Source organism: Arthrobacter sp. S39 (assembly GCF_004320525.1).
Classification (GTDB): Bacteria; Actinomycetota; Actinomycetes; order Actinomycetales; family Micrococcaceae; genus Arthrobacter.
On the sequence record NZ_SIHX01000003.1, the window covers coordinates 344,207 to 457,594 of the forward strand.

General features: G+C 65.5%; 108 protein-coding genes and 1 tRNA gene (2 of these 109 only partly in view). 52 read left to right on the top strand and 57 right to left on the bottom strand.

From position 1 onward, the window contains the following. The 5 genes from EYS21_RS07990 to EYS21_RS08010 all read left to right on the top strand — a co-directional run. On the top strand, positions 1-288 hold the end of the coding sequence (locus EYS21_RS07990) for a 5-(carboxyamino)imidazole ribonucleotide synthase (RefSeq protein ID WP_131132664.1). Its footprint begins 909 nt before the window's first position; 288 of the gene's 1,197 nt are visible here — the last part of the coding sequence; its start codon lies beyond the left edge, outside the window; its stop codon occupies positions 286-288. Continuing rightward, a complete protein-coding gene (gene purE / locus EYS21_RS07995; RefSeq protein ID WP_131132665.1) occupies positions 285-869 on the top strand; it encodes a 5-(carboxyamino)imidazole ribonucleotide mutase in 585 nt (194 codons plus the stop codon). Before EYS21_RS07990 ends, purE begins: the two co-directional genes overlap by 4 nt. Positions 870-880: 11 nt before the next feature. Further along, the gene (locus EYS21_RS08000) at positions 881-2,530 is read left to right on the top strand and encodes an LCP family protein (protein ID WP_131132666.1); all 1,650 of its coding nucleotides are present in this window, start codon (positions 881-883) and stop codon (positions 2,528-2,530) included. A 63-nt stretch (positions 2,531-2,593) separates the two neighbouring features. Then, on the top strand, positions 2,594-3,844 hold the full coding sequence (gene manA, locus EYS21_RS08005) for a mannose-6-phosphate isomerase, class I (RefSeq protein ID WP_131132667.1): 1,251 nt from the start codon (positions 2,594-2,596) through the stop codon (positions 3,842-3,844). Positions 3,845-3,847: 3 nt separating this feature from the next. Continuing rightward, positions 3,848-4,816 (top strand): peptidoglycan bridge formation glycyltransferase FemA/FemB family protein, encoded by a 969-nt coding sequence (locus EYS21_RS08010; RefSeq protein ID WP_131132668.1) that lies wholly within the window; start codon positions 3,848-3,850, stop codon positions 4,814-4,816. A 27-nt stretch (positions 4,817-4,843) separates the two neighbouring features. On the opposite strand, the gene EYS21_RS08015 is transcribed toward EYS21_RS08010, so the two are convergent. Further along, positions 4,844-5,641 (bottom strand): hypothetical protein, encoded by a 798-nt coding sequence (locus tag EYS21_RS08015; RefSeq protein WP_242633335.1) that lies wholly within the window; start codon positions 5,639-5,641, stop codon positions 4,844-4,846. A gap of 308 nt (positions 5,642-5,949) precedes the next feature. Next, positions 5,950-6,972, bottom strand: a complete 1,023-nt coding sequence (gene glpX / locus EYS21_RS08020; RefSeq protein WP_181037131.1) for a class II fructose-bisphosphatase — start codon at positions 6,970-6,972, stop codon at positions 5,950-5,952. 229 nt (positions 6,973-7,201) lie between these two features. On the opposite strand from glpX, the gene EYS21_RS08025 reads away from it, so the two are divergent. From EYS21_RS08025 to EYS21_RS08045, 5 genes are all read left to right on the top strand, one after another. After that, positions 7,202-7,882, top strand: coding sequence for a DUF4245 domain-containing protein (locus EYS21_RS08025; RefSeq protein WP_131132876.1), 681 nt, complete (start codon positions 7,202-7,204; stop codon positions 7,880-7,882). Between the two features lie 9 nt (positions 7,883-7,891). Then, a complete protein-coding gene (locus EYS21_RS08030; RefSeq protein WP_131132670.1) occupies positions 7,892-8,506 on the top strand; it encodes a carbonic anhydrase in 615 nt (204 codons plus the stop codon). 76 nt (positions 8,507-8,582) lie between these two features. Next, the gene (locus EYS21_RS08035; RefSeq protein ID WP_131132671.1) at positions 8,583-10,004 is read left to right on the top strand and encodes a class II fumarate hydratase; all 1,422 of its coding nucleotides are present in this window, start codon (positions 8,583-8,585) and stop codon (positions 10,002-10,004) included. A gap of 158 nt (positions 10,005-10,162) precedes the next feature. Next, entirely contained in the window at positions 10,163-10,828 is a 666-nt protein-coding gene (locus tag EYS21_RS08040; protein ID WP_131132672.1) for a TetR/AcrR family transcriptional regulator, read from the top strand. Beyond that, positions 10,825-12,537 carry an MDR family MFS transporter gene (locus tag EYS21_RS08045; RefSeq protein ID WP_131132673.1) on the top strand — a complete coding sequence of 571 codons (1,713 nt, stop codon included), beginning with the start codon at positions 10,825-10,827 and terminating at the stop codon, positions 12,535-12,537. The genes EYS21_RS08040 and EYS21_RS08045 overlap by 4 nt, the downstream gene beginning before the upstream one ends. Positions 12,538-12,636: 99 nt before the next feature. Here EYS21_RS08045 and EYS21_RS08050 read toward each other — a convergent pair whose 3' ends face one another. Together EYS21_RS08050 and EYS21_RS08055 are read right to left on the bottom strand one after the other, a co-directional pair. Continuing rightward, positions 12,637-13,107, bottom strand: a complete 471-nt coding sequence (locus tag EYS21_RS08050) for an NUDIX domain-containing protein (protein ID WP_131132674.1) — start codon at positions 13,105-13,107, stop codon at positions 12,637-12,639. 64 nt (positions 13,108-13,171) lie between these two features. Beyond that, a complete protein-coding gene (locus EYS21_RS08055; RefSeq protein WP_131132675.1) occupies positions 13,172-13,729 on the bottom strand; it encodes an A24 family peptidase in 558 nt (185 codons plus the stop codon). Positions 13,730-13,788: 59 nt separating this feature from the next. Between EYS21_RS08055 and EYS21_RS08060 the strand changes: the two genes are divergently transcribed. Next, the gene (locus tag EYS21_RS08060) at positions 13,789-14,583 is read left to right on the top strand and encodes a hypothetical protein (protein ID WP_165478279.1); all 795 of its coding nucleotides are present in this window, start codon (positions 13,789-13,791) and stop codon (positions 14,581-14,583) included. Between the two features lie 21 nt (positions 14,584-14,604). Next, a complete protein-coding gene (locus EYS21_RS08065; RefSeq protein ID WP_131132676.1) occupies positions 14,605-15,252 on the top strand; it encodes a GNAT family protein in 648 nt (215 codons plus the stop codon). 208 nt (positions 15,253-15,460) lie between these two features. On the opposite strand, the gene EYS21_RS08070 is transcribed toward EYS21_RS08065, so the two are convergent. Then, a complete protein-coding gene (locus EYS21_RS08070; RefSeq protein ID WP_131132677.1) occupies positions 15,461-16,891 on the bottom strand; it encodes a PhoH family protein in 1,431 nt (476 codons plus the stop codon). 238 nt (positions 16,892-17,129) lie between these two features. Then, positions 17,130-17,891 carry an isoprenyl transferase gene (locus EYS21_RS08075; protein WP_131132878.1) on the bottom strand — a complete coding sequence of 254 codons (762 nt, stop codon included), beginning with the start codon at positions 17,889-17,891 and terminating at the stop codon, positions 17,130-17,132. Positions 17,892-18,122: 231 nt separating this feature from the next. On the opposite strand from EYS21_RS08075, the gene EYS21_RS08080 reads away from it, so the two are divergent. Continuing rightward, a complete protein-coding gene (locus tag EYS21_RS08080) occupies positions 18,123-18,764 on the top strand; it encodes a hemolysin III family protein (RefSeq protein ID WP_131132879.1) in 642 nt (213 codons plus the stop codon). Positions 18,765-18,817: 53 nt separating this feature from the next. Here EYS21_RS08080 and EYS21_RS08085 read toward each other — a convergent pair whose 3' ends face one another. Further along, positions 18,818-19,159 carry a hypothetical protein gene (locus EYS21_RS08085; RefSeq protein ID WP_131132678.1) on the bottom strand — a complete coding sequence of 114 codons (342 nt, stop codon included), beginning with the start codon at positions 19,157-19,159 and terminating at the stop codon, positions 18,818-18,820. Between the two features lie 102 nt (positions 19,160-19,261). Next, positions 19,262-20,167 carry a mycothiol conjugate amidase Mca gene (gene mca / locus EYS21_RS08090; protein WP_131132679.1) on the bottom strand — a complete coding sequence of 302 codons (906 nt, stop codon included), beginning with the start codon at positions 20,165-20,167 and terminating at the stop codon, positions 19,262-19,264. A gap of 106 nt (positions 20,168-20,273) precedes the next feature. Between mca and EYS21_RS08095 the strand changes: the two genes are divergently transcribed. Beyond that, positions 20,274-20,732, top strand: coding sequence for a DUF4307 domain-containing protein (locus EYS21_RS08095; protein ID WP_131132680.1), 459 nt, complete (start codon positions 20,274-20,276; stop codon positions 20,730-20,732). 153 nt (positions 20,733-20,885) lie between these two features. Next, positions 20,886-21,380 carry a transcription elongation factor GreA gene (greA, locus tag EYS21_RS08100; RefSeq protein ID WP_131132681.1) on the top strand — a complete coding sequence of 165 codons (495 nt, stop codon included), beginning with the start codon at positions 20,886-20,888 and terminating at the stop codon, positions 21,378-21,380. A 78-nt stretch (positions 21,381-21,458) separates the two neighbouring features. Here greA and EYS21_RS08105 read toward each other — a convergent pair whose 3' ends face one another. From EYS21_RS08105 to EYS21_RS08120, 4 genes are read right to left on the bottom strand one after another with little or no spacing between them, the layout of a single operon-like run. Then, complete coding sequence (locus EYS21_RS08105) at positions 21,459-22,064, bottom strand: rhomboid family intramembrane serine protease (protein ID WP_131132682.1); 606 nt, start codon at positions 22,062-22,064, stop codon at positions 21,459-21,461. A gap of 9 nt (positions 22,065-22,073) precedes the next feature. Beyond that, positions 22,074-23,312, bottom strand: a complete 1,239-nt coding sequence (gene ilvA / locus EYS21_RS08110) for a threonine ammonia-lyase (protein ID WP_131132683.1) — start codon at positions 23,310-23,312, stop codon at positions 22,074-22,076. Between the two features lie 3 nt (positions 23,313-23,315). Beyond that, complete coding sequence (locus tag EYS21_RS08115; protein WP_131132684.1) at positions 23,316-24,686, bottom strand: AI-2E family transporter; 1,371 nt, start codon at positions 24,684-24,686, stop codon at positions 23,316-23,318. Positions 24,687-24,725: 39 nt separating this feature from the next. Further along, positions 24,726-25,685 carry an aldose 1-epimerase family protein gene (locus tag EYS21_RS08120; RefSeq protein WP_131132685.1) on the bottom strand — a complete coding sequence of 320 codons (960 nt, stop codon included), beginning with the start codon at positions 25,683-25,685 and terminating at the stop codon, positions 24,726-24,728. Between the two features lie 139 nt (positions 25,686-25,824). On the opposite strand from EYS21_RS08120, the gene EYS21_RS08125 reads away from it, so the two are divergent. Genes EYS21_RS08125 through galK form a run of 3 tightly spaced genes read left to right on the top strand, consistent with a single transcriptional unit; the run spans position 25,825 to position 29,050 of the window. Continuing rightward, a complete protein-coding gene (locus EYS21_RS08125; protein WP_131132686.1) occupies positions 25,825-26,706 on the top strand; it encodes a DeoR/GlpR family DNA-binding transcription regulator in 882 nt (293 codons plus the stop codon). Continuing rightward, entirely contained in the window at positions 26,703-27,866 is a 1,164-nt protein-coding gene (gene galT, locus EYS21_RS08130) for a galactose-1-phosphate uridylyltransferase (RefSeq protein WP_131132687.1), read from the top strand. Before EYS21_RS08125 ends, galT begins: the two co-directional genes overlap by 4 nt. Beyond that, positions 27,863-29,050 (top strand): galactokinase, encoded by a 1,188-nt coding sequence (gene galK / locus EYS21_RS08135; RefSeq protein ID WP_131132688.1) that lies wholly within the window; start codon positions 27,863-27,865, stop codon positions 29,048-29,050. The genes galT and galK overlap by 4 nt, the downstream gene beginning before the upstream one ends. Before the next feature lie 96 nt (positions 29,051-29,146). On the opposite strand, the gene EYS21_RS08140 is transcribed toward galK, so the two are convergent. Next, positions 29,147-30,067, bottom strand: a complete 921-nt coding sequence (locus EYS21_RS08140) for a Bax inhibitor-1/YccA family protein (RefSeq protein WP_131132689.1) — start codon at positions 30,065-30,067, stop codon at positions 29,147-29,149. A 502-nt stretch (positions 30,068-30,569) separates the two neighbouring features. Between EYS21_RS08140 and EYS21_RS08145 the strand changes: the two genes are divergently transcribed. Genes EYS21_RS08145 through EYS21_RS08160 form a run of 4 tightly spaced genes read left to right on the top strand, consistent with a single transcriptional unit; the run spans position 30,570 to position 34,641 of the window. Continuing rightward, on the top strand, positions 30,570-31,853 hold the full coding sequence (locus EYS21_RS08145; protein WP_207307715.1) for a branched-chain amino acid ABC transporter permease: 1,284 nt from the start codon (positions 30,570-30,572) through the stop codon (positions 31,851-31,853). Between the two features lie 9 nt (positions 31,854-31,862). Continuing rightward, a complete protein-coding gene (locus EYS21_RS08150; protein WP_131132691.1) occupies positions 31,863-32,831 on the top strand; it encodes a branched-chain amino acid ABC transporter permease in 969 nt (322 codons plus the stop codon). Beyond that, positions 32,828-33,874 (top strand): ABC transporter ATP-binding protein, encoded by a 1,047-nt coding sequence (locus EYS21_RS08155; RefSeq protein ID WP_131132692.1) that lies wholly within the window; start codon positions 32,828-32,830, stop codon positions 33,872-33,874. Before EYS21_RS08150 ends, EYS21_RS08155 begins: the two co-directional genes overlap by 4 nt. Then, entirely contained in the window at positions 33,871-34,641 is a 771-nt protein-coding gene (locus EYS21_RS08160; RefSeq protein WP_131132693.1) for an ABC transporter ATP-binding protein, read from the top strand. The genes EYS21_RS08155 and EYS21_RS08160 overlap by 4 nt, the downstream gene beginning before the upstream one ends. Before the next feature lie 165 nt (positions 34,642-34,806). Here EYS21_RS08160 and EYS21_RS08165 read toward each other — a convergent pair whose 3' ends face one another. The 24 genes from EYS21_RS08165 to EYS21_RS08280 form a co-directional block, all read right to left on the bottom strand. Further along, positions 34,807-36,159 (bottom strand): ABC transporter substrate-binding protein, encoded by a 1,353-nt coding sequence (locus EYS21_RS08165; RefSeq protein ID WP_131132694.1) that lies wholly within the window; start codon positions 36,157-36,159, stop codon positions 34,807-34,809. Between the two features lie 224 nt (positions 36,160-36,383). Further along, positions 36,384-36,457, bottom strand: a tRNA-Leu gene (locus tag EYS21_RS08170). A gap of 20 nt (positions 36,458-36,477) precedes the next feature. Further along, positions 36,478-37,422, bottom strand: a complete 945-nt coding sequence (locus EYS21_RS08175) for an N-acetyltransferase (protein WP_131132695.1) — start codon at positions 37,420-37,422, stop codon at positions 36,478-36,480. A 138-nt stretch (positions 37,423-37,560) separates the two neighbouring features. Then, the gene (locus EYS21_RS08180; protein WP_242633336.1) at positions 37,561-39,057 is read right to left on the bottom strand and encodes an FAD-dependent oxidoreductase; all 1,497 of its coding nucleotides are present in this window, start codon (positions 39,055-39,057) and stop codon (positions 37,561-37,563) included. A 49-nt stretch (positions 39,058-39,106) separates the two neighbouring features. Next, positions 39,107-40,480: a S8 family serine peptidase gene (locus EYS21_RS08185; protein ID WP_131132696.1), complete on the bottom strand. Its 1,374-nt coding sequence runs from the start codon at positions 40,478-40,480 to the stop codon at positions 39,107-39,109. Positions 40,481-40,554: 74 nt separating this feature from the next. Further along, entirely contained in the window at positions 40,555-41,502 is a 948-nt protein-coding gene (locus EYS21_RS08190; RefSeq protein WP_131132697.1) for a Ppx/GppA phosphatase family protein, read from the bottom strand. Beyond that, complete coding sequence (locus tag EYS21_RS08195) at positions 41,499-42,170, bottom strand: DUF501 domain-containing protein (RefSeq protein ID WP_207307716.1); 672 nt, start codon at positions 42,168-42,170, stop codon at positions 41,499-41,501. The genes EYS21_RS08190 and EYS21_RS08195 overlap by 4 nt, the downstream gene beginning before the upstream one ends. 25 nt (positions 42,171-42,195) lie before the next feature. Next, entirely contained in the window at positions 42,196-42,849 is a 654-nt protein-coding gene (locus tag EYS21_RS08200) for a septum formation initiator family protein (RefSeq protein ID WP_131132699.1), read from the bottom strand. A gap of 157 nt (positions 42,850-43,006) precedes the next feature. Continuing rightward, positions 43,007-44,287 carry a phosphopyruvate hydratase gene (gene eno, locus EYS21_RS08205; protein WP_131132700.1) on the bottom strand — a complete coding sequence of 427 codons (1,281 nt, stop codon included), beginning with the start codon at positions 44,285-44,287 and terminating at the stop codon, positions 43,007-43,009. Positions 44,288-44,417: 130 nt separating this feature from the next. Next, a complete protein-coding gene (locus EYS21_RS08210; RefSeq protein ID WP_131132880.1) occupies positions 44,418-45,017 on the bottom strand; it encodes a MazG nucleotide pyrophosphohydrolase domain-containing protein in 600 nt (199 codons plus the stop codon). 64 nt (positions 45,018-45,081) lie between these two features. Further along, entirely contained in the window at positions 45,082-46,224 is a 1,143-nt protein-coding gene (locus EYS21_RS08215) for an adenosine deaminase (protein WP_131132701.1), read from the bottom strand. 40 nt (positions 46,225-46,264) lie between these two features. Beyond that, a complete protein-coding gene (locus tag EYS21_RS08220; RefSeq protein WP_131132702.1) occupies positions 46,265-46,993 on the bottom strand; it encodes a DedA family protein in 729 nt (242 codons plus the stop codon). A gap of 178 nt (positions 46,994-47,171) precedes the next feature. Further along, on the bottom strand, positions 47,172-47,831 hold the full coding sequence (locus tag EYS21_RS08225; RefSeq protein ID WP_131132703.1) for a DedA family protein: 660 nt from the start codon (positions 47,829-47,831) through the stop codon (positions 47,172-47,174). A gap of 5 nt (positions 47,832-47,836) precedes the next feature. Continuing rightward, on the bottom strand, positions 47,837-49,150 hold the full coding sequence (locus EYS21_RS08230) for a thymidine phosphorylase (protein WP_131132704.1): 1,314 nt from the start codon (positions 49,148-49,150) through the stop codon (positions 47,837-47,839). A gap of 2 nt (positions 49,151-49,152) precedes the next feature. Beyond that, positions 49,153-49,551, bottom strand: coding sequence for a cytidine deaminase (locus EYS21_RS08235; RefSeq protein WP_131132705.1), 399 nt, complete (start codon positions 49,549-49,551; stop codon positions 49,153-49,155). Continuing rightward, on the bottom strand, positions 49,548-50,876 hold the full coding sequence (locus tag EYS21_RS08240) for an ABC transporter permease (RefSeq protein WP_131132706.1): 1,329 nt from the start codon (positions 50,874-50,876) through the stop codon (positions 49,548-49,550). Before EYS21_RS08240 ends, EYS21_RS08235 begins: the two co-directional genes overlap by 4 nt. After that, positions 50,873-52,246 carry an ABC transporter permease gene (locus tag EYS21_RS08245; RefSeq protein WP_131132707.1) on the bottom strand — a complete coding sequence of 458 codons (1,374 nt, stop codon included), beginning with the start codon at positions 52,244-52,246 and terminating at the stop codon, positions 50,873-50,875. Before EYS21_RS08245 ends, EYS21_RS08240 begins: the two co-directional genes overlap by 4 nt. Then, the gene (locus tag EYS21_RS08250) at positions 52,239-53,843 is read right to left on the bottom strand and encodes an ABC transporter ATP-binding protein (protein ID WP_131132708.1); all 1,605 of its coding nucleotides are present in this window, start codon (positions 53,841-53,843) and stop codon (positions 52,239-52,241) included. Before EYS21_RS08250 ends, EYS21_RS08245 begins: the two co-directional genes overlap by 8 nt. A 177-nt stretch (positions 53,844-54,020) precedes the next feature. After that, a complete protein-coding gene (locus EYS21_RS08255) occupies positions 54,021-55,070 on the bottom strand; it encodes a BMP family ABC transporter substrate-binding protein (protein WP_131132709.1) in 1,050 nt (349 codons plus the stop codon). A 374-nt stretch (positions 55,071-55,444) separates the two neighbouring features. Then, positions 55,445-56,467: an NADP-dependent oxidoreductase gene (locus tag EYS21_RS08260; protein ID WP_131132710.1), complete on the bottom strand. Its 1,023-nt coding sequence runs from the start codon at positions 56,465-56,467 to the stop codon at positions 55,445-55,447. Further along, positions 56,464-56,895 (bottom strand): organic hydroperoxide resistance protein, encoded by a 432-nt coding sequence (locus EYS21_RS08265; protein WP_131132711.1) that lies wholly within the window; start codon positions 56,893-56,895, stop codon positions 56,464-56,466. The genes EYS21_RS08260 and EYS21_RS08265 overlap by 4 nt, the downstream gene beginning before the upstream one ends. A gap of 46 nt (positions 56,896-56,941) precedes the next feature. Further along, on the bottom strand, positions 56,942-57,376 hold the full coding sequence (locus tag EYS21_RS08270; RefSeq protein WP_131132712.1) for a MarR family transcriptional regulator: 435 nt from the start codon (positions 57,374-57,376) through the stop codon (positions 56,942-56,944). 127 nt (positions 57,377-57,503) lie between these two features. Further along, complete coding sequence (locus EYS21_RS08275; RefSeq protein WP_131132713.1) at positions 57,504-58,712, bottom strand: amidohydrolase; 1,209 nt, start codon at positions 58,710-58,712, stop codon at positions 57,504-57,506. 89 nt (positions 58,713-58,801) lie between these two features. Beyond that, positions 58,802-59,935, bottom strand: a complete 1,134-nt coding sequence (locus EYS21_RS08280; RefSeq protein WP_131132714.1) for a sugar phosphate nucleotidyltransferase — start codon at positions 59,933-59,935, stop codon at positions 58,802-58,804. Between the two features lie 256 nt (positions 59,936-60,191). Here EYS21_RS08280 and sdhC point away from each other — a divergent pair, with 256 nt between their 5' ends. The 5 genes from sdhC (at position 60,192) to EYS21_RS08305 (ending at position 64,595) form a co-directional block, all read left to right on the top strand. Further along, positions 60,192-60,572 carry a succinate dehydrogenase, cytochrome b556 subunit gene (gene sdhC / locus EYS21_RS08285; RefSeq protein WP_082576094.1) on the top strand — a complete coding sequence of 127 codons (381 nt, stop codon included), beginning with the start codon at positions 60,192-60,194 and terminating at the stop codon, positions 60,570-60,572. Positions 60,573-60,575: 3 nt separating this feature from the next. After that, on the top strand, positions 60,576-61,046 hold the full coding sequence (locus tag EYS21_RS08290) for a succinate dehydrogenase hydrophobic membrane anchor subunit (RefSeq protein ID WP_131132715.1): 471 nt from the start codon (positions 60,576-60,578) through the stop codon (positions 61,044-61,046). A 103-nt stretch (positions 61,047-61,149) separates the two neighbouring features. Then, positions 61,150-62,949: a succinate dehydrogenase flavoprotein subunit gene (sdhA, locus tag EYS21_RS08295; RefSeq protein WP_131132716.1), complete on the top strand. Its 1,800-nt coding sequence runs from the start codon at positions 61,150-61,152 to the stop codon at positions 62,947-62,949. Between the two features lies 1 nt (position 62,950). Beyond that, the gene (locus EYS21_RS08300) at positions 62,951-63,733 is read left to right on the top strand and encodes a succinate dehydrogenase iron-sulfur subunit (protein WP_131132717.1); all 783 of its coding nucleotides are present in this window, start codon (positions 62,951-62,953) and stop codon (positions 63,731-63,733) included. A 91-nt stretch (positions 63,734-63,824) separates the two neighbouring features. Beyond that, complete coding sequence (locus EYS21_RS08305) at positions 63,825-64,595, top strand: alpha/beta hydrolase (protein WP_131132718.1); 771 nt, start codon at positions 63,825-63,827, stop codon at positions 64,593-64,595. Here EYS21_RS08305 and EYS21_RS08310 read toward each other — a convergent pair. The 8 genes from EYS21_RS08310 to EYS21_RS08345 all read right to left on the bottom strand — a co-directional run bounded on the left by EYS21_RS08310 (position 64,552) and on the right by EYS21_RS08345 (position 71,488). Next, positions 64,552-65,610, bottom strand: a complete 1,059-nt coding sequence (locus tag EYS21_RS08310; protein ID WP_131132719.1) for a YihY/virulence factor BrkB family protein — start codon at positions 65,608-65,610, stop codon at positions 64,552-64,554. The two genes, EYS21_RS08305 and EYS21_RS08310, sit on opposite strands and share 44 nt — an antisense overlap. Before the next feature lie 37 nt (positions 65,611-65,647). Beyond that, complete coding sequence (locus EYS21_RS08315; protein ID WP_347559538.1) at positions 65,648-66,223, bottom strand: 2'-5' RNA ligase family protein; 576 nt, start codon at positions 66,221-66,223, stop codon at positions 65,648-65,650. A gap of 34 nt (positions 66,224-66,257) precedes the next feature. Next, positions 66,258-67,370, bottom strand: coding sequence for a tryptophan--tRNA ligase (gene trpS, locus EYS21_RS08320; protein ID WP_131132721.1), 1,113 nt, complete (start codon positions 67,368-67,370; stop codon positions 66,258-66,260). Positions 67,371-67,387: 17 nt separating this feature from the next. Further along, complete coding sequence (locus tag EYS21_RS08325; protein WP_131132722.1) at positions 67,388-68,221, bottom strand: exodeoxyribonuclease III; 834 nt, start codon at positions 68,219-68,221, stop codon at positions 67,388-67,390. A gap of 10 nt (positions 68,222-68,231) precedes the next feature. After that, positions 68,232-68,795, bottom strand: coding sequence for a hypothetical protein (locus EYS21_RS08330; RefSeq protein ID WP_131132723.1), 564 nt, complete (start codon positions 68,793-68,795; stop codon positions 68,232-68,234). Between the two features lie 89 nt (positions 68,796-68,884). Beyond that, positions 68,885-69,718 (bottom strand): ABC transporter permease, encoded by an 834-nt coding sequence (locus tag EYS21_RS08335; protein WP_131132724.1) that lies wholly within the window; start codon positions 69,716-69,718, stop codon positions 68,885-68,887. Then, positions 69,715-70,566 carry an ABC transporter permease gene (locus tag EYS21_RS08340; RefSeq protein ID WP_131132725.1) on the bottom strand — a complete coding sequence of 284 codons (852 nt, stop codon included), beginning with the start codon at positions 70,564-70,566 and terminating at the stop codon, positions 69,715-69,717. The genes EYS21_RS08335 and EYS21_RS08340 overlap by 4 nt, the downstream gene beginning before the upstream one ends. Continuing rightward, positions 70,559-71,488: an ATP-binding cassette domain-containing protein gene (locus EYS21_RS08345; protein WP_131132881.1), complete on the bottom strand. Its 930-nt coding sequence runs from the start codon at positions 71,486-71,488 to the stop codon at positions 70,559-70,561. Before EYS21_RS08345 ends, EYS21_RS08340 begins: the two co-directional genes overlap by 8 nt. Positions 71,489-71,715: 227 nt before the next feature. On the opposite strand from EYS21_RS08345, the gene EYS21_RS08350 reads away from it, so the two are divergent. After that, positions 71,716-72,156, top strand: coding sequence for a CHRD domain-containing protein (locus EYS21_RS08350; RefSeq protein ID WP_131132726.1), 441 nt, complete (start codon positions 71,716-71,718; stop codon positions 72,154-72,156). Between the two features lie 90 nt (positions 72,157-72,246). Here EYS21_RS08350 and EYS21_RS08355 read toward each other — a convergent pair whose 3' ends face one another. Further along, positions 72,247-73,140 carry a bifunctional methylenetetrahydrofolate dehydrogenase/methenyltetrahydrofolate cyclohydrolase gene (locus EYS21_RS08355; protein WP_131132727.1) on the bottom strand — a complete coding sequence of 298 codons (894 nt, stop codon included), beginning with the start codon at positions 73,138-73,140 and terminating at the stop codon, positions 72,247-72,249. Positions 73,141-73,148: 8 nt separating this feature from the next. Continuing rightward, positions 73,149-74,447: a serine hydroxymethyltransferase gene (glyA, locus tag EYS21_RS08360; protein WP_131132728.1), complete on the bottom strand. Its 1,299-nt coding sequence runs from the start codon at positions 74,445-74,447 to the stop codon at positions 73,149-73,151. A gap of 277 nt (positions 74,448-74,724) precedes the next feature. Between glyA and purU the strand changes: the two genes are divergently transcribed. Genes purU through EYS21_RS08375 form a run of 3 tightly spaced genes read left to right on the top strand, consistent with a single transcriptional unit; the run spans position 74,725 to position 76,866 of the window. Continuing rightward, the gene (gene purU, locus EYS21_RS08365) at positions 74,725-75,585 is read left to right on the top strand and encodes a formyltetrahydrofolate deformylase (protein WP_131132729.1); all 861 of its coding nucleotides are present in this window, start codon (positions 74,725-74,727) and stop codon (positions 75,583-75,585) included. A 43-nt stretch (positions 75,586-75,628) separates the two neighbouring features. Next, entirely contained in the window at positions 75,629-76,312 is a 684-nt protein-coding gene (locus EYS21_RS08370) for a class I SAM-dependent methyltransferase (RefSeq protein WP_131132730.1), read from the top strand. Between the two features lie 35 nt (positions 76,313-76,347). Next, positions 76,348-76,866 carry a gamma carbonic anhydrase family protein gene (locus EYS21_RS08375; protein ID WP_131132731.1) on the top strand — a complete coding sequence of 173 codons (519 nt, stop codon included), beginning with the start codon at positions 76,348-76,350 and terminating at the stop codon, positions 76,864-76,866. Here the strand turns inward: EYS21_RS08375 and EYS21_RS08380 are convergent. Further along, positions 76,863-78,557: an NAD(P)/FAD-dependent oxidoreductase gene (locus EYS21_RS08380; protein WP_207307717.1), complete on the bottom strand. Its 1,695-nt coding sequence runs from the start codon at positions 78,555-78,557 to the stop codon at positions 76,863-76,865. The two genes, EYS21_RS08375 and EYS21_RS08380, sit on opposite strands and share 4 nt — an antisense overlap. Next, on the bottom strand, positions 78,554-80,092 hold the full coding sequence (locus EYS21_RS08385; protein WP_131132732.1) for an amino acid permease: 1,539 nt from the start codon (positions 80,090-80,092) through the stop codon (positions 78,554-78,556). The genes EYS21_RS08380 and EYS21_RS08385 overlap by 4 nt, the downstream gene beginning before the upstream one ends. A gap of 100 nt (positions 80,093-80,192) precedes the next feature. Here EYS21_RS08385 and EYS21_RS08390 point away from each other — a divergent pair, with 100 nt between their 5' ends. Beyond that, positions 80,193-81,833, top strand: a complete 1,641-nt coding sequence (locus tag EYS21_RS08390; protein ID WP_131132733.1) for a PucR family transcriptional regulator — start codon at positions 80,193-80,195, stop codon at positions 81,831-81,833. Here the strand turns inward: EYS21_RS08390 and EYS21_RS08395 are convergent. Next, positions 81,812-82,606, bottom strand: coding sequence for a nitrilase-related carbon-nitrogen hydrolase (locus tag EYS21_RS08395; RefSeq protein ID WP_242633338.1), 795 nt, complete (start codon positions 82,604-82,606; stop codon positions 81,812-81,814). The two genes, EYS21_RS08390 and EYS21_RS08395, sit on opposite strands and share 22 nt — an antisense overlap. A gap of 201 nt (positions 82,607-82,807) precedes the next feature. Here EYS21_RS08395 and EYS21_RS08400 point away from each other — a divergent pair, with 201 nt between their 5' ends. The 4 genes from EYS21_RS08400 to EYS21_RS08415 all read left to right on the top strand — a co-directional run bounded on the left by EYS21_RS08400 (position 82,808) and on the right by EYS21_RS08415 (position 88,176). Further along, positions 82,808-84,007, top strand: coding sequence for an ROK family transcriptional regulator (locus EYS21_RS08400; protein ID WP_131132734.1), 1,200 nt, complete (start codon positions 82,808-82,810; stop codon positions 84,005-84,007). A 123-nt stretch (positions 84,008-84,130) separates the two neighbouring features. Further along, positions 84,131-85,717, top strand: a complete 1,587-nt coding sequence (gene mmsA, locus EYS21_RS08405; protein ID WP_131132735.1) for a multiple monosaccharide ABC transporter ATP-binding protein — start codon at positions 84,131-84,133, stop codon at positions 85,715-85,717. Between the two features lie 18 nt (positions 85,718-85,735). Next, the gene (gene mmsB / locus EYS21_RS08410; protein ID WP_131132736.1) at positions 85,736-87,025 is read left to right on the top strand and encodes a multiple monosaccharide ABC transporter permease; all 1,290 of its coding nucleotides are present in this window, start codon (positions 85,736-85,738) and stop codon (positions 87,023-87,025) included. Between the two features lie 56 nt (positions 87,026-87,081). Then, positions 87,082-88,176, top strand: a complete 1,095-nt coding sequence (locus tag EYS21_RS08415) for a sugar-binding protein (protein ID WP_131132737.1) — start codon at positions 87,082-87,084, stop codon at positions 88,174-88,176. Between the two features lie 85 nt (positions 88,177-88,261). On the opposite strand, the gene EYS21_RS08420 is transcribed toward EYS21_RS08415, so the two are convergent. Next, positions 88,262-89,815, bottom strand: a complete 1,554-nt coding sequence (locus EYS21_RS08420) for a polysaccharide lyase family 1 protein (RefSeq protein ID WP_131132738.1) — start codon at positions 89,813-89,815, stop codon at positions 88,262-88,264. 280 nt (positions 89,816-90,095) lie between these two features. Here EYS21_RS08420 and EYS21_RS08425 point away from each other — a divergent pair, with 280 nt between their 5' ends. The 7 genes from EYS21_RS08425 to EYS21_RS08455 all read left to right on the top strand — a co-directional run bounded on the left by EYS21_RS08425 (position 90,096) and on the right by EYS21_RS08455 (position 98,239). Further along, complete coding sequence (locus EYS21_RS08425) at positions 90,096-91,556, top strand: FtsX-like permease family protein (RefSeq protein ID WP_131132739.1); 1,461 nt, start codon at positions 90,096-90,098, stop codon at positions 91,554-91,556. A 2-nt stretch (positions 91,557-91,558) separates the two neighbouring features. After that, positions 91,559-92,266: an ABC transporter ATP-binding protein gene (locus EYS21_RS08430; protein ID WP_131132740.1), complete on the top strand. Its 708-nt coding sequence runs from the start codon at positions 91,559-91,561 to the stop codon at positions 92,264-92,266. Positions 92,267-92,447: 181 nt separating this feature from the next. Continuing rightward, entirely contained in the window at positions 92,448-93,518 is a 1,071-nt protein-coding gene (locus EYS21_RS08435; RefSeq protein ID WP_131132741.1) for a Gfo/Idh/MocA family oxidoreductase, read from the top strand. A gap of 129 nt (positions 93,519-93,647) precedes the next feature. Then, positions 93,648-94,592: a hypothetical protein gene (locus tag EYS21_RS08440; protein ID WP_131132742.1), complete on the top strand. Its 945-nt coding sequence runs from the start codon at positions 93,648-93,650 to the stop codon at positions 94,590-94,592. 85 nt (positions 94,593-94,677) lie between these two features. Next, on the top strand, positions 94,678-96,279 hold the full coding sequence (locus EYS21_RS08445) for a hypothetical protein (protein WP_131132743.1): 1,602 nt from the start codon (positions 94,678-94,680) through the stop codon (positions 96,277-96,279). 257 nt (positions 96,280-96,536) lie between these two features. Beyond that, positions 96,537-97,757, top strand: a complete 1,221-nt coding sequence (locus EYS21_RS08450; protein ID WP_131132744.1) for a serine/threonine-protein kinase — start codon at positions 96,537-96,539, stop codon at positions 97,755-97,757. Continuing rightward, positions 97,754-98,239, top strand: a complete 486-nt coding sequence (locus tag EYS21_RS08455) for a hypothetical protein (protein WP_131132745.1) — start codon at positions 97,754-97,756, stop codon at positions 98,237-98,239. Before EYS21_RS08450 ends, EYS21_RS08455 begins: the two co-directional genes overlap by 4 nt. A 70-nt stretch (positions 98,240-98,309) precedes the next feature. Here the strand turns inward: EYS21_RS08455 and EYS21_RS08460 are convergent, their stop codons facing one another. Beyond that, complete coding sequence (locus tag EYS21_RS08460) at positions 98,310-100,529, bottom strand: NADP-dependent isocitrate dehydrogenase (protein WP_131132746.1); 2,220 nt, start codon at positions 100,527-100,529, stop codon at positions 98,310-98,312. A 242-nt stretch (positions 100,530-100,771) separates the two neighbouring features. Further along, positions 100,772-100,996, bottom strand: a complete 225-nt coding sequence (locus EYS21_RS08465) for a hypothetical protein (RefSeq protein WP_131132747.1) — start codon at positions 100,994-100,996, stop codon at positions 100,772-100,774. Between the two features lie 281 nt (positions 100,997-101,277). On the opposite strand from EYS21_RS08465, the gene EYS21_RS08470 reads away from it, so the two are divergent. Together EYS21_RS08470 and EYS21_RS08475 are read left to right on the top strand one after the other, a co-directional pair. Then, positions 101,278-102,243, top strand: a complete 966-nt coding sequence (locus EYS21_RS08470; protein WP_131132748.1) for a hypothetical protein — start codon at positions 101,278-101,280, stop codon at positions 102,241-102,243. Beyond that, positions 102,227-102,424, top strand: a complete 198-nt coding sequence (locus tag EYS21_RS08475) for a hypothetical protein (RefSeq protein ID WP_131132749.1) — start codon at positions 102,227-102,229, stop codon at positions 102,422-102,424. Before EYS21_RS08470 ends, EYS21_RS08475 begins: the two co-directional genes overlap by 17 nt. Positions 102,425-102,489: 65 nt before the next feature. Here EYS21_RS08475 and purH read toward each other — a convergent pair whose 3' ends face one another. Then, positions 102,490-104,160 (bottom strand): bifunctional phosphoribosylaminoimidazolecarboxamide formyltransferase/IMP cyclohydrolase, encoded by a 1,671-nt coding sequence (gene purH, locus EYS21_RS08480; RefSeq protein WP_131132750.1) that lies wholly within the window; start codon positions 104,158-104,160, stop codon positions 102,490-102,492. Positions 104,161-104,301: 141 nt separating this feature from the next. Here purH and EYS21_RS08485 point away from each other — a divergent pair, with 141 nt between their 5' ends. Then, entirely contained in the window at positions 104,302-105,654 is a 1,353-nt protein-coding gene (locus EYS21_RS08485) for an MFS transporter (RefSeq protein WP_131132751.1), read from the top strand. Positions 105,655-105,813: 159 nt separating this feature from the next. After that, positions 105,814-106,755 (top strand): hypothetical protein, encoded by a 942-nt coding sequence (locus EYS21_RS08490; protein ID WP_131132752.1) that lies wholly within the window; start codon positions 105,814-105,816, stop codon positions 106,753-106,755. 70 nt (positions 106,756-106,825) lie between these two features. On the opposite strand, the gene purN is transcribed toward EYS21_RS08490, so the two are convergent. Beyond that, on the bottom strand, positions 106,826-107,401 hold the full coding sequence (gene purN, locus EYS21_RS08495; RefSeq protein WP_131132753.1) for a phosphoribosylglycinamide formyltransferase: 576 nt from the start codon (positions 107,399-107,401) through the stop codon (positions 106,826-106,828). A 39-nt stretch (positions 107,402-107,440) separates the two neighbouring features. On the opposite strand from purN, the gene EYS21_RS08500 reads away from it, so the two are divergent. Next, on the top strand, positions 107,441-107,869 hold the full coding sequence (locus EYS21_RS08500) for a hypothetical protein (protein WP_131132754.1): 429 nt from the start codon (positions 107,441-107,443) through the stop codon (positions 107,867-107,869). Between the two features lie 21 nt (positions 107,870-107,890). Here the strand turns inward: EYS21_RS08500 and EYS21_RS08505 are convergent, their stop codons facing one another. Together EYS21_RS08505 and EYS21_RS08510 are read right to left on the bottom strand one after the other, a co-directional pair. After that, the gene (locus tag EYS21_RS08505) at positions 107,891-109,201 is read right to left on the bottom strand and encodes a DUF6350 family protein (RefSeq protein ID WP_131132755.1); all 1,311 of its coding nucleotides are present in this window, start codon (positions 109,199-109,201) and stop codon (positions 107,891-107,893) included. 72 nt (positions 109,202-109,273) lie between these two features. After that, entirely contained in the window at positions 109,274-109,957 is a 684-nt protein-coding gene (locus tag EYS21_RS08510) for a hypothetical protein (RefSeq protein WP_131132756.1), read from the bottom strand. A 134-nt stretch (positions 109,958-110,091) separates the two neighbouring features. Between EYS21_RS08510 and EYS21_RS08515 the strand changes: the two genes are divergently transcribed. The 4 genes from EYS21_RS08515 to EYS21_RS08530 form a co-directional block, all read left to right on the top strand. Next, a complete protein-coding gene (locus tag EYS21_RS08515; protein WP_131132757.1) occupies positions 110,092-110,553 on the top strand; it encodes a DUF4383 domain-containing protein in 462 nt (153 codons plus the stop codon). Between the two features lie 205 nt (positions 110,554-110,758). Further along, positions 110,759-111,688, top strand: coding sequence for a hypothetical protein (locus EYS21_RS08520; protein WP_131132758.1), 930 nt, complete (start codon positions 110,759-110,761; stop codon positions 111,686-111,688). Between the two features lie 449 nt (positions 111,689-112,137). After that, positions 112,138-112,965: an HNH endonuclease gene (locus EYS21_RS08525; RefSeq protein ID WP_131132759.1), complete on the top strand. Its 828-nt coding sequence runs from the start codon at positions 112,138-112,140 to the stop codon at positions 112,963-112,965. Positions 112,966-113,148: 183 nt separating this feature from the next. Further along, positions 113,149-113,388, top strand: the 5' end (the start) of a protein-coding gene (locus EYS21_RS08530; protein ID WP_131132760.1) for a flotillin family protein. Its footprint extends 1,194 nt past the window's final position; the window shows 240 of its 1,434 coding nt (coding positions 1-240); it begins with the start codon at positions 113,149-113,151; its stop codon lies off the right edge, out of view.

Below are 113,388 nucleotides of genomic sequence, written 5' to 3' on the forward strand. Positions count from 1 at the left end.
ACCGACGTCCTCGGGCCGGTTGTCGTGATGAAGAACATCCTGGGCGGAGACAACCAGGATCTCTTTTCCGCGTATCCGGCCGCCCTCTCCAGCGAGCCCGCCGCGAAGGTCCATTGCTACGGCAAGTCAGTGCGGCCCGGGCGCAAGATTGGCCACGTCAACCTGGTGGGCGCCTCCACTGACGAAGTGGACTCGGTCCGGCAGCGCGCCTCAAGGGTGGCTGGCATCATCCGCAACGGCCGGGTTCCGGCCGAAGAATCAGCACGGATTTCCGAGGAGAACACATGAGCACTGAAACTTCACCAGACACCACCACCGAAACCAGTCCGATTGTCGGCCTGGTGATGGGCTCGGACTCGGATTGGCCGGTCATGGAAGCCGCGGCAGACGCCCTGGCCGAATTCGGCATACCTTTTGAAGCGGACGTGGTGTCCGCGCACCGGATGCCAGCTGAAATGATCCGCTACGGCCAGACAGCCCACGAACGCGGACTCCGGGTCATCATTGCCGGCGCCGGGGGCGCTGCGCACCTTCCGGGCATGCTCGCGAGCGTGACGCCCCTGCCTGTCATCGGAGTCCCGGTCCCGCTGAAGACCCTGGACGGAATGGATTCGCTCCTGTCCATCGTCCAGATGCCGGCCGGCGTCCCGGTGGCCACCGTTTCCATCGCCGGTGCCCGCAACGCAGGCCTGCTGGCGGTCCGCATCCTGGCATCGGGCACGGACGAACTGGCCGCCTCACTCCGGGCCGACCTCCTGGATTTCGCCCAGGAGCTCAATGACGTTGCCACCCGGAAGGGCGCCAACCTCAGGCAGAAAGTCAGCGAAGTCTTCGCTGACGGCAATGGTGTCCTCCGGGGCAGCCGCTAAGGCACCGCAAGATGTCCAGAAGCGAAACGCAGCAGCCCTCAGCCGGCGCGGTCATGACTGATCCCGTCCGGTATCCGTCCAGTGCCTCGGCCCCGGTGCGGACCAAACGGGCCTTTGTCCTGCTGCTGATGACCCTCCTGGTGCCGGGCAGCGCCCAAATTGTGGCCGGTGACCGGAAGCTCGGCCGCATCGCCCTGCGGGCCACCCTATGCGTCTGGGCGTTGCTGGTGGCCACCCTCCTGCTGCTGGTGCTCAACCGGTCGCTGCTCATCAACATCATGACGAATCCGTTCGCCTCATTGCTGATCATTGTGGTACTGGTTGCCCTCGCCCTAGGGTGGGCGTTTCTCTTCGTCAACACACTGAGGCTGATCCGCCCGGTGCTGCTGGCACCGGGGGCGCGTCCCGCCGTCGGCATTGCCCTGGTCCTTGCCCTGGTCCTGAGCAGCGGCTCCCTGGGGTATGCCGCCTACCTGCTGAATGTCGGTCGCAACGCGATCGGCAGCATTTTCTCGGCCGGCCCGGCCATCGATCCCGTGGAGGGCCGCTATAACTTCCTAATGATGGGCGGCGACGCGGGCGAAGACCGCACCGGCCGGCGGCCTGACAGCCTCTCCGTGCTCAGCGTCGACGCCAAGACTGGCCAAACGGCCATCATCTCCGTGCCGCGCAACCTCCAGAACGCCCAGTTCAGTGAGGGCTCGCCCATGCGCAAGATCTATCCGGACGGCTACGACTGCGGCAACGAATGCCTCATCAACGCCATCAACACCGAGGTCACCAACGAGCACGCGGACCTCTACCCCGGCGTGGCCGATCCCGGCGCCCAGGCCACTCTTGAAGCCGTCTCGGGCACACTCGGCATCACCGTCCAGGCCTACGTCCTGGTGGACATGGACGGCTTCGCCAAGCTGATCGATGCCATGGGCGGTATCAGGATCAAGGCCGGCGGCTGGGTGCCCATGAGCGGCGACATGATCGACGAGGCCAACGGCATCCACGGCATGCCGCTTGGCTGGCTCCCTGCCGGCGAACTGCACCTGAACGGCTACCACGCCCTCTGGTACGGACGCTCCCGCGAATTCGTCGACGATTACGCCCGCATCCAGCGCCAGCAATGCGTCCAGCAGGCCATGCTGAAGCAGCTCGACCCGGCCACTCTGCTGTCCAAGTTCGAGGACATCGCCAGTGCAGGCACCAAGGTGGTGGACTCAAACATCTCGTCCTCCCAGCTGGGAAGTTTTGTGGACCTCGCGATGAAGGCCAAAGGCAAGGAGGTCAAGCGGCTCACCATCGGGCCCCCCGATTTTGACGCGTCCTTCTCCACCGTGCCCGACTTCGACGTCATCCATGACAAGGTGGACCAGCTGCTCGCCTCCGCGTCGGAGCCTCAGGCCGCCGCGCCCATTGACGGCATCGTGCAGTCCCCCGCGGCAGGCGGCCGGCTGCAGGCATCCGGCCTGCAGCAGCCCACTCTGCTGGCAGCTGGCGGCGCCCTGGCACAGCAGCCCACGCCGCCGTCGTCGGACTTCACCCCGGTGACCACCACCCCCGACGGCGAACCGATCACCGAGGCGATGCTGAACCAGCTCAAGAGGGAAGGCAACGAGCAGGCGCTCCGTGAGCTGGTCGCCTCGAACGGGCTGTGCGCACCGTTATAAGCGGCAGCTCCCCTTCGACCGCACGCCCCCGTATACCTGAAGACCAAGAAATGGACACCCGCTGTGTACGAAATTGAGAATGTCCTCCGCGATTATGCCTGGGGATCCACGACGGCGATCGCAGGGCTCCTGGGCCGCCCCGAATCCGGCAGCCCGGAAGCCGAACTTTGGATTGGCGCGCACCCGGACTCCCCCTCCGTCGCACGGCTGCCTGACGGCTCCATGGTGCCGCTGGACCAGCTGATTGCCGGCGATCCCGAGCATTTCCTCGGCCCTGAATCGGTGGCCGGTTTTGGACCGCGGCTTCCGTTCCTCACCAAGATCCTCGCGGCAGCCCAGCCGCTTTCGCTCCAGGTCCACCCCAGCCTCGAGCAGGCTCGGGCCGGATTCGCCCGCGAAAATGGTGAAGGTGTCGCGGCGGACGCGGCCAACCGGAACTACCGCGATGACAACCACAAGCCTGAAATGATCTTTGCCCTCACGCCCTTTGAAGCGCTGTGCGGCTTCCGGCCTGCGGCTGAAACGCGCGGCATCCTGCTCCACCTGGCAGCCGCCTTCGACGCCGTCGAGGCCGACCGTCCGCCGCTGCTCACCGAACTCCTTGCCGACCTCGGTGAGGCTGACGAGGGCGCCGGGCTCCGGAGGGCCTTCGAGCGGCTGATCCCGGGCGGGCCCGCCGTTGCCGAGGCCACTGCGCTGGTGGCGGGCGTGCTCGTCTCCGGCGCCGCCCTTGAGCCGTACCGGTCCGAGCTGTCGACGGTGATCAGCCTCAATGAGAAGTACCCTGGCGATCCCGGCGTGCTGATTTCGCTGCTGCTGAACCGGATTTCGCTGGCTCCGGGTGAAGCGGTGTACCTGCCTGCCGGCAACGTGCACGCCTACCTGCATGGCTTGGGCGTGGAGGTCATGGCTTCGTCCGACAACGTGCTCCGCGGCGGGCTGACCCCCAAGTTCATCGACGTCCCCGAACTCCTGCGCACCATCGAGTTCAAGCCGGTGGACGTGCCGATGCTGGCCCCCGAAATTTCCGGCCTCGGCCAGGAGCTCTACCAGCCGCCGTTCCGGGAATTCCAGCTGCAGCGGATCGAGCTGGCCCCGGGGGCGTCGCCCGTCCCGCTCGCCCAGTCCGGCGCAGCCGTGGTAATCGTGGTCGCGGGGTCCGTGTACCTGGACTCACCCAAGGGTGACCTGCAGCTGGGCCGGGGTGGCAGCGCCTTCCTGGCTGCCGCCGAGGCTCCCGTCAACGTCCACCCGGTCTCCGGGGCGGAAGCACCCGCGGTGGCGTTCGCCGTCACCACGTCGATGAGGGCCTGACCGGTGGAGTATTTCCTCCAGACGCCCGCGTGGGCGGACGTCCAGTCATCCCTGGGCCGCGCAGTCCATCAGCAGTCCGGCCCCGGCTGGAGCTTCCTGGCAGTTGAAGAGACAAACCCCGCCGGCAAGGTGCTCTACGCGCCTTACGGCCCGGTGGCTTCTTCCCCTGGCGCGTTCGACGCCGCCCTGGCCGCCCTCGTGGAACTGGCCCGGTCCTGCGGTGCTGTGTTTGTCCGGATCGAACCGGTGGCTGCCGGGCTCGACCTTCCTTCTGCCGCGGACGACCTCCGGCGCCGTGGCCTGCAGCCGGCACCGAGCAACCCGCAACCAGAGCTGAGCTGGATCGTGGACCTGGAGGGCGACTTCAAGGACGTTCTGGCCGCCATGAAGCCCGTCAACCGGAACCTCCACCGGAACATCCACAAAAAGGGTGTCACCTTCCGGTCGTCGCAGGACCCGGAGGACATCGGCATCCTGCTGGACTTCCTTCACATGACGGCCCGGCGGAACGGATTCAAGCCGCAGAGCGACGACTACCTGACCCGTGTGGCTGCCTCACTGATGCCGGCAGGCGCTGCCACCCTGTTCATAGCGGAACTGCACGGCGAGCCCATCGCCGCGGCCCTCGCCTACGACTCCGCGGACACCCGGACTTACGCCCACGCGGCCCTGGACGACGCCCACCGGAAGCTGAGCGCGGGCATTCCGCTCCTGGTGACGCTGATGGCCGACGCCAAGGAGCGTGGCCTGAAGCATGTGGACCTGTGGGGCGTGGCACCGGCTGACCAGCCCGACCACAAGTGGGCTGGCTTCACGGCATTCAAGAAGTCGTTCGGCGGCCGCGAAATCGCGTACCCCGGCGCCTGGGACCTCCCGGTGAAGAAGCTCCGGTACAACGCCTACCAGGTGGCGCGGCGGCTGCGCGACAAGCTCCGGCCCCTCCGCTCCCCCTCCGCGCGAACTGGCAGATAAGACCCTCAAAATCGCTGTTTGGCGTCATCAGCTGCCGGTTCGTTCGCAGAGGGCTCGGCTGGAAGAACTGCTCAGCACTGCTCTGACCTTTTCGACGACGAACGGCCGCTCCCCCTCCAGATCACCCTGCTGCACGCGAAGCTCCCGCCAGCCCAGACTTTCTGTCAGGCTCTGCCGCTTGATGTCGCGCCGGTACTGGTCGGGATCACCATGGTGGGCGCCGTCGTACTGAAGGGACAATCGCTGGTCCGGGTAGGCTGCGTCGGGCCAGACGACGGGGTGGCCCAGTCCGTTGCGGAGCACAACATTCAGTGCCGGTTCGGGAAGCCCTGCCTGCACCAGTGCCAGCCGCATCATAGTCTCGGGTGCGGAGTCCGACCCAACCCGGATCAGGTCAAGGGCCAGCCGGGCGATCTTCACTCCGCGCATTCCCGGGTGTTGGCCTACGATTTCTTTCAGGTCGGCGACTGTTGCCAGCGGTTTCCGCGGCACTGGGAACTCATCGCCGTGGCTGACAACGATGGAGTCACCAGCCGCAACAAGCTCGCTGAGACTGAGACGCGCAGCAAGGTCGAGCCACGTACGGGCAGGCGAGGTGAGCCGAACGCCGTCGAACGATATGACCTCACCGGGCTTGAACGATAACTGGTGTCCCACAACATTCCGGCGGCGCGGCTTACAGCCGTCGGAGGGGCGGGCTATGTGGATCTTCCAGTCCTGCTCCAACCATGCGGGCAGGCAGATACCGCAGATCCGCGCAGCGCTGCAATGCGTCAGGACACACCTTGGGTCGAGCCGGGTGTAGGCCCGGACGTTTTCTGCCACACTCCCGGTGCCGTGAAGCGGTACTCTGATGCCGCGCGATGGCGTGAATATGCCGGCGCGGCTCAACTGTCTCCGGCTGAGGCCGAGGGCATCCGCATCGACAACAAGAAATGATCCAGGTGGGAGCTGGGGAGGCATCGGAATCCGGGACATGCTCTAGTGTGGACCGTTCTGGACTGCCGGTTTCAGTTATCCACAGGATGATTTGGTTCCTTAAACGCGAACTGGCAGCTAATGCCGCCAAATCGGGGATTTGAGCGTATTAGCTGCCAGTTCGCGCGTCCTCGGAGCGGCGCGGCGCGAAGAACCTAGTTCTTGCGGGCGTAGCCTTCCCACTTGCTGGCCTGGTGCTCGCCGTCAACAAAGCGGATGGTGCCGGACTTGGAGCGCATCACGATGGACTGGGTGAGTACCTTGTCCTTGGAGTAGCGGACGCCCTTGAGGAGGTCGCCGTCGGTGATGCCCGTAGCCGCGAAGTAGCAGTTGTCACTGGACACCAGGTCGTTGGTGGACAGCACGCGGTCCAGGTCGTGTCCGGCGTCGATGGCCTTCTGCTTCTCATCATCCGAGGTGGGCCACAGGCGGCCCTGGATAACGCCGCCCAAAGACTTGATGGCACAGGCGGCCACGATGCCTTCGGGGGTGCCGCCGATGCCCATGAGGGCGTCAACGCCGGTTCCGGAGCGGGCCGCGGCGATGGCGCCCGCGACGTCGCCGTCCATGATGAACTTGGTGCGCGCACCGGCTTCGCGGATTTCTTCGACCAGCGGGCGGTGGCGGTCACGGTCAAGGATCATGACGTTGAGCTGGTTGACCTTCACGCCCTTCGCCTTGGCGATGAGGTGCAGGTTCTGCTTGACCGGTAAACGCAGGTCAACCATGTCGGCGGCTTCGGGTCCGGTGACCAGTTTCTCCATGTAGAACACGGCGGAGGGGTCGAACATTGAGCCGCGTTCGGCCACGGCCAGGACCGCGAGGGCGTTGTTGATGCCGAGTGCAGTCAGGCGGGTACCGTCGATGGGGTCGACTGCGACGTCGCATTCCGGGCCGGTGCCGTCGCCTACGTGCTCGCCGTTGAACAGCATCGGGGCTTCGTCTTTTTCGCCTTCGCCGATAACCACAACGCCGTTGAAGTGGACCGTGTGAAGGAAGGAGCGCATGGCGTCAACGGCAGCGCCGTCGGCCTTGTTCTTGTCGCCGAAGCCAACCCAGTGGCCACCGGCGATGGCCGCTGCCTCGGTGACGCGAACAAGTTCAAGGGCAAGGTTGCGGTCAGGCTCGTCGATCCCCACAGCCAGGGACGGCGAAATCGTGGAGTACTGCTGGGTCATAGGCGCTGGTGACACGTGAACCTCTTCTTCGAGTGGCGATCATTGGACCCGTTCCACCGCTTGAGGCGGATACGGTGATTCCTCTGCTTCCGATCATAGTCGCGGCGCCGCCCTCCCGGCATGGCATGACGCGGGCCCGCAATGTGCAGGACGGAACGGGGGCAGCCTTCGCTGCCGCCCCGAGTGTGAGTTGGAGGCCTGCATGGGCGACTATAGAGGGGTGAGTGATATGCAGGAAAAGACCAGCCCGGGCCAGGACGCTTCCGGTTCCGGGAGCGCAGGCCAGGCCCCGGATGCCGCGGAGCAGCAGCCCGTGAAGCCCGTAATCCCGGCGGCAGCGGCCAAACGCGCCAACGCATCGGTCATGGGCATGATCATTGCCCTGGTCGTCAGCATCGCGGCCTTCCTGCCGATCGTCCTGATGAACCCGTTCCCGAAAAGTGAAGGCTTCCGGCCGGACATCGATGTGAGCGCTGTGGCCCGGAACGCCACGGATGTGGCAGGATTCACACCCGTCGCGCCGGAGACCGGCGACACATTCACGTCCAACTACGCCCGATGGGAGTCGGGCAGCGGCACCGGCGTCCCCACCTGGGAAGTGGGTTACCTCACACCCAACGACTCCTTCATCGGACTGGTCCAGACCCGGCTGGCCAATCCCACCTGGCTCCTCCAGGAGACAGGAAACGCACCCGTCACGGGATCCCGCAATGCGGGAGGTCAGGAATGGGAGCTTCGGGATTCTGGCAAGGGCAACCGGAGCATGGTGCTGAACTACCGGGGCACCACCGTCATCCTCTCCGGGCCCGCCAAACTGGACGAGTTCGCGGTACTGGCGGACGCCGTCGTGAAGTCACTGGAAAGTAACCCGGCCGCCACAGTTTCACCGTCGGCCACACCTTCGCCGTAAAGTAACCCCGTGGCTACTTACCTGACTCCTGCCCTTGCCTGGCGCCGCATGCGCGAAGGCAACGAACGCTTCGTCGCCGGCGAATCCTCGCACCCGAACCAGGACGCGTCCCGCCGGTCCTCGCTCGTGGAGAACCAGCACCCGTTCGCCGTGATCTTCGGCTGCTCGGACTCACGGCTCGCCGCAGAGATCATCTTCGACCTGGGACTGGGGGACGCCTTTGTGGTGCGTACCGCCGGCCAGGTGATCGACGACGCCGTCCTCGGCTCGCTCGAGTACAGCGTGGGTGTGCTGGGGGTACCGCTGATCGTGGTCCTCGGGCACGACAGCTGCGGCGCCGTCAGCGCCACCAAGACCGCCGTCGAAACCGGGCAGATGCCGGCCGGCTTCATCCGGGACCTGGTTGAACGGATCACCCCCTCGGTCCTGACGTCCATCCGGAATAACCAGCACGAGGTCAACGACATGGTGGTGGAGCACGTCAAGCAGACGTCCCAGCGCCTGGTGGACAGCTCGCGTGTGATTTCCGCCGCAATCGAGGACGGCCGTGCCGCCGTGATCGGCCTCTCCTACAGCCTGGCGGAGGGCCGCGCGAACGTGGTTTCCGGCATCGGCGAGGTTTAGGCCCGGCCCGGAGCAGCACCCGTAGCATGCGGTTCACGGTTTTAGCCCCGGCGGCCAATCGCCCTAAGCTAGCCCCATGACTTCCACTGAAGAATTCCGCATTGAACATGACACGATGGGCGAAGTCCGCGTCCCCGTGAACGCCCTGTACCGTGCACAGACGCAGCGTGCAGTTGAAAACTTCCCGATCTCCGGCAAAACCCTGGAACGCGCCCACATCGAAGCCCTCGCCCGGGTCAAGAAGGCAGCCGCCCAGGCCAACGCGGAACTTGGAGTGCTCGACGGCGAGCTCGCCAAGGCCATCGCGGATGCCGCCGATGAGGTAGCTGCAGGCAAGTACGACGGCGACTTCCCCATCGACGTTTTCCAGACCGGCTCCGGCACGTCCTCGAACATGAACACCAACGAGGTCATCGCCGAACTCGCCACCCGCGCGCTCAGGGCGGCAGGCAGCGACAAGGTGGTGCACCCGAACGACCACGTCAACGCCTCCCAGTCCTCCAACGACGTCTTCCCCACCTCGGTCCACGTCGCAGCCACCTCGGCCCTGATCAACGACCTCATCCCGGCCCTCGGCTACCTGGCCGAGTCCCTGGAGCGCAAGGCCGTCGAGTTCAAAGACGTGGTCAAGTCCGGCCGCACGCACCTCATGGACGCCACTCCGGTCACACTCGGCCAGGAGTTTGGCGGCTACGCCGCCCAGGTCCGCTACGGCATTGAGCGCATCAACGCCTCACTCCCCCGCGTTGCTGAAGTTCCCCTCGGCGGCACGGCTGTGGGCACCGGCATCAACACCCCCGCCGGGTTCCCGGAGCGCGTCATCGAACTGCTTGCCACCGACACCGGCCTGCCGCTGACTGAAGCCCGTGACCACTTCGAGGCCCAGGCCAACCGCGACGGCCTGATCGAAGCGTCCAGCCAGCTGCGCAACATCGCGATCTCCTTCATGAAGATCAACAACGACCTCCGCTGGATGGGCTCCGGCCCCAACACGGGCCTGGGTGAAATCGCGATCCCGGACCTGCAGCCGGGCTCGTCGATCATGCCGGGCAAGGTCAACCCCGTCATCTGTGAGGCCTCCATCATGGTGTGCGCGCAGGTCATCGGCAACGACACCGCCATCGCATGGTCGGGCACCAACGGCGCCTTCGAGCTGAACGTCGGCATCCCGGTGATGGCCGCCAACCTGCTCGAGTCCGTCCGCCTGCTGGCCAACACCAGCCGCGTCATGGCGGACAAGATGATCGACGGCATCACCGCGAACGTGGAGCGCGCCCGCTTCCTCGCCGAAGCATCGCCGTCCATCGTCACCCCGCTGAACAAGTACATCGGCTACGAAAACGCCGCGAAGATCGCCAAGAAGGCCGTCGCCGAGGGCCTCACCATCCGTGAGACCGTCATCGCCATGGGCTTCCTGGAACGCGGCGAGGTCACCGAAGAGCAGCTGGACACCGCACTGGACGTTATGTCCATGACGCGCCCGCCGCACAAGGCCTAGATAAAGCACGACGGCGGCCGCCCACCTTCATCACGAAGGTGGGCGGCCGTTTGGCGTTAAGGCAGTCGTTAGCAGCAAGGGCGCCAAGTGTACGTTCGCGCAGTTCCCAGCCACAGGTAAACTTGCACTAATTTAGATTCAGTGCAAAACTTTACTTTGTGAATGATAGTGCAGTAATTGAAGGCGGTCTCCGTGAGCGCAAACGCGCCGCCACCCGCGCGGCCATCACCGCCGCCGCGCGGACCCTGACCGCCGAACGCGGCCTCAACGGCTACACCGTGGAGGAAGTCTGCGAGCGTGCCGATATCTCCCGCCGCACGTTCTTCAACTACTTCCCGACCAAGGAAGACGCCATCCTCGGCCACATTGACGATGACATCCCCGCAGACGTCCTCGAGGAATTCGTCGCCGGCGGCAAGGCATCACCGCCCGGGGAAATCTCCCCCACCCTGTTCCAGGACCTCGTCAGGCTGTCCCTGAGGCTTTCCGAACACATGGCAGCATCCGAAGAGGAAACCCGCCAGCTGATCGGCGTGGTCAAAAAGGAACCCCAGCTGATCCTTCGGATCATCGGCGTGACCGAACAGCGTGAAGCGCAGTTCGCCCGCGACGTTGCGTTGCGCGAGGGCGTCGCAGCTGACCACCCTGTGGTCCAGATGGCCGTCGTGCTGCTGGGCACCATCGCCCGGAAAAGCAGCATGGCCTACTTCTCCGAAGGCAACACCCGCCCCTACGCCGAGTTGCTGATGGAGAACATCTCCGCTGCCAGCCAACTCTTCTCCCAGCCGCTCCAAGAACCAGTACCCGCAGAAGGACAACCATGAGCACCACCGCCAGCCCCAAAGCAGCAGCCGGACCGCTGCTGCTGACCCAGAAACGCATCTGGATCATCTTTTCGGCGCTCATTGCCGGAATGCTGCTTTCGAGCCTTGACCAGACCATCGTCTCCACCGCCATGCCCACCATCGTGGGCAAGCTCGGCGGCGTGGAGCACCAGGCCTGGATCACCACGGCCTACCTCCTGGCCACCACCATCGTGATGCCCATCTACGGCAAATTCGGTGACATCCTGGGCCGCCGCAACCTCTTCCTGGTGGCCATCGCCCTGTTTACGCTCGCCTCGGTGGGCTGCGCGTTCGCCACCGATTTCTGGGGCTTCGTGATCTTCCGCGCCATCCAGGGCCTGGGCGGCGGCGGACTGATGATCCTCTCGCAGGCCATCATCGCCGACATCGTTCCCGCCAAGGACCGTGGCAAGTACATGGGTCCCCTCGGCGCCATCTTCGGCCTCTCCGCAGTGGCCGGTCCCCTGCTCGGCGGATTCTTCGTAGACCACCTGACCTGGGAATGGGCCTTCTACATCAACATCCCCATCGGCATTGCCGCGTTCACCATCGCCTGGTTCACGCTGACCCTGCCGAACAAAAAGGCCGAAAAACGGATCGACATCCTGGGCGTGCTGCTGCTCTCCGCCGCCACCACCTGCCTGATCTTCTTCACCGACTTCGGCGGCAAAAAAGACCAGGGCTGGGACTCACCCCTTACCTGGGCCTTCGGCGCCGGACTGCTGGTCGCGGCTGCAGCCTTTGTGATGGTGGAACGCCGCGCGGAAGACCCCATCATCCCGCTCAGCCTCTTCAGGAACCGGATCTTCATCAACGCCACCGCCATCGGGTTCACCCTCGGTCTGGGCATGTTCGCTGCCATCGCCTTCGTCCCCACGTTCCTGCAGATGTCCTCCGGGACCTCAGCCGCCGAATCCGGGCTTCTGATGCTGCCCATGATGGTGGGCCTGATGGGGATGGCCATCTATTCGGGAATCCGGATCTCCAAGACCGGCAAGTACAAGATGTTCCCCATCCTCGGCGCCTCCCTGACGATCGCGGCCATGCTGTGGCTGACCACCCTGACCGCGGAAACGCCCATCTGGGTCATCTGCGTCCAGCTGTTCGTGTTCGGCGCAGGACTGGGATCAATCATGCAGGTCATCGTCCTCGTGGTGCAGAACTCGGTTCCGGCCGACCAGATCGGCACCGCCACCAGCACCAACAACTACTTCCGCGAAGTCGGCGCGTCCCTGGGCGTGGCAGTCTTCGGCGCGATCTTCACCAACCGGCTCTCAGAATCGCTGACCAGCGCGTTCACCGGCGCCGGGGCGTCCACCGAGCAGGCGGCGCAGTCCACCAGCACCCTGGACCCACAGGCCCTGAGCCAACTCCCGGAGCAGCTGCGGGACGCGATCGTGAACGCCTACGCAAATTCCCTGGCCCCGGTCTTCTGGTACCTGGTGCCGTTCCTGGCCATCGCGCTGGTCCTGGCCCTCACCCTGAAGCAGATCCCGCTCTCGGACACCGCCGGAATGGTGGCCCGCGGCGAGGCTGTCGGCGGCGAAGAGGCCGAACGCCTCGAAGCCGAGCACCTTGCCCTGCTGCACGCCGAAACGGCCGGCAGCAACGCGCGGGCGGGAGCCGGGGACGCGGTCACCGGCGGCATCAAGGACGACGACGGCGAGCTGGCCTCCCCGCGCCGCTGACCGCCGTCGTACGGCAGTAAGCCAAAAAAGCCTGCAGGGGCGCCGCAATCTTGGGGGTTGCGGTGCCCCTGCGGCATGTCGCCGAACTGCTGTTTCCGGTCACGGCTCGAAGTGGGCCGCCTCCTCCGGGGACAAAGCACGGCGGATGCTTGTGAGATGACCCGGCATGAGTTCCGGCAGGCCGTCCAGGCTGAACCATCCGACCTCCAGCGACTCGTCGTCGTTGACGCGTGCCGTGCCTGAGACGTAGCGGCAGCGGAACACCACGTCCAGGAATTCGCAGACGTCACCGTTGGGATAGGTGAACGGTCCGACCGTGCCCACCGAGACAACCCGTTCAGCCTCCGCCACCACTGCGGTTTCCTCGAAGATTTCACGGACAAGTCCCCGGGCCGGCTCTTCGCCGGGGTCGAGCATGCCGCTGACGAGTGCCCAGTGGCCGTTGTCGACACGGCGCCCCAGGAGAACACGGCCGGAATCGTCAAGGACCACTCCGCGGACGCCGGGCAGCCACAGCGGGTCATGGCCGATTTTCTCGCGGAGCTTGAGTATGTAGTCAGGAGCAGGCATTTTTCCAGCCTATCGGCTGACGGCGGCGCTGGCCGGGCGGACCCGGCACGGCATGCGGACCGGGTCAGGCCGGCAGCAGCATCGCGGCGGCCGCGCCCGCCAACATAAACGGACCGAACGGGATGGATGATTTCAGTGTTCCCCGGCGGGCTGCCAGCAGGGCCAGGCTCCACAGGCCGCCCAGCAGGAACGCCCCAAAAGTCGCGGCAAAAACATGTGTCCAGCCCAGATATCCGAGATACATGCCCAGGACGCCTGCCAGCTTGACATCGCCGAAACCCATGCCGGGCGGATAGGCCAGCCGGAGCACAAAATAGAAGGCCCACAGGACCGCTCCCCCGGCGATGATGCGCAGGGCCGGGACCCCGAACAGGGCCGCAGCGCCATCCGGCCCGGCCGGCAGTGTCCAGGCCCCGGTCACCGCCGGAACAACCGCAGCGGCAGCCAGCAGGACGCCGGCGACGGCGTAGGACGGAAAGACGATCCGGTTGGGCAACAGGTGATGGCGTACGTCAATAATGGTGAGCCGGACAGCGATCACCGCAAAATACGCGCACGCCGCCAGGACCAGCCAGAAGGCCAGCGGGGCTGCTTCCCAAAGTTCGTCCAGTCGTCGGATCACTCCTCGGATGCTACTGGATTTTCCCTTCCTGCCGGAGGGCCCACGCGTAAACTGTGGATATGTCGACATGGGACACCAGGCGCCGGCCGGATCCGGACCGCGGCGGCTCGCCCGCTGACCTGACCACGGTGTTCCGCAACCTCTGCCGGTCCTCACCATGGAAATGGCAAAGCCTCCGCTTTGAGTACTGGGATGAACCGTTTACCGCCGCCCCCGACCCGTCGGCACCGCTGGTGCGTGCCTGGCTGCGCCGGCCGGGAGCCCTCCGCCTCGAAACCTCCGACGGACTCGTCCTCCACAGCACTACGGGGATCAACGACTCCAAAGACGGGTTCTACGTCAGCGCCACCCGGAAATCGTGGCTGCTGCCGCCGCACCTTGTGGCGCCCGTTTACGACGACGGCGGCCTGGTGCGGCGCCGCCCTGAGGCCGCCTACGGCGAGCCGGGATTTGGCAACGGCCGCTTCTCCGCCGCCCTCGACCCCGTTGAGCTGGCAGGCAATGCGCCTGTCCCGCTGGAATTTCCGGGCAACAACGCCATGGAAATCAGTGATGTGCGCCGCGTCGACCACGAAGGGCGGCCAGCCCTTGAGGCCGAGGTCACACCAACGTCCGCCTACCACCCGGCGGACCCCGGAGCGCCGCTCTGCCTGCCCGGCACCAACCGGGTCCGGATCGACGTCGGGACGGGGGTCTGCGTGGCCAGCCAGTCCCTGGAATCGGCAACACCGGAGTACGGGCACTGGCTTCGGGTCATCGCAGTCGACGAATACATGCTGGATGATCTATTCCTGGCGGAGTCGATGAACCTCACGGACGTCCGCCGCCACATCAGCTGGGACGTCACTGCCTGAGCCGTCGGCTAAGCTTCCCTGATGACCGCACTGTCTTCCCTCTGGCCGCTTTTCAGCCTCACGCTGACCACACCCCGGCTGGTGCTGCGGCCCATCACGGACGACGACATTCCGGCTGCGGTGGCTGCGGCCCGGAGTGGAATCCATGAGCCCGGGAAGAGCCCCTTCAGCACCCCCTGGGCGGAGGTGCCCGCCGAGGAGCTCGGACCGAACATGGCCAGGTGGCATTGGCGCTGCCGCGCAGAGTCGACGCCTGAATCATGGAGCCTGGTCCTGGGCATCTGGCACGAAGGCCTCCTTGTCGGCTGTCAGGACATCGGCGCCAAGAATTTCGCCGCACTCAAAACTGTCTCCACAGGCTCCTGGCTCAAGCAGTCCGTTCAGGGCCTGGGACTCGGCAAGGAGATGCGCGCCGCCGTCGTGCTTTACGCCTTTGACTGGCTCAAAGCGGAAGTTGCCGAATCAGAAGCCGCAGCCTGGAACGCCGCCTCCCTGGGTGTGTCCCGCGCGCTCGGCTACGAACTCAACGGCATCACCAGGACAGCCTGGGGCGACAAGGTCGAAGACGTCCAAAAGATCCGCCTCACACCGGCAACTTTCAAGCGACCTGACTGGACCCTCCAAGTAGAGGGCCACGAACCCGCCGCGTCGTTCCTCGGGGTTGGCTGAGTCGTGGCTGGGTCCCGTAAGTTGGCGGCACGTCGCCGCACCGCCGCACGAGGAGGTCCACGGGCCTTCTCGTAGGAGCGCATCGCGGCGCATCGGGAACCGGAGGTCGCTCAGCGACCGCAGGGGCCCCTATGCGCCGTGTCTAAGCGACGGAGAAGGGCCGTGGCCCGACGAACTGGACCACGGCCCCTCGAGAACCAAACGCTGGCTAGATTTCGGCGCCCTCGAGCAGTTCTGTTACCAGGGCTGCTATCGGTGAGCGTTCGGAGCGGGTGAGGGTGATGTGGCCGAAGAGCGGGTGGCCCTTGAGGGTTTCAACGACGGCGGCTATGCCGTCGTGCCGGCCGACGCGCAGGTTGTCGCGCTGGGCGACGTCGTGGGTGAGGACGATCTTGGAGTTCTGCCCGATGCGGCTCATGACCGTGAGGAGCACGTTCTTCTCCAGGGACTGGGCCTCGTCCACAATCACAAAAGCGTCGTGCAGGGAACGACCGCGGATGTGGGTCAGGGGCATGACTTCCAGCATGCCCCGGTCCATGACTTCCTCCACGACTTCCTGGCTGACCAGGGCGCCCAGGGTGTCAAAGACAGCCTGGGCCCACGGGTTCATCTTTTCCTGCTCGGAGCCGGGCAGGTAGCCAAGCTCCTGCCCACCAACGGCGTACAGGGGCCGGAACACGATGACCTTCCGGTGCTCGCGGCGTTCCAGGACAGCCTCCAGGCCTGCACAGAGGGCCAACGCGGACTTACCGGTACCCGCCCGGCCTCCGATGGACACAATTCCGACGGCGGGATCCATCAGCATGTCGATGGCCAGCCGCTGTTCCGCCGAGCGTCCATGCAGGCCGAAAACGTCCCGGTCTCCCTTGACGAGCCGGACCTGCTTGTCGGCGCCTACCCGGCCCAGGGCCGAACCCCTGTTCGAGAGAAGCACCAGCCCGGTGTTGACGGGCATTTCCGCGGCCGCGGGGATAAAGACGGGCTCGTGGCCGTAGAGGGTGGAGATTTCGTCCTCGCTGGCCTCCACTTCCGCGACGCCGGTCCAGCCTGAGTCCTTCACCAGTTCATTGCGGTACTCGTCTGCCGTCAACCCCATCGCGGAGGCCTTGACGCGCATCGGCAGGTCCTTGGAGACCACGGTGACGTTCCGGCCTTCGTTGGCGAGGTTCTTGGCCACAGCCAGGATCCTGCTGTCGTTGTCGCCGCTCCTGAAGCCCAAGGGAAGCACCTCAGCGGAAATGTGGTTCATTTCCACCAGGAGGGTGCCGCCGTCGTCGCCGATGGGGATGGGCCGGTTCAGGCCGCCATGTTTGACGCGCAGGTCATCGAGGAGCCGCAGGGCCTTGCGGGCGAAGTATCCGAGTTCGGGGTCGTGCCGTTTGGCCTCCAGTTCGCTGATAACCACGATCGGAACAATGACCTCGTGCTCGGCGAAGCGAAGCAGCGCCCGCGGGTCAGAGAGCAGGACGGATGTGTCAATGACGAAACTGCTGATGGTGGTTCCCCCTCCGGAAACAGCAAAACCGGCCGCAGGCTTTTCGTCTGCTGCACCGGTTGTTGAGGTGGCTCGCGTGGCGCGAGAGGTAGCTTTCTGTCCCTGATCAAAAACGAGCTCGGGCAGTTGTTCAGAAATAGCCACATCGACTCCAGCCCCGGGCATGCCCGGAATTGTTATTGGTGAGGCGGCTCGGCCTGGAGGCCGGGCTCGGCCTCCCATACAACCGGTGCGACAATTCGCTCCATGTACTGGCCTCCCCGATCAGCCGGCGGTTTTGCCTGCTGATAGCTACAACGTAAATCCACACCAAGTAATTTCCGGCTTCATCCTTCGGCGATTCCTGTTGCAGCCATGTGAATTCCGCGTGAACGGCGCCGGCTCAGGTGCCGAAGCGCCGTTGCCGGCCCGCATAGTCGCGAAGGGCACGGAGAAAGTCCACTTTGCGGAAGGCAGGCCAGAGTGCTTCACAGAAATAGAACTCGCTGTAGGCGCTTTGCCACATCAGGAAGCCGGACAGCCGCTGCTCTCCGGAGGTCCGGATCACCAGATCGGGATCGGGCTGGCCACGCGTGTAAAGGAAGCTCGAAATATCATCAACGCTCAGGCTGTCGGCCAGCTTGGAGATGTCCGCGCCTTTGGCAACCGCATCATGGAGCAGCTCCCGGACCGCATCAACAATCTCCCGGCGCCCACCATAGCCCACCGCGACGTTGACGTGGATCTTTTCCCGCACGGGCGTCCGGGCTGTCAGTTTGTTGAGCCGTTCAGCGAGGTAGTCCGGAAGCAGTTCCGGAGCACCCATGGCGTGCACCGAGATGTTCGCGTCATCGTCCAGGCGGTCCAGAGTGTTGGCGATGATCCCCATCAGGAGGTCCAGCTCTTCGCTGGACCGGGACATGTTGTCCGTGGACAGCATGTACAGGGTGACTACTTTGACGCCGAGTTCCTGGCACCAGCCGAGGAACTCGTGGATCTTGTCCGCTCCAGCCTGATGGCCTTGGCTGGTGGGCGCGTTGAACTGCTTCGCCCAGCGCCGGTTGCCATCCACCATGACGCCGATGTGCCTGGGGATGCGGTCTCCGGCAAGATCCCTGAGCAGCCTGCGCTCGTAGAAGCCATAGAGGAAGCCGGGCAATTCCACGCGGAGACTCACCTGACTTCCCTTGCTGTACGACGCTTGCACATCCTAGGCTACCGTCCGCGGCGGGGAGCACGGTGCCGGGACACCGTATGACCGGACAGCAAATGTTACCGATGAGTAACTTACTGAAGCGTAGGTTATTCTGGACCCATGAACACCAAGACTCCAGACAGCCAGCCAGGACCGGCGCCGGAGGGCGGGGCCGGCCCCGTCGATGAAGCCGCTGTCCGTCTGGCCGAGCTCATGATGATCAAACCCAAATGGCGTGGCTGGATCCACACTGTCACTGCACCGCTGGCCCTGGCCGCCGGGATTGTCCTGGTCCTGCTGGCCCCCACGGCCGACCGCAAAATCACGTCCGCCGTCTACGCCGCCACCGGCGTCATGCTCTTCGGTATCAGTGCTGTGTACCATCGCGGCAACTGGTCTCCCGGCGTCAGGATGGTCCTGAAGCGGCTCGACCACACCAACATCATGCTGGTCATCGCGGGCAGCTACACACCGCTTGCCTGGTCACTGCTGGAGCGGCCCAAGGCGGTGCTGCTGCTTTGGGTCATCTGGTCCGGCGCCATCCTGGGTGTGCTGTTCCGGCTGCTGTGGACGCATGCGCCGCGCTGGCTGTACGTGCCGATCTACATCGCGCTGGGCTGCGGTGCGCTGTTCTACCTGCCGGAGTTTTTTGCGGCCAGTGTTCCCGCTGCCATCCTGATCTGCGTCGGCGGGATCCTCTACATCACCGGCGCCGTCTTCTACGCCCTCAAGAAGCCAAACTTCAGCTACGAGCACTTCGGCTTCCACGAACTGTTCCACGCGCTCACGGTGCTGGCCTTCGCCGCGCATTTCACCGCCATTGTTATCGCCGTCCTGAGTTGACGCCGTGGCGACCCAGGTCCTGGACCCGGCAGGTGTCCGGAGCCCGGGCTGCCTTAGTCCCGTGGCCGGGAACGGTCGGGGGCCGGGGCCTGCCCGTCCCCGTCTACCCCGGCATCGCTTTCCGGGCCTGCCATCCCGTCATGGGCGTCGGACGCCTCAACATCCGCGGCTGCTGCTGCCGCCAGGCGTTCCTCCTCCACCTGCGCACGGTACCGGACCCGGCGGATGCGGCGCACCATGTCCACGATCAGCAAGGTGGTGGCCAGCACAAAGAAGGCCGTCATGATGAAGCCCCACAGGCCGGGGGTGATCTGGTCCTCTGATACGCCCTCACGCAGGGAGGGGGTGGGCAGCGGCGACGGTGTGGTGGCCAGGGCGAGGAGCAAGTGATGCACTGTATAAACCTTCTATGGAAACTGATAGGCATCCGGCCGCCGGCGGAGGATCCGGCCCCTGCGGGCCACTCTTCTACGCGGCATAGAAATTGCCTGCTGCCTCTATCTTAGCCCGGCGAAAAGGTCCTTCTCCGGCAGCTCCGCGGGGATCCGGGACTGGATCAGGGAGTAGTCTTCCCACGGCCAGGCGCGGCGCTGCATCTCCGGGGCGACGGCGAAGAAGAAGCCCAGCGGGTCCACCTGTGTCCGGTGGGCGCGAAGGGCATCGTCCCGGGCTTCAAAGTAGTCGCCACAGTCGATCTGCGTAGTGGTGGGATGGCCGGCGGGCGGAGGCGTGTGCCCTTCGGCGTCCGTCTCAAGCCAGGCGGCGAGCCGTTCCGCATACGGCGACTGCAGGCCGGCTTCCTCCAGCGCGAAATGCAGGGCCCGGAACCGTTCCGGGCTGAACGCGCGGTCGTAGTACAGCTTGCTGGGTTCCCAGGCCTCCCCGGTATCCGGGTAGCGGTCCGGGTCGCCGGCCGCGTCGAAGGCTTCCACCGCCACCCGGTGGGCCATGATGTGGTCGGGGTGCGGGTAGCCGCCGTTTTCGTCGTAGCTGATGATCACGTGGGGCTTGAAATCCCGGACAAGGCGCACGAGCGGCGCGGCGGCGCGTTCCAGCGGCTGGATGGCAAACGAGCCTGCCGGCAGCGGCGGCAGCGGATCGCCTTCGGGAAGGCCCGAGTCCACGAAGCCCAGCCAGCGCTGCCGGATGCCCAGCACCTTGGCCGCCTGACCCATCTCGAGCCGTCGCGCGCCCGCCATGTCCCTCTTCGGGTGGGGTTCGCCTTCCACGGCGGGGTTCTGGATATCGCCCCTGGACCCGTCGGTGCACGTGGCCACCATGACATCGACGCCGGAGGCCGCGTACATGGCCATGGTCGCCGCGCCCTTGCTGGATTCGTCGTCCGGGTGGGCGTGGACGGCAAGCAGCCGGAGCGGGGCCTGGGTGGAGCTGGACGCTGTCATCGGTGGACGGCTCCTTTATGTTCTGTAGCCGCTGTGCTGGCCGCTTGTACTGGTGGGGCTGGCTGGTCCGGAGAACCCGGACCTGGATACGCACTAAACTGGACTGGTGACTTCCCAGGATCAGCCCGCCGTTTCCGCGCCAGCAGACACTAGCCTAGCCAATCGTTATGGCCGTCAAAAGCGGACCTTGTCCCGCAACACGAAGCGCATCATCGGGGCGGGTGCACTTGCCGCCGGAATCGGCTTTATGGCTTGGGTATCCACGTCCTCAGCCACCTCCAGCGTGACGTTCAAGGACATCGGCTACAGCACTACGGACGCCACCCAGGCCGAAGTGGACTTCCAAGTCACCCGGGAGCCGGGAACGGCCGTCAAATGCGCCGTGAAAGCGCTGGATTCCAAGTATGCAGTGGTGGGCTGGAAAGTAGTGGACATCCCGCCGGGCGAGGCTGAGGCGACTGCCGATGGCGGCCGGACCATTTCCCAGCGCACGGTACTGAAGACCGAGTCGCTGTCCGTGTCCGGGATAGTGGACAGCTGCTGGATTCCGGACGGCAGCAAATAGCGGAATGTGATCTGCGCCGCTTGCTTGTTGGGTTATGTCCACTGGATTGACTACAATGGAGCAATACCTTTACCCCGCTGAGCTGGTTACTGAGTTCCACAAGTGGCCACCGTGGCGGGGTCTTTTGCATGTATGACCGAAGAGGAGAAGTCCGTGTCGACCACCAACAGCGCGCCTGCAGCCTGGCTCACACAGGAAGCTTTTGACCGCCTGACGGCAGAGCTGGACCACCTTTCCGGCGCTGGCCGGGCGGAAATTGTCCAGAAGATCGAAGCAGCCCGCCAGGAGGGTGACCTCAAGGAAAACGGGGGCTACCATGCGGCCAAGGAAGAGCAGGGCAAGATCGAGGCCCGCATCCGCCAGCTCACGGCGCTGCTGCGCGACGCCCACGTCGGGGAAGCTCCCGCCGACGACGGAATCGTCGAAGCCGGCATGATCGTGGTGGCAAAGATCGCCGGTGACGAAGAGACCTTCCTGCTCGGGTCCCGCGAAATCGCCGGCGACTCCGACATTGATGTCTTCAGCGAAAAGTCACCGCTCGGCGCTGCGATCGTGGGCCATAAAGAGGGCGATACCCTCAGCTACACGGCGCCGAACGGCAAGGACATCACGGTGGAGATCCTCTCGGCCAGGCCTTACGCCGCCTAAGAGTCAGTTCTCACGTCAAGAGCCGGTCACCGTAAGGTGGCCGGCTCTTGACGTCTGCTTACGTCCGCCCTGGCGTTCCTAGACTCCGCGCCGGGGCCGCATCAGCAATGCAGCCGCCACGCCACCCACGGCCCCGCCCAGGTGCGCCTGCCACGAGATGTATCCCGCCACGAAGGGCAGGACGCCCAGCAGGATACTGCCGTAGACCATGAACAGCACGACGGCCAGCAGGATCTGGCGCCAGCTGTGATTAAAGAAACCCCGCACCAGCAGGAACGCGAAGAGTCCGAAGACCAGTCCGGATGCGCCCACGGTAACGCCGCCGTCGCCGATCAGCCAAACAGTCAGCCCGGAACCCAGCCAGCTCAAGGCCAGCGCCGTCAGGAACACCCGCAGTCCGGACAGAAATACCAGGAATCCGAAGATGATCAGCGGCAGGGTGTTTGAGAGCAGGTGGTTCAGGCTCGCGTGCAGCAGGGGGAACGTGAAGATGTCCAGGAGCCCGTCCAGGCTCCGCGGCCGCAGTCCGAACGTCCTGTTCAGCGAATGGAGGGTCAGCATGTTGACGATCTCGATCACAAACAGGGCGACGACGAACCCGCCCACCACCAGGATCCCGCCCTTGGCGCGGGACGCCGTCGTTTCGCGGCTTCTTGGCCTTCCGTCCCCCAGTGCATCAAGCATGACTGCCCCTTAATGCACCACGATGGGCTGGAAGCCCTCGGCCCGGAGTGCTCCGAGGACCTGCTCGCAGTGCTCATGTCCCTTGGTTTCAAGATTCACGGTAATTGACACGTCTCCCATACTGATGGAGCCGCCCACCCGCGTGTGGTCAAGCCCTGTCACGTTGGCGTCGTTCTCGGCGATGATCCTGGCGATGGTGGCGAGGGAGCCTGGCCTGTCATCCAGCATCATCCGTACGGTCATGTAGCGGCCGGCGGCGGACAGGCCGCGCTGGATGACCTTGAGCATAAGCATTGGATCGATGTTGCCGCCGGACAGGATCACCGCGGTGGTGCCGGGATTCTCGATCTTGCCGTCCATCAGGGCGGCAACCCCGACGGCGCCGGCGGGCTCCACGACCAGCTTGGCGCGTTCGAGCAGGAAAATCAGCGCTCGGGCCAGCGAATCTTCGCTGACTGTGACCACATCGTCGACCAGCTCGCGGATGATGCTGAACGGCAGCTGGCCGGGCCGGCCCACGGCGATGCCGTCGGCCATGGTGGAGACCTTCTTCAGCGGAACGAGCGCATCGGCCGCCAGCGACGGCGGGTACGCGGCTGCGTTCTCCGCCTGGACGCCGATGATGCGGATTTCCCGTCCCAGTTCACGGGCGCGGGCCTTCACGGCAACCGCGACGCCGGCCAGCAGGCCGCCGCCGCCAACGCCCATGAGGATGGTGTCGACGTTGGGGACCTGCTCAAGGATTTCCAGGCCGATGGTGCCCTGGCCTGCCACCACGTCCACGTTGTCGAAGGGGTGGACAAAAACGGTTCCGGATTCATTCGCGTAGCGCTGTGCCTCAGCCAGCGCCTCGTCAACATTGTGGCCGTGCAGGATCACCTCCGCGCCGTGGCTGCGGGTGGCTGCCAGCTTGGGGAGGGCTACACCCAGTGGCATGTAGATGCGTGCCTTGATGCCGAGGCTTTTTGCCGCAACAGCCACACCCTGCGCGTGGTTGCCGGCGGAGGCCGCAACAACCCCGCGCTTCTTTTCCTCCGGGGACAGCCGTGCCATCCGGACATAGGCTCCCCGGACCTTGAATGATCCGGCCCGCTGCAGGTTTTCACACTTGAAAAAGACTTCCCCGCCCACCATGCTGCCGAGGGCACGCGACGATTCCACGGGTGTCCTGGTAATAATCCCCTCAAGCAGCTTCTGCGCCTCCAGGACATCGTCCAGCGTGACGGGAAGGGTTTCGAGGATGTTCACGGACTATTCTCCTTTGACGGATTCTGCTCCGGTGCCCTGGCCTGCGGTGCTGGCCTGGGCCTCCGGATTGTGTGCGTTTGTGCTGGCTGCAGCTTCCTTGCCGCTCCTGGGCTTGCGGCCGGGCAGTCGGACGTCCTTGAAGGTGTTGTCCTCGCCGGCGCCAACCGTCACCGGCCCTCCGGGGGTTGCCAGCACTTGTTCATGTTCCCACGTTCTGCCGGCGATGTAGCGAATCGCCGAGTTTGCTACAGCCAGGATCGGGACCGAGAACAGGGCACCGGGGATTCCGGCGAGGTAGGAACCGGCCGCCACGGCCAGGATCACGGCGACGGGATGCAGGGCAACGGCCTTGCCCATCACGAGCGGCTGCAGGATGTGGCTTTCCAGCTGCTGGACGAGCAGCACGATTCCCAGCATGATGAGCGCGTTCACCCAGCCGTTGGCGACGAGGGCGAGCAGCACAGCCACGGCTCCGGTGACCAGGGCGCCGACAATGGGAATGAAGGAGCCCATGAACACCAGCACACCCAGCGGGAGCGCCAGCGGAACTCCGATGATGGCGGCACCCACACCGATTCCCACGGCGTCCACAAAAGCCACGAACATCTGGATACGGGCGTAGCTGACCATGGATGCCCAGCCCTTGCGGCCCGCCCCGAACGCGGCGGCCCGGGCTTTCCTCGGCAGCAGCCGGACCAGGAACGCCCAGATCCGGTCACCTTCAAGGAGGAAGAAGATCAGGACAAACAACGCGAGGACCAGCCCGGCGGCAAAATGCCCCGCAGTACTTCCGAACGAAAGGGCGCCGCTCAGGATGCTGCTGCTGTTGTTCTGCAGCGCGGCTGTTGCCTCCTGCAGATACTGGTCGATCTGGGCAGCAGACAGGTGAAGCGGCCCCTCCGCAAGCCAGCCCTGGATCTGCTGGATCCCGGCCAGCGCCTCGCTCCACAGCTCGCTGAACCCCGCCACAAGCTGCCGTCCCACCAGCGCCAGGGACCCGCCAATGAGACCGAGGAAACCAAGGACCGTGACGGCCACTGCGGCGCCGTTGGGAAGGCGGCGGTTCCTGAGCCAGCCGACGATGGGGCTGAGGAGCCCGGCCAGCAGGGCCGCAACCATAACAGGAATGATGAGGAAACTGATCCGGCTGAGGAGCCAGATCAACGCGCCCCCCACCAACAGGATGAGTCCCAGCCGCCACGCCCACGACGCCGCAATGCGGACACCGTAAGGGATGTCGCGGTCCAGTTCGCGGTCCGCCAGCACGCGCAGCGGCGGGACAGCGTCGGCACGGCCTGCAGGGTCTGCCGCGGGCCTGCCTTGCTGGGGGATGGCGGATCGGTGGGTCGGGGTGGCGTCCTCGGCTGGCGTCATAGCCTAATACTTCCCCAGCCGCGGGGTTATGGGAAACCGCTACCCGGCATGTCCCACGGTGGCGTCAATCCCCCAGGCCATGGTGAAGCTGTCACCCGGCGAAAGCCAGCGGAGCCCGTCACCGGAGTTGAAGGCATTGGCAGGTCCCGTCATGGGCTCGATCGCCACGGCCCGCGCCCTGCCGGGAAAGTCCGTGGTGACGAAGACATGGACGTAGCCGCACGTTTCGTCCTGCCACAGGCTGACGCCGCGGCCGTCCGGGGCGGTCAGCGTGTGGCGGGCCACCCCGCCGTCGAACCTTATGTCCGTCAGCGCGACGTCGATGTCCAGGTTTCCCACCCGCCGGCCCGCACGGAGGTCCGTGTCTCCGCTGACCGGTTCCGCGCTGCGTGGAATCAGCCGCTCATCGGCGACAAGCCGGGTGTCGGCGGACACCGTCAGCTGCAGTTCATCCAGGTCCGTATCGCCGAGCCGGAGGTAGGGGTGGGCGCCGAGGACGAAGGGGGCCGGCGCCTTGGAATCATTGGCCAGCGTCTGCCGGACCACCAGGCCAAGGTCCTCCGCCAACAGGTACTGCACGCGGTGCCGGACCAGGAACGGGTAGCCATGCTGGGGGAAGACCGTCGCTTCGAGGGTGACGGAGTACTGCGATTCGTCCACCAGGCTGTAGGCGGCGTTCCGGAGGAGTCCGTGGCTCGCGTTGTTCCGGGACATCTCGGTGATGTCCAGCTGCTGTTTCTTGCCGTCCAGGTACCAGACACCGTCCTCCACCCTGTTGGCCCACGGGGCGAGGGTAATGCCGGCGGCTCCGGGAGAAATCTCCGCGTCGCCGTAGGTCTCGGTCAGCTGCACACCGGCCCTGCTGTAGAGCCTCAGGCCGGCGGCCAGCTCGGTAATGACGGCGAGCGCGTCACCGCGCCTGAGCTCGTACTGCCGCCCGCTGGCGTACGCCCGGAACTCGGAAGGGGCGCTGGTATCCGGGATTGAACCTGTTGTCATGGGCACCACCGTACATCGCGCGGCGCCGGCAGTCCCAACACCCGGTAATTGTTATCTTTTGTTTGAAACTATTCCTTTTTGAGCGAAGCGTGCAATAATTGTGATGACGACGGCGAGGCACGGCTGGAAGGAGGATCTAATGCTCGCGGCACAACGGCAACACCTGATCCTCCAGGAGGTCCACAGCGAGGGAACAGTCCGGGTGGCCACCCTGGCTGCGCGCCTGGACGTCTCCGAAATGACCATCCGCCGGGACATCGATGTCCTCGACGCCGGCGGATTGGTCCTGCGCGTCCATGGCGGAGCGGCCAGGACGGACAGCTTCAGCGCACTGGAACCCGGGTTTGCCAGCAAGTCCACGCGGGGGCTGGCCGCCAAGGCTGCCATCGCCGCAGAAGCCCTTAGCCTGGTCCGGCCCGGAATGACCCTGCTTATCTCGGGCGGCACCACCACGTTTGAACTGGCCCGGATGTTGCCACGGAACTTCGATCTGACCGTAGCCACCAACTCGGTCATGGTGGCCAACTCGCTCGCTGCTGCGGATCCCGCCGGGGAGGACGGGGGCATCCGTACTCTGGTACTCGGCGGGGAACGGACTCCATCCGAAGCGCTCGTGGGGCCACTGACCGTCCGGGCCGTCAACACCGTTGCCGCCGACCTTTGCTTTATGGGCGCCCACGGGCTGGATCACCACGCCGGACTGACCTCGCCCAACCTCCTCGAAGCCGAGGTCAACGCCGCCATGGTCAAAGCATCCGGGCGGCTCGTTGTCCTCGCGGACTCCAGCAAGTACGGCCTTATTGGCCTTGCCGGCATATGCCCCCTGTCCGCCATCCACACCCTGGTGACGGACAGCGGACTCAGCCCGGCCTCCCTGACCGCCCTCCGACAAGACGTTCCCGAAGTCCGGACGGCAAGGATTCCAGACGGCCGGGACGGCCCTGCGGAACCAGCCACCGCCCACGCGGACGGCGACACACGGCAATCCCAGCCACCAGCACCCAAAGGAAAAACGCCATGACAGGTATCACCAGCACCAAGCTTTCCGACGGCCGGGAGCTGATCTATTTCGACGACGCGGCAACGCCGAAGCCACGCACTGCGGAAACCACAACTGACCGCCGGCCCCTGCCGGAGCGCGGCGAGCCAGGCGAAGTGCGGTTCGATGCCCTCACTGACGAATGGGTGGCCGTGGCCGCCCACCGGCAGGCCCGAACGCACCTGCCGCCTGCGGACCAGTGCCCCATCTGCCCCACCACAGCGAACAATCCCTCAGAGATACCAGCGCCGGACTACGACGTGGTGGTGTTTGAAAACCGGTTCCCTTCCCTGGGACCCGCCGTGGGACCCGTGCCGGCCGCCCCTGAATGGGGAACCACCGGCCCGGCGTACGGGCGCTGCGAAGTGGTGTCATTCACCCCGGACCACACCGGATCGTTCAGCGGACTGAGCGAGGCCCGGGCGCGGACGGTGGTGGAGGCGTGGGCACACCGCACCGAAGCGCTCAGCAGCCTGGCGGGGATCAAGCAGGTGTTCCCGTTTGAAAACCGGGGTGCTGACATCGGCGTGACCCTCCACCACCCGCATGGGCAGATCTACGCGTACCCGTACGTCACACCCAGGGCCGGGGTCCTCGGCGCCGCGGCACGGAAGTTCTACGATAAGTCGGACGGGCGGCAGACCCTCACGGGGTCGCTCCTGCGGTCCGAGCGGGAGGACGGGAGCCGGATGGTGATGGAGGGTGAAAACTTCAGCGCCTATGTTCCCTTCGCCGCCCGCTGGCCGCTCGAAATCCACCTGGTGCCGCACCGGCAGGTGCCCGACCTGGCCGCCCTGAGCGGGGAGGAAAAGGACGAACTGGCGCATGTCTACCTGGACCTGCTCAAACGGCTCGACGCCCTGTACCCCACGCCCACGCCGTACATCTCGGCATGGCACCAGGCCCCGCTCGATGACCTCCTGCGCCCTGCAGGCTACCTGCACCTCCAACTGACGTCACCGCGCAGGGCGGCCGACAAGCTCAAGTACCTGGCCGGATCCGAAGCCGCGATGGGCGCCTTCATCAACGACACCACCCCCGAAAGCGTGGCGGAGCGGCTCCGCGCCGTGACCGTCCCGGAGTCCACCCCCGCCGCTACAGCCCTCCCCCTGGGGGCCCTATCTGAAGGAGCACACGCGTGAGCGCCGCACCCGATCCGCTGACAACACAGGCACCGCCCAGCACGGCGGACCTTGCCGCCCGCTTTGAGCGGGAGTTCGGCAGGCTTCCCGACGGCGTCTGGCAGGCACCGGGCCGCGTCAACCTGATCGGCGAACACACCGACTACAACGAAGGCTTTGTGCTTCCGTTCGCGATCGACAAGACGGCCCGGGTGGCCATCGCAGCCAGGGCGGACTCTGCGGTCCGGCTTCTGTCCACGTACGGTGACCAGGGCGTCGTCAGTGCCAACCTCGGCACCTTGGACGCCGCTGCCGCCAAAGGCTGGACGAAGTATCCGCTCGGTGTCATCTGGGCCCTGCAGGAGCGGGGAATCGCAGTTCCGGGCCTGGACCTGCTGCTCGATTCCAATGTCCCCCTCGGCGCCGGCCTCTCCTCATCCCACGCCATCGAGTGCGCGGTCATCTCAGCCCTCAACGATCTGACGGGCGCCGCGCTCGAACCCGAGGAAATGGTCCTCGCCACCCAGCGGGCGGAAAACGACTTCGTGGGCGCCCCCACGGGCATCATGGACCAGTCGGCGTCACTGCGCGGCTCCAAGGGTCACGCCGTGTTCCTTGATTGCCGCGACCAGAGTGTCCAGCTGGTTCCTTTTGAAGCCGAGCCTGCCGGCCTGGTGATGCTGGTGATCGACACCAAGGTCTCCCACTCCCACGCCGACGGAGGTTACGCCTCCCGCCGGGCCTCCTGCGAACTGGGAGCCGAGGTCCTGGGCGTCAAGGCGCTCCGCGACGTCCGGGTGGACGATCTCGAAGAAGCCGCCGGGCTTCTGGACGAGGTCACCTACCGGCGCGTACGCCACGTGGTCACGGAAAACGACCGTGTGCTGCAGACAGTCGAGCTGCTGGCGAGCGAGGGCCCCGGCTCCATCGGCGCCCTGCTGGATGCCAGCCACGCCTCCATGCGCGACGACTTCGAAATCTCCTGTCCGGAACTGGACCTGGCCGTAGCGACGTCGCGTGCCAACGGGGCGATCGGCGCCCGGATGACCGGCGGCGGCTTTGGCGGGGCGGCCATTGCGCTCACCCCGGTGGACGCAGAGAACCAGGTGCGCGCCGCCGTCGAACGTGCGTTCGCGGCGGCCGGCTACCGGGCTCCTGACATCTTTACCGTCACCCCTGCCGCCGGAGCCATGCGCCTTTCCTAGGGTGCCCGCGGACAAAAGAGGAGAGGGTCCCCGCCTGGTGCGCGGGGACCCTCTCCTTATGTGTTGAACGTACGACGGCGGATGCCGGCTTGGGTGCTAGTCGTCGCCCCGCAGGATGGCGAGCAAGCGGATGATTTCCACGTAGAGCCACACGAGGGTGACGGTCAGGCCAAACGCTGCGGTCCAGGAGAAGCGCTGCGGAGCGCCGCTCTGGACGCCTGCCTCGATGCTGGTGAAGTCCATGACCAGGGAGAACGCGGCCAGGCCGATGGCAAGGACGCCAATAACCACACCAATGATGCCGCTGCGCAGACCGAAGGGCTCAGTGGTCAGGCCTGTCATCATCATGACGAGGTTAACCAGGGAGAACAGGGCGTAGCCGGCCAAAGCGATCATGAAGAACTTCATGGCCTTGGGGGTAGCCCGGACCTTGCCGCTCTTGAACAGGAGCAGCGTCACGGTGAAGACGGACAGCGTGCCGATGACAGCCTGGAGCCCGACACCCGGGTACATGGTGTCCAGGACGCGGGTCAGTCCGCCGAGGAAGAGACCCTCGAGGCCTGCATAGGCCAGGATCAGCGCCGGCGACGGCTGCTTCTTGAACGTGTTGACGAGCGCCAGGACGAAGCCGCCCAGGGCGCCGACGATCATCAGCAGGCTCGCGAGTCCCATGCTGACGAACAATGTCACCGCGGCGCCGACGAGCAGCACTCCGAGGCAGGCTGCTGTCTTGATGATGACGTCGTCGTAAGTCATCCGGCCGGTGTCTGCGGGGCCCGCAGCCGGCTGGTTGTACATCTGCTGCAGCTGCTCGTTGGTCATGTTCTGCTGGGCGTAGCCGCCCTGGCCGTCCATAACCTGGCCGGGCGCGCGGCCAAACGACTGCTGTCCGTACGGCTGGCCATAGGGCTGCTGGCCGTAAGGGGCCTGTCCGTAGGGCGCCTGCGGGACAGGCGGCGCCTGCGTTGCTCCACGGAAATTCTTTCCGTTGAAGATCGGGTTTCCGCCAAGTGCCATTGCTGGTGTCCTCCAAGTAAGGGGTCGGTGTTGAACCTTATGATTCACGTTACCAATTTCCACGGTCCGGCACCGCCAAAAGTTCCCCGGCCGTTGCGGACGCAACCCAACTGTGACATGGGGCGTTGCCTTCCGGACACGGTCCTTCCCCCTTCGCAGCCGGCGAACTGTTAAGAAATACCGTGGATCAACAAAAGTTTCTTTAGGACTGCTAAAGGTGTGCTGGTGCGCCGCTACACAGTTGTTATCCGATCGCGACCCCGCGGCCGCTTTTGGCGGCATTTATTGCGTCCCGGGCGCTGTAACATAAGGCCAAGCCGGGTGACGGAAATCACAGAATCACAGCGTTTCCCGATGTCAGTACCGCATCACTGTCTGTCCCGGCTACGTTCGCAGCGGTTGCAATGGCGCAGCCGAGACCACCCCCAAGTGGAGGTTTTTCAATTTGAGAAGTACATCCAAAGGCCTGCCGCACCGGCGGCGCGTCGGATTGCTAAGAATGATGGGGGCCATTTCTGCGTCCGTCATGGCAATCCTGCTCGTCGTTGCACCGGCATCACTGGCCACTTCCCCGTCACCGACACCATCCCCGTCGAATACGACTTTCCAGAACAACATCAGCGGCTTCCTGCGGGATGACACCCGGGCACCGCTTGCAAATGTCACAGTCACCGCCAAGAGCGGCGACTTCACCGGGACCACGAAGTCGGCTGCGAACGGCTCGTGGAACATCGGAGTCCCCGAACAAGGTACGTATGAAATCGAACTGGATGAGTCCACCCTGCCGGAAGGAATCAAGCTGGCCGATGGCCAGGAGAACCCCCGCTCAGTGACCTTCAGCCAGACGTCGAACCTTTCAGTCATTTTCGCCTTCGGCAAAGGCATCGTGGTCCAACAGCAGGACTTCGGACAGAACCTGCTGAACCGCCTCGTGGCAGGTCTTAGCTTTGGCCTCTTGCTGGCCCTGGCAGCAGTGGGGCTATCGCTCATCTTCGGCACCACCGGCCTGACAAACTTCGCCCATGGCGAGATGGTCACGCTCGGCGCGGTCCTGGTGTTTACGTTCAACGCGGTTGGCATGCCCTTCTGGCTGGCCATCGTTTTGGCGCTGCTTGGCGGCGGCCTCTTTGGCTACGTCCAGGACGCGGGGCTGTGGAAGCCGCTCAGGCACCGTGGCACCGGACTGGTCCCGATGATGATTGTCAGCATCGGTCTCGCTTTGGCCGTGCGGTACATCATCCAGTTCAACTTCGGTGGCGCCACGCAGCAGCTGCCGTTCGCACAGAGTCCGGAAATCCAGCTGGGCCCGGTGTCCATCTCCCCCAACAACCTCTGGTCACTGGTCATCAGTGCCGTCGTCATCGCCATCCTCGGCGTTATCCTGCTCAAGACCCGGCTCGGCAAGGCAACCAGGGCAGTGGCCGACAATCCCGCCCTGGCAGCCGCATCCGGGATCGACGTGGACAACGTCATCCGCATCGTCTGGGTGGCCGGCGGCATGCTGGCGTCCCTGGGTGGCATTCTCTGGGCCTACTACCGCCCCGGCGTCACGTTCGACATGGGGTCCCAGCTCCTGCTGCTCATCTTTGCCGGCGTCACCCTCGGCGGCCTCGGAACCGTCTGGGGCGCACTGATCGGGTCCATCATCGTCGGCATCTTCGTCGAGCTGACTACAGTGGTCGGCCTCGCTGCAGACCTCAAATACGTGGGAGCACTTTTCATCATGATTGTTGTCCTCTTGTTCCGGCCGCAGGGCATCCTGGGCCGTCGCGAGCGCGTGGGTTAGGAGACGGACATGGACTTTGGATTCATCCTTGCCAGCGCTTTCGGCGAAATTTTCACTCCAACAACCGCTGCCTACGCACTTGCCGCCCTGGGCCTTGCCGTCCACTTCGGCTACTCGGGGCTGCTGAACTTCGGGCAGGCCGGTTTTATGGCGGTCGGCGCTTACGGCTTCGCCATCTCGACGCTCACCTTTGGTGTCCCGTTCTTTATGGGGCTGCTCATCGCGGTGGTCTGCTCTGCCATCTTCGCCCTGCTGCTGGGCATACCCACACTCCGGCTGCGCGCCGACTACCTCGCCATTGTCACCATCGCGGCGGCAGAGATCGTCCGCTACATCGTCACCACGAACCAGCTCACCGATGTCACCGGCTCAGCCGACGGCCTCGCCGCCTTCGAGCTAGGGTTCTACGCCATGAACCCGTTCCCCGAGGGGTCCTACCTGGGCATGAACAACCGCGATTTCTTCATCCGCGTGGTCGCCTGGAGCGTTGTGATCATCTGCTGCCTGCTGGTGTGGCTCCTGATGCGCAGCCCCTGGGGACGCGTCCTCAAGGGCATCCGTGAAGACGAGAACGCGGTCCGGTCCCTGGGCAAGAACGTGTACTCCTACAAAATGCAGGCCCTGATCATCGGCGGTGTCCTCGGCGCCCTGGCAGGCATGGTCTTCACTCTCCCCCGCGGGTCGGTGCAGCCAGCCAACTACGGCACAGAACTCACGTTCTTCCTCTACACCTGCCTGCTCCTCGGCGGCCTGGGCACCGTCCTGGGCCCCGTGGTCGGCGCCATGATCTTCTGGGTGGTGCTGTCCCTGACCCAGGGAATCCTCTACGGCCTGATCGAATCCGGGGCAGTCACCTGGCTCAACACCGTGCAGGCCGGGCAGTTGCGTTACATCCTCGTTGGCATCGCCCTGATGCTGCTGATGATTTTCAGGCCCCAGGGCGTCTTTGGCAATAAAAAGGAGCTGGCGTTCGCATGAGCAAGCACAGCGAAAATCCCGCCGCGGGTTCCGCGGAGGAAAACGTCGACTACATGACCGACCAGCGGCCCATTGCACTCGGCGAAACGGCACCAGGCTGCAAGAAACGCGATCCCATCGTGGTGGCCGAAAACGTCACCCGCACCTTTGGCGGCATCAACGCCGTGGACGTGGAATACCTCGAAATCCCGCGCCACAAAATCACGGCGCTGATCGGCCCCAACGGGGCCGGCAAAACAACGCTCTTCAACCTGTTGACCGGGTTCGATACCCCGAACTCCGGGAAGTGGCAGTTCGAAGGCAACAGCCTCGCCGGAGTCTCCTCGTACAAGGTTGCCCGCATGGGCATGGTCCGCACCTTCCAGCTCACCAAAGTGATGGGCAAACTGACGGTCATGGAGAACATGCGCCTCGGCGCGTCCAACCAGCCCGGCGAAAGCCTGTCCAAGGCCCTCTTCAAGAACATCTGGGGCGTCAGGGAAAAGGAGATCACGGCCCAGGCTGAAGTACTGCTGGAAAAGTTCAAGCTGGACGCCAAGAAGGACGACTACGCCGCTTCGTTGTCGGGAGGGCAGCGAAAGCTCCTTGAGATGGCCAGGTCGCTGATGGTGCGTCCCAAGCTGGTGATGCTGGACGAACCAATGGCCGGGGTCAACCCTGCGCTCACCCAGTCACTTTTGGACCACATCAAGAACCTCAAATCCGAGGGGATGACGGTGCTGTTTGTTGAGCATGACATGCACATGGTCCGGCATATCGCCGACTGGGTGGTGGTCATGGCCGAGGGCAAGGTGGTGGCCGAAGGTCCACCCGGCGATGTTATGAAGAACCCCGCAGTCATCGACGCCTATCTCGGCGCCCACCACGACGTTGACCTCGGCGACGCCGAGGGCATCAAGGAGCTCGAGGCTGAACTTGAGGCTGACGAAGAATCGATCGTGGGCACGGAAAATGCCGGCATCATTGCCGTCGACGTTGTGGCGCCGGAACTCAAGCAGGAGGACCGTGAAAAGCCCGGATTCAAAGAAAGGGGTACGGAATGAGCGCCACGAGCACGGCTCCGTCCGCACAGCCAGCACCCACTGATGACGCAGTTGTCACCGTTAAGGACCTGGTGGCCGGATATCTCCCGGGCGTGAACATCCTCAACGGCTGCAGCATCGAAGCCCGCAAGGGTGAACTGATCGGCATCATCGGCCCCAATGGCGCTGGCAAGTCCACGCTCCTCAAGGCCATGTTCGGCCTGGTGAAGGTCCACTCGGGCACTGTTGTGGTGCGCGGGCAGGACATCACCGGGCTGAAAGCCAACAAGCTCGTCACCAAGGGCGTGGGATTTGTACCTCAGAACAACAACGTTTTCGCGGCGTTGACGATTGAGGAAAACATGCAGATGGGCATGTTCCAGCGGCCGAAGGACTTCGCGGAGCGGTTCGACTTTGTCACCAGCCTCTTCCCTGAACTCGGGAAACGCCGGGCCCAACGTGCGGGCTCACTGTCCGGCGGTGAGCGCCAGATGGTGGCCATGGGCCGGGCACTCATGATGGACCCGGCTGTCCTGCTGCTGGACGAGCCCTCCGCCGGGCTCTCCCCCGTCAAGCAGGATGAAACGTTCCTTCGCGTGCACGAGATCAACCGGGCCGGCGTGTCAGTGATCATGGTGGAACAGAACGCGCGCCGCTGCCTCCAGATCTGCGACCGCGGCTACGTCCTTGACCAGGGACGGGATGCCTACACAGGCACGGGCAGGGAGCTCATGAAGGACCCCAAGGTCATCCAGCTTTACCTGGGGACCCTGGCCGACCAGGACTAGTTCCCCCCGCCCTGCACAAGAGGGCCGCCGCCGGTGAATGATGCCGGCGGCGGCCCTTTTCTGTTGCCGCCGGGCTAGCGGGGGTGGGTCCGACCAAACTGAGCACAGCAAGAAGCCCCCGTCCGTTGGATCGGACGGGGGCTTCTTGCTGTCTGCGGAAGCGGCTTACAGCTTGCCGAACTCCGACTTGACCGGCTTGAGCGTGTTCTCGGCCGTGTACTCGTAGATGCCGATGTAGGCCTCCGTGGGGTCACCGGCGTCGGAGAACGTTACGGGGCCGGACTGGCCGTCATAATCGATGTCCTTGCCGTTCCGAAGGAGGGTGACGCACGACGGGTACGTGGTGCACTTCTCTCCACCCAGCGACACTTCCTTCAGCTTGGCGGCGATGTCCACGCCCTTGACGCTCTTGGCCGACTCTGCTGCCAGGGCAATCAGGTTCACGGCGTCATATGATTCGCCGCCGTAGGTGAAGTCCTTCAGGGCCGGGTCAACCGCCAGGAGTTCCTTGGTGAAGGCCTCAGCAGCGAAGGTGCCCGGGAAGGTGCCGTGCGCCCCGGTCATGGTTCCTGGCTGGAGGACCTTGCTGTAGTCCGACGTGTTGCCGTCCACGAGGAACAGCTGGCCCGACTTGACGCCCTTGCCCGTGATCAGCGGCAGGATGCTCTTGGCCTCATCAAAGGAGATGAGCACAATGGCGTCCGGCTTGGCGGCCACGACCTTGTCGATCTGGCTGCTGAACTGCGTGTCGCCGGTGTTGTACAGCTCTTCTGCCACAACCTGGCCGCCTGCTGCCTCAAAGGCCGCCTTGACGTTCTTAGCCAGGCCAGTGCCGTAGGCGTCGTTCAGGACGATCATGCCGACCGTCTGGGCGCCACAGGTGGCCATGAAGTTGCCGAGCACCTTGCCCTGGAGCACGTCAGAGGGAGCGGTCCGCCAGTAGAGTCCCTTGTCATCCCAGGTGGTGAAGTCCGGGGACGTGTTGGCCGGCGAGAAGTGGACTACTCCGGCGCCGGTGATCTGGTTGATCACGGTCTTGGAGACCGAGGAGGACGCTGCGCCAACAATCGCGTTGACGCCCATGCCGAGCAGCGCCGTAGTGGACTGTGTTGCAATGTCGGTCTTGGTGTCGCCGGAATCTCGGTGGGTGACCTCAACGGGCTTGCCGAGTACACCGCCGGCGGCGTTGATTTCCTTCTTCGCGAGCTCAACGCCTGCGATTTCGGGCGGGCCGAGGAAGGCGAGGTTGCCGGTGGTCGGCAGCAGCGAGCCGATCTTCAGCGGTTCGGGACTGGTAGTGGTTGAGGCCGGGACGGCTCCGCTGGGAGCTGCGGCGGCTGATTTGCTGGCGCCGGCACCGTCTCCCGCCGGGCAGGAGATTGCGCCTGCAGGGGCGGTTGTGGTTTCCGTCGAGCTCGGTGTGGAGGTACCACCACAAGCTGTAGCCAGAAAGGCGACGCCGACGCTAAGCGCTGTGAGCTTTGCGAGACGGGGTGCCGCCGGGGAAAGTGAAATCATTGACAATCTCCTGGATCGAAAGGTGCGAACGGCCTTTGACGCGGATGATCAGGTGTTCCTGATTTAACTTTCAAGCTAGTGCATATCCCAGACGGATATAAGTGACTGAGGTCACATCCTTATAACAGTCGTTGCATATGCGAAATCTCCGGACCGGTGGATCCGTTGAGGTCAAGGACGACACGCGGTGTAGCGCAACACAGAGGCGCAGGCGGGAGAATTTGTGCCCCAGGCGAGACTCGAACTCGCAACACGCGGATTTTAAGTCCGCTGCCTCTGCCAATTGGGCTACTGGGGCGCCCGGTCTATGGTATCCCGTCACATGCGTGCCAGCGGACCGGCATACCGGAAGGTCCCGTGGACTCCGCCGGGCCACACCGCCAGCGGCAGGAGCTGGAAGTTATCGGCCCACACCTCTTCCGGGGGCCGGACGCCAAGGGAGGTTGCGGGAACGAATCCGAAGCGCGGATAGTACTCGGTGCTCCCCAGAAGCGCGATGCCGCTCTCCCCCGCAGCGTTGGCCCGGGCAATGCTCTCGTTCATGAGCGCGCTCCCGATGCCGTGCCGCTGGAGCCTGGGTGTTACGCCGATCGGCCCGAGTCCCAGCAGCTCATGCCCGTCCACCCACCCGCGGGTACTGATCACGTGGCCCACTACTTCGCCGTCGAGGACGGCAACGATACTGAACTCCGGCAGGTACTCATCGCACTCGAACAACTGGCGCAGCACGTCAACTTCCACCGGCTCCCCCTCCGCGGGCAGGCCGGTGGCCGGCGAGATGGCAAAAGCCTCGGCAGTCAGTGCCAGGATCGCGCCGCGGTCGGCCTCCGTCTCGTTGCGAAGGACAAGCTCCGGCCGGGGCTGGTTCCGGCTTTCGGCCGACAGCTCGGCCAGGACCTCGACGGCACGGGCAGCGTCCGCGACCGGTACCAGCAGGTGGTCGTGATGGAACCCGGCCAGCACGTTGCAGCTGATATGGGCATCGGTCAGGGCTTTCCCGACGGCGGCGGTCAGGCCCACTGCCTCAAGTTCCGAATGCACCTGCAGGGTGATCCACGCTGCCACGAAGTCATAGGCAAGGCCCAGGCGGTCAGCTTCTTCCCTGGGCAGGACGACGGTGAGGCCTTCAGCCCCACGTACCGCAGCTTCGATCCCGGCCGCGAGCGGCCTGCCGTGGGGCCACAGGACGTAGACGTACTCCCCCTCCCGCAGGACGGGGTGGATCGAGGCCAGCAGGGTCTGGAGGTTCTTTTCACCAGTCATGGTGCCAGTCTAGGAGGATGGGCCGCCCGGACCGCGAGGGCACTCCGGGGATGCTGCCCAACGCAAACGGCGGCCATCCCCTGCAAGGGGACAGCCGCCGTCGGGCGTTAGAGCTGCACGCCGGGCGGGACGCCGGGCTTACTTTGCGTCAGCGGTGACTGACTGCTTGGGGTCAACCTTTGTCTTCTCGGCAGTTCCGGGAGCCCCCGGCGTCGGCGCGTCGGCCGGCGAACCCGCAGGCGCGGCAGGTGCGGCAGCAGGCTTGGGAGCCGGGGAGGCCGCTGCCACGAAGGCACCGCGCGGGTTGTCGAGGTCGATCAGCAGGGTGGTGTCGCGGCCAGCGAAGAAGCTGATGATCCAGTTGAAGATCACGCGGAACTTGCGCTCGAACGTGGGCATCGCCATACCGTGGTAGCCACGGTGCGCCAGCCAGGCCAGCGGGCCCTTGAGGCCGATGCTGCCGACGAGGTTGATGTTCGCGACACCCTTCCATTCGCCGAAGCCGGCCACGGCACCCAGGTTCTTGTGCTTGTAGTCCTTCAGCGGCTTGTCCCAGCGGGAGGCCCACAGGTTCTTGGCGAGCCGCTTGGCCTGACGAAGGGCGTGCTGGGCGTTCGGGACGCAAGTGCCGTCCGGCAGGCCGCTTCCGGTGAGGTCCGGCACCGCTGCGAGGTCGCCGGCAGCCCAGGCGTTCTCCACGATTCCCTCGTCCCCCGCGATGCGGAGATCGGGAAGGGTGCGGATGCGGCCGCGCGGCTCGAGCGGGAAGTCGGTGGAGCGGACCATCGGGTTGGCCTGCACGCCGGCAGTCCAGACCAGGGTGTCTGCTTCGAAGTCCTGCGCCGGGGTCTTGTCCGGGAGGTTGATGAGCTTGATGGAGCCCTCGGCGTTGTCCAGCGAGGTGTTCAGCAGGACCTCGATGCCGCGGCTGCGGAGGTGCTCCACAACCCATTCAGCCTGCTTGGCCGTGACCTCGGGCATGATGCGGCCCATGGCTTCGACCAGGACGAAGCGGACTTCCTCCTGGCTGATACGCGGGTTGTTCTTGACCGCGGCGCGGGCCAGGTCTTCCATCTCGGTGATGCATTCGATGCCGGCAAAGCCGCCGCCCACAACCACGAAGGTCAGTGCCTTGGCGCGTGCCGCGGGATCGGTGATGGTGGAAGCAGCTTCAATGCGCTCCAGCACCTTGTTGCGAAGGGCCACGGCCTCTTCGATGGTCTTCAGGCCGATGCCCTTGTCCGCCAGGCCCTTGATGGGGAAGGTGCGGGTGATGGCGCCAGCGGCCATCACAACGTCGAAGTAGGGAATCTCGAAGTTCTCGCCGCCATCCGCGGGGGCCACAACGGCGGTGCGGTTGGCGTGGTCGATCGAGGTGACGCGGCCCTGGATCAGTTCAGTCTGCTTGAGGTGCTGGCGGTGGGAGACCACTGCGTGGCGGGCCTCGATGTTGCCGCCGGCGACCTCGGGGAGGAACGGCTGGTAGGTCATGTAGGGCAGGGGATCCACGAGGGTGACGATGCCACCGGCATTCGCGATCTTCTTCTGCAGTTTGAGTGCTACGTACAGGCCGACGTACCCGCCGCCGACGACGAGTACCCTGGGACGGTCCTGGAGCTCTGGGGTGGTTGCCATGATTTAAGGATACAGCACTTTGTGAAAATCTTCACTAACTACATCCGGGCTACGTTTTACCGCCGGAATCAACGGTGTCGAGGACTCCTGTATCGGGCTCTTCGTGGGCGAGGCGGGGGTTGCGCGCCGCCCGCCTCAGCTGGAAGACGGCTGCCGCGATGATCACAACAAACAGCACGGCGAAGCCGATGACGACGGCGGCGCCGAAGGCCGTGTCACGCTGCGACGGCGCCTTAGCGGCGGGCACAGTGGCCTCGGGCAGGGTGGGCACGGCGCTGGGAATGTCGGTGGTGGGGACCGGGGCAGGCGTTGACAGGTTTCCGCGGCGATGGACCCGGATCCAGTCCGAGATGGAGCCCAGCGGGTTGCTGCCGGTCTCGGGAACGGAATCCTTCAGCGCGGCCTCGGCGTTGAGGACGCCGAAGCCGTAGAGCGGGTCCTTGCCCTTCGCGCCCGCGTCCTTGGCGGTGGTGACGATGCGGTTGATGACCTGTTTGGCGCTCATCTCCGGCCATTTGGACCGAATGAGCGCCGCCACGCCGGCCACAATGGGGGTGGCCCCGGACGTTCCGGCCCACTCCGCGTAGCCGCCTCCGGGCAGCCCGCCGAGCAGGTTTTCTGCCGGGGCTGCGACGCCGATGCTGATTCCCTGCGAGGACGAATCGACGCTCGCCACACCTTTGCGGTCCAGCCCGGCAACAGTCAGCACACCCGGAATCGTGGCGGGGGCACCCACCTGGATGTTGCCGCCCACACGGTTTCCGGCGGCGGCCACAATGACCACGTCCTTCTGCTCGGCGTACAGGAATGCCGCATCCCAGCTCTGTGGCCACTGCGGCGTGGTGCTGCCCAGCGAAATGTTGATGACCTTGGCACCGTTGTCCACCGCCCAGCGGACCGCTTCCGGGATCTGGTCCTGGTCGCTCTTCCCGGCGGGGTTCGCCGAACCCAGCCACGTCGACACGGACAGGATCTGTGCCTCGGGGGCCACACCCACCATGCCGTCAGGTCCCGCGCCGGACGGGGCCGGGCTGGGGCTTGCGGTGGAGCTTGCCGGCTGGTGGCCGCGGCCGGCCAGCATGGTGGCCACCAGCGTGCCGTGTTCCGGCTTGCCGCCGATGCTCTTCTGCCCGTCCGGATTTCCGGCTCCGGACGCATCGAATCCGCCGGTGACAGCTCCCTTGAGGTCGGGATGCTGTCCGTCCACGCCGCTGTCGATCACGGCGACCTTCACGCCGGCGCCCTTGGAGACCTCCCAGGCCTTCGTGATGCCGGATTCGGCGAGCCAATACTGCTTGTCGCGTTCCGCGTCAGCGCGTGCCGCGGGTGCCACGGCAAGGCCTGTGACGAGGCTTGCTCCGGCCAGGGTCATCGCCAGGAGAGCGGAGGCGGTCCGGCGGAGCCGGGCTGTTGCTCTGGTCATTTGGGGTCCCATGGTCGGTGGCATGAACTCGGGCCGCTCGCTGCGTCTGGCTGACGCTGCCGGGCTGGTGCCGCTCAGCTGATGCTCAGGGCAATACCGTCAAGAATATCGTGTTCGCTGGCGGTGGCCGTGACGATCCGGCCGCCGCTGAGCCCGCCGAGCCGCTCCAGGATGCGCCGCCACACCAGGCCGCCGGCGCCGATCACGTCCACCCGGCCCGGATGCATGTAAGGCAGTGCGGCGCGCTCCGCCCTGGGCATTTCCAGCAGGTCGGTGGCGGCCCGGCGGATGTCGTCGATGGACAGCTCGGTGCCGTGGATGGAATCCGGGGAGTACTCCGGGAGGCGCATCGCGTGGGCCGTGATGGTGGTGATCGATCCGGCCACCCCGACGACGGCGGTGGCACGTTCGAGCGGAACGTCCAGGCCCGCACTGGTGATGGCGGCGTCGACGTCGGCTTCCGCGGCGGCGATCTGTTCGGCCGTCGGCGGGTCCTGCCGGAGGTGGCGTTCGGTCAGCCTGACGCAGCCGACGTCGACCGATCTGGCGGCGGTGACGCCGTCAGCGGTGCCGAGCACAAATTCGGTGCTTCCGCCGCCCAGATCGACCACCAGCACCTGGCCCCCGTCAAGGATGGGCAGGACGCTGCTGGCGCCCGCGAAGGACAACGCTGCTTCCTCGTCGCCGGTGATGACTTCCGGTTCGACGCCGAGGAGGTCGCGGATTCCGTCCACGAAGACCTGGCGGTTGCGGGCATCCCGGCTGGCGGACGTGGCCACGAACCGTACCTTGGCGGCGCCGTGCTCGCGGATCAGGCGGGCATAGTCCGCCGTGGCTGCGAAGGTCCGTTCGAGCGCGGCAGGGGCGAGTTCACCGGTGGCGTCCACGCCCTCACCCAGCCGGACCACGCGCATTTCACGGACCACGTCGGTGAGCTTCGCGGACCCGGTGCTGCGGTCGATGTCGGCGATCAGCAGGCGGATGGAGTTTGTGCCGCAGTCGATGGCTGCGACGCGGCTCATGATGCTGCCTCCGCGGTGCCTGCGGACTTACGGACCGGCGCAGGGCGGCCAACGATGTCGGGCAGCCCCTGGGGCCCGTGCCTGCTCAGGTCCCTGGACGGGGCCTCCCCCGCAGTGTCCCAGGCGCCGTCGCAATAGCAGCGCTCAGCGGTCCACCATTCGCTGATGTCCGCGATGGCCTCATCGCCGAGCGGGTTAACGCCCGGGCCGGCCGCCAGCGAGTGACCCACCAGGACGTGCAGGCATTTGACGCGGGTGGGCATGCCTCCGGCGGAGATACCGTCAATCTCAGGCACGGCGCCCACTCCCGAGCGCTCCCCGATGGCGGCCCGGGCCGCCAGGTACTCCTCGTGTGCCGACCGGTAGGCTGCGGCCAGGGGTTCGTCTGCGGCCAGCCGCTCATTCATGTCGTTCATGAGCCCGGCTGCCTCCAGCCGGGAGACGGCAGAGGTGATCACCGGATGCGTCAGGTAGAACGTGGTGGGGAACGGTGTGCCGTTGGCAAGCCGCGGGGCGGTGGCTGCGACGAGCGGGTTGCCGCAGACGCAGCGCGCCGGGATCTCCACAACGTCGCGGACGGGCCGTCCCAGCTGGCGGCTGAGTACTTCGAGATCGTGTGCTGATGGCTGGCGGGACTCCTCCGGCGCAGTTGCCGTGTTTTCTTCCACTGGCGCGGCCATCCTTCCTATCGGTTCAGTCTGTGGCCGCACGCCTGATGGACTCCCACAGGGAATCCACCCACGGCAGCTCGGCGGGGTCTTGTGCTGCAGCACCGGACTGGCTGCTGCTGCTACCGGCCGGCAGGTCGCTGCCGAATACCCAGTAGCCGGTCTCACCCGGCATAACCATGTTAATGCGGTCGCGGGCCTGCTGCTTCACGTAGTTGGGGTCCTGCCACCGTGACACCTGTTGCCGGAGGCTGTCCTGCTGCACCTGGCTCGCCGCGATGTCGGCATTGAGGGCGTCGATTTCCGCCTTTTTGTCGAAGAAGATCTTCACCGTGGGGGCCAGCATGATGGTGATCGCAATCATCACCACCGCCAGCGCGAGCATCCGGCCGGAGAAGGCCTTGGCGGGAACCGGGTGGCCGTCGTCGTGGGCGTCGTCCCTGGCGGGGCCGCCCTTCGGCGTCCCGCCCTTGGTGGAAGCGGCGGCGCCGCTCCCCCGTGTCTTAGCGGCCGGCGTCGTGGTGGCCGGTTTGGCCCCTCCGGCGCCTTTTGGCGGGGCCGTCTTGGCTTTGGCACCGCCAAAATCGGCCCGGATGACGTCGGCGGCTTCCGTGGCTGGCTCCGGCGTGGCTTGCGGCCTGTTGGCGGCCCTGGGAACTTTGGGACGGCGGGTAGCCATGACACTCCTGAAACGTGCGGCCTGCCTGGGCAGCAACTGTCTGCGCTGAATAAACCGCGGCCGGACAAAGCCGTGCAGGCTAAACAGCTTGGCGAAAACAAAAACCGGCGGCTATGGTCTTTCAACCATAGCCACCGGTCAGTTGTTTGCGCGGCTTCTAGCCCTTGAAACGCGGGAACGCGCTGCGGCCGGCGTAGCGTGCGGCGTCGTCGAGTTCCTCTTCGATGCGCAGCAGCTGGTTGTACTTGGCAACACGCTCGGAACGGGCCGGGGCGCCGGTCTTGATCTGGCCGGCGTTCGTGGCCACCGAGATGTCGGCAATGGTGGTGTCCTCGGTCTCGCCGGAGCGGTGCGAGGTGATGGTGGTGTAACCGGCACGCTGGGCCAGGCTGACGGCGTCCAGCGTTTCGGTCAGCGAACCGATCTGGTTGACCTTCACCAGCAGCGAGTTGGCGGTCTTGGTGTCGATGCCGCGCTGCAGGATGGACGGGTTGGTGACGAAGAGGTCATCGCCAACGAGCTGGACCTTGTCGCCGATGGTGTCGGTGAGGGTCTTCCAGCCTTCCCAGTCGTTTTCATCCAGCGGGTCCTCGATGGAAACCAGCGGGTAGTCGGCGACGAGTTCGGCGTAGTAGGCGCTCATCTCGGTGGCGGAAAGCGCCTTGCCTTCGAACTGGTAGGCGCCGTCCGTGAAGAACTCGGAGGAGGCGACGTCCAGGGCCAGGGCGATGTCCTTGCCCGGGGTGTAGCCGGCGTTCTTGATGGCTTCCTGGATCAGGTCCAGCGCTGCACGGTTGGACGGCAGGTTCGGCGCGAAGCCGCCTTCGTCGCCGAGGCCGGTGGAGAGGCCCTTTTCCTGCAGGACAGCCTTGAGCGCGTGGTAGACCTCGACGCCCCAGCGGAGGCCTTCGGAGAAGGTCTCGGCGCCCAGCGGGACAACCATGAATTCCTGGATGTCGACGTCGGAGTCAGCGTGCGAGCCACCGTTGAGGATGTTCATCAGCGGAACGGGCAGCACGTGGGCGTTCGGGCCGCCCAGGTACTTGTACAGCGGCAGGTCGGCGGAAGCGGCGGCGGCGTTGGCCACGGCGAGGGAGACGCCGAGGATGGCGTTGGCGCCCAGCTTGGCCTTGTTGGGGGTGCCGTCCAGGTCGATCATGGCCTGGTCGATGCTGCGCTGGTCAGTGGCGTCGAAGCCGGTCAGGGCCGGAGCGATCTGGTCGATGACAGCGTCAACGGCCTTCTGCACACCCTTGCCGAGGTAACGGCCCTTGTCGCCGTCACGGAGCTCAACGGCTTCGTGCTCGCCGGTGGAGGCGCCGGAGGGAACTGCCGCGCGGCCGATCTGGCCATCGGAAAGCAGGACTTCAACTTCTACGGTCGGGTTGCCACGGGAATCGAGGATCTCGCGGGCGTGGATGGCATCGATAAGCGCCATGAATATGCTCCTTATGGGCGTTAACTGGGAGTCTGATAGCGGAAAACTAGCGGAAAAATCGACGTCCTCGTCAGGGACAAGCGTAGTCGAGAGTGGCGGAGGTTACGGAAACCTATCCATCCCCCGGACGTCATGATGGTGCGGCAGTGCTTTCATAGGTGGCCTGGTAGCGCCGGACAGCGCCCCGGAGGGCACGCTCGGCGTCGAATCCTTTACTGCGTGCAGAGCCGACGACGGCGAGCAGCAGCTCGCCGAGCGCTTCCTCGGTTTCGACAGGCTCACCCGCCGGAGGCTCCGGTGATTGAGCCTGTCGAAATCCGGCGCGCTCGGCCCGGTCCAGGGCCTTCTGGGCCTTGGCCAGGGCGGGAAGCGCGTGCGGGATCCCTTCAAAGGGATCCTTGCGCTCCGGCCGTTCGGTCCTTTTGACTGCATCCCACTTCTGCACGATCTCCTCGACCGTGGCCGGGAAGCTTTCCTGCAGGGAGCCGTCGGGCCGGAAGACGTGCGGATTGCGCCGGACCATCTTGGCACTGAGGCCGCGCGCGACGTCGTCGAACGCGAAGCTTCCCCGTTCCTCGGCGAGCCGGGCGTGCAGCACCACCTGGAGCAGTACGTCGCCCAGCTCGCCCTGGAGTTCGGCGTCGTCGGCACCGGTCTCGATCGTCTCGGCAACCTCGAAGGACTCCTCCAGGAGGTACTCCACCAGGGACTCATGGGTGAGGGCGCCCATCCAGGGGCAGTGCTCCCGGAGGGCGGCGATCACGCCGATGAGCTCCGGCACGGGTGCCGGCTGGTCAGCCAAGGTTGGCGTAGGCGTCGTTGATGTACTCCACCAGCGCTTCCTTCTCCTCCAGCGGCAGGAAGGACGCCTCGGCGGCGTTGAGGGTCAGCTCGAGGAGGTCGTCGAGGTCGTAGTCGAAGGTTTCCACGAGGAGTTCGAACTCATCGGTCAGGGTGACGCCGCTCATGAGCCGGTTGTCGGTGTTGATAGTCACGTTGAAGCCCAGCTGGTAGAGCATGTCCAGCGGGTGGCTTTCGATGCCCTCGCCGAAGCCGGCGATCGCTCCGGTCTGGAGGTTGGAGGAGGGGCAGATCTCCAGGGCGATGCCGCGGTCCCGGATCCAGCTGGAGAGGTCGCCCAGGGTGACCAGGCCGATGCTGTCCTCGTCGCTCTCCGCGTCTTCGTCCTCGAACTCCACCATGATGTCTTCGGCGATGCGGACGCCATGGCCCAGGCGCAGCGCCCGCCCGTCAACCAGCGCGGACTGGATGCTTTCGAGCCCGGCAGCCTCGCCGGCGTGGACCGTCGCGGGGAAGTTCTGCTCAGCCAGGTAGGTGAAGGCGTCCTTGAAGCGGGACGGCAGGAAGCCGTCCTCGGCGCCGGCGATGTCGAAGCCCACGGCACCCTTGTTGCGGTGGCGCACGGCAAGTTCGGCAATCTCCTGGCCACGGTCTGCATGCCGCATGGCGGTAATCAGCTGGCCCACCTGGATCTCGCGTCCGGTCTCGGCGACGGCGTCAACGCCGGCTTCGAGGCCTTCCTGCACGGCCTCCACCACTTCGTCCAGGGACAGGCCCTTCTGGAGGTGCTGTTCGGGTGCCCAGCGGACCTCGCCGTACACCACGCCGTCGTCGGCGAGGTCTTCCACGAATTCCTTGGCGACGCGGAACAGTCCTTCCTTGGTCTGCATCACGGCGACCGTGTGGTCGAACGTCTCCAGGTAGCGGACCAGCGAGCCGGAGTCAGCGGACTCACGGAACCATTCGCCCAGCGCCACGGGATCCGTGGAGGGAAGCGTGTGGCCGACGGCCTCGGCCAGTTCGATGATGGTGGCCGGGCGGAGGCCCCCATCCAGGTGGTCGTGGAGGGACACCTTGGGAAGGCTCTTCAGGTCGAAATCGATGGCAGGGGCAGCGTCAACAATAGGCTCAGTCACGGTTCCAACCTTAGGGTCGGCGGACGCGCAAAGCCAGCCGCTATTTTGCCGCCGGATCGCCCTCGCCGGCAGCTGAGGTGAGAAGGGGTGCCGTCCCCGTGTGGGGAGGCAGCGCGCCGTCATGGCCGCCGTCAAGCCATTCATCCACGACTTCGGCGTCCTTGCGGGCAAGGTGCTTGTGCCACCAGCGCAGGCCGTGGTCGATCACGATGCCCAGGACGATTGCAAACACCACCGCAATACCGGCGCTCAGGAGCGGGTTGTGATGGAGCCACGGGAAGGAACTGGCCAGGAGTCCGATGCCGATGGAGTATCCCACCCAGGTGATGCAGGCGAACGCATCGAGGAGGAAGAAGCGGCGGTGCGCAAAGCCGGTGCTTCCGGCCACATAGTTCACGGCCACCCGGCCCCACGGGATGTAGCGGGCGGTGAAGATCAGGACGGCGCCCCGCTTTTCCAGTTCGTACCTAGCCCAGCCAAAGGCCTTCTGGACCTTGGGCCGGCGCATCCATTTCCAGCGTTCCAGGCCGATCCTGCGGCCCAGCATAAAGGCCATGTTGTCCCCTGCAATGGCGCCGACCAGTGCGGTGATCCCGAGGATCCAGAGGTTCGGCTCGCCGCTGTGGCGGGAGAAAGCTGCCAACGCAACAATGAGGGTCTCGCTGGGGACCACCATGGCGAAGCCGTCCACAAAGAAAAACACCAGAAGGACGGGGTAAATCCACCACTGGCCCGCTGCATGGAGCACGGCCTCATTAATAAACTCCACGCGGGTCTTGCTCCTAGACGAAAAATGACGCAGCCAAAGTGACGGAAATCGCTCTTCAGTGTCCCACGGCCAAGGCGTCGTTCGCTACGCCCCGGCCGTGGAAGTACGCTTCCAAATCTAGCGGCGGGAGCGGCGTTCCGTCGTCGTCCTGCGGGCTGATATCCGCAGGGATGAAACGTCAGTCCCTGGGCTGAGTCCCGCCGTCGGCCGAGGCTTCCGGATCCTTCATCCGTTCAACCACCGGCACCCTTCCCCGGATGCGGTTGATGACCAGGTCAACAACAATGCCAAGCGCCACGGCACAAACGATGGCGATGACCGCGCCCAGGAAGTGGTTGTTCTCAAACCACTGCCCGAAAAACAGGCCGATCCCCACCGAATAGCTGGCCCATAGGGTGGCGGAAAGTACCGTCAGTCCGATGAAGCGCAGCCGCGGATAATGCGTCACTCCGGCCGTGAGGTTCACGGCCACCCGGCCGATCGGGATGAACCGCGCCACCAGGATGAGCGACGCCGGCCGTTTCCGCAGTTCCCCTCCGGCCCACCGGAAGGCGCTCTGCATGCGGGGGCCGCGCATCCAGGACCAGCGGCGTGTTCCTACCCTCCGCCCGATGGCGTACGCGATGTTGTCGCCGGAGAAGGCCCCCAGGCCTGCAACCAGCATCAGCAGCCAGGGGTTGGGAACATCCGCGGTGGCAGCCACCGCTGCCAGTCCCACCACCACGGATTCACTGGGTATCGGCGGAAAGAAGCCGTCAATAAGGCAGCAGGCCAGGACGAGGAACAGCACCCAGGGCTGCCCGGCGGCAGCGAGGATGAAATCGTTGATGGCCTGCATGGTCTTTATGCTATTCGGTCGATGATGAGCTGCCGGGCGGGACGCGATCCTTCCGGAGCGATGAGCACCGCGTGCTCCAGGGCTTCCTTGGCACGGGCGAACTTCTCCGGAGTGTCCGTAAGGAGCGTCATCAGCGGTTCACCGGCGCGGACCACGGCGCCCGGTTTGGCGTGCATCCGCACGCCCGCTCCGGCCTGCACGCGGTCTTCCTTGCGGGCCCGGCCGGCGCCGAGGCGCCAGGCCGCAACGCCCACCGACAATGCGTCGAGCTCTACGAGCACGCCGTCCGCCGGTGCGTAGATGACCTCGGATTCCCTGGCCACCGGCAGCTTGGCCCGAGGATCCCCGCCCTGCGCCTGGATCATGCGGTTCCAGACGTCCATGGCCCGGCCGTCCTTGAGGGCCGCCCGGGGATCGGCGTTGTGGATGCCGGCGCATGCCAGCATTTCCTCTGCCAGCCGGACGGTGAGTTCGACGACGTCTTCCGGACCGCCGCCGGCCAGGACCTCGACGGATTCCTCCACCTCGATGGCGTTGCCCGCGGTGAGGCCCAGGGGCGTGCTCATGTTGGTCAGCAGGGCAACGGTGTTGACGCCGGCGTCCTTCCCGAGGGCCACCATGGTCTCGGCCAGTTCCCGGGCCTTCGCCTCGTCCTTCATAAACGCGCCACTGCCCACTTTGACGTCGAGGACCAGCGAGCCCGTCCCTTCGGCGATCTTTTTGCTCATGATTGAGGAGGCGATCAGGGGGATCGCTTCCACGGTGCCGGTGACGTCCCGGAGGGCATAGAGTTTCTTGTCCGCCGGCGCCAGCCCGGCACCGGCCGCGCAGATCACGGCGCCGACGTCCTGCAGCTGGGCCATCATCTCCTCGTTGCTCAGGTCCGCACGCCAGCCCGGGATCGACTCCAGTTTGTCCAGCGTGCCGCCGGTGTGGCCCAGGCCGCGGCCGGACAGCTGCGGCACCGCAACGCCAAAGACGGCAACGAGGGGTGCCAGCGGCAGGGTGATCTTGTCCCCCACTCCCCCGGTGGAGTGCTTGTCGGATGTGGCCTTCACGCCGCCGTCGGGACGCCGAAGGCCCGAGAAGTCCATCCGCTCCCCCGAAGCGATCATGGCCGCGGTCCAGCGGGAGATCTCCGCCCGGTCCATGCCGTTGAGCAGGATGGCCATGTTCAGCGCCGCCATCTGCTCGTCGGCGATCGCACCGCGGGTATAGGCGTCGATGGTCCAGTCGATCTGTTCAGGGCTCAGTACGCCCTTGTCCCGCTTGATGCGGATGATGTCGACGGCGTCGAACGCGTCAGCTCCTTGTGTCACCTTCAGTCCTCCAGGTTTTGGGGGCCAAATGCATCGGGCAGCACCTGGTCCATTGTCTTGATGCCTTGGGTGGTCATCAGCTCCATGCCGGGGGCGCGGAATTCGTAGAGCAGCTGGCGGCAGCGGCCGCACGGCATCAGGACCTGGCCGGCCGCATCCACGCAGTAGAACGCGCGAAGAAGACCGCCGCCCGTCATGTGAAGGTTGCCCACCAGCGCGCACTCGGCGCAGAGCGTGAGCCCGTAGCTGGCGTTTTCCACGTTGCAGCCGCTGACGATCCGCCCGTCGTCAGTGAGGGCCGCGGCCCCCACCGGGAACTTCGAGTACGGCGCATAAGCATTTCTCATGGCGTCTACGGCGGCCGCTTCGAGCTCCTGCCAGTCAACGGTCACGGCCGTCAACCCTTGACATAGGGGATGCCGCTGGCGGCGGGCGGCCTGGACCGTCCCACCAGCCCCGCGACGGCGAAGACTGTCACCAGGTAGGGCAGCATGGCCATGAACTGGCTGGGCACCGGGGTTCCGATAATGGTCACGATGCTCTGCAGGTTGTCCGCGAAGCCGAACAGCAGGGCGGCAAAGAAAGCGCCAATGGGGCTCCACCGGCCGAAGATCAGTGCGGCCAGGGCGATGAACCCGCGACCGCCGGAGATCTCCTTGGTGAAGCTGTCGATCGCCACGAGCGTGAAGAACGATCCACCGATGCCGGCGATGGCGCCGCCGAGGGTGACGTTCCAGAAGCGGGTGGCGTTGACCTTGATGCCCATGGTGTCGGCCGCCTGCGGGTGTTCGCCCACAGCCCGGACCCTCAGGCCCCATTTGGTCTTGAACAGGCCCAGCCAGACCACGATGACGGCGACGTACATCAGGTAGCCCACGAGGGTCTGCTTGAACAGGATGGGCCCGATGATGGGGATCCCGGACAGGACCGGAATTTCGATGTTGTCCAGGCCTGGCGGCGAATTGAACTGCGCCTTGTTGGCCTGCATGACGGTGCTGAACAGGAAGCCGGTGAGTCCGGACACCAGCACGTTCAGGACAACGCCCACGATGATCTGGTTGACCAGGTATTTGATGCTGAAGACGGCAAGGACCATGGAGACGACGGCGCCCGCAACAGCTGCGGCCAGCAGGCCCAGTAACGGGCTCCTGGTCATCGTCGCCACCATGGCGGCGGTGAAGGCACCGCCGAGGAGCTGTCCCTCGATGGCGATGTTCACCACGCCGACGCGCTCACAAAGGACACCGGACAGGGACCCGAACACCAGCGGCACGGCAAGGGTGACAGATCCGGCGATGAGGCCCGCGAGCGAAATGCTCGGGGTGCGCGCCCCGCCGACCACCCAGATCAGGAAGGCCGCAACGAAGAGCACAGTGAACGTGATGGGTAGCCACGCCGGTGCGGCCTGGTCCTTCGTTTTGAGGAACACTGCATACGCTGCCAGCCCCAGCAGGATCACGGAGAGCACAATGCCGCCAAGGAACGCGGGCACTTCAACGGCGGGGAGCTGGAAGAAGTCACTGTCGGTGGAAATGCCAAACTCGGCGGTCTGGTTGGGTCCCATAAGGCCAAAAAAGACAAACGCCACGACGCCCAGGAGCGCCAGCAGCACGGGGGTCTTCCAGGTCACGGGCTTGGCTGATTTAGCCACGCCACTGCCAGTGTCCGGCCGCGGGCTTCCTGGCCCTTTGTTGCCGGGCAGGGGCGATGTTGCCGTTGTGCTCATGCTGCACCTCCGGTGGCTGCGGCCTTCTGGGACGTTCCGGCGGCTGCCGGCTTCCTGCGGCGCGGATTCAGCCCGAAGACTGCCCGCACCAGCGGCGGAGCCGCGATGAAGAGGACGATCAGGGACTGGACCACCAGGACGATGTCGATGGGGGTGCCCGTCTGGATCTGCATCTGGACGGCTCCGGCGCGGAAGGCGCCGAACAGCAGGCCGGCAGCGAAGGTGCCCCACGGCGTCGAACGTCCCAGCAATGCAACGGTGATGGCGTCAAAGCCGTACGTCGCGGCCACCCCGTCGGTGAGGACCTTTTCCGTGCCCGCCACCTGGGCGACGCCGGACATTCCGGCGAGTGCGCCGGCGATGGCCATCACTAGGATGGTGGAGCGGGATACGTTGATGCCGGCCGTCTGGGCAGCCTTGGGATTGGCGCCGACAGCCCGGAATTCAAAGCCCACCGTGGACCGGCTCAGCAGCCACCAGACGAGGACCGTGGCGGCGATGGCCAGTACGAACCCAAGGTGCAGGCGGTACTGCGTGCCGAGGATCTGCGGGTACACGGCATTGGGGTCCAGGATGGGCGAAATCGGATTCGAATCCCCCGGGCGCTGGAAAGCAGGCGTGTTCAGCAGGTACCGCAGGAAGTACAGCGCGATGTAGTTGAACATGATGGTGAGGATGACCTCGTGCGCGCCGGTCCGCGCTTTGAGGAGCCCCACGAGCCCGCCCCAGAGCGCGCCGCCGACGATGCCGGCGACGAGGACCAGCAGCAGGTGCAGCCCCAAAGGAAGGTCCAGGGCGAAACCCACCCAGGCGGCGAGGATGCCCGCCATGATGATCTGGCCCTGCGCACCGATGTTGAACAGCCCCGCCCGGAACGCCAGTGCCACGCCGAGGCCCGCTGTGATGAGCGGCGTGGCGATGGTCAGGGTTTCCATGAACGGCGCGAACTGGACGCCCACGCTGGAGCCGCGGGGGTTGAAGATGGACCCTTGGAAAAGGGCGATGTAGGAGCCGGTGGCAGCGTTCCAGACAGCGGTCAGGAAGTCCGCAGGCCGGGCAAAAAGATAGGCGGAGGTTCGTCCCACCTGTTCGTCGGTGCTGGCGATCAGGAGCCCGCCAATGATCAGGGCCAGGAAGACAGCCAGGATCGAAACCATGCCGTTGCCGGTGAAGATCTTCCGGACGAGAGTGTCTGGACCGCCTGGCAGTTTGCCGCTCTGCGCGGTGGCTGGCACCGCCGAGGGCTCCATGGCTCCTCCGGCCGTGTCCAGGGCGACGACGGCGGCCGTCTCCTCGGCGGCGGGGGTTGCCCCGCGTGGTTTGTCGGGATGCAGGTCAGCCTCGTGTTTGCGGGGATCCTTCTCAGACATGGTCGCCTCCTTCGGCGCTGGCGGTGGAGGTCCGCGGGGTCTCAGGCGTGTCCGGGCCTGGGCGGGTCTTTTCCGCGCTGCCTGCAGGCGCAGCGTCCTCCGGCGCGATCCCGGCCATCATCAGTCCCAGGACGTCGCGGCCGGTTCCGGCCGGCACGATGCCCACGAGCTTGCCTTTGTAGAGGACAGCAATCCGGTCAGCCAGCTCCATGACCTCGTCCAGTTCGGTGGACACGATGAGAACGGGCGTGCCATGGTCCCGTTCGGCCACGATCCGTTTGTGCAGGAACTCGATGGACCCGACGTCCACACCACGGGTGGGCTGGGAGGCAATGAAGAGGCGCAGCGGCCGGGAGAGCTCCCGTGCCATCACGACTTTCTGCTGGTTGCCGCCGGACAGCGTACCGGCGGCCAGCAGGCCCGAGGGCGTGCGGACGTCGAACTCATCGATCCGCGTCCTGGCGTTCTCCAGGACCTTCGCCGGGCTCATGCTGATCCCCTTGGCGAACGGGGGCTGGTCGTAACGGTCCAGGATGAGATTCTCGGCGATCGAGAACGTGCCGATGAGGCCGTCAACGGACCTGTCTTCCGGGACGAAGCCGACACCGGAGTTGAGCACATCCTTCACGCTGCGGCCAACGAGTTCCTCGCCGTCCAGGAGGATGGAGCCATGGACGCGGTCCTGCAGGCCAAGGATCGCCTCGGTCAGCTCGGTCTGGCCGTTGCCCTGGACTCCGGCGACGGCCAAGATCTCACCGCGCGCAATGTCGAAGCTGATGCCGTCCACCACGTGCTGGCCGGTGGGCGAAACCACCGTGAGGTCGCTGACCTGGAACGTTTTCTCCTGGGGTTTGGCCGGGGCCTTGTCCAAGGTGAGGCTGACGGCGCGGCCGACCATCAGGGAGGCGAGTTCGTTCGTGGACGCCTCCGGGGTGGCAGTTCCCACCACCTTGCCGCGCCGGATCACGGTGATGGTGTCCGAAACGGCTTTCACCTCGCGCAGTTTGTGCGAGATGAAGACAATCGAGGTGCCGCTGCTCTTGAGCTGGCGCATGATGTCCAGCAGCTCATCGGTGTCCTGGGGTGTGAGCACCGCCGTCGGCTCATCGAGGATGAGGACCCGGGCGTCGCGGACCAGGGCCTTGATGATTTCGACCCGCTGCTGTACTCCCACCGGAAGGTCCTCCACCAGGGCGTCGGGGTCGACGTCGAACCCGTAGCGGTCCGAGATCTCCTTGATCTTGCGCCGGGTGTCGTCCAGGTTCAGGAAGCCGCCTGCTTTGGTGGACTCGGCCCCAAGGGCCACATTCTCGGCCACGGTAAACACTGGAACGAGCATAAAGTGCTGGTGCACCATGCCGATGCCGGCGGCCATGGCGTCGCCGGGGCCACGGAAGGAGACCGGCTTGTCGTCTATGAGGATTTCGCCCTCAGTGGGCTCGTAAAGCCCGTACAGAACATTCATCAGGGTGGATTTGCCGGCGCCGTTCTCGCCCAGCAGACAGTGGATCTGTCCGGGTTCAACCACCACGTCAATGTGATCGTTGGCGAGCAGGGAGCCGAAACGTTTGGTGATCCCTCTGAGTTCAAGTTTCAAAACTCTGACCAATCTCGAAGCGTCCGTATACCGACCGGACGGATAGGTGGCTGCAGGACCAGCCTAGTGCCTGCAGTCGTGGGTTGAGCGGGCTCATTGACGTCAAACGGGCGCCAATAAAAAGCGCCACCGCCCGGCCAGTCGATGACCATCCGGGGGTGGCGCTTAGTGGGATGACTACGCCTTGGGACTTGCCGCCGACTCGACCTTGATCTTGCCGTCCACAATGTCCTTCTTGAGCTGGTCCAGCTCGGACTTCAGATCGGCCGGGACCTGGGAGTCGAGGCTGTGGAAGGGGGCCAACTGGACGCCGTCGTTCGCCAGCGTGCCGACGTACGGTGTGTTGGTGAATTTGCCGTCCGCGTCCTCCTTCACCACGGTCTCAACAGCCTCGCCCATCAGCTTCATGACTGACGAAAGCATGATGTCCTTATATTCGGGAGCCGTGAGGAAGCCATCGGAGTCAACCCAGATGAGCTTGACGTCCTTGCCGGCCGCTTTCGCTTCGTTCAGCGCTGCGCCGGCGCCCTTGCCCACCGGGCCGGCCACGGGCATCACGATGTCCGCGCCCTGGTCCAGGAAGTTCTGGGTGAGCTGCTTGCCCACGTCCTGTTTGGTGAAGTCACCGGTGAAGCTGCCATCCTGTGACGCCTTGTCCCAGCCGAGGACCTTGACATCCTTGCCTTTTTGCTCGTTGTAGTACTTCACGCCGTCGGCGTAGCCGTCCATGAAGATGGTCACGGTGGGGATCTTGATGCCGCCGAACGTGGCCACGGTACCGGTCTTGGTGGATCCGGCCGCGAGGTACCCTGCCAGGAACGCAGCCTGGGCCGTGTCATAGATAATCGGCTTGACGTTGGGGATCGCCGGGTTGTAGCCGAAGTCGATGATCGCGAAATGGCTGTCAGGGTTCGCGGTCGCCTGGGCCTTGGTGGCGTCACCAAGGAGGAAACCAACGGTGATGGTGAGATCGCAGCCGGCGGTGACCATGGCACGGAGGTTCGGCTCAAAGTCGTTGTTGGTCTGGGATTCGACCTGGTTGACCTTAATGCCCAGGTCCTTCTCAGTCTTCTTGAGGCCCTCGTACGATGACTGGTTAAACGACTGGTCGTCGAATCCGCCGGAGTCGGAAACGATACAGCCGGTGTAGTCACGGGCCGTAGCGCTCGGGCTGCCGGCTTCGGGAGGCGCACCGCAACCGGCCAACAGGAGTGCGGTAGCACCCATGGTGGCCACGCTTGCAATTGAACCGCGCTTGAGGTGTGCACGCAGTGATGTCTTCAAGATTCCTCCAGGATGAAGAGAGATGCGCTACGACGTGATTTCAATGAGTGTCTGTTTCAACCCTGAAATTCTGTTTTCACTGACGGTCCGCAGCACTGCGCCGAAGCGCTCTGATGAGACCCACTTTAGTGGCCTGCGCCACTTCCAGTAGCACATCCCGGCCCGAATCTGGAGATTGTTGAGATTTTGTTACCAAGCAGTAGGAACACCCCGCGCCGCGGCCTCCGAAGCCTGCAGGTTTAAGCGCGAACGAACACTTGGGGCCCTGCAAAAAGGGCCGCAAGTGTTCGTTCGCGCTGTCTTACTGGCGGACTTGCTTAGAGGCGGACCAGCATCTTGCCGGTGTTGGCGCCCTCGAGCAGATCCATGAACGCCTGCGGGGCGTTCTCCAGGCCGTCCACCACGGTCTCGTCGTACTGGAGGCTTCCGTCAGCGAGCCAGCCTGCAGCCTTTTCGGCGAATTCGCCCATGAGGTGCCAGTAGCTGCCCACCAGGAACCCGCGCAGGGTGAGCTGCTTGCCGATGGCGAGCATGAGGTTCCGCGGGGCCGGCGTGGGCTCGGTGGAGTTGTACTGGGCGATGGCGCCGCACATGGCCACGCGGCCGCCGACGTTAAGGACAGCCAGTGCAGCTTCCAGGTGCTCGCCGCCCACGTTGTCGAAGTACACATCGATGCCGGCGGGTCCTGCGGCCTTGGCAAGCTGCTCCCGCACGGGCCCGTCGTTGTAGTTGAACGCAGCGTCGAAGCCGAGCTCCAGGAGCCGCGCCACCTTGTCCGGCGTGCCTGCGCTCCCGATCACCCGGGAGGCACCCATCGCCTTGGCGATCTGGCCCACGAGCGAGCCCACGGCTCCGGCCGCACCGGACACGAATACGGCGTCGCCGGGTTTGAACTCGGCCACTTTCAACAGGCCCGCGTATGCGGTGAGACCGGTCATGCCCAGCGCTCCGAGGAATGCCGACGCCGGCGCAAGGTCCGTGCGGGCCACCGAGGTCGCCGATGCATCCAGCACGGCGTATTCGCGCCACCCCAGTTGATGGACGACGGCGTCCCCCACCTTCCGGCCCTCGGCCCTGGACGCGATAACCTCACCCACGGCCCCGCCGTCGAGCGCTGCATCCAGCGCAAAGGGAGCTGAGTAGGACTTGACGTCGTTCATGCGGCCGCGCATGTAGGGGTCCACGGAGGTGAAGAGGTTACGGACCAGGATCTGGCCGTCCTGAAGCTCCGGCAGCGGTGATTCGGCCAGCCGGAAGTTTTCCGGGACGGGCCGTCCCGTGGGGCGCGACGCCAGGCGGATTTCACGGGTGGACGTGGGCAATGCTGTTACGGTGCTCATGCTGCGAACTCCAGGATCTTGATGTCCACGGTCATGTTTCCGCGCGTGGCGTTGGAATAGGGGCAGATCTGGTGCGCTTTGGCCACGAGACTTTCCGCCGTGGCGAGGTCCAGGGCCGGGACGGCAATTTCGAGTTCGGCCGCGAGGCCGTAGCCCACGCCGTCAGCCAGGGCACCGAAGTGGATCTTGGCGGCCACCGCCGAGTCGGTGAGGTCGGCACGTTCCTTGCGTCCGACGAGGCGCAGTGCCGAGTGGAAGCAGGCGGCGTAGCCGGCGGCGAAGAGCTGCTCCGGATTTGTGCCCTGTCCGTTGCCGCCCAGTTCCACGGGGCTGGCCAGGCTGACATCCAGCTTCCCGTCGTTGGTGCGTGCGTTGCCGTCGCGGCCTTCGCCGGAAGCCAGGGCCTCGGCTGTGTAGAGAGTCTTCATGTGTGGTCCGTCCTGTTGGATGTGGATACCGGAAATTTGTGGGTGGTCAGTGCGAACGGTGGAGTGCTTCCGTGAGCCTGCCCAGGGTGGTGCGGAGCTGTTCAAGCTCCTCGGCTGACAGCCCGGCGGCATCCGCAAGATGCTGGGGAATCCCGGTCGCCTTGCCGCTGAGGTCCCGCCCGGCCGGGGTGAGGTGGATGGCGACGCGGCGTTCGTCTTCGCCGGACCGGCGCCGTTCCACGAACCCCAGCGCTTCAAGGCGCTTGAGCAGGGGCGACAGCGTGCCGGAGTCGAGGCCGAGCTCCTCCCCCAGGTCCTTGACTCCCCTCGGCTCGGACTCCCACAGCACCAGCATCACCAGGTACTGCGGATAGGTCAGGCCGAGGTCGTCAAGGATGGGCCGGTACACAGCGGTTGCTGCGCGGGAGGCGGAGTACAAGGCAAAGCACACCTGGCGGTCGAGGCGTGGGGCTTCAGTCATGACCTAAACGATAGTGCACAATTCAGTTGTGCACAACTTACAGGCCAAAAACAAGGCGCGAACTGGCAGCAAATGCCCTCAAATTGTGGATTTGAGGGCATTTGCTGCCAGTTCGCGCCGGAGGGGTTTAGGGGGTGTGGAGGTCGCGGATGGTCCGGAGCGCTGCGGCTGTCAGTACCTGGATGCCGAAGCCGAGGGCCCGCTCGTCCAGGATGTAGTCGCCGCGGTGAAGGTCGTACTCTTCGCCGCCGGGAGTCTTGGTGCCAAGACGCATCATGGCGCCGGGCAGTTCCGCCAGGAACCAGGCGAAGTCCTCGCCGCCCATGGACTGCGGGGTCAGCACCACGGCACCTTCGCCGATTTCAGCGCGGGCGGCTGCTTCAATGAGGGCGGTTTCGTGTTCGGAGTTGACCACCGGGGGTACTCCCCTGGTGTGCTCCAGGCGAACATCCACGCCGTAGGGCGCGGCCACCTGGTGGACAACCTCGTCCAGGAGCTCGCCCGCACTGTGCCACGCGTCGCGGTCGAGGCAGCGCATCGTTCCGGCCATGTATCCGCTGCCGGGAATGGCATTGGGTGCGGACCCGGCGGAGATCTGCCCCCAGACCACGGAAACTCCACTGCGGACGTCCACGCGGCGGGACAGCACGGCGGGCACGTTCACCGCTATCTGCGACAGGGCAAAAACGAGGTCTTCGGTCAGGTGCGGGCGGGACGTGTGGCCGCCCCGGCCGGACAGCTCGATCCGGATGGTGTCCGACGCCGAGGTGATGGCGCCGATGCGCGTTCCGATCTTTCCGACGTCGATACGGGGGTCACAGTGCAGCGCAAGGATCCGGGGGACGCCCTCGAGGACTCCCTGCTCGATGCACGAATGCGCACCGCCCGGCATCGTCTCCTCCGCCGGCTGGAAGATGATGCGGACGCGGCCGCGCAACGGAGTTTCCTGATGCATACGGTGCAGCACCAAGGCGATGCCCAGCATGGTGGTGGTGTGGACGTCGTGGCCGCAGGCATGGGTGACGCCGTGGTTCTTCGACGCGAACGGCAGGCCCGTCTCTTCGATGATGGGAAGGGCATCGATGTCGCCGCGCAGGGCGGTGGCAATGGGGCCTTCACCGATGTCCACCGTCAAACCCGTGCCGTCCAGCCGCTTGGGCTCGAGACCGGCGGCTTCAAGCCGTTCCACGAGCCGGTCAGTGGTGCGGAATTCCTTGAAGGACAACTCCGGGTGCGCGTGAAGGTCACGGCGGAAGTCGATCAGTTCCGGAAGGAGCGGCTCCAGCCATGGCCCCACCAATGCGGTGGGCTGGGCTTCAGTAGTGTAATTGCGCACAGATTTACTCTAGCGAGCGTCCACGGAATAGCGGCATCACCTGCGGCGCGTTACGGATTACTCGTCCGGGCATTGCCCGGACAACCGCGCTACAGGACGTCGGTGTCGCCACTGGCCTTGAGCGCATCGACGGCACCCTTAACCCGCTGGGCGTGCTGCTTGGTGGTCACCAAAAGGGCATCCCCGGTATCAACAATGACAACGTCCTTGATGCCAATCAGGGCGATAACCCGCTTGGTGTCCGAGACAACCACGCCGCTGGCATTTTCGGTGAAGACGCGCGCGCCCTCGCCGATAACCGTGACGTCGTCCACTTCGCGGGCACTGTTGAGCCGTCCCACCGAAGCGAAGTCGCCGACGTCGTCCCATCCGAACGTGCCGGGAACAACAGCGACGTCGCCGGCAGCGGCGGCAGGTTCGGCCACTGCGTAGTCGATGGCGATCTTGGGCAGGGTGGGCCACACGCGTGCCGTGACTTCATCACGCTCGGGAGTGTCCCAGGCCTGGGCGATCTCCTGCAGGCCCTTGAAGAGTTCGGGCTGGTTAGCCTCAAGGTGCTTGAGCATCAGGGCAACCGGGGCCACGAACATGCCGGCGTTCCATACATACTCGCCGCTGTCCACGTACTGCTGGGCGACTTCCTCGTCCGGCTTCTCGACGAACTCCACCACGGCCTGGGCACTGGGGGCGCCCTCAATGCGGAGTCCATGTCCGGCACGGATGTAGCCGAAACCCGTGGACGGGTGGGTGGGCTTGATGCCGATGGTCACGATCTTGCCGGCCGCAGCCGTGTAAATGGCCTCGCGGACCGCATCCTGGAAAAGGTGGTCCGGGCTGATGACCTGGTCGGCGGCGAAGGAGCCCATGATGGTATCCGGATCCCGCTCATGCAGGATGGCGGCCGCCAGTCCGATGGCGGCGCCGGAATCCTTTGGCTCGCTTTCCAGGACAAGGTCGGAATCCTGGAGCTCGGGCAACTGGCGGCACACGGCCGCGCGGTGGGCCGTGCCCGTGACCACGAGAACGTTTTTGCCCGCGAGGGGCTCCAGCCGGTCATACGTGGCCCGAAGCAAAGTGCTGCCCGACCCGGTGAGGTCGTGAAGGAATTTGGGAGCTGCTGCACGTGACAGGGGCCAGAGGCGGGTCCCCACTCCGCCTGCCGGAATCACCGCAATAAAGCGGCTTAGGGGTGAATCCGGGCTTGTCACTTTGTCTGTACTCATCACCGCTTACTTTAGCTGACCCGCCCCGAAGGTCCCTTCAAACGACGCCGGGCACGCCTCAATCCGCCGGATCGTGTGTCGTTCGTCTCAAAACAAACGGAAATCCGCGGAAGGGCGAGTCACCAAGGAGTTCCTAAATTGAATAAGCTGTGAGCGAAGCCTAGATTTAGGCCTGAGCTACGAGTGCTCTCGCAGCAGGCGTTCCCCCCGCGTGGATCTCATGCCAGCGCCGCTGTGTTGCAGGGAGGTTTATTCAGTGCCGACAAAACCAGCTGGCACCTTGTACCGCGGCCGTGAAGGCATGTGGTCCTGGGTAGGACACCGCATTACCGGTGTTGTGATCTTTTTCTTCTTGTTGGTCCATGTGCTGGACACCTCATTGGTGCGTGTGTCCCCCGAGGCCTACACGGCTGTCATCGGTGCCTACAAGAATCCCCTGATGGCCCTGGGTGAAACGGGCCTGGTCGCCGCGATTGTTTTCCACGCCTTTAACGGCCTGCGGATCATCGCCGTCGACTTCTGGAAGAAGGGCGCGAAGTACCAGCGCCAGATGCTCTGGACGGTCCTGGCCCTCTGGGTAGTCGTGATGGTCGGCTTCTCCATCCGCCACCTTTCCCTCGCCCTTGGAGGTCACTAAGCCATGACTGCAACTCAGATCCAGAGCCCGCGCAGCGGCAAGATCTCCCCGCAGTACCGCCGCAACGGCGCATCGAAGGGGAACTTCGAAATGGCTGCCTGGCTGTTCATGCGGCTCTCCGGCGTGGTCCTGGTCGTCCTGATCTTCGGGCACCTCTTTGTGAACCTGCTGGTGGGCGACGGCATCCACGCCATCGACTTCGGTTTCGTGGCCGGCAAGTGGGCCGACCCGTTCTGGCAGTTCTGGGACCTGGCCATGCTCTGGCTCGCCATGCTCCACGGCACCAACGGCGTCCGGACCATCATCAACGACTACGCGGAGAAGGACTCCAGCCGCTTCTGGCTCAAGGCAGTCCTCTACGCAGCGACCGCCGTCATCATTATCCTGGGCACCCTGGTGATCTTCACCTTCAACCCGTGCCCGCTGGACGTCAATGGCGTGCCGCTGCCGGGTGGCTTCTGCCCCGCCGCGTAACAGCAACATCCATGGCCCGCGGCTAGCCGCGGGCTGCGTTTTGCGGAGCAGGCAACGCCTACCCGTTGTTTTATAGAGAATTTTGAGAGAAAGAGCGTCTGGTATGCAGGTCCATAAGTACGACGTCGTCATCGTCGGTGCCGGTGGCGCTGGCATGCGCGCCGCGATCGAATCCGGTCAGCGCGCCCGCACAGCAGTACTGACCAAGCTCTACCCCACCCGCTCCCACACCGGTGCGGCGCAGGGTGGCATGTGTGCGGCCCTTGCCAATGTCGAGGAAGACAACTGGGAATGGCACACCTTCGACACCATCAAGGGCGGCGACTACCTGGTTGACCAGGACGCCGCCGAGGTCATGGCCAAAGAGGCCATCGACGCCGTGCTGGACCTGGAAAAGATGGGCCTGCCGTTCAACCGCACGCCTGAGGGCCGCATCGACCAGCGCCGCTTCGGCGGCCACACCCGTGACCACGGCAAGGCTCCCGTCCGCCGGGCCTGCTACGCCGCTGACCGCACGGGCCACATGATCCTGCAGACGCTGTACCAAAACTGCGTCAAGCACAATGTGGAGTTCTACAACGAGTACTACGTCCTGGACCTCCTGACGGTCGAAGAGGACGCAGTCCGCGAGGACGGCACGGCGTACAAGCAGAAGCGTGTTGCCGGCGTTGTGTCCTACGACCTCGCCTCCGGTGAACTGCACGTCTTCCAGGCCAAGTCCGTGGTGTTCGCCTCCGGCGGCGCGGGCAAGGTCTTCAAGACCACCTCCAACGCCCACACCCTGACCGGCGACGGCATGGGCATCGCGTTCCGCCGCGGCATCCCCCTGGAGGACATGGAGTTCTTCCAGTTCCATCCGACAGGCCTTGCCGGCCTGGGTATCCTGCTTTCCGAGGCAGCCCGCGGTGAAGGTGCCATCCTGCGTAACTCCGAGGGTGAGCGCTTTATGGAGCGGTACGCCCCCACCATCAAGGACCTCGCACCGCGTGACATCGTGGCCCGCTCCATGGCCAACGAAGTCCGTGAAGGCCGCGGCTGTGGCCCCAACAAGGACTACGTCCTGTTGGACCTGACCCACCTGGAGCCCGCGCACATCGACGCGAAGCTGCCGGATATCACCGAGTTCGCCCGTACCTACCTGGGTGTGGAGCCGTACACGGAGCCCGTTCCGGTGTTCCCGACGGCGCACTACGCCATGGGCGGCATCCCCACGAACATCACCACCGAGGTCCTGCAGGACAACGACACCGTGGTGCCGGGCCTGTACGCCGCCGGTGAAGTGGCGTGTGTTTCGGTACACGGCTCCAACCGGCTGGGCACCAACTCGCTGCTGGACATCAACGTGTTCGGAAAGCGCGCCGGCATCGCCGCCGCTGAATACGCGAAGACGGCTGACTTCGTGGACCTCCCGGAGGACCCCGAGGCGTACACCATCGAACTGCTGGACATTGCCCGCAACGGCAACGGCGACGAGAAGGTGGCCGTGATCCGCAAGGAACTCCAGGACACCATGGACGCCAACATGCAGGTGTTCCGCACCGCTGACACGCTGAACCAGGTCCTTCGGGACATCGAGTCCTTCGAGGCCCGGTACAAGCGCATCAGCGTCCAGGACAAGGGCAAGCGGTTCAACCTGGACCTGCTCGAAGCCGTTGAACTCGGCTTCCTGCTGGAACTGGCCAAGGTCATGACCGTGGCCGCCCTGCACCGTGAAGAATCCCGCGGCGGACACTTCCGCGAGGACTTCCCGGACCGGAACGACGAAAAATTCATGAAGCACTCCATGGCGTACAAGGACGACCACGCCCCGGCTGACGGCTCTGCAGAGGCAATCGCCGGCATCCGCCTGGCCACCAAACCGGTTGTCTTTACCCGCTACGAGCCGATGGTGAGGAAGTACTAAGATGTCCGCCGAACTTGCTGAGCCAGCCTCAAAGATCGAACTGCCCGCACACATCGGTGGCGGCGGCGAGATCCCCACATTCGACGTCCACCTCCGCGTGCGCCGCTACAACCCCGAGGTGTCCGAGGACGCCACCTGGGACGACTTCCATGTCACCATGTACGGCACCGACCGTGTGCTGGATGCCCTGCACAAGGTGAAGTGGGAGATCGACGGCAGCGTTTCGTTCCGCCGCTCCTGCGCCCACGGCGTCTGCGGCTCCGATGCCATGCGCATCAACGGCCGTAACCGCCTCGCCTGCAAGACCCTCCTGAAGGACCTGGACACCTCCAAGCCCATCACGGTCGAGCCGATCAAGGGCCTGCCGGTGGAGAAGGACCTGATCGTGGACATGGAGCCGTTCTTCCAGTCCTTCCGGGAGGTCATGCCGTTCCTGATCAACAAGGGCCACGAGCCCACCAAGGAACGCCTGCAGTCCGCCGAGGACCGTGAGCGCTTCGACGACACCACCAAGTGCATCCTGTGCGCCGCGTGCACGTCCTCCTGCCCAGTGTTCTGGACCGACGGCCAGTACTTCGGCCCGGCCGCGATCGTCAACGCCCACCGCTTCATCTTCGATTCCCGTGATGACGCCGGCGACATGCGACTGGAGATCCTGAACGACAAGGAAGGCGTGTGGCGCTGCCGCACCACCTTCAACTGCTCCGAAGCATGCCCCCGCGGCATCCAGGTGACCCAGGCCATCGCCGAGGTCAAGCAGGCAATTCTCTCCCGCAAGATCTAGTTCCGGTTTACGTACGACGGCGTCATTCACTTAGGTGCGAATGGCGCCGTCGTTGTTTTAACCCACGCCAGCCACAACGAAAGGGGACGCCATGTCCCGCTCCGAAAAAGTCAGCTTCGAGGGTTCCACCGGGGAACTCCTCTCAGGCATCATTGACGTCCCCGAAGGGCCGGTCCGGGGCTGGGGAGTGTTTTCCCACGGCTTTACGCTGGGCAAGGACAGCCCCTCGGCCTCACGGATGTGCAAGGCCCTGGCTGACACCGGGATCGGCATGCTCCGCTTCGACAACCTAGGGCTGGGCGACTCCGCGGGCTACTGGTCGGAGGGCTCCTTCAGCCACAAGGTGGCCGACACGGTCAAGGCCGCCGAGTTCATGCGCGCCCAGGGAAAGGCCATCTCCCTGCTCGTGGGCCACTCCTTCGGCGGTGCCGCCGTGCTTTCCGCGGCGCGCCAGATTCCGGAGCTCGACGCCGTCGCAACAGTAGGTGCCCCGTTCTCACCCAAGCACGTGGCGCACGTCTTCGACGCCGCCCTGGACAAAATCCTCAGCGAAGGCAGCGCCGAAGTGGACCTCGGCGGGAAACGCGTGGAGATCCGCAGGCACTTCGTGGAGGACCTGGAGAATGCCGACCTCACGGACTGCATCCGTCAGCTGCACAAGCCGCTGATGGTGCTGCACTCCCCCACCGACAACACGGTGGGGATCGAAAACGCGAGCTCGATCTTCCAGACGGCCCGCCACCCCCGGAACTTCGTGTCCCTGGAGGGCAGCGACCACCTCCTGACCGGCAAGGGCCAGGCAGCCCGGGCTGCCAGGATCATCGCCGCCTGGGCCGACCAGTACCTCGACGCCGGGAAGTAGCGGCCGCGCTGGCGTGGACTCCGGGCGTCTCTACCGGCACCTTGCCCGGCTGGACCTGGCGTGAACCCCACCCGGCTTTGTCATGCTCCGTGGGGGCGCTCCTGAGGTCTTCGTCGCGGATGGCGGACCAGCCGGCGGAAACCAGGTAGACCTGGCTGACAAGGTTGAACCAGATCAGCAGCCCGATGATGATGGCGAACGGCGCCAGGATGGGGTTGCGGCCGGCCCCGGCGAGGAGCTCGGTGCTGAACACCTGCAGGGCCGTCGTTCCGAATGCCGCCAGGATAGTGCCTTCCAGCAAAGCCTGCCTGGACAGCTTCAATCCCCCGGCGAGACGGAACATGATGACCGCCGTGACCCAGTTGAGTGTCAGGGGCACGCCGATCTTGATCAGCGTGGTCAGCGGGCCCGCCACGGCGTCGTCCAGCCGGAGGAAATCGGAGACCCAGCCTGCCGCGGTGCCGAAGACCAGGGAAGCTCCGGCGCTGATCACCAGGGCGACGCCCAGCAGCAGGAGGGTGCCGGCGTCGCGCAATTTCAGGACAATCGGGTTAATCTTCAGGGGCGGGAGCTTCATCACGCCGCGGAGGCCGTCGCGGAGCCCGGCAATCCAGCCCAGCGAGGTGATCACGGTCACCACCGCGGCGATGACGGCAGTCCACCCCAGGCCGTCCGGGTTCAGCAGGTCCTGCGGATCAACCAGCCCTTCGCCCCCGCCCACCTTGAGCAGTCCGGGCGCACTCTGGGCGACGCTTCCGATGATGGTGTCCAGGAGGGCCGGCTGGTCGCGCAGCACCAGCCCCGCAATCGAGAAGCCCGTGGCCAGCAGGCCGGTGATGGAGAAGAACATGTTGAAGCCGATGCCCGCGCTCATCAGCGGGCCGTGCTGGAGGTTGTAGTGCTGCCATGCCCGCATGGGCCGGAACGCGTTCAGCCGGGCGAGGAGCCACTGGAACATTGCCAACAGACTGGCCACCGGGCCGCCGTCGGACCTCCTGGCCTTGCCCCACTCCATCCGTTTCTGGATGACGGCCAGCTTCAGCTTGCCACGCTCAGTGGGAAGCGGCTGCTCCGCCGGAGTTGGCGGCTGCTTCCGCTGCCCAGACGCCGGCTTCGTTGTCAGTTTCGGTCCCAAAGTCCAGCTCTTCCCGTAGCTGCCAGATGCCCTCAGCATCGTGCTCGTAAAGTCCCATGCTAACCACAGGGAACGTTGCCCTATAGTCCTTGAGCACCGTTTCGGCCTCGTCGAGGCTTTCGGGGGCAACATCGTGGGCGATCGTCACGTGCGGGTGGTAGGAGAAGGGCAGGTCCCGCTGGAGCGGTCCCGTCTGGAGCTTTTCGTGCAGGTCCACGCAGGAGTCGAAACCGTCCGCCACGTTGATGAAAACCACCGGGGACACGGGCCGGAAGGTTCCCGTCCCCGCAATGGTCACCATGAAGGGCGCCTGGGCTTTGGCGACCTCACGGACGTGCTCCCGCGTTGCCTCCCAGTCCAGGGTGGGAGTGGTGGTGATCAGGGTGATGTGGGCAGGGACCACGCCGGCCATGGGGTCACCGAACGAGGCGCGCCAGCGTTGAAGTTCTTCCGCGATGGCAGGGGGGAATCCCAGAATGACGCCGACGCTCATTCCTTCACTGACATTGCTCGAAGCCGACATCGGGTTAGCGGGCTCCGGGGGCGCCGCCGTAGGGAAGGAACCCCACCTTGGCATAGACGTCACTGAGGGTGGCCGCGGCAATCTCCCGGGCCTTGTCCGCGCCGTGGGCCAGGAGCCTGTCCAGTTCGGCGGGGTCCGACAAAAGCTCGTTGGCGCGGTCGCGGATCGGGGTCAGGTGGCCTACCACCGCTTCTGCCAGGTCCACCTTGAGGTGACCATACATTTTTCCCTGGTAGGCCTCCACAAGCTGCTCCACGCTCTGGCCGGTCACTCCGGCGAAGATGGTGAGGAGGTTGGAGACACCGGGTTTGGTTTCGCGGTCGAAGCGGATTTCCGTCTCGGTGTCGGTGACGGCGGACTTGATCCGCTTGGCCGTGATCTTGGGTTCATCGAGGAGGTTGATCAGTCCGGCCGGCGATTCGGCCGATTTGGACATCTTCGCGGTGGGGTTCTGCAGGTCGTAGATTTTCGCGGATTCCTTCTGGATGAAGGGCTGCGGAACCGTGAACGTCTCGCCGAAGCGGGAGTTGAAGCGGGTGGCGAGGTCGCGGCTCAGCTCGACGTGCTGGCGCTGGTCCTCACCCACCGGGACACCCTGCGGCTGGTACAGGAGGATGTCGGCCGCCTGCAGGATGGGGTAGGTGAAGAGACCCACGCTGGCGAAATCGGTGCCCTGCTTCTGCGCCTTGTCCTTGAACTGGGTCATCCGGGACGCTTCACCGAAGCCGGTAATGCAGTTCAGGACCCACGCGAGCTGTGCGTGCTCGGGCACCTGGGACTGGACGAACAGGGTGCACTTATGGACGTCCACGCCGCCGGCGATGTACTGGGCCGCGGTGATCCGTGTTCGCCGGGCCAGTTCGGCGGGATCCTGCGGGACGGTGATGGCGTGCAGGTCCGGGATGAAGAACACGGCGTCGTATTCGTCCTGCATCCGGACCCAGTTCACCAGGGCGCCAAGGTAGTTGCCGAGGTGGAGCGAGTCCGCGGACGGCTGCATGCCGGACAGGATGCGGTGCCGGACGCCGGTACCGGGCTGGCTCGCTTCTGCCTGGGCGGCGACGGCGTCAATTGCCGGGGATGCGGCGGGGCCGGTCACTGTTGGAGAGGTGGTCATTCGTTGTGGCCTTAAATCTAGAGCCGGTAGTCCACTACCAGCGGTGCATGGTCAGAGAAGCGGGTGTCCCATGACGGCGCCCGGTCAACGACTGCGGAGAATGCGGACGCAGCAAGTTCCGGGGTGGCCAGGTGGTAGTCGATCCGCCAGCCAGTGTCATTGTCGAAGGCCTGGCCGCGCTGCGACCACCAGGTGTAAGGGCCGTCAACGCTGCCTGCCAGGCCGCGGTGGACGTCCTTCCAGCCGATCTCTTCACCGAAGAAGCGGTCAAAGTACGCACGTTCCTCGGGCAGGAAGCCGGCCTTCTTGACGTTGCCCTTCCAGTTCCGGATGTCCAGCTCTGTGTGGCCCACGTTCAGGTCGCCCACCACCAGGGCGTGGTCGCTGTGCTTGGTCAGTTCCGGCAGACGTGTGCTCATGGCGTCCAGGAAACGGTACTTGTCCACCTGTTTGGGGGTTCCGGCTTCACCGGAGTGCACGTAGGCGCTGACAACGGTCAGCTGCACCGGGTTACCCGCAGCGTCGGTCAGCCGGAAATCGGATTCGACCCAGCGGCCGGCGGTGGCGAAGTAGTCGTCGCCGATGCCGTTGCGCGTCTCCAGCGGTTCTTCGCGGGAGGCAATGGCGACGCCGGCGCGGCCCTTGGCCTCGGCTTCAGCGTGCAGGATGTGCCAGCCGTCGCCCAGCAGCTGGCGGACGATCGCGTCCGGGGCGCGGACCTCCTGGAGGCAAAGGATGTCCACCTCGCGGGGCTCCAGCCACTCCGCCATGCCATTCCTGTAGGCAGCGCGGAGGCCGTTGACGTTGACTGATGCGATGCGAAGGTGGTCCTTCTTCAATGCCGAGCTCACCCGCTCCACTCTAGTCGATGACCGTTCCAGTGACCGGGTCCCCTGTGCCGCCCGAGGAGCGGATCATGTCCCGGGCATTGGTGGCAGTGATTTCGATGGTCTCCAGGGCGCGGCTGATGGTGTCCAGGTCCGCGGCGTCACCCTTGGCCCGCTCCTGCTCCACCACCCGGACCTGCACCTGCACGATCTTGAACGAGTGGTCCAGCTTGAGGTCGCGGACTTCGTCCGCTTCGGAGCGCTCGTAGACCACCCGGGTGCCGCCATGGTCCGCAGAGGACGACGACGGCGCGCGGCCGGCTGCGCTGTTGAAGGCATTCTGGGCTTCAGTCAGCTTGGCGCCGGCTTTCTTGGCGGCCTTCTGGATGCTGAAGACCACAAACGCTGCCAGTGCGAGCCAGAAGGCGGCGATGATCGCCACAACCCAGCCAACGACGTCGTTCTGGTTGGCCGCGAAGATGACCGCGACCACAAAGGCGATGACAAAGATCATCATTCCCGGGCCACTGATCCGCAGCATGGAGAAGCCGCCCTTGGCCGGTTTGGACGCAGAGTGAGGGTTACCCAGAGATTGCATTCCTATATTGTCTCAAACGCCGCGGCACGCTCCGGTACCTTCCACCCCCGGCGAACACCACCCGATCGCCCGCAGATCTGACAGGGGCGCTACTTCAGGAACAGCTTCCGGAGGCGGACGGTGGTGAGCAGCATCCCCAGCGCCGTCATGAGCACGTAGTAGCCGACATGGATGGCAGTGGCCGGCGTGAACGCACCGACGCTGATCTGCCGCAGCAGCTCCACCCCGTGCCAGAGCGGCATGGCCTGGATCAGCCACTGGATGTACTGCGGGTAGACGCTGAGCGGGTAGAACGTGGCGCTGAACAGGAACATCGGCAGCATGATGAAGTTGATCCAGTCCATCTGCTGGAAGGTCTTCAGGAAGCTGGTGATGCCCATCCCCAGGCTGGCAAAGCCGAAGGCGATCAGCACCGAGGCCGGGATCATCAGGATGGCCCACGGTGTGGTGATCAGCCCCATCACACCCATGACCGCCGTGAATCCGGTGGCGTAGAGCAGCCCGCGCAGCAGAGCCAGGAAGATTTCGCCGAGGGCCACATCCAGCGGCCCCAGGGAGGTGTAGAGCATGCCCTGGTAAAGCTTGGCGAAGTTCATCTTGAAAAAGACGTTCCAGGTGGAGTCGTACACGGCTCCGTTCATGGCGGAGACGGCCAGCAGCGCCGGGGCGATGTAGGCGGCGTAGCTGATCTCCGTCCCGTCGGGCCCCTGCACGGCGCCCACGATGGCGCCCAGGCCCACCCCCATCGAGATCAGGAACAGCACGGGCTCAAAGAACCCGGACAGCATGACCAGCCAGTTGGTGCTTTTGGTTGCCATCAGGCCCCGGGAGATCACGGCTTTGGCGTTGCGCGAATACAGTGGCCCGAACGTCCGGTTCCGGGCTTCCTCCGCCACGGCGTGGCTGTCAGTGACGATGCTCATTGCCCCAGCCTCCGGACGAACTGGCGCCTGGTGAGGACCCAGCCCAGCGCCGCCAGCGCCATCAGCACCACAAAGTGGATCACGGTCAGGACCGGAGGTTCCTGGTAGCCGTAGCTGAAGACCCGGCCCAGTTCGGTGCCGTGCCAGATGGGCGAGATCCAGCCGATCCACCGGACGGCCCACGGCAGGGTGTCCAGCGGAAAGAATGTTCCGGAGAAGAGGAACAGCGGCATCACGATGAAGCGCATCACCAGGGCAAACTGGCCTTTGTCCTCCCTGATGGACGCGGAGTACGCCATCAGCGGCAGGCCGAAGGCCAGCCCGGCCAGCGTTGCCACGACGATGCCCGCCCAGCCCCAGCCGGAGGGAGAGGCACCGAACAGTGCTACGGCAGCGAAGTAGATGGCGGACTGCAGCAGCAGCCGGAGCGTCACCGCGATGATCTGCCCGGCGGCAATCTGTTCCGGTGTCAGCGGAGAGGCGTGCGGGCCATAGTAGGTCCGTCGCCACTTGAAACCGCCCATCACCGGGAACGTGAACTCATTGGCGGCAGTCATGACGGCGGCAGACACCAGCAGCGCCGGAGCGATGAAGGCCAGGTAGCTGACCCCGCCGAAGGCTCCCGCGTCCTCGGCGTCCACCAGTGTGGCAAGCCCCACCCCCATCGCGAACAGGTAGGCCACCGGCTGCCCCACGCTGTACATCAGGATGGACCAGCCGTAGCCCTTCATCACCCGGAGGACCTGTTCGGCATAGTAGAAAGCGCCCCACCGGCGTGCCCTGGCGGCCGAGACTTCCGGCGAGTGGGCGCGGGCCGCTGTCGCGGTCAGGGCCGCATCCTCAGTCAACGAGGCTCCTGCCGGTCAGGCGGAGGAACACGTCCTCCAGCGAGGACCTCCGCACCAGTGACGTCAGCGGCCGCAGGCCGCGGGAAGTGACCTCCTCAAGGGCAGCTTCGCCGTCGTGCGCGTAGATGAGCACCCGGTCCGGCAGGGCCTCGAGGCGTTCGCCGATCCCCTGCAGGTCAGCGCCGACGGTGGTGTTGCGTTCAGACCCGAAACGCAGTTCGAGAACCTCCCGGGTGGAGTGCTCGCGGATCAGCTGCGCCGGCGATCCTTCGGCCATGATGCGGCCCTTGTCCACCACGATCAGCCGGTCGCACAGCTGCTCCGCCTCATCCATGTAATGCGTGGTCAGGATCAGGGTGACGCCCTGCTCCTTGAGCCGGAACAGCCGGTCCCACAGGATGTGCCGTGCCTGCGGGTCCAGTCCCGTGGTGGGTTCGTCCAGCAGCAGGATCCGCGGCTCGTTGATGAGGGAACGGGCGATGGTGAGGCGCCGCTTCATGCCGCCGGAGAGCGCGTCGACTTTGGATTTCGCCTTGTCGGTAAGCTGGGCGAACTCCAGCAGCTCGTCGGCCTTCGGCTTCAGGTAGCTCATGGGCAGTCCGAAGTAGCGGCCGTACACCAGGAGGTTGTCCCGGACGCGGAGCTCCTCGTCCAGGTTGTCCTGCTGCGGAACCACGCCGAGGTTCGCGCGTACCTCGGGCCCGTGGCTGTCGGGGTCCAGGCCCATGATGCTCAATTGCCCGGACGTTCGCTGGGTGACCGCGCCAATCATCTTCATGGTGGTGGATTTGCCGGCCCCGTTCGGTCCGAGCAGGCCGAAGGACTCCCCCGCCGCAACGCTGAAGGATATCCCGTCGACGGCGGCCAGGTCGCCATAGGTCTTGCGGAGGTCCTGCGCGGCGATGACGGTGTGCTGCTTGATCGGATGGCCGGCGGAGGGGCTGGAGGACACGATGGCTTTATTGTGCACCCTCCGCAGACTAGTGGAGCCCTCCGGAATGTGAAAGAGGACTTGCACTTGGGCTTCAGGAACGGCCGACGGCGGCACCGGCTACCAGCCCGATCGTGGGCTATTGTGCGGGCTGGGGCCCCGGCGTAGCGTGACTTTCACTGGAGGGTGGAACAAAAATCTCTAGGTGAGGACGCATTATGAAAAGTTCCGGGTTGAGGACCGCCGCGGCGGCCGCAGCCATCGTCTCCCTCTTGGGAATCACCGCCCCCGCCGAGGCAAAACCGGGAGGCGTGCCCGCCATTCCGCTGAACACGGGCCAGGAGGCCGACTCCGTCCGCACCGGGGCCGGCGGTTCATTCAGCTACACGATCGACGGTACCGAGCTCTGCTATACGCTCACGGCCCGCGACCTCTCCGCCCCGGCCACAGCGGCCCACATCCACGTCGGACCCCGCAACGTAGCGGGTCCGGTAGTGGTTCCACTGCAGGTGGTCAATGGCGCCGACTGGACGGTGGATACCTGCACCACGGCGAGTGCCGCCGTTCTGTCCGCCATTGAGGCCAATCCGGGCGCGTACTACATCAACGTGCACAACGCCGTTTTCCCGGGCGGCGAGATCCGCGGCCAGCTGAAGTAACCGCGGCTTAACAGACAACGCCCGACGCCGGCCCGCCCTTGAGTGAAAAGGTGCGTGCCGCCGTCGGGCATTGCTCTTTTTGCCTTAGTGCTAGGCGATTCCAGCCTGGCGTTCCGCAGCTTCGACCACGTTGGTCATCAGCAGCGCCACGGTCATGGGACCAACGCCGCCCGGGTTCGGCGAAATCCAGCCCGCCACCTCGGCAGCGGCCGGATCGATATCGCCGTGGACCTTGCTCTTGCCCGTCTCGGGGTCGTCTTCGCGGGTGACGCCGACGTCGAGCAGGGCCGCGCCGGGCTTTACGTCCGCAGCCTTGACGATGTGTTTGACACCCGCTGCGCCCACAATGACGTCCGCCTGCCGCAGCAGCTCCGAGAGGTTCTTCGTGCCGGTGTGCGTCAGGGTCACGGTGGCGTTCACGGCGCGCCGGGTGAGCAGCAGGCCGATCGAACGGCCGATCGTCACGCCACGGCCCACCACCACAACGTGCTTGCCCGCGAGGCTGTAGCCGTTGCGCTCCAGCAGCTCGATGACGCCGCGGGGCGTGCACGGCAGCGGCGAGGTGATCTCGCCGTTGACGTTGAGCACCAGCCGGCCAAGGTTGGTCGGGTGCAGGCCGTCGGCATCCTTGGCGGGGTCGATCCGCTCGAGGATGGCGTCGGTGTCCAGGTGCTTGGGCAGCGGCAGCTGCACAATATAACCGTGGCAGGCGGGGTCCGCATTGAGTTCGTCAATGAGGGCCTCAACCTGGGCCTGGGTGGCATCCCCAGGAAGCTCGCGCTGGATCGAGTTCATCCCGATCTCCACAGATTGCTTGTGCTTCATGGACACGTACAGCTGCGAGGCCGGGTCAGCGCCCACCAGCACCGTGGCAATGCCTGGAATGACGCCCTTGGCCTTGAGGGCCGCGACGCGCTCAGTCAGCTCGGTTTTGATGGCTGCAGCGGCGGCCCGGCCGTCAAGGATCTTCGCGGTCTGGGCCATGGACGGGGTTACCACTGCTCGTGCTGCGGGTACAGCGGGAAGTCGGCGGCGAGCTTGTCCACGCGGGACTGCAGGGCCTCGACGTCGGTGGCGGAGCCCGCCTTCAGCGCGGTAGCGATGATCTCGGCAACCTCGGTGAACTCGGCAGCGCCGAAGCCGCGGGTGGCCAGGGCCGGGGTGCCGATGCGCAGGCCGGAGGTGACCATCGGCGGGCGGGGGTCGAACGGCACGGCATTGCGGTTCACGGTGATGCCCACGGAGTGCAGGAGGTCCTCCGCCTGCTGGCCGTCCAGCTGGGAGTTGCGCAGGTCAACGAGGACCAGGTGCACGTCGGTGCCGCCGGTGAGGACGGAGACGCCGGCTTCGGCGACATCGGCCTGGTTGAGGCGGTCGGCGATGATCTTGGCGCCTTCGAGGACACGCTCCTGGCGTTCCTTGAATTCCTCGGTGCCGGCGATCTTGAACGCAACAGCCTTGGCCGCGATGACGTGCATGAGCGGGCCGCCCTGCTGGCCCGGGAAGACGTTGGAGTTGAGTTTCTTGGCCCACTCCTGCTTGGCCAGGATCACGCCGGAACGCGGGCCGGCGAGGGTCTTGTGCACGGTGGAGGTGACGACGTCGGAGTACGGCACCGGGCTCGGGTGCAGGCCTGCTGCCACCAGTCCGGCGAAGTGTGCCATGTCGGTCCAGAGCAGCGCGCCCACTTCATCGGCGATGGAGCGGAAGGCTGCGAAGTCCAGGTGGCGCGGGTAGGCGGACCAGCCGGCGATGATGACCTGGGGCTTCTCGGCGATGGCCTGCTCGCGCAGCTTGTCCATGTCGATCCGGAAGTTGTCTTCCTCGACCTGGTAGGCAGCCACGTTGTAGAGCTTGCCGGAGAAGTTGAGCTTCATGCCGTGCGTCAGGTGGCCGCCGTGGGCCAGGGACAGGCCCAGGATCTTGTCACCGGGGGTGATCATGGCGGAAAGCGCAGCGGCGTTGGCCTGCGCACCGGAGTGCGGCTGGACGTTGGCGTACTCGGCGCTGAAAAGGGCCTTCACGCGGTCGATGGCCAGCTGCTCGGCGATGTCCACGTATTCGCAGCCGCCGTAGTAGCGGCGGCCCGGGTAGCCTTCGGCGTACTTGTTGGTCAGGACGGAGCCCTGGGCTTCCATCACGGCGCGCGGAGCGAAGTTTTCGGAAGCGATCATTTCCAGGGTGCCGCGCTGGCGGCCAAGTTCCTGGTCGAGGACTGCTGCGATTTCGGGATCAAGCTCGGCCAGCGACTGGTTGCTGACTGCGGCTGTTGTGGTGGCGGTAGTAGTCACGAAAAACTCCTGGCTAGGGATACGGGCACTGCTAAAGGTCAGGCTACCGGCTGGCGCACGCCCCCGCCCCTTGATGACAGGGCGCGAAAGTGCGCAGGATGGCGCTGCTCCCCCGTCAGGGTTTGCAGCACGTTGTCCGGCAAGACATGACCCTCGGCCCAGGCGTACGATCCGTGGTCTTCGTGATTGCCGCTCCCTGGTGGTTAGCCACCCAACGCCAGTTGCGACGCCACAAGACTACCAAATACGGGCGGCCCGCGCGGGTAGGCTGGTAGGCGTGAGTGATGAGCAGCTGAACCAAGCGTATGTAGTAACCCTGTCCTGCCCGGACCGCCCAGGAATCGTGCACGCCGTGGCCGGCGCCCTGCTGGTGGCGGGATGCAATATTACGGACTCCCAGCAGTACGGCAGCCCTGCCACCGGGAACTTCTTTATGCGCGTTGAGGTCACGACGGCGGCCGCTAAGGCCGAGCTCAAGGCGGCACTGGAGCCGGTGGTCGAGGCTTTCGGAATGCAGTGGAGCCTCAACGCCGTGGGCCAGAAGGTCCGCACCCTGCTGATGGCCAGCACATCGGCGCACTGCCTGAACGACATCCTGTTCCAGCAACGCTCCGGCACCCTGCCCATCGAGATCCCCGCCATCGTCTCCAACCACCGGGACCTGGCCGGACTCGCCGAGTTCTACGGAATCCCGTTCCACTACATTCCGGTCACGCCCGACACCAAAGCCCAGGCCGAGGACAAGCTGCGGGCCATTATGGCCGAGCACGACATCGAGCTGACGGTCCTGGCCCGCTACATGCAGATCATTTCGGATGGCCTTTGCGCTGAGCTGACCGGCAAGGCCATCAACATCCACCACTCCTTCCTGCCGTCCTTCAAAGGCGCCCGGCCTTACCACCAGGCCCACGCCCGCGGCGTCAAGCTGATCGGCGCCACCGCCCACTACGTCACGGCCGCACTGGACGAGGGACCGATCATCGAGCAGGAAGTGATCCGGGTTGACCACGCGCGCACGCCGGAGCAGTTTGTGCAGATGGGCCGGGACGTGGAGGGCCGCACGTTGGCGCAGGCGGTCCAGTGGCATGCCGAGCACCGCGTGCTGCTGGACGGCAACCGGACCGTCGTCTTCAACTGACAGACATTAACTGACGGGCTTCAACTGACGGACGGGGACCAGCATGGACGCAGCATCCGGGGTTGGGATGGAGGAAGCCGGCAGCGAGCAGCACCTCGCCGAGTTCTACAACCGCCGTGCCGCGTCCGGCTGGGATCATCCTCTGTCGCCGCGGCGGATGGAAGAACGCGAACGGTTCATCAGCCTGCTGAAGTCCGAAGGCCGCCACGACGTCCTGGAGATCGGCTCCGGGCCCGGCCAGGATGGCCTGAAGTTTGTCCAGGCCGGCATCCATTACACCGGTGTTGACCTCTCCGAGGAGCACGTCCGGCAGGCCCGGGCCAAAGGCCTGGCTGTCTCGGTCGCGAGCGCCCGGAGGCTGCCTTTCGCCGATCGCGCGTTTCCGGCGGTGTGGTCGATGAGCACGCTGCTGCACATCCCCGCCGCTGATATCGACGGCGTCCTGCGCGAACTGGTGCGCGTTGCGGCACCCAACGCACCCATCGCCGTCGGCCTCTGGTCCGGTGAGGACGAAGAGGTGCTGAACCCGGAGGACGACCTTGAACCACGGCGGTTCTTCAGCCGGCGCAGCGACGAAACAGTGCGGCGGGTTTTCGGACGGCACGGAGTGATCGAGGATTTTCTCACCTGGCCTGAAGGCACCGGCGAGGAATCCGGTCCGGGCGCCGGCAACTGGACGCAGCATTACCAGTTCCTGATCCTCCGCACCCCCGCCTCCCCCAACTAGGTAGTTGGGGTGGGCGGATGTCCTAGGCTTGGCCCATGGCTCCTCTTTACGATTTCGCCGGCGCATCCCCGGCTGTCCATGGCTCCGCGTTCGTCGCCCCCACCGCATCGATCATCGGCAACGCCACCCTCGCCGAAGACTCCAGCGCGTTCTACGGTGTCTCCGTCCGGGCTGATACCGCGGCGATCACCGTGGGTTCCGGCAGCAACCTGCAGGACAACGTGGTGCTGCACGCGGACCCGGGCTTCCCCTGCAGCGTCGGGGCGGGCGTCAGCGTGGGGCACGCCGCCGTCGTCCATGGCTGCACCGTGGAGGACGACTGCCTGATCGGAATGGGCGCCACTGTACTTAACGGCGCGGTGATCGGCACCGGCTCGCTCGTGGCGGCCGGGGCCGTTGTCCTGGAGGGCACGGTGGTGCCGCCCCGGTCACTCGTCGCCGGGGTTCCCGCCAAGGTACGGCGGGAACTGACCGACGAGGAGTTCGACGGCGTGAAGGCCAACGCCGCCCGCTACGTCGAACTGGCCCGGGCGCACCGGGAACTGCACGCTTAGTCCAGCGGGATCGGGCCGATCGAGTCCAGCAGTTCACCGGGCCCGGGGTTGTCCGGCGCGGACGAACCGCCCAGGTGGTTCACCACGCCCCACACGGCATTCAGGCCCGTAGTCACGGCTCCTTCGGCCCAGCCCGCGGTGAAGGATACGTCGTCCCCAGCCAGGAAGATCCCGCGCTGGGATTCGGGCAGCTTGTCCTGCTTGAAGTGGGTGAACAGCCTCTGCTGGTACCGGTAGTGGCCCGGCAGGTTCGCCTTGAACGCACCCATGAAGTTCGGATCAGCTTCCCAGGAGACAGTGATGGGCTGGCCCACGATGTGGCTGGCGATATCCACGCCCGGGTAGATCTGCTCCAGCGAGTGCAGCATCAGCTCAACTCGCTCGTCGGCGTCCAGCGCCAGCCATTTGAGCGCGTCGTCGTTCCAGGTATAGGACAGCAGGATTACGGCAGGCTTGTCCGGGCCGTCATCCAGCAGGTACGTGGCCCTGTTCAGCCGGTCCGTCAGCGTCATGGACAGCACCTCGCGGCCGGTGTCCGGATCGGTGTCCTTCCAGAACGGACGGTCCACCATCACAAACGTCTTGGACGACTGCATGTAGTGCGAACGCTCGATCGCGGTCCACAGCTCGGCCGGGAACAGTGCCTCCTCGGTGTGGATACGCGTGGACAGCAGCCACGACTGGCAGGTGGTCACCACCGCGGGGTAACTGGCCTCCCGGCCCCAGCGCTCCCGGATCCGGAGGCCGCCGTCGGCATCGCGGCTGATCCTGCCCACGGCACCGCGGGGCGAGCCGGAGTGGAGGGACGCCAGGGACGTTCCGTCCGGCCAGTGCGCCATGCCCGACGGCGTGTGCTGCCACAGTGCCTCGGGCAGCCTTTGCGCTCCGCCGCTGATGAGCCGGTGCTGGTCGTCAGCGTCCGTGTAGACCACGCGGAGGATTTCCAGGATGGAGTTGGGGAAGTCGGTGTCCCAGCCGCCGGTGCCGAAGCCCACCTGGCCAAAAGCCTCACGGTGCGCAAAGCCGGCTGCCTTGAATGACTCGCTGCCGGCGATGAAGCCGTAGAAGGTCTGCTCGTCCATAAGCGGCAGCAGTTCGTTCCAGAGGTCCTTGATCCGGCCGGTGTCGCGGGCCCGGATGGCTTCCTGCATTTCGGCGAACTTCGCGCCGTCATTCACCGCGGCCTTCCAGGCGTCGGCCACCTCGCGGAAGAACGGCGGCAGGTCCTCGGCGGTCTCGGCGTAGTGCTTCTGGCCAGCCAGTTCGATCACGGTGCTAGAGGTGACGGGCGCCAGCGGGTTGGGGAAATCCTGGGTGTCCAGCCCCAGCAGGTCCACGTAGTGGTAGAAAGCCCGGCCGGACACGGGGAACCGCATCCCGCCCAGGTCAGCCACCACGCCGGGGGCGGACGGGAAGCTGGCCGTGCGCAGACGGCCGCCGATCTGGTCGGCCTCGTAGACCACGGGGCGCAGGCCCAGCTTCATCAGTTCGTAGGCCGTGACCAGGCCCGAAAGGCCTGCGCCGACGACGGCCACTTCGGTGCCGTAGAGCTCCGGCGGAACCGAGCCGAGCCCTGCCGGATGGGCGAGGTAGTGGTCGTAGCTGAACGGAAAATCGGGGTTCAGCATGGTGATGGGTCCGGCCTGCGTGCTGGACGGGTCGGAAGCCGGGAGTTCGGTAGCGACGGTCATGAAAGCTCTGCCTTCGTTGGTTCGGGGGTGGACTGCGTTGAAGTTTCCGGCCTGCTCAGCTCACGGTATTCCTCGTGGCTGAGTGCCGCCACCCTGGAGTTCCGGCGGCCGTAGCCGAAGTAGGCCGCCAGGCCCACCAGCATCCAGATTCCGAAGGTCACCCAGGTGTCGGCGCCCAGGTTGGCCATGAGGTACGCGCACATCAGGGCGCCGAGGACCGGGGTCAGCGGGAACAGGGGCACGCGGAAGGTGCGCTCCAGCTCGGGCCGGGTGCGGCGCAGGTAGATCACGGCCACGTTGACCAGCGCGAAGGCGAACAGCGTGCCAATGCTGGTGGCGTCGGCGAGGGCACCGAGCGGGACCAGCCCTGCGGTGAGGGCGACGGCGGTGCCCACCAGGAGCGTGCCGGCCGCGGGCGTGCCGGTCCGGCGGGAGACGCGGCCGAAGACCTTCGGGATGAGTCCATCACGGGACATGGACAGCAGGATGCGGGTCTGGCCGTAGAGGACGGTGAGCACGATGCTGGCGATGGCCAGGACGGCGCCGACGGCGAAGACGAGGGCGATCCAGGGCTGGCCTGTGGTTTCCTCCAGGATCTTCACCAGGGCCGCTTCGGTGCCGTCGAACCAGCCCCACGGGCGGGCGCCGATGGCTGCGACGGCCACCAGGACGTAGATGGTGGTGACGATGACCATGGAGAGCATGATGGCGCGGGGAAGGTCGCGCTTGGGGTTGCGGGCTTCCTCGCCGGCGGTGGAGGCGGCGTCGAAGCCGATGTAGGAGAAGAACACGCGGGACGCGGCGGCGGAAACTCCGGCGGCGCCCATGGGCAGGAGCGGCTCAAAGTTGCCGGCGTTGAACGCGGTGAAGGCCACGGCGCAGAAGAAGAGGAGGATGCCCACCTTGACCACAACGATGGACGTGTTGATCCAGGCGCTTTCCTTGGCCCCGCGGACCAGCAGGACGGTCGCCAACACCACGATGACCATGGCCGGGATGTTGACCACGCCGCCGTCGCCCGGCGGCTGGGAGATGGCGTCGGGCAGGACCTGCCCGAACACAGCGAGGGCCCCGTTCACGTACTGCCCTGCCCCCACGGCTACGGCCGCGACCGAGACGGCATACTCGAGGACTAGGCACCAGCCGCAGATCCAGGCCATGCCTTCGCCCATCGTGGCGTAGGTGTAGGAATAGCTGGAACCGGAAACGGGGACCATGCCCGCCATTTCCGCATAGGACACGGCTGAAAGCAGCGCGGCGAAGCCGGCGATGGCGAACGAGATCCAGATCGCGGGCCCGGCCAGCGGAACGGATTCGCCCAGGATCACCAGGATGCCGGTCCCCAGGGTGGCGCCGACGCTGATCATGGTCAGCTGCAGGACCCCGAAGCTGCGGACGAGTTTCGGTCCGCCCTGGCCGTCTTCCGCTTCGCTGACCATCTGTCCGATCGGTTTCCGGCGCAGCAGTTGCGCGCCCAGCCCGGGACGGCCGGCCGCACGGCCCGTGGCCGGTCCGGAGAGTGTTGGCACAGTCATCGTTGACGTCCGTTCGTGAGTAGTTGTCGGTTTCCCCCACCCAGCGTAGGCGTGTGAGCGGCATCTCAGTGGGGTGCAAAGTGACCTATAGTCTTCAGTCATGAGACGTAATGCACCACTGGCGGATGGCTCGGACAATCTGGACGCGGTGACCCTGGGCCAGTTTCTGGCAGCACTCCCCCGTGACCTCACCGTCCTGCACGATGCCGGCAACTCCGGCGCGCCGCTGCGCTGGGTGGAGCCCAGCGAGCTGGAGGACCCCACGCCCTACCTGCTGGACGGGGAGTTCGTCCTGACGGCGGGGCTGCCGTTCCTGGACGACGGCGGCACGAAGGAGCGGGCGGAAGCCTACGTTCGACGGCTGGTCGGCGCAGGCGTCGCCGCCCTGGGGTTTGGCCTGGAGCCCTACTTCGACGCCGTCCCGGACCCCGTGCTCTCGGCGTGCCAAACGCATCAGCTCACGCTGGTCCGGATTCCCCACAGCGTCCCGTTCGCCGCCATCGGCCTGGAGTTCTCCCAGCTCCTGGAATCCGGCAACGCCCGCGTCTTCCGTCAACTGGCGGACACCAACCGGCAGCTGATGCGGGCGGTGCTGTCGGCCAGACCCGAGCATGAGCTCCTCTCGGCCCTGGCGCAGCGCGTCCCGGTGTGGGCACAGCTCTTCGGGGCGGACGGCCGGGTGCGTGCCCGGGCCGCAGCAGCAGGAACCGGCGGGACCAGCCCTGCGGCCGCCGTCGAGCCTTCCGTCCTGCAACCGCTGCTGAAGCGGCTCCTGACCGGCACCGGCCCGAGGGTGGAGACGGACTCGTTGCCCGCGGAAGGGTCAGCCCTGGTGTTCGGCCACCCGCTCCGGAGCACCAGGGACGCCACCCTCGGGGCGCTCATCCTGGGTACCGACAGGCCGCTGACCCCGGCGCAGAACAGTGTGGTGTCCTCGGTGGTGGGGCTGCTGGAACTGCTGGTGCGCCAGCGCACCAGCGGCTCTCTCGCCCCCAGCCAGCTGGCAACGGCACTGCTGCTGCATCCGGACAGCCTGGCCGCCGGATCAACCCGGCAGCTGAACGTCCTTCGGGACCTCCTCGCCCAAAGCGTTTCCGGAACCCGGTCCGGCGCCCTGCGCGTGGTCCAGGGCGTCCGTGCGGATGCCGCGGCGTCCGCGTCGGCGGATGGCCCGGTCCGGGAGCTGCTGCAGTGGCGCAGGCTGTTCGACACGAAGATGGTGGAGCTGACGGACTACGGGTTTGCCGCCGTCACCAGGCTGAAGGTGGACGACGCGCTGCTGCATGAAGTGGAGGACCTCGGCTGGCGGCTGGTGGTGGGCGAACCCACGGAAATGGCCGGGCTTCCTGCCGCCTACCAGCGTGCGGCGTCGCTGCGGCCCCGCGTCCAGGCCAGCGGGGAAAGTGTTCGCGTCGATGATGTCAGCTGGTCAGTCACGGGGCTGTTGGGCCGCAGCGCAGGAACCTTGCTTGCCGCCCGGCTATTGGAACCGGTCCTGGCGCAGGAGCCGGACCGCCGCAGCTCCCAGCTCAGTGTCCTGAAGTCGTGGCTGGGCGAAAACGGCAACTGGGATGCCAGTGCCAAGGTCCTGGGCATGCACCGGAACAGCGTGCGGCGCCAGATCAATGCCCTGGCCGAGTTGCTTGCCATGGACCTTGCCTCCGCGCAGGTGCGGGCGGAACTGTGGATTGCGCTGCAGTACGTGGACGGCGCCGAGCCTCAGATGCCCCAGGACCGGTAGAGCCCCGGGCGGCGTTCGCGGAGATAGGGCACCGCGTCGCGGGCTTTTCGGGCGGCGTCCGGATCCACCTCCGCGTACAGGATTTCGGTTCCCGGCCCCGCCGCGGCCAGCAGCGAACCGTCCGGCCCGGCGATGACGCTGCCGCCGAGGAACTCGCAGCCCTCCTCGGTTCCGGAGTGGTTGGCATAGGCGATGGTCAGCTGGCTCTCCAGTGCACGGGCCCGCAGCAGCACCTGGGGAACGGACTCAAAACCGTGCGCCAGCGCGGTGGGCACCAGGAGCAGCTCTGCCCCGGCCAGCGCGGCGGCCCTGACCGTTTCCGGAAACTCCACGTCGTAGCAGATCACCATTGACGTCCGGAACCCGTTGAAATCGACGACGGCGGGACCCGCCTCGGCGGGGCTGAACGCCGCGCGTTCGTCGTCGCCAAAAAGGTGCACCTTCGCGTAGCTGAGAAGCTCAACGCCGGCGGCGTCCACCAGGCTGGAGGTGATGTGCCAACTGCCCCCGTCCGCGACGGACGGCAGGCTGTACACCAAGGCGATCCCGTGCCGGCGCGCGATGCCGCTGATTGCTTCGTTGATGGCGGGAAGCCTTGCGGGGTCCAGTTCCGCGCGGAGCCGCAGCGGTGCGTAGCCCACAGGAAACAGTTCCGGCGTGACCAGGACGGCAGCGCCTGCCGCGGCGGCCGTCGTGGCAGCCGCTTCCAGGGCGTCGCAGTTTGCATCGACGTCGAGTACGCGGGCGTTTGCCTGCATCAGTGCCAGCAGCACCGTTACCACCTCACATGATCGGGACGGACGCAGCGTCCGCTTTTCTTCCAGCCTAGCCAGCGGCCGGCCACCCCGGCCGGGGCCAAGTGCACCGGCCAAGCCCTCAGAATGGACGGATCGTCCCAGCGTTGTGTCTCATTGGGCAGACTCGTTGCGTTAACTTCTTGACTACAAGAGTCAAAATAGGGCAATCTTCTTTGCATGTCCGCAACACCGCGCTCGACGAGGAGCAAGCCCAAAAATCCAGGATCGCAATCCGCCCTGAGGCAGTTGAACCAGCAGCGGATCATCGAGACCCTGATGGGCGGGCCTGCCACCCAGGCTGAGCTGTCCCGGCAGACCGGCCTCTCCACTGCCACGGTCTCCAACATCGTCAAAATCATGCAGGATTCGGGGCTGGCATCCACCGAGCCCATCACGAGTTCCGGGCGCCGGGCACTGAACGTCAGGCTGAACAGCAACGGTGCGGTCGCCGTCGGGATCGACTTCGGACGCAGGCATCTCCGGGTTGTCCTGGCATCACTGAGTTACCACGTCATCGCGGAGGAGTCCGTGATGCTTCCACTCGGCCACCAGTCGGAGGAAGGCATCCAGGCTGCGGTCGTCCTGCTCGAAAAGCTGTTGCGTGAAAGCGGCGTGGACCGGAGCGCCGTGGTGGGCGCCGGCGTCGGAATTCCCGGGCCGATCGACCGCCGGACCGGGACTGTGGCGCAAGGCGCCATCCTCCCGGAATGGGTGGGAATCAACATCCTCCAGCATCTCGAGGAAACCCTTAAATTCCCCGTATACATTGACAATGACGCCAATCTGGGCGCCTGGTCGGAGGTGACCTGGGGCCCGCATACAGGGGTCAGCAACCTGATGTTCCTGAAGATTGGATCGGGCATCGGTGCGGGCCTGATCCTCAACGGTGCGCCCTACTACGGAAACGTCGGGATCACCGGAGAAATCGGCCACGCCACCATCCATGAGCAGGGCCTGGTGTGCCGCTGCGGGAACCGCGGCTGCCTTGAAACCATCGCCTCCACCACCACCATGATCGAGCTCCTCAGCCGCGGCGAAGACAGGCCGCTGACACCTGCGGACATCGTCCGGAAAGCCCTGGCGAGGGACCCCGCCACCCTCCGCGTGGTGGACGATGCAGGCCTGGCCGTGGGGCGTGCACTGGGCAACGTGGCCAACCTGATCAACCCCGAGGTGATCGTGGTGGGCGGGCCGCTCGCCGGCCTGGGCAACCTCCTCCTGGAGCCCATCCGGCGGGGGCTGGTGCGCCATGCCGTGCCCGTGATCGGCGAGACCACCACCCTCACGATGTCCTCGCTCGGGGACCGTGCAGAAGCGCTTGGAGCGGCCGCGCTGGTCTTCCAGTACGCCGGGATCCGGCGGGCCCAGACCGATTAGGTAGCCGCCGATTGCGTTCAAGACTTGACGACAACGGCTGTGATCCAGTTTACTTTTTCATCAGACGGCCCCGCGGTTTGCGGGGACGGACAACGAAGTCATGCATTGGAGGCGTAAGGACTTATGACGTCCCAGAACACGCAGAGTGATCCAGTAATCCTCGAGATGCGCTCCATCACCAAAGAGTTCCCCGGCGTGAAGGCACTTTCGGAGGTCAGCCTCCGGGTCAAGGCCGGCGAGATCCACGCCATCTGCGGTGAGAACGGCGCCGGCAAATCCACGCTCATGAAGGTACTCTCCGGCGTCTATCCGTTCGGCAGCTACGACGGCGACATCGTGTACCAGAACGAGGTCCAGCAGTTCAAGGACATCCGTGCCAGCGAGGCAGCCGGAATCGTCATCATCCACCAGGAACTGGCGCTGATCCCGGAACTCTCCATCATGGAGAACATCTTCCTGGGAAACGAGCCCGCACGCCGCGGCGTGATCAACTGGGGCGAGGCGCGCAAGCGCTCCATCGAACTCCTCGCCCGGGTTGGCCTTCGCGAGGACCCGGACACCCCGGTCAAGGAAATCGGCGTCGGCAAGCAGCAGCTCGTGGAAATCGCCAAGGCCCTGAACAAGTCGGTGAAACTGCTCATCCTGGACGAGCCCACCGCCGCCCTGAACGAATCCGACTCCCAGCACCTGCTGGACCTGATGCTCGGCCTCAAAGCCAAGGGCATCACGTCCATCATCATTTCCCACAAACTCAACGAGATCGAACAGATCGCGGACGAGATCACCATCATCCGCGACGGCAAATCGGTGGAAACGCTCAACATCGTGGCAGATGGCGTGGACGAGGACCGCATCATCAAGGGGATGGTGGGCCGCTCCCTTGAGTCCCGATTCCCGGAGCACACCCCCGAGATCGGCGAGGTGCTGTTCGAGGTCCGCAACTGGACAGTCGGCCACCCCCAGGTGGCAGACAGGCTGGTTTGCAAGAACTCGAGCTTCACGGTTCGCCGCGGCGAAATTGTCGGCTTCGCCGGGCTCATGGGCGCCGGACGCACCGAACTTGCCCGCTCCCTCTTCGGGCGGTCCTACGGAAACTTCATCTCCGGCCAGGTCTTCAAAAACGGCCAGGAAATCCATATCCGGAATGTTCCGCAGGCCATCAAGGCGGGACTGGCCTATGTCACGGAGGACCGCAAGAGCCTGGGCCTGAACCTGCTCGATGACATCAAGACCACCACCGTCTCGGCAAACCTCAAGGCCATCACCAAGGGTCTCGTGGTGGACAAGCGGAAGGAATTCACGGTGGCCGAGGGGTACCGCAAGAGCCTTCGGACCAAGGCGCCCACGGTCAACGAAGGGGTGTCAAAGCTTTCAGGCGGCAACCAGCAGAAGGTAGTGCTGGCCAAGTGGATGTTCACCGGCCCGGACCTCCTCATCCTTGACGAGCCCACGCGTGGAATCGACGTCGGCGCAAAGTACGAGATCTACGGCATCATCCAGCAGCTGGCCCAGCAGGGAAAGGGAGTCATCGTGATCTCCTCCGAACTGCCGGAGCTCCTCGGACTCTCAGACCGGATCTACACCATCTTTGAAGGCGCCATCACGGGCGTGCTGGACAAGGACCAAGCCACCCAGGAGAGCCTGATGCGCCTCATGACCTCAGCCACCCGCGCCGGCAACAACGCCGCCCCCACTGCACAACCCGCATAAGCCCGAGGACGGAACATTATGAAAGCACTCAAAAGGATTTTCGGCGGTGACACCCGCCAATTCGGCATGATCATTGCCCTCGTGGCGCTGGTGCTGTTCTTCCAGCTATTCACCGGCGGCAAAGTCCTGACGCCGACCAACATGATCAACCTGTTCAACGGCAACTCCTACATCCTGGTCCTGGCCATCGGCATGGTGCTGGTGATCATCGCCGGCCACATCGACCTGTCTGTCGGCTCTGTCGCCGCGGCCGTGGGCATTGTGGTGGCGATTGCCATGCGTGACTGGGGCATCCCCTGGTACCTCGGCATCCTCCTGGGCCTGGTACTGGGCGCAGTGATCGGCGCGTGGCAGGGCTTCTGGGTGGCCTATGTGGGCATTCCCGCCTTCATCGTCACCCTGGCCGGAATGTTGCTCTTCCGCGGCGCCAACCAGTTTGTGGGCAAGTCCCTCACCGTGCCCGTGCCCGAGGAGTTCCGGGTCATGGGCGCAGGCTTCCTGCCGGAGATCGGCGACTTCGCCCGCTACAACGCCCCTACCGTGATCCTCGGATTCCTGCTGATCGCCGCGGTGGTGTTCCTTGAGTTCCGCAACCGCCGCATCGAGGCCCGCACCGGCGCCACGGTGGACCCGCTCTGGGTGCCCGTCACCCGGCTCGTCCTGCTTGCCGGCGCAGTCCTGTACGTGACCTGGCTGTTCTCCACGGGACGCTACGGAACGTCGTTCCCTGTCTCCGGCCTGATCCTGGTGGGTCTGGTGGCGGTTTATGTCTTCATCACCAGCAAGACCATCCTTGGCCGGCACGTCTACGCCGTCGGTGGCAACCGCCACGCCGCGGAGCTGTCAGGCGTGCAGTCCAAGAAGGTCAACTTCCTGGTCATGATGAACATGTCCATCCTTGCCGCACTCGCCGGCATGATGTTCGTGGCCCGTTCCACCAGCTCCGGACCCGCAGACGGCGTCGGTTGGGAACTTGACGCCATCGCCGCAGTCTTCATCGGCGGCGCCGCCGTCAGCGGCGGCGTCGGCACCGTCATCGGCTCCATCGTCGGCGGCCTCGTGATGGCTGTGCTGAACAACGGCCTGCAGCTGCTCAGCGTTGGCGCGGACATGCAGTCGATCATCAAGGGCCTGGTACTGCTGATCGCGGTGGCCATCGATGTCTACAACAAGAGCCAGGGCCGGCGCTCCATCATCGGGATGCTGATGAACGGCCTGCGCTCCAACCAGCCGCCCACGCCGGAGAAGGAGATTGCCAAGACCTCCGAGGTCATCACGCCTGCAGAACCTGCCGGAACCTCCAAATAGACCGCGACGGCGGCCGGCACACCCGGCTGCCTTTGGACCCAGAAAGAGAAACCCACATGCGTAAAATCGCAAAGACCCTGACCGTCCTCGCGGCCGTCGCAACGCTCTCCCTGACAGGGTGCGGCCGGTCCGACGTCGACTCCGAAGCCGCCAAGGCGGGCACCGCGCTGTCTGGCTTCCCCCAGGACGCCGTGATCGGCGTCGCGCTTCCCAAGAAGACCAGCGAGAACTGGACGCTGGCAGAGAAACTGTTCAACGACGGCCTCTCCTCGGCCGGCTTCAAGCCGAACGTGCAGTTCGCCAACAACGGCGTGTCCGAGCAGCAGAACCAGATCTCCACGATGATCACTTCGGGCGCCAAGGTGATTGTGGTCGGCGCCGTGGACGGCGCGCAGCTGGGCACCCAGCTGCAGCAGGCCAAGGACGCCGGCGCGGTCATCATCGCCTACGACCGCATGCTGACAAACACCAAGGCCATCGACTACTACGTGGCGTATGACAACTTCAAGGTGGGTGAACTGCAGGGCCAGGCCCTGCTTGAAGGAATGGCGGCCAAGAAGGCGGGACCATATAACGTCGAACTCTTCGCGGGTTCCCCGGACGATGCCAACTCGAAGGTCTTCTTCGACGGCGCCATGAGCGTGCTGAAGCCCAAGATCGACGACGGGACCCTGAAGGTGGTCTCCGGCCAGGCCGATTTCCAGCGTGCGGTGACGCAGGACTGGAAGCCGGAAAACGCCCAGCGCCGCATGGACGCACTGCTCTCCGGCAGCTACTCCTCCTCTGAACTGGACGGTGTCCTGTCCCCGAACGACACCCTGGCCCGGGCCGTCATCACGTCCATCAAGAGCGCCGGCAAGTCCGTTCCGGTGGTGACCGGCCAGGACTCCGAGGTGGAGTCCGTCAAGTCCATCATGGCCGGTGAGCAGTACTCCACGATCAACAAGGACACCCGCAAGATTGTCGAACACACGATCACCATGATCAAGGACCTGCAGCAGGGCCTCGCGCTGGAGATCAATGACAACCGCAACTACAAGAACGAGTTCAAGCGGGTTCCGGCCTACCTGTTGCCGCCGGCCATCGTGACCGCCGCCAATGTGAAGACGGCCTACGTGGACGATCCGGTACTCGGCCCGATCACCAAGTAACACTGATCACCGGGTAATACTGAACGCGGAAATGCCCCGGCTCCCCAAGGGAGCCGGGGCATTTTTGTTTAGGCAGTTCCGGAAACTACGACGCCGGGCCCTCCACCCGCAGGACGCCCGGGCCTGTGAAGTGCAGGGCCTGGTTGCGCACCGACTGCGGCGTGGTGAACGCCTTGTAGCTGTAGGCGTCGGCGGGATCCCAGCCGACGTCGGTGGTGAAGTCCCACGCGGTCCAGTCCGGTGCAGGCGTGCCGGCGAGTTCTGCTTCCGCCAGCGCCTCCGCCCTGTTGGTTTCATAGGACGCGCGGGCCACGGCGCCCAGGTCCGCCGGGGCTCCGTTGAACCATGATCCGGTGTCACTGAAGCGGTGCCCGTTGTAGCTGCTGACCATGATTGATTCGTCCGCGCCGGGGCCGGTGTAGTCGAAGGCGTTGTACTCGGAGAAGATCCGGGACTCGTAGCCGGCGCCCAGGAAGTAGCTGCTGCCACCCTGCGCCCCGCTGACCATCGGGTATTGCGGATCGTCGGTGCTGCCCACAAAGTAGTTGTTCAGCACGTGGACCTGGCCGAACCTGACCCGGGGGCCACGCTGCTGGATGTTCTCCATCAGGTTGCCGATGTAGCTGACCCGCAGCTTGCCGCCGTCCTTGTCCACGTGCTCGTCGCCGGAGCCCAGCAGCATGGTCTTGTCATGGTTGTGCAGTTTGCTGTTGGAGATGGTCACATAGTCGGTGCCGTCCTTGAGGTCCAGCAGGCCGTCGTGGCGGTTGGCGGGCTTGCCGCGGAATCCGATCGGCGCATCGCTGTCCGGGTAGCGTCCGTCCGTCAGCCGGACGTGGTCGATCCAGAGGTGGTTGGACGTTACCGAAGACATTGCGTCAAAGCGCGCGTTCCAGGCGCCGTCGCCGTCATCCGGAGACCAGGTGGTGAAGAAGTCCACCGGCGCCTCCACGCTGAGGTTCCGCACCACCACGTTGGTGGCGCTGAGGATCACGATGTTGGTGCCCACAAAGCCGGCATCAGCACCGAGGCCGATCAGCGTGGTGTTGCTGGGCAGGCTCACCTCGATCTGGCGCTTCATGTTGTTGCTGCCGGTCTGCCGCAGCTGCCGCATGGACTTGCAGTAGTCGAAGGTCTGGTCGCTCCAGGCTTTGCCCTCTGGCCCGAAGCAGGACATGTACTTGTTGATGTCGTAGCCGGGGGCATAGTCCTGCTCGCCGAGGATGCGCCCATCTGCGGTCTGGTTGCCGTCGATGGTTCCGCGGACGTAGATGATTTTCGGCGCTTTCGGCTCGCCGTGGTTCGCCAGCGCGCTTTTCAGCTCCGCCAGGGTGCCCACCTCGTAGCGGTTTTCAGCCGGGGCGCCCGCCCCGCCGTTTGTCACGCCGTCGACGGCGGCCCAGCCGGTGGGTGCCGCGTCATCGGGACGGATGATGCCGCCACCGGTCAACGACGGCGACGTGCTGTTTGGCACGGTGTCGCCGGGTGCCATGCTGACTGGCGCTGTGTTGCCGGGCACTGCCACCGCGAGTCCGGCGGCGAGCGCCAGCGCCGAGGCGGACGCCGCCAACGCGGCGGTGCGGCGAAGGCGGGTAAATCTCGAATGGGACGTGGAGTTGAAACGTATGGAGGACGTCATTGGCCTTTATTTCCGGCATGCCAAACAGACCACATGCCTAGTCGGGTGCGGATACTGATTTCGGGGACCTGCCGCTCAGAAAACGCTTTCCGAGGGCACTACTATTCTTACGTCGGGCGTGACAAGGCTGTCAAGGGGTGCCCCTTTTTCGGCTTGCCCGACGCGACGGAACAGTCTTCACAGCGCAAACATAGGTTCGCCCGGTTTCCCGCACAGGGTCGGGCGCGAGTCTGGGATCCGAACGCCGGCCTTTCCGCCGGCCCCAGATCCTAGGAGTACAGTGAGCGTCCTTGCCCGGAGTGTAGGCAATGCCTTCAGAAACAAGGTCCGAACGGCTGCGGTCGTTGCAGTCCTGGCCGTGGCCATCGGCCTGGCACTGGCCATGCTGGTGGCGAACCAGGCCGTAGGTGCCAAGGTCCAGGAGCTGAATGCCTCCGTCGGCACCGTCCTGACTGTCAATCCGGCCGGCGGCCAGGGCTTTGAAGGCGGCGGCGAACCGCTGACAACCGAGCAGGCCGCCACCGCAGCCGCCGTTCCCAACGTGAGCTCCGTCGTCGGAACCAGCTCCCTCAGGCTCCGCAACGCTGCGGAAACTGCCGCCCAGACGGCTGCCGGCGGCCAGGGTGGTCCCGGTGGAGGCCAAGGCGGTCCCGCCGGACAGAACGCAACCACACTGACCACCAGCCTGACCGCTGCCGTTGATGCCGGCACCCTCGGCGGCCGGAACCAGGCCGCGAACGGCACCACCGGAACGACCACCACGCAGCCGGTACGCTCGCTCCCGATCACCGCCACCGGAATCGGGGCGGAAGTTGACAGCACCGGCAAGGCCCTGGCCATCACCGACGGCGCCGGCCTCGGCGACTACACGGCCGAATCCGCCAACGCCCTGCTGGGCACCACGCTCGCCGAGAAGAACAGCCTCTCGGTGGGATCCACGTTCACCATCAACGACCAGACGTACACGGTGGCCGGCCTGTTCGATTCCGGCACCACGTTCGGCAACAACGCCCTCTACGTCACCCTTCCCACCGCACAGACCCTGGCAGCACTGCCGGGCGAGCTGTCCACGATGATTATCACCGTTGACTCGCTGGAGAACGTTTCGTCCACCAAGGCCGCGCTGGAGACCGCCCTCGGCACGGACAAGGCAGACGTCACCCAGGGCCAGAACCTGGAGACGGCCGTCAGCTCCCTCGGGAGCGTCAAAAACATCTCCTTCATCGCTTTCGTCGCTGCCCTGGGTACCGCGGGGCTCATCATCCTGCTGATCATGGTCATGCTGGTCCGCGAACGCCGCCGCGAGATCGGTGTCCTGAAGGCCATTGGCGCCCCCAACCGCACCATCGGCCTGCAGTTCGTCCTCGAAGCCCTCGTCCTGGTGGCCATGGGCAGCGCCGTGGGCGCCGCGATCGCATCCTTCGCCAGCGGCGGCATCGCCTCGGCGCTGATCAGCAGCAACACCTCAACGACGACGGTGGCGGCCACCGGCCGCGGGGCCGCCATGGCCGGGGCAGCCGGCGGCGCCGGAATGCCCGGCGGCGGGGCCGGCTTCCCGGGCGGCCAGGGCGGACCGCTCGGCGGCGCCTCCCAGCTGCTGACCTCCGTCACTGCCAGCGCGTCCCCCGGCGTCATTGCCGCCGGTATCGCCGCGGTCTTCGGGGTCGCCATCATCGGTTCGCTCGTCCCGGCCCTGCTTACGGCCCGCATCCGTCCCATCGAAGTCCTGCGAGGAGAATAGCCATGATTGAAGTCAAGAACCTGGTCCGCACCTTCAACTCGGGTGACCGCACCATCAAGCCCGTCAACGATGTGAGTTTTGAACTCGAGCAGGGCACCCTGGCCTCCATCGTGGGCAAGAGCGGCAGCGGCAAAAGCACACTGTTGTCCCTGCTGGGTGCGCTGGACAAACCAACCAGCGGAGACGTCGTCGTAAACGGCGTCAGCCTGGCCAGCATGCCGGACGGCAAGCTGACCGAATACCGGCGCCGGGACATCGGCTTTGTGTTCCAGCAGTTCAATCTGATCCCCAACCTCTCTGCGGTGGACAACGTTATGCTGCCCATGGAGTTCGCCGGGATGCGCAAGGCCGAACGCCTGCAGCGCGCGAAGGATCTCCTGGAGCAGGTGCAGCTGGACCCGGAGAAGCATGTGCGGCGCATCAACAGGCTCTCGGGCGGCGAGCAGCAGCGCGTGGCCATCGCCCGCGCACTGGCCAACGAGCCCAAGCTGATCCTGGCCGACGAGCCCACCGGCAACCTCGATGAGCAGACCGGCGACCACATCATCGAGCTCCTCAGCTCGCTCAGCCGGGACCACAACACCACCATCCTGGTGGTCACGCACGACAGGGCGCTGGCCAACAAGACGGACCGCCGCTTTCGGCTCCAGCAGGGCAAACTGACGGAGGAGGCGGCCCGCACCCGGACCGCAGTAGCCGCCTCGGCGTAGAACGCTGTCACGGGTGTGAGGTCGAGTTGAGGGAGGGCCCGTCCCAGGGGCCCTCCCTCAGCTGCGCCAGCACCTCCCATCCGGATGCTCTCTCACTTCCTGCCGGTTTTTCCCGGATCCTCTCTCACCTTCCGCGTGCTTTTGCCGGACGCTCTATCGCCACAATGAGAGGATGGCTGGCATGAGTGCGCCCATTGCCAAGCCATGGCTGTCCAGCCAGTCCGACCAGGACCCCCGGTCCGCTACCGGCACCACGCTGCGTTGGGGAGTGATCGCCACCGGCGGGATCGCCCGGTCCGTGTCCGAGGACCTGGCCCTGCTGGCTGACGCCGAGCTCTACGCTGTCAGTTCCCGCAGCCAGGAATCTGCAGACAGCTTCGCCGCGGCGAATGGTTTCGCCAAGGCATACGGGGACGACGACGGCGTTCCCGGCTACCAGCGGCTGCTCGCCGACGACTCGGTGGACGTTGTCTATGTCGCCACGCCGCACGCGCAGCACCACCAGATTGTTCTCGCCGCGCTCAACGCCGGAAAGCATGTCCTGTGCGAAAAGGCCTTCACCATCAACGCACGGGAAGCCACAGAGCTCATTGATACGGCCCGCAGGAAAAAGCTGTTCCTCATGGAGGCCATGTGGAGCCGGTTCCTGCCGGCCATGCAACGGGCCTTTGAGATCTCCGCGTCGGGCCAGCTTGGTGATGTGCACTGGGTCAGTGCCGACTTGGGCTTCCCCGCGCCGTACTCCCCCACGGCCAGGCTGTGGGCCAGGCAGGACGGCGGCGGGGCCCTGCTGGATCTGTCCATCTACCCTCTGCTCTGGGCGCTCGGAACCCTCGGATTCCCGCAGACCGTCAGCGCGACGGGGGTTGTCAACGACGACGGCGTGGATGCCCAAAACGCCATGACCCTCGGGTACCACCACGGCGCACAGGTCCAGCTGACGTCCTCCCTCCTGGCCAACGGGCCCCGGACGGCAACTGTCGCCGGAAGCCTGGGGTACCTGCAGAGTGTGGGCTCCATCAACAACCCGAGTGAACTGCTGGTCTGCATCGGCCGCGAGGAGCCGCGCCGCGAGGTGTTCGACGCCGTCGGGCGGGGTTACACATACGAGCTCCGCGAGGTCACGCGCTGCATCCAGCAGGGGCTCACAGAGAGCCCGGTCATGCCGCTCGAAGACTCCCTGAACACCATGCGCCTGTTCGACGGCGTGCGCGCCCAACTCGGTGTCAGCTACCCGAACGATGCCCACTAAAGTCAGTGAATATGAGTGACAGGGAATGTCAATTTGATGGGATTATGTTGATTTTTATCTAGACTTCCATCAATAAGCAGTCTTAGTATGTAAACATCGTCGGCTTTATCGGCAATGGGGGTGGTACGCATGGCTAAAGGTCTCTTGCCATGGCGCGCGCTCCGTCCGGTTCTCCTCGCCGGAGCCGCCACCCTCACCTGGCTGACGCTTTCCGGTACTGCCGCAGCTGCTGATTCTGCGGACTCCGGCTCGCTCCTGGGCGGGGTGACTTCGTCGGTTTCTGCCCTCGCGGCCCCGCTGACCAGCGCATCGGCCCCGCCCCCGGCGGCTTCGCCAGCTCCTCCAGCCGCGGCACCGTCCGGACTCCTGCAGCCCGTCGCCGGAACGCTGACCGGCGCCACAGACCAGTTGATCGCGGCCGTCCCTGTAGTGAATAACGTTGTTCCTGCAGGGACAGTCTCCGCGGTGGCCGTGCCGGTCGCCGTAGTGGCCGATGACTCCACCGCAGCACTGGTGGAAACCGTCGCTCCGCCGCTCGTTGAAGCGGTTCCCATTCTTGAACCCGTGGTCCAGCCTGTCTCAGACCTGGCAACCGGGGTTGCGCCCCTGCCCGTCGCTTTGCCTGTCATTCCGTACACCGGATCCGTGCTCCCTGACACTGCAGGGGTTCTGAGCGGGGCCGACTCAACGGTTCCGCCAGCTATCTCCGGCGCTTCTACGGACATCGGTGCGGAGCAGCGTCTTGGGGATGCCGGCGCCGGAGTCGAAGGCTCCGCCGCGCAGACGGTCGCCCTTGCGGTAACTTCTGCCTCCCCCGCTGCGACTGTAGTGGCGCACCGCTCAGCCGTCCCGGAGTCGCCCCTGACCACCGGTGAGCCGTCACCTTTCCCGGCACCTGCCGGGCCCAGTTCAGGGGCAGGGAGCGGCGCGTCCACGTCCGGTCCCGCTGGTCCTGCCGCCTGGCTGCACGACTCTGATCTTGATCTTCCGCTCCCGGGATCCTTCGCGGTCGCCGGAGCCTCCGAGCATTCCCCCTCACCGGTGTCATTCGACCCCGGTTCCTCTCCTGACTAGTTGAGCCCTTTCTGCCCATCGATGGCAGAACACGGCCACTGGGTGCTGAGCTGCGCCCCACATCAACTTTGTCAGGAGACAAACCATGCATTCCAACCTTCGCAGAGGGCTGCTTAGCACCCTCTTCGCCGGCGGGCTCCTAGCCCTCGGCGCCACCGCAGCCAGCGCTGCGGATACAACAAGCGGATCGGACCTCACCGCATCCGCCCTGGTCTCAGCGGCGACATCCGCTAACACGACGTCGTTGGGCCTGCTGGGTGGCTCAACGCCGTCGGACACCGCGGATGTTGCCGCTGTGGTCGACGTCAACGTCGGCCTCGGTGACGGCCTGCTGGGCAGTGCCAACGACGGCGGAACCACCGCCGACATCGCCGCAGCGGCTGACCTCGCAGTCGGCCTCGGCAACGGCACAGTCACCGGCACCAACGGCACCGGAACCACCGCCGACATCGCCGCAGCGGCCGACCTCAACCTCGGCGCCGGAAACGGCAACGTCAACGACACGACCACCGATGTGGCCGCCGCAGCTGACGTTGCACTGGGCGTCGGCGACGGCACAGTCACCGGAACCAACGGCACCGGAACCACCGCCGTTGTCGGCGCAGACATCAACCTCGGCCTCGGAACCGGCAACGGCAACGTCAGCGACACGACCACCGATGTGGCAGCCGCAGCTGACGTTGCACTGGGCGTCGGCGACGGCACAGTCACCGGTACCAACGGCACCGGAACCACCGCCGTTGTCGCCGCAGCGGCCGACCTCAACCTCGGCGCCGGAAACGGCAACGTCAGCGACACGACCACCGATGTGGCAGCCGCAGCTGACGTTGCACTGGGCGTCGGCGACGGCACAGTCACCGGAACCAACGGCACCGGAACCACCGCCGTTGTCGCCGCAGCGGCCGACGTCAACCTCGGCGCCGGAACCGGCAACGTCACCGACTCGACCACCGATGTGGCCGCCGCAGCTGACGTTGCACTCGGTTTGGGCAGCGTCACCAATGGCACCGGAACCACCGCCGACGTCGCAGCAGACATCAACCTCGGCGTCGGAACCAGCAACGGTACCGACACGACCACTGACGTTGCAGCAGCAGCTGATCTGGCGATCGGCCTCGGCAACGGCACCGGAACCACCGCTGACGTCGCCGCAGACATCAACCTCGGCCTCGGCGACGGCACCCTGAACGGTACCAGCGGTGGCCTGGACGCCGCGGTCGACGTTGATCTGGGCCTGGACACGTCAGGTCTCCTGGATGATGTGACCGTCGGCGTTGGTGGATCTGTCATCATCGGCGGCGCCACGGACGGCAGCGTCACGCCGGGCACCGAAAACCCCGGTACTGAGACCCCGGGTACCGAGACCCCGGGCACGGAAACTCCGGGCGGCACCGGTACGGCCGGCGGCACGGACGCTCCGGGCACTGGCACTACCGGCACCACAGGAAATACCGGCACCACTACAGGGTCTGGCGCGACCGGAATCACCGTCGTCCCGGCTGGCATCACCACGTCCGGTTCAACCGCCGGTACGGTATCCGCAGCAGCAAACACCATGGGCACCACCACGGGTCAGGGCAGCGCTGCCGCCCTCGCCAACACGGGAATCGATGCTTCACTGGTTCCCGTCGCGCTGCTCCTGCTGGTTGCAGGCCTGCTGATGCTGCTGCGTCGCAAGACGTCCTAATCAGAACCAGCATCATGAGGTTTTGAAACCCCTCAGGCGTTACCAGTGCCTGCCGTTCGCGGCAGCCTGCGGAAGGAGGTAGCCCACGACGAAGCGCGACTAGACAGTACTTGTCCTTGTGACCGAGGGTCCGGACGCCAAGGCCTCAAAGCCTTTGCGTCCGGGCCACCGGTGCGCGGGAGCACCACTCCAGGAGGCGTTACCGGCCGGTACAATTAAGGCAGAATAGTGCCGCAGCGCACCGGAGGGAACTGGTCATGGTGGCGGATTCGCCTAGCTCCATCAAGCATGAAGTAATCGGCGGACGGTATCGGCTCGGAGAAGTGATCGGCCGCGGCGGCATGTCATCTGTCTACTGCGCCAGGGACGAGAACCTGGGCCGTGACGTGGCCTTGAAGCTCTTCGCGCCGCAGGCTCCGGACGCTGACGAACTCAAGCGCCAGGAGGCTGAAATCCAGCTGCTGGCAACTCTCAACCATCCCAGCCTGGTCACCCTGTTCGACGCCGGAATCGATACCCGGATCCCGGACGAACCCCGGCCGTTCCTCACGATGGAACTTGTGGAGGGCCAGGACCTTCGCAGCCGGATCAGGCACAGCGCAGTCCCCTTGGATGAGCTCGCAGTCATCGGCGCCGGGACGGCAGACGCGTTGGCCTACGTGCACAGCCTGGGCATCATCCACCGGGACATCAAGCCGGGCAATATCCTGCTGGTGCAGATCCGTCCGGGCGAACCCCTGCGGCCCAAACTCACGGATTTTGGCATCGCCAGGATTGCGGACTCAACCCGGCTTACCGCCACCGGAACCATGGTGGGCACTGCGGCGTACTTGAGTCCGGAACAGGCCATGGGTTCCCCGCTGTCCCCCGCCACAGACATCTACTCCTTGGGCCTCGTCCTCCTGGAATGCATCAAGCAGACGATGGAGTACCCGGGCAGCGCTGTCGAGTCTGCCGTGGCAAGGCTGCACCGCGCGCCGGAAATCCCGGCTGACGTGCCTGCGGAATGGGCTGACCTGATCCGTTCCATGACCGCCATCGAACCGCTGGAACGCCCTACGGCTGCCGACGTGGAAACCGCGCTGCGCCAGGCCCTGGTTTCACCGGCCTCCACGCCGGGCGAGCTCGCACCCGAAACCACACGTGTGCTCCCGGCCATGCCGTTCAGGCCGCCGTCCATAGCCATCACGGCGGAATCGGACGTGCCGGCGGACCGCGCCAGCCGCAACCTGCTGGGACTGCGGGACTGGCAAGACTCCGTGGCCGGGAGGCGGGCACGGGTCTGGGCACGGCTTCGGAACGGCGGAAAGCGTGTCTGGCTCGTGGCTGTCCTGGCTCTGCTGGCGGTCGCGGCCGTCGCAGCGGCACTGACGTTCAGCCTGGCACCCCAGCAGACTCCCGACGTCGTCCCCTACCCCACCGTCACCGGAACCGTGGGCGACCACCTCAAGGAACTTCAGGAGAGCGTGCGTCCATGAACCCCTCAAACAACGGCACCCGGCGCTTGCCACGAGCCCGGGGTGTGGCGGCCGCCGCGGCCCTTCTGCTCGTCGGGTCCCTGGCCGCCTGCGGCCCTGCCTACACGGGCCTTCAGCACGACGCCGCCCGTCAGCTCCAGCAGCGTGTCCTTGGCGTCAGCGAGGCGGCCGCTGGCAACGACCCCGCGGGCGGGCTGGCTGCCCTGGACGGCCTCGAGGCAGACCTGGCTGCCGCCGTCGGAAACGGGCAGGTCTCCGAGGACCGCCGGCGGAGCATCACGACGGCGGCCGCAGCTGTCCGCGCCGACCTCACCGCAGCCAAATCAGCGGCAGACGCCGCGGCCGCCGAAGCTGCGGCAGCACAGCAGCAGGCCGACGCCGCTGCAGCTGAGGCCGCCAAGACGACGCCCGCACCGGCGGCCCCGGCGGCCCCGGCGCCAGCCGGCAAGGGCAACGACGGCAAAGGCAAAGGCAAGGACTGACGGCGGACACAGAAAAGAGGCGGCGCCCCGGTTTCCCGGGGCGCCGCCTCTTTGTACGTCTGGCCGAGGACTAGCTCAGGGTCGCGATGACCTTGTTCAGTGTTGCAGACGGACGCATGGCGGCCGATGCCTTGGCCTCGTCCGGACGGTAGTAGCCTCCGACGTCCACGGGCGAGCCCTGGACCGCGGCGAGTTCGCCCACGATGGTGTCCTCGTTGGAGGACAGTTCCTTGGCCACAGCTGCGAACGATGCCGCAAGCTCGGCGTCCTCGGTCTGCTTGGCCAGTTCCTCGGCCCAGTAGCGGGCGAGGAAGTAGTGGCTGCCGCGGTTGTCCAGCTCACCGGCGCGGCGGCTCGGGGACTTGTTCTCCAGCAGGAACGTGCCGGTGGCCTTGTCCAGGGTATCGGCCAGGACCTGGGCGCGGGCGTTGCCCGTGGTGGTGGCGAGGTGTTCGAAGCTGACGGCGAGGGCAAGGAACTCGCCCAGGCTGTCCCAGCGCAGGTGGTTTTCCTTGAGCAGCTGCTGGACGTGCTTGGGGGCGGAGCCGCCGGCGCCGGTCTCGAAGAGTCCGCCGCCGTTCATCAGCGGAACAACGGAGAGCATCTTGGCGCTGGTGCCCAGTTCGAGGATCGGGAACAGGTCCGTCAGGTAGTCGCGGAGCACGTTGCCGGACACGGAGATGGTGTCCTCGCCCTTGCGGATGCGTTCCAGGGTGAAGGCGGTTGCCTTCTCCGGGGACATGATCTCGATCTCCAGGCCCTCGGTGTCGTGGTCCTTCAGGTACTCGCGGACCTTGGCGATGAGGTTGGCGTCGTGCGCGCGGGTCTCGTCCAGCCAGAACACGGCGGGCGTCTTCGAGGCGCGGGCACGGGTGACGGCCAGTTTGACCCAGTCCCGGATGGGGGCATCCTTGGTCTGGCAGGCGCGCCAGATGTCACCGGGGGCAACCTCGTGTTCAATCAGAACCGCACCGGAGCCGTCAACGATCTGCACCGTTCCGGCTTCCTGGAGCTCGAACGTCTTGTCGTGGCTGCCGTATTCCTCCGCGGCCTGGGCCATGAGGCCCACGTTCGGGACGGTGCCCATGGTGGTGGGGTCGAAGGCGCCGTGGGCGCGGCAGTCGTCCACAACAACCTGGTAGATGCCGGCGTAGGAGCTGTCCGGCAGGACCGCCAGGGTATCGGCTTCCTTGCCGTCCGGGCCCCACATGTGGCCCGAGCTGCGGATCATGGCGGGCATGGAGGCGTCCACGATGATGTCGGAGGGCACGTTCAGGCTGGTGATGCCCTTGTCCGAGTCCACCATGGCCAGGGCAGGTCCGTCTTCGAGGCCCTTGGTGATGAGTGCCTTGACGCCGTCGCGGACGTCCTCCGGCAGGTCCTCGAGGCCGTTCAGGATGGCGGCGAGGCCGTTGTTGGGGCTCAGGCCGGCGGCGGTGAGCTGCTTGCCGTAGGTTTCGAACAGTTCGGAGAAGTAGGCCTTCACCACGTGGCCGAAGATGATGGGGTCGGAGACCTTCATCATGGTGGCCTTCAGGTGCGCGGAGAAGAGGACGCCCTCTTCCTTGGCGCGGGCCACCTGGGCTGCCAGGAATTCGTCCAGTGCGGCGGCGCGCATGACGGTGCCGTCGATGACTTCGCCGGCCAGGACGGGGAAGGCCTTCTTCAGGACCTTGACCGAGCCGTCTTCGCGGACCAGCTGGATGGCGATGGTGCCGTCGGCGTCGATGACCACCGACTTCTCGTTCGAGCGGAAGTCGTCTTTGCCCATGGTGGCAACGTTGGTCTTGGAGTCCGCGGACCAGGCACCCATGGAGTGCGGGTTCTGGCGGGCGTAATTCTTCACGGACAGCGGCGCGCGGCGGTCCGAGTTGCCTTCGCGCAGGACCGGGTTCACGGCGGAGCCCTTGATCTTGTCGTAGCGGGAGCGGACGGCCGTTTCCTCGTCCGAGGAGGGGTTGTCCGGGTAGTCCGGCAGGTTGTAGTCCTGGCCCTGGAGCTCGGCGATGGCGGCCTTCAGCTGCGGGATGGAAGCGCTGATGTTGGGCAGCTTGATGATGTTGGCTTCCGGCGTCTTTGCCAGCTCACCCAGTTCAGCAAGGGCGTCACCGATCTGCTGTTCCGGGGTGAGGTAGTCACCGAACACGGAGATGATGCGGCCTGCGAGCGAAATGTCACGGGTCTCCACCTCCACACCTGCGGTCGAAGCAAACGCCTCGATGATCGGCAAAAACGAATAGGTAGCCAGCATCGGCGCTTCGTCGGTGTGGGTATAGATAATCTTGGACATGCGCGGGCGTCTCCCTGGAGGTCGGCTGATTTTTTGGAAAATCCGGTCTATTTCACCAGTGTTAACTTACCCGAGGACACGGGTTTGAACCCTACCCGCAGCCGTACGCGCTGCTCCGTTACTGCCGGATTACAGCGTTGGAAAACGCACGACGGCGCCACGCACCTCCGGCGGCAGGCCGCCGTCGCGCTTTGGTTCAGGCAGTTGTTTTCGGGCGCTGCCCGGCTGGCGCGCCGGTTCAGTCAGCGCCGCTTGTGGGGAACATCACTGGGCCAGACCTGCACATACTTTGGATCGCGGCGTCGCAGCTCCTCCGTTGCGGTGAAGGTGTGGACCGGGTCAACGTCGCGCAGCTGGAAAGCTTCGGCCTGGGCTGCCAGGTCACCGGCAACCTCTTGCATCTCGGCAGCGGAGAAGTGACGGCCGTTAAGGGCGGGCTTCTTGGCGGGCTTGCGGAAGGAAAACATGACGAGGGCCCCAAATCTCTTTCGTGTCCGGAGCCCAGTCGGACAGCCATTGCTGTGCCTCAAAATTAGCCTCCGGACGAGACCCGCCGCCATAGTGGACGCCCGGATTCACAACATTCTGCGGGATTTTTGTGGCTCCCCTGCGGCTTCCACACAGTTCAGGGAAGGACCCTACATGAGACGTCACTACTATTTACAAAGTTGTCATATCCGGATAAATTCGGTAGGTCACTCGGCGGGCTTGACTGGAGCCCTCCCCCACCCGTTTAGACAGGACAACCATGACACGTACGAGGTCTCTGGCTACCAGCCTTCTGAGCCTTTCCGCAGCCGCACTGCTGGCGTTGACCACGGCCGGCGGAGCAACGGCAGCACCCGCCGCATCCGGGGACAAGGAACACCCCTCCGTCACCAGCGCCGCCGTGGACGGCACCGGAGCCGCCGACTACTGGACCGCCGAGCGCATGCGCAGCGCCATCCCCGGCGATGTCCTGGCAGGAAAAGCACTGGAACGGGGCAACACCTCCAGCGCGGCCACGGTGGAGAAGGGTGCCAACACCAAGGTCAGGGCTGGCAAGGGCAAGCCCACCATTGCGGTCAGCGAAAACCCGGTGGACCACATCGGCAAAGTCTTCTTCACCCTGGGCGGGACAAACTATGTCTGCTCGGGCAATGCTGTGGTCTCTGCAAACAAGAGCACCGTCGCCACCGCCGGCCACTGCCTGAACGAAGGCCCCGGAGCATTCGCCACCAACTTCATCTTTGCTCCCAAGTACGAAAACGGCGTCGCCCCCTACGGCAAGTGGACCGCGAAAGGCCTCTACGCCCCCAGCGACTGGAGCAACTATGGCGACATGCAATACGACACCGGCTTCGCCGTCATGAACACGCTCAACGGCAAGTACCTCTCAGACGTTGTGAACGAATCAGGCGTGGAGTTCAACGCGGCCCGCGGGCTGACCTACAAGGCCTACGGCTACCCCGCGGCGTCGCCCTTCAACGGTGAGAGCCTCAAGAGCTGCTACGGCGCAGCGTCCAACGATCCCAACAACGGACGGTTCCTGACGCAGGGCATCCCGTGCGACATGACCGGCGGTTCGTCTGGCGGCCCGTGGTTCATCGGCAGCGGTGCAGCTGGCCTGCAGAACTCCATCAACAGCTACGGCTACAGCGGATCACCAGTGATGTACGGCCCATACTGGGGCACAGTCATCCAGGACACTTACAAAAGTGCAGCCGCTTCCTAAAGAATCCTCGCCAGGCGGCGAATCCGTCAGCCACAGCGAGGCCGCCCAGTCGCACGAGGAGATCCTCGAGTACTGGACGCCGGCGCGGATGGCGGAAGCAAAGCCCCGGGAGCTCCGGCTTCCGGAGGAGGGGTCCGCGCCTCAAGCAGCGGGGCGCGGATCCTCAACGAGGGAGTCCTAAGAGGTCCTTAAAGCCCGACGGCGGCTGTCCCCACCCAGGGGACAGCCGCCGTCGACGTTTAACCCCTAGTGGAAGAAGTGGCGGGCACCCGTGAAGTACATGGTGACCCCGGCCGCGTTGGCCGCGGCGATGACTTCCTCGTCCCGGACGGAACCTCCCGGCTGGACCACGGCGCGGACGCCGGCGTCGATCAGGATCTGCAGGCCGTCCGCGAACGGGAAGAACGCATCCGATGCTGCAACGGCACCACGTGCGCGCTCAGGTGCGCCGCTCGCGTCGGCGTTGGACGCACCGCCGGCACCGTCGACGTCGGACTCCACCTTGACGCCCAGCGTGTTGGCCCGCTCCACGGCGAGGCGGCAGGAGTCCAGGCGGTTGACCTGGCCCATGCCGATTCCCACGGCGGCACCATCTGCGGCGATGAGGATCGCGTTGGACTTGGCCGCGCGGCAGGCAGTCCAGGCGAACGCGAGATCGGCCAGGGTCTTTTCGTCAGCTGCATCACCGGCGGCGAGGGTCCAGTTGGCGGGGTTGTCGCCGTCGGCGTCCACCTTGTCGGACATCTGCACCAGGACGCCGCCGGAAACCTGGCGCATTTCCGCCGGGTAGCGGCCGTAGCCTTCGGGCAGGGCGAGGAGGCGGATGTTCTTCTTCTTGGACAGGATCTCCACAGCCTCAGGCTCGAAAGCGGGCGCGATGACCACCTCGGTGAAGATGCCGGCGACGGTCCGTGCCATGCCGGCCGTGACCGTGCGGTTGGCTGCGATGACGCCGCCGAAGGCCGAGACGGGGTCGCAGGCGTGGGCCTTGGCGTGGGCGTCGGCGATCGGGTCTGAAGCGTCGGCGGAACCCACGGCCACACCGCACGGGTTGGCGTGCTTGATGACGGCGACGGCCGGCTCGGCGAAGTCGAACGCAGCACGGAGGGCGGCGTCGGCGTCGACGAAGTTGTTGTAGCTCATGGCCTTGCCATGAAGCTGGTCGGCCTGCGCGATGCCCGCGGGAGCGGCCTTGTCCACGTAGAGTGCGGCCTGCTGGTGCGGGTTTTCGCCGTAACGGAGAACCTCGGAACGCTCCAGCGCAACGCCGGCGTAGGCAGGCCAGTCGATGACGCCGTCGCCGTCCTCATCCAGGAACTGGCTGGCGGTCCAGGTGGCCACGGCGTTGTCGTACGTGGCGGTGTGGGCGAACGCCTTGGCGGCGAGCCGGCGCCGGGTCTTCAGGTCAAAGCCGCCTTCAGCCGCGGCGGTGACCACCTGGCCGTAGAAGCCGGGATCAACAACAATGGCGACGGCGGCATGGTTCTTCGCTGCCGAGCGAACCATCGCGGGCCCTCCGATGTCGATCTGCTCGACGACGTCATCCTGCTCGGCGCCGGACTTGACCGTCTCGACGAACGGGTAAAGGTTCACCACCACCAGGTCAAAGGTTTCGATCTCCATGCCGGCAAGGGTTTCCATGTGCGCCGGGACGCGGCGGTCGGCCAGGATGCCGCCGTGAACGCGGGGGTGCAGGGTCTTGACGCGGCCGTCCAGCATTTCCGGGGAGCCGGTGACTTCCTCGACTTCCTGGACCGGGATGCCGGCCTCGGCAATCTTCTTGGCCGTGGAGCCGGTGGATACGATCTTCACGCCTGCTGCGTGCAGGCCCTGGGCGAGCTCCTCCAGACCGGTCTTGTCGTAAACCGAGATGAGTGCCCGGCGGATGGGAACACGGTCAAGCTGCGTGAAGCTCACAAAAGTCTCCGTCTTATCTCGCGGACCAGTGCCGCGGTTGGTGGGGATATGGCCAGTTTATCGCGTCGCCGGGTCTGCCCCGTTTGCCGGCCGGACTGTGAACGTCGGTGGGCACGGATAGAGTTTTCACAGGAGGCCAAAATGAACACGTACACCACTGTGCCCAGCGGCGAACAGGTGGTCCAGGAGCTGCCGTGGCGGTGGAAGGTCCAGGGACGGATTTTCCTCATCGGAGGGCTCGGTTTTATGTTCGACGCCTGGGATGTCACGCTGAACGGCATCCTGATTCCCCTGCTCTCCACGCATTGGGCGCTGGCCCCGGGCGAAGTTGCCTGGGTGGGTACCGCCAACCTGATCGGCATGGCCCTGGGTGCGTTTGTGTGGGGCACCATCGCGGACACCATCGGGCGCAAGAAGGCCTTCACGGCCACGTTGTTGATTTTCTCCCTCTTCACGGTCCTGGGTGCCTTCTCCCCCGACTTCGTCTGGTTCTGCGTCTTCCGGTTTATGGCCGGCTTTGGCCTGGGCGGCTGCATACCGGTGGACTATGCCCTGGTGGGTGAGTTCACTCCGCGCAAGCAGCGCGGCAAGGTCCTCACGGCAATGGACGGTTGGTGGCCGGTGGGCGCCGCCCTTGCCGGGTTCGTCTCCGCCGGACTGGTGGCGGCGTTCGGCGACTGGCGGCTGACCATGCTGGTGATGGTGCTGCCCGCGCTCCTGGTGTTCTGGGTCCGGCGCAGCGTCCCCGAATCCCCGCTGTTCCTCATCCGCAAGGGCCGGCGCGAGGAAGCCGCGAAAGTCATTGACGGCCTGGTGGCAGCCACCGGCGCCGAACCCCGCGCCTACAGCCTCCCCGATGCGCAGGAGGTACCGCGGCTATCCGCCGGCAGCGCGTGGCATCAGCTGCGGCTGGTGTGGCAGTTCAACTGGAAGATCACGGCCACGGCCTGGGCTTTGTTCTTCAGCATCCTGCTGGTGTACTACCTGTCGCTGACGTGGATGCCCCGTATCCTCATCGGCGCGGGCTTTGCGGAGTACAAGGCGTTTGTGACCACGGCGTCCATGGCCGCCGTCGGGCTCCTCGGCGTGGTCGTGGCCGCGCTGCTCGTGGAGCGGGTTGGCCGCAAGTGGATCCTGGCCGTCACCGGGCCGCTGTCTGCCCTGACCCTGGTGATCGTGGCGATTGTGGTGGATATCCCCACGGCCGCCGTCTTCTGGCTGCTGGTTTTTGGTTTTGTGGTGCAGGTGGCGATCCCGGTGCTGTACGCCTACGTTTCCGAGCTGTACCCGACCGAACTGCGGGGCACCGGTTTTGGTTGGGCATCGACGTTCTCAAGGCTGGGCGCAGGCTTTGGCCCGCTCATTTTCGCGAACTACTTCTGGCCTGAGCTGGGGCTGGCCACGTCGTTCGCCCTGGCGGGCGGGCTGGTGCTGGTGGCAGTGCTGTTCATGGCGTTCTTCTCCCCGGAAACCAAGCAGCGCCGCCTCGAGTAGGCGCCGCCCCTCTCCGCCCATCCCTTCCGGCCCAACTAAGTAGCGCTAAGTGTCGTTTTGAACCCTCATTACGACACTTAGCGCTACTTAGTTGGGCCGACTCAATTGAAGCTGTGGATAACGTCAGCGGCGTTTTCGCCCGGCTGCCACCATAGGCAGATGAGAGTCCCCCGATCTCTGCCGGAGCCCCTGGCTGCCCTGCCGTTTACGTTGAGAGAAGCCGTCGACGCCGGGATCACCCAGCGACAGTTGCGTCACCATGGTCTGAAGCGTCCCACCCGGGGGGTCAGGGTGCCATGGGCGGACAACGGGAGCGGCAACGGACTGGCGCCCAATATCCGGCCGTACACGCTGGTCACGGAGTTCGCCGCAGCTTCGCACGCCTCAGCATTCCTGCTGTGGAAATTCCCCGGGTTCCTGCCGGGGAGTGACGACCCACTCATTCACATCTCGCGCCCGGATACGGCAGCCATCATGCGCCGGCCTGGAGTAAAAGGTCACAGGGGGCAGTTCTTTGCCGACGAAATCGTGGAACTGCATGGTCTGTTTATCACTTCCCGGACGCGCACGTGGCTGGACTGCGCGCGGAAGATGAGTATCGACGAACTGACGGTTGTCGCTGACCACTTACTGCGGATACCGAGGCCGGACTTCGAGGGCCGGTCCGAGCCCTATGCAACGCGGACGGAACTCGCGGACATGCTGGACCGCCACAAAGGAACGCCAGGAATCCAGAAAGCCCGCCTTGCGCTGGAGCAGGCGCGGGTCGGATCTGATTCCGCGCCGGAAACCAGGCTTCGGCTGGCACTTGAAAACGCTGGCCTGCCCGACCCGCACCTGAATGTGCCCACCGAACTGATGACCGGCGTCGTACGTCAACCCGATCTCGCCTATCCCAAGAATAAGGTGGCGGTTGAGTACGAAGGTGCGGGGCATTCCGAGGTGGCGCAGATCGTCAGGGACATCGCCCGCGAAGAGGACTTCGTCCGAGCCGGCTGGACATTAGTCCGCATATCCAAACGTCACATGGAGAACGACGCACGCGCGGCGGTTGCCAAAGTCCGCTCAGCGCTCGTGAGCCGAGGTTGGTCCCGCAAGTAGGTAGCGCTATCTGTCCTTTTGGGTAGTCAAAACGACAGATAGCGCTACTTAGTTGGGTGGGGGCACGGGCTTAGGCGGGTGGGGCGGCGGCGGCGAGGGCTGCCAGGGTGGATACCAGGAGGCGGCGCTCCACCACTTTGATGCGTTCGTGCAGGGTTTCCTCGGAGTCGGATTCCTCGACGGTCACGGCCTCCTGGGCGATGACGGGCCCGGTGTCCACCCCGGCGTCGGCCCAGTGCACCGTGCAACCGGTGACCTTCACGCCGTAGGCCATGGCGTCGCGGACGCCGTGGGCTCCCGGGAAAGCAGGCAGCAGGGCAGGGTGGGTGTTGAGGTACCTGCCATGGAAAGCCTCGATGAAGTCGGCGCTGACGATGCGCATAAAGCCGGAGGAGACCACCACGTCCGGGGCGTAGGAAGCCACCCTCGCGGTCAGCGCGGCATCCCATTCGTCGCGGGTGGGGAACGAGTTGAAGTTGACCACAAACGTCTCCAGCCCTGCCTCGGAGGACCGCTCGATGCCGTACGTCCCCTCCCGGTCGGCGCCCACCGCGGCGATTTCCACGTCCAGCTCCCCTGTCTTGACGGCGTCGATGACAGCCTGGAGGTTGGAGCCGGTTCCGGAAACGAGGACTACGATGCGCATGGGTCTAGCTTATGGGCAGGCTCGCGTAGGCTGGAAAACATGAACACCACCCCGGAACCCGCTGGCCAACAGCGGACCAAACCCCAGCTCAGCGAGGCAGCCAAGAGCTCGCTGAGCACCACGCACAACCTGTTCCGGATCTTCCTCGTCACCGTGCTGGGCTCGTTCTTCGTCTTCCAGCTCGACATCAGCTACCTCTGGCTCACCGGCATCCTGACGGCAGCGAGCTTTGTCCTGGGCATCCTGCTGCTCGTCCGCGCGGTCCGGCTCAAGGAATCCAGGCTGGTGCTTTTCGGCACCATTTCGGGCCTGTTCGTTTCGCTGATCATGGTGCTGGTGATCCTGGCCGCGTCGGTGTTCTTCGATGAGTTCCGCGACTACCAGCAGTGCGTCCGCGAGGCCCTCACGGAGCAGGCCAAGTCAGGATGCCAGATGGCGGTGGAAAACTCGCTGCCCCGGCTTCCCTAATGCGAACCGCCGGACCTGGGCCTACCGGGCCAGCTCGGCTTCCTCTTCCACCTGCTGCTGGCGTTCCAGCCACGGCCCGGCCGCGTAACCGATCACGACGCCGATGCCCACTTCCGCGGCTACCCAGACCGCCGTCCATAACGGGTCGGGCCCGATGTCCGTCAGGCGTCCCAGGCCGGCGGAACCGCGTGCCAGCCAGGCCAGCCCGGCGGACAACAGCCCGGCGACTGCCCCGATCAGCACACCGAGTGCCAGCGTAGACACGGTGGCCGTGAACCAGCGGGCGTGGATCTTGATGGAGAGCCACTCGTCGAAGTGGTTCTCCCCTGCGCGCAGGAACCACCAGCCCGCCAGTACACCGGCCAGCACCGGCACCACCAGCGCCACGAACCCGTACTCCAGCGAGCCGGAGGGGATGGCTGCGAACACGGGAATGGACGGCAGGGGCCCGGTGGCGGTTCCCAGCGGACCCACCTGCGAGCCGACGCCCATCGCAAAACCGGATCCGGACGCCCAGGCGAGCGCGAACACGGCGAGGTTGGGGAGGTACCCGAGCTGCGCAATGGTCAGGGCGGCACCTCCGAGGGCACCGGCGTCGAGCGCTTCATAGACGGCCACCACCAGGTTCCAGTGGATGAACAGGTCCACCGCGAGCAGCACACACGCGAGCGCCAGGGCGGAGGCCAGCGCCACAAAACCTGCCTTCGCCGCGGAGGCCAGATAGGACCCTGCCCAGCGGGAATGCTGGCTGGTGCGGGAAATCCAGGCGACGGCGTCGACGCCGATCAGCCGGCTCCACGAGCCGGCTTCGCGCCGGGCACCGATCGCCATTCCCAGTGCGTACGGGATCAGCGGGATGAGCATGGCGTACCAGAGGTTGATGACGACGTCCTGCGTGCGGCACACGAATGCCGTGGCCGCGCCGAACGCCGCGTAGACCACCCAGGACCCCAGCAGGGCCTGCCACAGCTGGTCGGTATAGGAAGCCCGGGCCAGCCGCCGCCCCGCCCGCCACGCAAGCATGAACGGGATCAGCGTCAGGCCGAGGGGAATCAGTGTCAGCATGTCGGACCCCGAGCCGCCGGCTGTGCCGGATCCGACATCGGCCAGTTCCAGCGGCACACCGTGGATCAGCAGCCATGCCTGGCCGGCCAGCCGGGCCAGGACATCGAACGCGGAATTCTGGAAACCGGCGGTGGCCCAGACCGCGGCGATGGGTGCGATCACCACAAGCGCCGAAATGATGGCTGCCTGTGCCGTCTCGAGCCCACCCTGCAGCCACAAGGGCATGGGAAGGCCACGGTCTCCGGTCTGATCAGCGCGCAGTTTCATCGTGTTCCATGGTGTCACGGAGCGGACCTCCTGCCCGCTTGCGACAGGCTCATCAGGCCCACGAGACGCGCCTCACCACAGCTCGTAGTCCTCCGCGCTGATCAGGAAGCCGTGTCCCGTGCGGAGGTGGGCGCAGACCATCTTTCCCGGTTCCCGCGAACACACCATGTTTCCGATCCGCACGGCCTGCCCGTCCTCCATCCACGGTCCGGGAAAGTCCGGCCCCGCCATGTCTTCGGCCTCCATGGGCGAGATGCCATCGCCGCAGAGGCCGTACTGCGACCCGCCGTCCAGCGTGACCACGGCATACCCACCGCGGTACTCACTGACGCCACGGCACTGGCCCTTGATATCGCCAGGACGCGGCGGTACGTCGTTGAGCAGGTGGCAGGCCGCGGCGTCGGCCCCGATGGAGCATTGCATGTCGCGGTTCCGCGACTGCACCACCACCGGCAGCGCCGCCCGCCAGGGCTTCACGTTCACCTGGGGCAGGAGTTCTTCGGCCCGGTTCAACGGGCGGTCAGCCCGGGGAGAGGGTGCCTGGGCAGCGGACGACGACGGCGGGGCATCCGCCGCCGGTGATGGCGCCGTCGTCGTGGCTCCAGCCAGTCCCTCGGCCGGCCGCTGGCCGCTCACCACGAGCGCCCCGATGGCGGGCGCCCGGCCCTCGGGGACGGCAACACTGCAGCCTGCCGCGCACAGCAGCAGGACAGCGGCCGCAAGAACGGTTCGGAGCATCAGGGGTACGGATCGCATAAGGGTCCCAGTCCAGCAGAATGCGCCAGTCCTGTCTCTGGGCAGAAGTCCCCATCCCACGGCGTTCCGGAGCTTTTTCCACAGGTCGGCCGTAAAATTGGAATGTCCGCAATCAGTGGTTGGAGGCAGAAAAAATGACTACCGCATCCCCACATGCTCACGGCGTTCATTTCGGGCGTGCAGACGTCCAGAATGCCGGCATGGGTGTAGGTATTCTCTTGATCGTGGTTGGCATCCTGGGCTTTATCCCGGGCGTCACCACGCAGTACAGCGAATTGATGTTCCTTGGGCCTGATTCCCACGCCATGTTCCTTGGCATGTTCCAGGTGTCCATGCTGCTCAATATTGTGCAGCTGGCCATTGGCGCAGCCGGCTGGACTATGTCCCGGACCGAACATGGCGCGCGTAATTTCCTCTTGGGCGCCGGCGCGCTGTACATCGTCCTTGCCATTTTCGGTCTCAGTGTCGGTGCAGGATCGGCAGCCAATTTCCTGTCGCTCAACATGGCTGACAACTGGACCCACCTGGTACTGGGCGTAGCGATGATTGCTTGTGGCTGGCTGTTGTCCCGCAACATGGCCAGCGACAGGAGGTAACCCGGATATCGAAACCGGGAAATAGGAGCCGCGTATGAGGTTAGTTCAATAGATTCTGAATATTCGTCCTAATGGCTGGTGCAGTTGACCGCGGTGACGCGGACAGCTGCATCGGCTTTTTCGTGGGCTGCCGTAGGAATTAATGCTGGACGGGGGTGTGGACCCGGCGTACCCTGTTGTTCCATCGGGCTAGGGGGTGGATCGGATGGGGGCGATACCGCGGACTCTTCGCCGCCCTGCCCTCCGGCCCCTCCTGCTGGCTCTCCTGGCCGCCGTGGCGTGGCTCGTGTGGGGAGCCGGAACAGCCAGCGCGTCCAGCCTGGTCCCGGACACCGCGGACCCCCTTAAACCTGCATCGTCCCTTCTTGCGGACGCGATTCCTCCTGAGGCGCCTCCCGTGGTGGCAGGCACCGGTGCTGCGGCCGTAGCAACCGCCGCTTCCCTCGCGACTCCCGTGACAGGCCTCGCAAACTCCCTGGCCGCCCCGGCCCTTCCGGTGCTCGCCGGCGCCGTTGACTCAGTCACCGCCCTGGTGCCGGGCCTTCCCGAACTCCCCCTCGTGCAGGCGCCCCTCCCGCTTCCATTGCCCGATATTCTGCCGTTACCTGACGAGTTGCCGCCGCTGCTGCCTGAACTCCCGTCCGCGCCGCTGCCATTGCCCCTCCCCGACTTGCCGCTGCCCGGCCTTCCACCGCTTACGACGCCGGCACCCGGCCCGGTGCCGACCGCGGCACCCAGCCTCCCGGCGTCGGACGCGGTTGCGGGGAGTGACGCACCCCTCCTGAGTCCTGCGGCCGCCTCTGCTGCTGCTCAAACAGGGCTGGCGGGCACCGCCGCCCCGAACACTCTGCGATTCGGCTTCGCTCCTGCCCAGGACCGTGCGGGGATTGCCGCGCCTCCACAGGCGGCGCCTTCCGGCCCCGAAGACGGGTCTCAAGAACCCGGCACGCCGGCTCCCCCTGCCCTGGCGAACCAGGCCGGGCAGGCCAACTCAGGATCTTCCGGTCCAGTGACTCTGGCTGACCTTGGCGGGTCCTGGCCGACCCTGCCCACTCCCGCCAGTGCACCAAATCTGTCCGGCGCCGAGACGCTTCCGGCCGGCCCTTCCTTCGATCCCGGGTCCTCACCCGACTGAACAGGTCACCTCTGCCCTTTTCGCGGCAGAACATGACCACCGCGCACCACCGGCGCGCGGACACCACGTTCAGTCAGGAGAAACCGTCATGTCCAACTACAACGCTGAGATCAACCGCGCCATCGTCACGTCGACCGTGGGCAACTGGCCAGACCCGATGCGGAAGCTCGGCTAGGCCGTGGCTGGGTGGGGCGGTGTTGGGGGCCGCCCCACCCGGTCAGCCGTCAGAGTTAATGGGGCAGCCATGCCAGCTCCATACGGCCAGAGACCCTGCACCGCGCGAACGTACACATAAGGCCCCTATCCTCCGGCGCGAACTGGCAGGTATTACCCTCAAAATCGAGTTTTGAGGGTAATACGTGCCAGTTCGCGCATGGAAATTGGGGCACCAAGTGTACGTTCGCGCCTCAGGCGGCATGGAAAACCTGTGCCGCTGGAACAATGGGCCCATGAGCGCCATCATTCTGGGCTGGGACCCGGCCGGCTGGAACCGCTGGAACTACGCGGCTGTTGTTGAGCAGGTCGCCGTTACAGGGCTGCGCCTGGAGCCCTGGACCGTCAGCCGAAGCGTGGTTCCGGGCACGGATGTGTGGCTGCTCCTGCTGGGAGACCACGGTCCGGGCCTGATCGGCCACGGCGTGGTGCTGTCGGCAACGCCGGACAGTGCGGACATCACCGTGCAGGTAGCCTTCGATGTACTCCTGCCCCTGGGCGACCAGGTCCCTGCCGAGGTTCTCACCAGGGCGATGCCAGACGCCGACTGGGACGCCGGCGACATCGCAGGCACGGAACTCGCGCCCGGCGATGAGGCAGCCATCCGCGCGCTCTGGGCGGACCATGGCCCGCTGCAAGGAACGGACCCGACCCAGCCGGTGCCAGGCACGTACCCCGATGCCGCCGTCGTCCGGGTCACCGCCAACCGGTACGAACGGGACCCCGAGGCACGGCGGGCGTGCATCGCCCACCGTGGCACCAACTGCGCGGCGTGCGGGTTTTCCTTCGAACTGGCCTACGGCGAAATCGGCGCGGACTTCATCCACGTCCACCACGTGGTCCCCGCGCCGCAGCTTGGCAACGGCTACGTCCTGGACCCGCTCACGGACCTTGTTCCGCTGTGCGCCAACTGCCACGCCATGGCGCACCACGGGGTCAGCTCGCCACGGAGCGAGGCCGAGCTGCGGCACCTCATCGCCGCCGCCGGCTACCTCCGCGGAACCACCGTGACCCCCGAGGAGCTCGAGGCCCAGCGGGCTGCCCGCGAGATCCTCGGCCACTAAGGAACCGCCGGCGGGCCCGAAACAGCCCGCACTCTGGACTCTTGGACGGGTGCCGATCACACTGGCTACAACAGCTGGGCAAGCTGGCCGGAATTGCACGCAGAAAACCGGCAGGGAATGGACAGCTGCATTTACCGGAGCTTTACGGCGATGCTTTTTCCCTACCTGTGAAAGGACCTGTCCATGCCGGACCTGTCAGCATTCTTCCCGCTGATTGCCGCGATTATCGGGGCAATACTGGTGGTCGGTTTTGTGTGGGTGGCCATCAAACTGATGTGGAAAGTGGCGGAGCCCAATGAGGCCCTGATCATCTCCGGCCTGACCCGCGGAACCCTGGACACCCGGGCCGGCATGGATTTCAAGATTGTCACCGGAAAGGGTGCCCTCGTATTTCCGGGCCTGCAGACTGTCCGCACGCTTTCC

Bases quoted from the DNA above. Each gene is read 5' to 3' on its own strand.
- EYS21_RS08510 (WP_131132756.1), bottom strand. From the start codon at position 109,957: ATGCGATCCGTACCCCTGATGCTCCGAACCGTTCTTGCGGCCGCTGTC.
- EYS21_RS08445 (WP_131132743.1), top strand. From the start codon at position 94,678: ATGCATTCCAACCTTCGCAGAGGGCTGCTTAGCACCCTCTTCGCCGGC.
- EYS21_RS08385 (WP_131132732.1), bottom strand. From the start codon at position 80,092: ATGACTGTGCCAACACTCTCCGGACCGGCCACGGGCCGTGCGGCCGGC.
- EYS21_RS08310 (WP_131132719.1), bottom strand. From the start codon at position 65,610: ATGGAGTGGGGCAAGGCCAGGAGGTCCGACGGCGGCCCGGTGGCCAGT.
- EYS21_RS08210 (WP_131132880.1), bottom strand. From the start codon at position 45,017: ATGGGCGCCCTCACCCATGAGTCCCTGGTGGAGTACCTCCTGGAGGAG.
- EYS21_RS08350 (WP_131132726.1), top strand. From the start codon at position 71,716: ATGAAAAGTTCCGGGTTGAGGACCGCCGCGGCGGCCGCAGCCATCGTC.
- EYS21_RS08335 (WP_131132724.1), bottom strand. From the start codon at position 69,718: ATGAGCATCGTCACTGACAGCCACGCCGTGGCGGAGGAAGCCCGGAAC.
- EYS21_RS08200 (WP_131132699.1), bottom strand. From the start codon at position 42,849: ATGGCTACCCGCCGTCCCAAAGTTCCCAGGGCCGCCAACAGGCCGCAA.
- EYS21_RS08255 (WP_131132709.1), bottom strand. From the start codon at position 55,070: ATGGGTGCTACCGCACTCCTGTTGGCCGGTTGCGGTGCGCCTCCCGAA.
- EYS21_RS08140 (WP_131132689.1), bottom strand. From the start codon at position 30,067: ATGGCACTTGGCGGAAACCCGATCTTCAACGGAAAGAATTTCCGTGGA.
- EYS21_RS08155 (WP_131132692.1), top strand. From the start codon at position 32,828: ATGAGCAAGCACAGCGAAAATCCCGCCGCGGGTTCCGCGGAGGAAAAC.
- mmsA (WP_131132735.1), top strand. From the start codon at position 84,131: ATGACGTCCCAGAACACGCAGAGTGATCCAGTAATCCTCGAGATGCGC.
- EYS21_RS08280 (WP_131132714.1), bottom strand. From the start codon at position 59,935: ATGAGTACAGACAAAGTGACAAGCCCGGATTCACCCCTAAGCCGCTTT.
- purE (WP_131132665.1), top strand. From the start codon at position 285: ATGAGCACTGAAACTTCACCAGACACCACCACCGAAACCAGTCCGATT.
- EYS21_RS08025 (WP_131132876.1), top strand. From the start codon at position 7,202: ATGCAGGAAAAGACCAGCCCGGGCCAGGACGCTTCCGGTTCCGGGAGC.
- eno (WP_131132700.1), bottom strand. From the start codon at position 44,287: ATGGCGCTTATCGATGCCATCCACGCCCGCGAGATCCTCGATTCCCGT.
- galT (WP_131132687.1), top strand. From the start codon at position 26,703: ATGACAGGTATCACCAGCACCAAGCTTTCCGACGGCCGGGAGCTGATC.
- EYS21_RS08060 (WP_165478279.1), top strand. From the start codon at position 13,789: ATGTCGACATGGGACACCAGGCGCCGGCCGGATCCGGACCGCGGCGGC.
- EYS21_RS08180 (WP_242633336.1), bottom strand. From the start codon at position 39,057: ATGGCAACCACCCCAGAGCTCCAGGACCGTCCCAGGGTACTCGTCGTC.
- EYS21_RS08440 (WP_131132742.1), top strand. From the start codon at position 93,648: ATGGCTAAAGGTCTCTTGCCATGGCGCGCGCTCCGTCCGGTTCTCCTC.
- EYS21_RS08450 (WP_131132744.1), top strand. From the start codon at position 96,537: ATGGTGGCGGATTCGCCTAGCTCCATCAAGCATGAAGTAATCGGCGGA.
- EYS21_RS08035 (WP_131132671.1), top strand. From the start codon at position 8,583: ATGACTTCCACTGAAGAATTCCGCATTGAACATGACACGATGGGCGAA.
- EYS21_RS08400 (WP_131132734.1), top strand. From the start codon at position 82,808: ATGTCCGCAACACCGCGCTCGACGAGGAGCAAGCCCAAAAATCCAGGA.
- EYS21_RS08105 (WP_131132682.1), bottom strand. From the start codon at position 22,064: ATGCTTGATGCACTGGGGGACGGAAGGCCAAGAAGCCGCGAAACGACG.
- EYS21_RS08470 (WP_131132748.1), top strand. From the start codon at position 101,278: ATGACACGTACGAGGTCTCTGGCTACCAGCCTTCTGAGCCTTTCCGCA.
- EYS21_RS08190 (WP_131132697.1), bottom strand. From the start codon at position 41,502: ATGAGCCGCGTCGCAGCCATCGACTGCGGCACAAACTCCATCCGCCTG.
- trpS (WP_131132721.1), bottom strand. From the start codon at position 67,370: ATGACCACCTCTCCAACAGTGACCGGCCCCGCCGCATCCCCGGCAATT.
- EYS21_RS08290 (WP_131132715.1), top strand. From the start codon at position 60,576: ATGACTGCAACTCAGATCCAGAGCCCGCGCAGCGGCAAGATCTCCCCG.
- EYS21_RS08305 (WP_131132718.1), top strand. From the start codon at position 63,825: ATGTCCCGCTCCGAAAAAGTCAGCTTCGAGGGTTCCACCGGGGAACTC.
- EYS21_RS08145 (WP_207307715.1), top strand. From the start codon at position 30,570: ATGGGGGCCATTTCTGCGTCCGTCATGGCAATCCTGCTCGTCGTTGCA.
- EYS21_RS08245 (WP_131132707.1), bottom strand. From the start codon at position 52,246: ATGTCTGAGAAGGATCCCCGCAAACACGAGGCTGACCTGCATCCCGAC.
- EYS21_RS08045 (WP_131132673.1), top strand. From the start codon at position 10,825: ATGAGCACCACCGCCAGCCCCAAAGCAGCAGCCGGACCGCTGCTGCTG.
- mca (WP_131132679.1), bottom strand. From the start codon at position 20,167: ATGACAGCGTCCAGCTCCACCCAGGCCCCGCTCCGGCTGCTTGCCGTC.
- EYS21_RS08505 (WP_131132755.1), bottom strand. From the start codon at position 109,201: ATGAAACTGCGCGCTGATCAGACCGGAGACCGTGGCCTTCCCATGCCC.
- EYS21_RS08375 (WP_131132731.1), top strand. From the start codon at position 76,348: ATGGCTCCTCTTTACGATTTCGCCGGCGCATCCCCGGCTGTCCATGGC.
- EYS21_RS08370 (WP_131132730.1), top strand. From the start codon at position 75,629: ATGGACGCAGCATCCGGGGTTGGGATGGAGGAAGCCGGCAGCGAGCAG.
- sdhA (WP_131132716.1), top strand. From the start codon at position 61,150: ATGCAGGTCCATAAGTACGACGTCGTCATCGTCGGTGCCGGTGGCGCT.
- EYS21_RS08330 (WP_131132723.1), bottom strand. From the start codon at position 68,795: ATGCAATCTCTGGGTAACCCTCACTCTGCGTCCAAACCGGCCAAGGGC.
- EYS21_RS08355 (WP_131132727.1), bottom strand. From the start codon at position 73,140: ATGGCCCAGACCGCGAAGATCCTTGACGGCCGGGCCGCCGCTGCAGCC.
- EYS21_RS08165 (WP_131132694.1), bottom strand. From the start codon at position 36,159: ATGATTTCACTTTCCCCGGCGGCACCCCGTCTCGCAAAGCTCACAGCG.
- EYS21_RS08490 (WP_131132752.1), top strand. From the start codon at position 105,814: ATGAGAGTCCCCCGATCTCTGCCGGAGCCCCTGGCTGCCCTGCCGTTT.
- EYS21_RS08525 (WP_131132759.1), top strand. From the start codon at position 112,138: ATGAGCGCCATCATTCTGGGCTGGGACCCGGCCGGCTGGAACCGCTGG.
- EYS21_RS08420 (WP_131132738.1), bottom strand. From the start codon at position 89,815: ATGACGTCCTCCATACGTTTCAACTCCACGTCCCATTCGAGATTTACC.
- EYS21_RS08185 (WP_131132696.1), bottom strand. From the start codon at position 40,480: ATGACCAGAGCAACAGCCCGGCTCCGCCGGACCGCCTCCGCTCTCCTG.
- EYS21_RS08225 (WP_131132703.1), bottom strand. From the start codon at position 47,831: ATGCAGGCCATCAACGATTTCATCCTCGCTGCCGCCGGGCAGCCCTGG.
- EYS21_RS08240 (WP_131132706.1), bottom strand. From the start codon at position 50,876: ATGAGCACAACGGCAACATCGCCCCTGCCCGGCAACAAAGGGCCAGGA.
- EYS21_RS08465 (WP_131132747.1), bottom strand. From the start codon at position 100,996: ATGTTTTCCTTCCGCAAGCCCGCCAAGAAGCCCGCCCTTAACGGCCGT.
- EYS21_RS08390 (WP_131132733.1), top strand. From the start codon at position 80,193: ATGAGACGTAATGCACCACTGGCGGATGGCTCGGACAATCTGGACGCG.
- EYS21_RS08300 (WP_131132717.1), top strand. From the start codon at position 62,951: ATGTCCGCCGAACTTGCTGAGCCAGCCTCAAAGATCGAACTGCCCGCA.
- EYS21_RS08125 (WP_131132686.1), top strand. From the start codon at position 25,825: ATGCTCGCGGCACAACGGCAACACCTGATCCTCCAGGAGGTCCACAGC.
- EYS21_RS08115 (WP_131132684.1), bottom strand. From the start codon at position 24,686: ATGACGCCAGCCGAGGACGCCACCCCGACCCACCGATCCGCCATCCCC.
- EYS21_RS08455 (WP_131132745.1), top strand. From the start codon at position 97,754: ATGAACCCCTCAAACAACGGCACCCGGCGCTTGCCACGAGCCCGGGGT.
- EYS21_RS08380 (WP_207307717.1), bottom strand. From the start codon at position 78,557: ATGACCGTCGCTACCGAACTCCCGGCTTCCGACCCGTCCAGCACGCAG.
- purN (WP_131132753.1), bottom strand. From the start codon at position 107,401: ATGCGCATCGTAGTCCTCGTTTCCGGAACCGGCTCCAACCTCCAGGCT.
- EYS21_RS08065 (WP_131132676.1), top strand. From the start codon at position 14,605: ATGACCGCACTGTCTTCCCTCTGGCCGCTTTTCAGCCTCACGCTGACC.
- EYS21_RS08415 (WP_131132737.1), top strand. From the start codon at position 87,082: ATGCGTAAAATCGCAAAGACCCTGACCGTCCTCGCGGCCGTCGCAACG.
- EYS21_RS08050 (WP_131132674.1), bottom strand. From the start codon at position 13,107: ATGCCTGCTCCTGACTACATACTCAAGCTCCGCGAGAAAATCGGCCAT.
- EYS21_RS08265 (WP_131132711.1), bottom strand. From the start codon at position 56,895: ATGAAGACTCTCTACACAGCCGAGGCCCTGGCTTCCGGCGAAGGCCGC.
- EYS21_RS08315 (WP_347559538.1), bottom strand. From the start codon at position 66,223: ATGAGCGTCGGCGTCATTCTGGGATTCCCCCCTGCCATCGCGGAAGAA.
- EYS21_RS08430 (WP_131132740.1), top strand. From the start codon at position 91,559: ATGATTGAAGTCAAGAACCTGGTCCGCACCTTCAACTCGGGTGACCGC.
- EYS21_RS08520 (WP_131132758.1), top strand. From the start codon at position 110,759: ATGGGGGCGATACCGCGGACTCTTCGCCGCCCTGCCCTCCGGCCCCTC.
- EYS21_RS08500 (WP_131132754.1), top strand. From the start codon at position 107,441: ATGAACACCACCCCGGAACCCGCTGGCCAACAGCGGACCAAACCCCAG.
- EYS21_RS08175 (WP_131132695.1), bottom strand. From the start codon at position 37,422: ATGACTGGTGAAAAGAACCTCCAGACCCTGCTGGCCTCGATCCACCCC.
- EYS21_RS08000 (WP_131132666.1), top strand. From the start codon at position 881: ATGTCCAGAAGCGAAACGCAGCAGCCCTCAGCCGGCGCGGTCATGACT.
- mmsB (WP_131132736.1), top strand. From the start codon at position 85,736: ATGAAAGCACTCAAAAGGATTTTCGGCGGTGACACCCGCCAATTCGGC.
- glpX (WP_181037131.1), bottom strand. From the start codon at position 6,972: ATGACCCAGCAGTACTCCACGATTTCGCCGTCCCTGGCTGTGGGGATC.
- EYS21_RS08120 (WP_131132685.1), bottom strand. From the start codon at position 25,685: ATGACAACAGGTTCAATCCCGGATACCAGCGCCCCTTCCGAGTTCCGG.
- EYS21_RS08460 (WP_131132746.1), bottom strand. From the start codon at position 100,529: ATGTCCAAGATTATCTATACCCACACCGACGAAGCGCCGATGCTGGCT.
- EYS21_RS08270 (WP_131132712.1), bottom strand. From the start codon at position 57,376: ATGACTGAAGCCCCACGCCTCGACCGCCAGGTGTGCTTTGCCTTGTAC.
- EYS21_RS08485 (WP_131132751.1), top strand. From the start codon at position 104,302: ATGAACACGTACACCACTGTGCCCAGCGGCGAACAGGTGGTCCAGGAG.
- EYS21_RS08260 (WP_131132710.1), bottom strand. From the start codon at position 56,467: ATGAGCACCGTAACAGCATTGCCCACGTCCACCCGTGAAATCCGCCTG.
- EYS21_RS08515 (WP_131132757.1), top strand. From the start codon at position 110,092: ATGACTACCGCATCCCCACATGCTCACGGCGTTCATTTCGGGCGTGCA.
- EYS21_RS08435 (WP_131132741.1), top strand. From the start codon at position 92,448: ATGAGTGCGCCCATTGCCAAGCCATGGCTGTCCAGCCAGTCCGACCAG.
- EYS21_RS08150 (WP_131132691.1), top strand. From the start codon at position 31,863: ATGGACTTTGGATTCATCCTTGCCAGCGCTTTCGGCGAAATTTTCACT.
- EYS21_RS08160 (WP_131132693.1), top strand. From the start codon at position 33,871: ATGAGCGCCACGAGCACGGCTCCGTCCGCACAGCCAGCACCCACTGAT.